The organism is Ruegeria sp. AM4 (genome assembly GCF_056540665.1).
On sequence record NZ_JBQFXD010000002.1, the window covers coordinates 1 to 115,343 of the forward strand.

Below are 115,343 nucleotides of genomic sequence, written 5' to 3' on the forward strand. Positions count from 1 at the left end.
CTCGGTCCCATCATCGCCAATCCTCCAGCCCATTGGAAGAATTGAATCAGCAGTTCATGCGGCGATCAAGGATGAGTTTTTCAACAAAATACGCCTGGAGCGGCGAACGCTGCGCTCATCATCTTTTTCGTCTTTTGAGCTCAATGCTGACGCTCAGTGACTTCCGATCAAAGTCTGCTCTGCGGGCGAAGCCGGCATTTGCCATGAATGCAATCTGCTGGGCAAAACAAGGCATAGTCAGCCACACAGCTGCCGTTCACCGCGTTTGCGACACGGTGCACCACGAACGGCAGCGTTGCGCAGGAAGCGGTCGCTCTAGAAAGCCAGCTAAGCGCCGGAAGCAGTATCACGGATAAGATAGGTCTCACCTTACAAAACCGAGCCACCCGGCCATGATCCATCCATCATTATGATGTGGTCAAATGCCCAGTTTTAGAAACGTCAAAGTTGCCGACGTAGCTATTTCAGCTGTCTTTGACTTGACACACGTTCTTGCCCAGCTCACCCCTCGCGGACTGATAGTGAAAGAATAGCTGGTCCGCCGCCTTCCGCTATATCCTTACCCCTAGCTGCCATGATGGTTTTAACTAGATCAGCGTTTACGTCCCGATCACCTGTCGTGCAGCGGAAGAAGTCAAAGAAAAACCTGAAAGCCGTTAATTCGCAGTTCCCATATAGGTCGCGAGCGTTCGTCCTGCTAATCTTATTTGCCGAACTAGCGCGCACCCCAGAGACAGAATAGTCGAATACGTATGACGCTGGAGAATGAGAAAGCATATCCTCGCATTGGCTTTGCAGGCTCGTCAATTCATCCTTGGAAAGCAAGCCGCCAGGCCCAATCTTCTTAGATTGAATGAGAACTCCTTTCTCGTAGTCTCGGCCAATCCCTTTCGTGGCTATATGCAGTAAGATGTCGGCTCCTATAGCCTTCTCTTCTGCCGCTATCCCTTTTCGATGGCGTAGGATTTTCGCATTCCAGTTGAACCCACCAATTTGGCCGCGAAGCGCTGCATTCAACTCACCAATCAGCACTCCTGTAACATCATCCTCATCGGTTACATTTCCTTTCGACATCTCCCGCATGGCCGCTTTCGTTGCGTCGGCAGCAATATGCGCAGCCTTCCGCATTGCATCGTCAAAACTCTTTGGGTCCATTGTCTCACAAGCTCATGGTGATGGTTAAGTGTACAGTTGGAATAGCTGGTCATAACCTTCTTAAATCTAAAAAGTATTTGCAGTGCGCCCTGTACGGCGGCATCACTTCGCAAAAAAATGACTTCCGAATACTCAAAAAATCTCAGCGGAGAATACTGACGATTTTTGAGTCTTCCACCTTCTGAAGATCGTACAGGATTCCGTCAACTTTTCATCTGGGCGTACTTTTTCATTCCAGATCTAAGTATCTCAAGGAATGTATGATTTCTTGCGGCAGCATCATCAACGATTGCATCATAGGAAACAACGAAAGTTGGTGTCGGAACATCGTGTCCGTCAGGGTGGGGTGTCAGGAATTCTTGGTAGAAGACCTGCCCCTTGGAAAAGAACGGCGTCCACTTCATTTGTCGAAGTCTGAATGCTATCTTCTCATCAACATCCATGATTGCGTAGTACCATACCCTTTGAATATTCTGACAGTGTGCTACGAGTTTTCCAGCCCTGTCCAAAAGTTGATTTACAGCGTAGAAGTTGTCCTTCTCGTCATCCTGCTTCTTTTTGATCTCAACAACAACAACGTCCACAGGCTCCTCGTCTTGCGGGTCGGCGGAGAAAATCATCGTTATATCTGGGCGACCGGCGTCGCCAATCTTTTCATCATCAAGTCGAATTGCCTGAATGGCCGCATCCATCGTCTTTTCGCTAAGTATTGTGCGGAATACCATGAACTTGTCATCCAAGAGCCATGCATTGTTTTGGTAGAACCCCGTATGGAGCGACGATTGAGAGAGCTCGCTAAATCTCGGAGCGATGAGGTTATGTATTTCAATCTCAGCATTGGCAGGCTTCATTGCCTTCATGCGGGCAATTATTTTCTCTCGATATAGCACATATTCAGTGAGCGTGCGGGATGACATTTCGAGAGATTTTTCGTATGCATCATCACTAAGTGACTCAGATTGAAGTATTTCCTTCTGAACTCGAAAAAATTTTTGCTGCGCTGAGGAGAGCGCATCGTCGCGATTGATCAGTCCCACCGTATTCCTTTCAAAATATCCCAGAAGATGAGGGAACTGATCCTCGAAGTCCTTCTCGACTCTTTCATTGCTCTCCTTCACCTCAGGCACGCTGTCTGAAAGGACGCGCCCCATTTCACGACGAAGGACGTCATAGAGGCGACTCTCTTTGATCCCATCTGGTAAAATTAGTTTCTGTCGAGAACTGTCAGCTTTTGAATGGAAGAGTTCGGACTCAAACAAGAACACGCAGAGATACCCAAGCGGGAATGATGAGTGAGATATTGGGGTTGTTGGTATCGTCCTGCCATCAATACTAAATGCAACCAAAGACCTGCCGCGACCCGATGCCGGAGCAATGTGATAGCTCATTTGTATGCTTGATATTGCGTCAATCGTGCTATCTTTTATTTCGACCCTCGTCATTTCCGGCAAGTCTCTTGGCCCGATCAGAACCTCGTCCGAAAAGAATTCCTTTTGGGCGTTGTTCTCAGCGGTCTTGAGCGTCAGTTTGATCTTGAAGTCTTTTCCGTCTCGCTTTCGCGCGTCGAGGGTTGGGAGGAAATGCTCTATCAGAAGATGCTTCAACGCGTCAGGTTTTAAGTCATCGTAGGACTTAATACGTTGACCGGAGAACCCGTTAAACACGAGTGTTGTACTGCAGGTGCTCCTTGGTGCCATTTTCTCTATGGGAGCGCACCCATCGAAGCCATCTGTAAATGTGAATCTCCTGCGCCAATCCTTTCCGAAGCTATCAACCTCTACGCGTTTAAAGTAATTCAGGAAGACAAGGCGGCCAATGCCTTTGTGGAAGCGGTCTCTCGGTCGAAGGAGTTTTCGAAAACGATCAAAGTTTTCATCCGTGAAGCCGTCGCCATTATCTGAGACTGTGATCGTCAATGATGAGGGGTCATCAAAAGATTGAATGTCTATGGATACATCTATCTCTGTTGCACCGGCGTCCAATGCATTTGCGACTGCCTCGAAATACACTAGGGATAGCGACGGATTGGGAAAGAATAGTTTTATCGCTCCTGCCGTTTCGATGTCCACCTACTAGCTCCTCAAGTCCTCTGAACTAGCGTTGGTGTATCAACTCTTCGACGAAAATGGCAAGCGGCCGGACCCTTTAGATTGCCTCTTCTTCGAAGCTTTCAACCGGCATAGATAATGCGGCTGTCTAGCTTTCGTCTATTTCGATTGCGCCTCTTCTGATGCCTCGTCGTTCACGACCGGAAACTTTGGGCTGAAACCCGCCGGATGTATTGCGGTATCTTGGCAACCCGGCAAGGGCAACTCAGGGTACTAACCGCGCAGTCAACAGCCTGCAAGCTAGTTCCTGTGTCCCCCATCTAAATGAGAAAGTCTCAGAGACCTCAAACCAACTTGAGTCACTCCCCGTACCATGGTTTGCACCCATACAAGAACACTGGCATTCATGACCCACTGCATTCTGGCAAGCCGGGGCACATTTCTCTTGCTCTCTGTAAGGCTGAAAAATGTAGACGCTTCCATAGCGTTCAAGAGCCCGCTCGACAAAGTCATTGAACCAAGTTTTGGGTAGTTCCCAATAGCGACCTTTAGCTACCCAAACGGGATTATTTCGGCGGCCATTCTGTAGCCACGCGCGGTTACAAGTTGCAAACGGGAGGCGAGCACGAAGTTTTTGCCCCTTGCCCGCACGCCTAAGAATCACGGGAACATTTTCCTGATTCCAAATGATCTTTTGTTGCAGTGCTTCATTCATGCGTGCAACTTAAGGTCGTTGCGAATTCAACTCAATGAGCCAGTGTTCGAGTGACTGCGGTGCTTGACCGCAGTACTACTGCACTCTGGGATGGCAAAGTCAGCAATGGGGCTAGCTTACCGACTGAACCTGCAGCACTTAGTCTGCATCAGAACGGCGGCTCAGGACCAAACCACTTGTTTGAATCCACTGTAGAGGTTGACTGCTCCGAGCCAACATTGACCGTTTGTATACCGCGCCCCACGGGCAGCTGTGCGCAGTTACCGTTGAAAAACGGTTTAGGAATTGTGCAATTGACGACGCTAGGAGCAGATTGGATTGTCGCCGTAAGGAAAAATGCTGACAATCATGCTTGCATGACAGGCATTAAACTTTTTCGTTCACACCCCTAGTTCATTTTTCCTATCGTCCCTGTAAGCCTCAACGGCGTCCCAATCTTTTGCCGATAATCGGATCATGTCGTGGATGGGGATAGCATTGTATGATATCAGCCGACGAAACACCTTTGTCCGCTCCTCTGGTCCGACAAGTTCTTCAATGCTTTTACCCAAATGAATGATGTTGTGTCTTAGGCCATTGTTCGGACCTCGTGCCTTGCCAGGCTCAGCCGAAAGGAATTTGAAGTCCTCGAGGATAGTATTGTATTCGCTGATGTCTCGGGCAACATGTCGGGCGATCTGCTTCTTCACATTTCCCATTTTCATATACACGAATGGAGACGCAATGTACTCAATCAAATTCATTAACTGAATGAACTTTAGTGTTTCGGAAGAGGCTGTCAGAGCATTCGAGTAGAGGCGGAGTGCATGTCTTGCGATCATGCCAACTTGGCCGTCATGCACTGGTTCTAGGCAGGCAAAGTGATCAAGTTCAAGACCCAGTCCACGGACAAGAACACTAGGCACGACCTCCCCAGAAATCAGATACGTTTCATTGTCGCTCAATGTATAGAATAACCCTGCTGTGAAGCCACTCTTGCCATGAAAGCCGGCAGTATTCGGAAACGTCTGCACGACCATGGGATTGCAGTAGTTTAATCTTAACAAGTCCATCGCCTGTTCGGCTTTGGCAGACGCTCTTTGAATGCACTCCAAGTGAAACTCATAGGAGGGTGGCAACAGAAAGGTTGCCCATTCGATTTCTACCAAAAATGCGATCAAAACCCCGGAAAACAACTCATCGCGGTCGATTCCCGTGGCCGCCGATTTGATCCAGTGTAAGTCATCGCCTGAAACCGATACGAGGCCCTCGGACACAGTATTTCTGCCGCAGATTTCGTAGTATCCAAAGCGGGGCCACCAGACCAAATTCAAATCATCTGCGGACAGCGAATCCGCAGGGTAGACCACAAAATCGTCACTTAACTCTATGATTTGTTCACAGTGGAGTTTATCGACAGGCAAGAGGCATAGAATGGAACCCGTTCGCAGGCCATCAAAGAAGTATTTGATTGGATGGCATTGACTGTCGCTGCTCAAAGTTCTGCTCCTACTCTTTTTACTTCAGTGTGGACCTGTCACCTTTCGTGCCGCCCCAAGTGTTCGTTTAGGCAACTTTCCGTTCGAATGCGACGGGACATTGCACTTACAGCGAATTACCGGAAAGCCGGCTCAACTGCCATCTACTACCTGGTTCTGAACGTCCGGAATGTGCGGTTCACGACATGCTGCGCTATCAAAAGCAGTTGTGCTGGCGGAGGTCCGGGCATAGCTCAAGCCACCTAATTGGACCCGGTGTAGAGAATGGCCGCATCGAGCCCGACCTACCAAGTTGTTGCATCGTAGCGAACGTCGGCTACGAAGTGCCGCCCGCCACAACGATGGCGGAGGGCTGTGCTTTTTAGAGGGCTTTGCGGAAGATGACCTTGTCGTCGCCATCGGCCCAAAAGTCTCGGATACGTGCTTCTTCTTCATAGCCATTCTGAGCGTAGAACTTGCGCGTCAATGCGAAGTCGTCAGTGCCAGACGTGTCTACGATCAAGATGCGTTGCCCCTTGTCCTTTAGGTGCTGCTCGGCTGCATGTACCAATGCCGCCCCAAGCTGTTTGCCTTGCAAATCTGGGCGCACCGCGAGGGCGAGCATGTTCCACGTCCCATTGGCGAGTTCCTCGGGAACCGTGTAGCACAGGCCCACGGCTTCTCCGTCGCTATGGCAGGTCAGCCAAAAGGCTTCTGTCTCGCCCGCCAATGACGGGGCCAGCATGTCTGGGAGCATCTCGCTCGGAAAAAGCTCTGTCCCATCCAGTACGGCCTGGAGCCCCGCAATGTCATCGGCTGAAGTGGCGTTGATGATTGGATTTGTCACTTTTTGTAGTCCTTATCGGTTGTCATACTGAGGGTTCACGGAACGAATGCCGAGCCTTGTGGCGCGATAGGGTTGTCCGTTTTCAGATTTGATGAACCGCCGTTTCTTAAGGCGGTCGAATAGCTTCAAGGAACATTCAGCCAGAACATGGCTGTCGCGAGTGAAGCAGGAAACTTCGCGCACTTTGCCGTTCGCCATGCGCTCAAAATGGATCGCTCCACCTTGCGCCAGAACGTGCAAAACACGCTGTTCGTGTTTTGAGATATTCAATGGATTGTCTCTTGGTCTTATATCAGCCGAAAAGGCATCCGGCATCTCGCGCGGAAGTCTTTTGGTTCAAATTGGTCCAATCAGGTGGACCTTAGCGGCGGGCCGCAATCGTAGACATAAAATCTCCATCGCCCTGCATCCGCGCAGCGCGTAGCCGGGACTTAGAGCGATAAGTACCAGTTGGCAAGCGGACATTTGGAAAATCAATGGCAAAGGCAGGAAAGTCCGCTTAACTTCCAATTGCTACTGGGTTCCAAATGTCCGGAATGCGCGGTTCGCAACGTGCCGCGTTTGCAAAAGACCGAATTGTGATCGACGGCAGCTCTGGGCTCTTTGCGTCGGTTAGTACCCAACTCGACGTGGGCGGGTAGCATTTTCCGAACGAGGCAAATGTGGTTTACAGACGCCGACCTAAGCCAACCAACAAAGCGTTCCAAGATTCAAAATAACTCAGGGCTGGTTTTGAGGGTATCGCTTAGCAGCAGGAACACTGTTCTGCAGCCCGGTGCTGCAAATCATATGAGCGCGAGTTTGTCTAGGCTCCAAGATCCTGATCTTCTCATGGTTTCACACTATGGCGCTGCCGTTACAGGTAAGATTCAGCCTCCAAGAGCAAAAGCGATTGAGCTGTCGTGTCCGAGGGATTGGGCAACGTATGTCGGCATCCTTTTTCCAGCACTCTTAAGGATCAAAAAAGCAGCTGAATGGTCGTTGGAAATGACCTATCGGTCGAAACAGAAGCTCCGCGGGGACCGCAATCTTAGGTGAGCAAAAAGAACCACTACTATCAGCCTTCAGAAACATCCATCAAGATTTGTCAAAGCTCTTTATCTCTGGAATTCTTGCAGACGGAACGTCAATCTTCACTTGCCTAACTCGGGCCCAAGTCTCAGCCCTTTTAGCCACTTCCGAAAACTGACGACCTGCACCAATCTCATTGAAGGCTTCGTTGACGCTTACTGAGCAATTCCAAAGCATCGCCTCCAGTTCGCGAGAGATCCCCTGCCGATGCCAAACCTGGTCGAGGTCGATAAGCTCGCCAAGTTGTTCAGCGATCAAGGCAACTGTGTAACTTGCAATATTAACATAGCCTTGCCGAAATATCGCTTTCGCCTCCTTCTTCTTTATCAAGCTCTCAATCGATTTGAACAGAATAACTTTGGCTATCAATCTTTTGTACCAAGTTGCATCAAGAGGTTCCGGTACGATAGTGGGGTCCTCATCAAGAGCTGCCATAAAAGCGGCAAAGTTCTTTTCTCCACCTAATGCTACTTGGGAAGGTAGACCACGCCAGCTCTCATGATACTTTGCCACATCGTTTTTTGTTAGTTTTCTGCGTGTTGGTATCATGGCGGTAACTTTACGCCGTTGCGCTGGGGTCCGCCCTTCGCGCAGCATCAGCACCTGATATGAACCCGCGGCGCGCTCATAAAACCACCGCCCCATTCCATCCGGACACCATGTGTCATTCGAAAGTTTTTCGAGCTGTATATGAAATGGTCGGTTGGCGGAAAGATCCGATGTTTTTACAGAATTCTGACTATTGGCAAACTTGGAGATATTGGAGATCAGATGTTCTCGTCCCTGTTCGTTCTCTCCTTTCAGAATAATGATCTTTGCCGGAACCATTACACGCGAAACATCAATTTCCCGATTGTCCCGTTTTGCAAAATAAATTGATGAAGTGGTTTGGCCTCCGTTGACGATCTGAAGCCCGCGGATCAATGAAATTCCAGTTGTGCCGTCTTCTCTTTTTGTAAGGAGCGCTTCATCACACACGACGACGAGACCGTTATTGAATGCCATAAAATGCCCAGGCTCTTTTGCCAGCGTTTCGGCTATGCCCTTATTCACTTTTCCTCTGGTTCCAAGGAAAGAACGCACGTTAGCTTCAAGGAGCATTGTGTTGTATCTTTCGTAAAGGCTTCTCACAATTTCACCGGGAATCGCGGCCAATGCATACTCGTAGTCCAATTCAGGATCCGGAACGTGAACACATGGAAGAGGTTTGCCCAAAGTTTGTTCGAAGCTGATAACGATTTCATCCCTGGGTTTTCCAGAGGTGTGCCGAAAGATACGTTCTATATCCATGGCCTCAACCTGGACCAACCGTCCGTCTACCTCCTGCGGCTTTAGGCGCTTAGACTTGGTTTGTGCGTCTGTGATTACAAAAATTCTTAGTTGATCCAGTTCCGCCCAATGGTTTTGCAACAACTCAACCAAAGGGATAATCTCACTTACTGGATCAAGACGAGGCAGCAACTTCCCGCGTGCACTTTGAACTGCAAAATTGACCGCTTGCTTGGCTGTGTTTTTGACTTCGCTATCCGCCAGTTTCTCCAATGAGTTTGAACCGAAATAGTGCGTAACGAAAAGATCAATCCTCGACTGATCGTCGGATACGCTATACCCCGAAATCCGAAGCTTTGAGTTTCCGACCGTACCTGTCCAGTGACAAAGTTCCGGGACTTCGCTAATGCCCGCTTCAGCAATGTCATCCATTACTAACTCGGCAAAAACCAACTCTTCCGACGGGTATTCTATGTCAGGGTTTTTAGCCCGCTCCTCAACAACACTGAGAACATGTTTTCGAAAGTCCTCGTGAAACTCGCTTAAGTTCATTGATCGATTGCGCCTAGTTGAGCCATCATTTTGTTCAAAGACAAACCGGCGGTTTCTATTGAATCAACATCCAGATCATAAACGACCTTTGTGATTTGGTTCGGAAGCTTTGCGCGCGCGAGCCTCGGGAAGCCTGGCTCCTCAACGTCGAAACAACGAACCTCTTCGACCGCAAGACAGCGTTGATACAAGGCCTCATGTTCTTCAAAATAACGGGACGCAAAGAGGCAAGCCTCAAATGATCGTACAGCGCCAACTGCCCTTGCCCTCTCCTTCAGTCTCGACACCAAACTGGGTAATGCCTCCCCGCTATCCTTGTCTGAAAACCGGATTGTGGCCAAAAACAACGGTGACCTGTCACAATCCAACTGCTCAATGCTATTAATCTTCGCCTTGAACCCAGCGGCAGCAGCAGTGCTTTTCACCTCGACAGCGCCCAACCCGATTTGAAAGTCCTGCGCTGCTCGAAAAGGGCCTTCCCACATGCCAATGGCGCGAGCCAGACCACCCACCGCATGCGACAATGACTCGAGAAAAACAAGCTCACCCATCAGTCCTGCTTGCTTCTCAAGTGAGAGGGGTTTTCGCCGGTCCGCCGCCATAAATTTCTGCCAGTCGCCGACGCGCTTGATAAAAGCGGGCAGCGCTGAGGCGGAAGAATTTTGGGCCGCATTCTCCACGCGGCGGAGAACGTCCACCGCCATCATCGCAAAAATATCGAGAGAGCCTTCAGCTGACTTCGCAAGTGTGATCAGACTATTGTCGTACCGCCCGCTTTCATCTTTGACGCGTTGAACTTCAAATCCTTGCCCGGTGGGAAGCTGAAGATTTCGAACCATGTTGTCAGCAGGAAATTGAATACCTACTGCTTCACGATTTCCGGGTGACACCCTACCCGCAACAAATTGAATTGCCCCTAAATCATGCAGGGCATGCATACGCGAGCCCTCTTCTCTATTCTCTGCAAGTGCTCTCCAAATTCTGTCCAAGCCCACCTCAGTCCACGAAATCATTCAAGCCCCCCCAAAACACAGAATTCGCCATGTAGCCGGCATTGCTCACTGTCCGACTGGAGCTGCTCCCGGGAAGACTTATCGCCCAAGCGAGAATCGGTTCCGCACCATTCAATCGCGCCTCACCGCTCTTTGCCGGATCCGGGTTAACCAGATAGAGAAGCAACAACCCGCGTTCGGTCGCAGGTGACAAGCCATAGTCTGTAGCGTGAGGGCCAAGGATGTGTCTGATTGCCGGTCCTTTTGGCTCCTCGGGCTCCTTGGCCCCTTCATTTCTGTCGCGATCATTTCTCCACGTTTTATGGCTGTGTTGTAACGCGGCGCGCCACTGAGCCTCAGATAAATCAATTGATTGATCCCAGGAAGAAATCAGTGTCTTTATCGAGAACCTGTCTTCATGTTTTGCAGAAGACTTCCTTTGGAGCATATTTACTTCAAGGCCGGCAAGAGTTCGTATTGCATCCTTTCCTCCTGTGCCAACCAGTGCAACCGTCCAATTAGTTAACTCACCATCTTTGTTCATTTCCTCTATAAATTCGGCGATCAACGGCGAAACCACTCGGAATGACGAAGGGTGAGTGCGATAGTTTCGCAAGAACTCGATAACTTTTGACGATTGAATACTGCGCCAAAGATGGCCGTTCCAGCGATGCAAGCCAGGATCATAGGCTTGATTGGTCAGCGGAATAGGATCCCCTAAGCTTTCAACAAATACGTCACCCGCTTGCAGGTTCGCTAGCAATTCATCTTTATCGAGAGGAAATGTAATTGTCTGAAGAAGGTCGCCAGAGAACGTAAGTCGGATTGGTTTGGCGCTTTTCATTTTGGCGCGCGAGGTAACAGTCAGAATGGAGTGAGACTTAACACGAAGGCCAAAATCCTTTGGCGTCATACCAGCGGCAACCATATTGTCGAATTCCTGGCGCAGCTCTTCGGCGGCATCAGCAATGTGCCCGAACCATTGAATCATTTCATGCGTTGTATAGAGACGACACACGTCGAGGTACCTGTCACGATATCCGAACCAACGTCCCATCTGCATCAGTGTGTCATACATCTTTGCGGTTCGAAGAAAGTAACTCGTACACAGGCCTTCTAAAGTCAAACCGCGAGCAAGCTTATCGCCGCCAATCGCAATGACTTTCAAACCCGTGGCATCATTATCTGCGTAGTCCAAGGCCTCTTTGGCCGACCCATTGATCTCCTTGACATCAATATCTTCGAGCACTTCAGGCAGCACATTCTGAATATCTGCCCAGCTTTGAATATCGCATTCCTCGTCTTCCGAAAACGCTTCACGAATGCGTTGCATTGAAGGCATATATTCATTCTCAAACTCGTAGCGCATCAAGCTTTCGGTTTCGGCTAGGTCAATCCTTCTCACGAACCGTCGTCTCAAGCTGTTAACGTACTGAGAAACCTGCGCAACAATTTCGGATTGAACTGAAGTGAAGCGAGATACGTGAATTAGCATAGAAGAGTGTTTTCTACCCTGGCCACGTATCTTTCTGACAGCGCAAGCGTAGATGAAGCTTCTGATCGCTTCTTGTAAACTATCAGGCAACCGCGCTTCACCTGAGATTCTTGGTAGATGACCGTTTTTGTGGCGTTGTGGCATCCATTCCAGGTAGTCGTCTTCCAACGGACGGATAAGGGGTAGCTCTTCTGCGGCACTCGATGATGAACCAAACACACGACCAGGCCCCACATAGTTCGTCGGTGCAGCAAGGTTTGTTATGAAAGCGGAAGGAAAAAGATCGGGGCCGTGCTCGTCAGTTGCACCTCGATCATGAATGAAAATATTTGCAAACGGAGTAGCGGTGTAGCCGACATATGCTTTCTTTGTAAACGAATGCAGCAACTGCCTGATCAGGCGATTGATGGTCGTCGGCTCATGTTCGAGGTCAGGTTGCCCGAATTCATCGACGGGTTTCTCACCTGTATCTACAGAACCATGATCAGATTCATCATCAATAATCAAAAGCGGCAACTTTGAAACCAACCGCCTCCCGGTTTCCGGATCTTTCATGTCATAGGCATGATTCTGGACCCAGTAGAGCAGCCTCTCAAGAACCGTTTTGTTCTTCTTTACCACAAACAGCCATGGTCGCTCTTCCGGCTTGATGGCTAGTTTTCTGGCCGTCGCCTTGTCAAAGTCGCCTCTGTCGGATCGATTTGTTGCACAGTTCGGTCGGATATGCGGGTCATTGTCCAGCTCTCCAACTCCGGTCAATGGTAATTCATCGACATTCGCCAGGGTCGCATAGCCGAGGAAGCCCTCATCTAGCCGAATTTGTGTTTGCGATCGCAGATTGTTGTGAAGACCCGCGAGCACGATTATGATTTTGTACCCGGCGTCCGCGGCTTTGCAGATTAACCCAGTGTAATTACCAGTCTTCCCAGATTGAACATGCCCAACTACCAGCCCCCGTCTGTCCCATGCTCCCTCACGGTTAGGGTCTTCCAGGTTGCCCAAGACTTCATCAGTCGCGCGGTCCAATTCCTCAACAGCCAACAAGGGAAGTTGCGTTTCGAGATGCTCTGAATAGCGCCGCCAATACCGCCAGTCGCTCTTTCGCTCAGCGACGAGCCAGGGAACATGATCTTCGCCACTGGAAAGAGTAGCGCTCTTACCAATGCCGTGGCTGGAACGCCTGATCAACTCGTCGATAAGCTCTTCCCGATTGACTATACCGAACTCCTCGAACATGAGAATTTCCAGCTTCTGCAGTTCCTGATCAATAAGATCGGGTGTCAAAACTTCACCTGATTTCTCGATTCTTCTTCGCAGCAACGTTTGCGCCATCTTTAAGATGTCGTTGAATGCCTTTTGCTCGATAAGGCTCATGTTGTTTTCTCCTGAGTCCCCAGTTGCGCCACCAGTTCCGGGTAGCGATCGAACGGGTTAGTACGGCCTATTCTCATTCTTGCTTGTTCTTTCGTTAGCCCGCTTGAATGAACCAAAGCATCAAACAGGGCATTCATGGTCTCGAGCACAGTCTCGTCGGGCGCATCATCAAAGGAGCTCTGAGGCGGATCGTTATCTTCAGCTGTGTCCAACCAAATTCGTTGAACTGGCACTGTGCCTTCAATTAAGCGAATAAGCGCCTCCAAGTCTTTCTTCAGCGGACCGGAGCGCTCAAGGATAGATCTCACCAGGTCATGTTCCCTCGAAATTCGGTATGTCGTGCCGTCAGACCTTTTGTAGGCAGACCAGACGTCTCTCACCGCTCCCGAATTTTCGGAAGCGTCTGCAATCAACCTGCCTCGATGGGCAAATACTTTCCGCGCACGCTCTCTCGTTTCAGCAGCCAGTCGTTGGAGATCCGCTCTGAGATGCACCGGGGGCGTCGCAGTGGATTTTATAATATTGATATTCCACTCTGCATCCGCCGAGTTTGGAATATCCAACCGCAGGCGGGCAAGTTTGTGCGGTTCGTCTCGTGTGAATATCCGGCCCCGCGCATCTCTCAGACGGAGCCATCCACCCAATGCCAACAGGCGACGATTACGGTAGATGTAAAAGCCTTGTTGCGATGTCCACCCGTTTGGACCGGCAGCGGCTGAGAATTCTTTCTCGGACAGCCGGTCTTTGTGAGGAAGAACATGGCATTGTACGACCACGTCTCGCTTTGGTCCAAGGAGATAGTCGGTTGTCTCGTAGGACTTGCTGGGGTGCCCCTTCATAAAGGGATCCCAAGGCTGAACGGGCCTGCCGTTAAGATGAATGCTCACTGATTTATCTTCGATCAATCGGTGAAATGTCATCCCAAGATGCTGATCAACACCATCTGCCAACTCAAGCATATCGTCAGGGCCAAAGCCTCTGGTAACGACACGATCCAATGACTGCCAAACGACAACCGTTCCGCTCGCCATTTGATCCAATGGGCTGAGCAAATAGTCTGAGTCAGTTGCTGGGCCTTCAAACAAAGGCCAGTCACCATATTTAGCGTCATTGAAACTATCCAGATCCCATCTGAGACAGGAAACCTCCGACGAGATTGTCTTACTGGCGACAGTTAAGCTGCGCGCCTGGGAAAAACTTGCTGTCTTCAATCCCATGCCGAAGCGACCAAGATCGTTGCTCGCACGAGCATCTCGAGGATCCTTGGCGCCCAATTGCATGGCTTCTTCAAGCTCAGAATCCGGCATTCCCCGACCGTCATCGACTATCCTGATCCAGCTGTTTTCACTGGCCCATTCAATCGAGATTTCGATAGTCTTGGCTCCAGCCGAAATGGAGTTGTCCACAATATCGGCAATCGCAGTGGGAGTGGAGTAACCCAGCCCCCGCAGAGACTCGACCATGGCCGACGCTTTCGGCGGTCTATTCCTCGCCATTCCCACCATTTTCAAAGACGTTCTCTAAGCTGTTTAAGCCGGGCGGGATGTCTGGCCCAGTCCAACGCTTTGGCCTCGATCTGCCTGATACGTTCACGCGTAACACCATAAATCTGACCAACTTCTTCGAGTGTCATTTCGTCTCCGGAGAAACCGAAGCGCTTGATCAAAATATCACGGCGTCGTTCGGGCAGCTCTGCGAGAAGATCCGATACAACTGCAGTCCTCTCGACGAAGTTAAAGAACACTTCTTCACCGTCTGGCGCTGTGTCGAAGGCATCCACCTGCGATGCATGAAAAGTTGAAGCAAAGCGCGGTACGTCAAGCAATTCTTTTATCTTGGCGATCGGCTCACCCATATCCTTTGCAACTTCGTCAAGCGTTGGCTTACCTGAATTACGCTTCTCAAATGCGGCAACAGCTTCGTCAAGCCGGCGAAGGTCTTCATGCCGGTGGACGGGAATTCTGATCGTTTGACTGCCATCCAGTTTGGCACGGCTTACAGCCTGCCTGACTGAATACTGCGCGTAGGTCATGAAGCGATTTCCGGAACGAAAATCGAATTTTTCAACTGCGCGTTTGAGCCCAAAGAACCCTTCTTGAAAAGCGTCGTCAGACTCAAGTTTAGAGTCGGAGAGCCGCGTAGATATTCTCCTCATTTCACTGAGGTAGATTTCCACCGAACTGTGCACCGCGCGTTCAAACTCCTCCAGTGCAGCAAGTACTGCCTCTACGCCGTCTATCTGATCCGCGTTTTTAGAACTCGTGTCGCACAGGGAACGTAAGAATTTAGGTGTTACGGCCATCGCTTTCAGCGACCGTACACACGAGGACGTCTGTTGGCCCAGCGAACTTTCCTCAGCCAATATTGCACTGGAGAACTTCTCAAGACCGGCTGCAAACCTGTTTCTCACATCGCAATGCCTTTGGGCGTCGAAACTAAGACTTGTCAGCACTGACGGATTAGCCCGACCGTCAACAACGTCTTGACCAACCGAAATAACTTCTCTGGACAAGTACTTGCTTGAAACCAATGCCCGGTACATGGCTTCAATAGAAGCTTCAATTTTTAAGAAAGTCTGCTTCTCTTCACGTCTGGAAACGAAGCTGCGCCTTACGCCCGGGCTCAAATTGCTTCCGCAACAAATTGACTGGAGCAGTTCAACCAACTCATCTTCATCATACGAACCCAACTCGAATGTAAGCTGTACATCGCTATGTTCGTTTGGATCTCTAAAAAGATCCAATGTCTCCAGTTCTCGACGGATATTGTCGGTCAGAGCATCGAATTCAAAGCTTCCACGGCAGAAGCTCACCAATTCCTCGATTTGCTCAACATAAGCGCCACCATTTGCTACAGTTTCCGAGACCCAGTCCCTGACAAGCGCCTCGTCGATCGCATAGTGCTCCGACCACGGAGCCTCCGCGAAATGATGAGATTTACGACCATGATGAACTTCAAGAAAACTTCGAAACCTAGTCTTCTCCGGGTCCTTAGCAACAACAAGATTGCCCGGTGCATGCAGGTCGTCGGCCTCAATCTTCTTGGCAAAATTCCCCGTCGCCCAGTCGCTCGAACTATCATCGTCGTCATCGTTCAGAGCAGTAATAGTTTCGTCGACGCTCTCAAAGTCAGCAGACCACTCGGCCAGATCGAGATCGGAATGAAATTCATCAGCATCTTGAACCGTGTCAAAATCAAGCTCAGCGTAGTCTTCGTCACCTATCAGGCTATCCGTTGCGAAATGTAGGGAATCTGACACGTCTGCAGCGGACTTCTGGGCGGCCAATGGTTCTTTGGCATCCTTTCTGCGCAGCTGCAAATCTGGTCCAGTGTCTTGCCACGAGTTTAAAGAACCCTTGTTGAAGTCGTTTGCTGGATTCTGTTCAGCGGCTGTACCCCTGAAGTTTACCTCTGCAGCGTCAGTCTTTGTTCCAACCCACCCGAATTCGGGTTCCACAATACGGGCGCTGTCCAGAGAAGAACTATAACTATTGCTCTGCATTTGGCTGTCTTTAGCTGAGGTGCCCTTAACCCCAATACCACTGAGCTCAGTGTTTGCGCTCAGCTCACTAAGCTCAGGATCCCTGTGCCTCTCGCTTTTGAGGAAATTGCTGTCGGAGTTTGCCACCATAGCAGGCATTGTTTCCGAAGGAGCATGTTCTAATTGCGACGACTTGTGAGTTTTTGTTTGGCCAGTGCTATTTTGATCTGAAAATAATTGACCAAAGATTTTTCTACCAAAATCTCTGAGCAAACTGCCCATTCTTCTCGCACCTTCAACCATTCGTTTTATATCAAAATGAGAATATGATCACAAATTTGTGAGTTCAACACAAGGACCGTCACCCACTAAAACTTACGTCGCGTCACCACTGCCAAAAATACCTCTAATCGGCAAGCGTTTCGAATGCTTCGACCGGAATCTTCTACCGCTCTAGTTGCATATTCTCCCACCAATGCTTTTCATGACGGTCACCATGAATTTTGATGCTCTGCAGATTTTTTGCGGGCGCTCAGGGTGACGAAACTGGAACTGCTCTGCCAGCTTCCGAGGCTTTTCCACCAGAGACAAATTCGTTGAACCAGATATCACCTGAAGTCGGGCGCCAATCCGAAGCAGGTTTAATCACCCTCCGGATTTCGTCTTGTCCACAATTCACGCTTGCGTTGTCACATTTCCCGGGACCTTCGTGCCATTTCGCAACACTCAGCTTACTACTTTCAGATCAACCGCAACTGCCGCCCACGCATGTCTCTTACGATCTCCAGAAAGTCTGCCATCTTCATCAGCCAGGTTCGTTGGTCTGGGCTATAGGTACGGTGCAGAGAAGCTGGCAGAACCAGTTGCAACCCCTGTGTCTGCATTTCACTGGTCTGAACTTTGGATATTGCCGGCTCCAGCGTAAGCAAATGCTTGGTGCTGATCCGGTCGGCTTCCGACAAAACCTGCCGCCATCGGTCTTTACAACTGGTCTTTACCGCCAACATGACCAACTGGTCACCGGGAAACTGGTTGTCGGCGTATTCTTCCTCGCCGGGAAACAAAAAATCCGCAGCATGACGTTTCTCAGTCGTGGCCTCACGTGTATAGCTCATACCGTGCGCATGGAGAACCGCTTCTACATGGTGACCAAATGCGTAGCCAGCCCGCGATTTTCTCCGGTTCTGCACACTCAGAGAAAAGCTCAAAAACTCATCGACATCGGCTTCTTCAGCAGTACTAAAACCTGATTTCAACCGGGTTGAAACAATTTCGCGTTCCAAATGCCGGAACAAAGCTTCTTCATGCTCCATCCAGGCGACCAGTGCACCGTCAGGGTCCGCCAGAGGATCAATCTCTGGTAACGTTTCCCGAGCGAATACCGAAAAAGGAATGGTTCCGGGAAATTCTCGCCCAAACTTTTTGATCAGTAAATCGAACGCATCAGGTTCGGGTTCCTCCACAGTGATGCCAAGCTCTGACAGAACGCTTCGCGCCGGGTACCCAAGTTCGATGTTGCTGTTATGATCAATCCGCCTGGCGACTGACCGGCCATCATTCAGCTCCAGCCCGAACAGCCAGAGCAGTTGCTGGCCGATTGTGGAACCCTGGGGTGCTAAAACTACCAGGAGCCCACTGTCTTTACGACGTGCGATTATCAGTTGATCTCCCGCCTTTGCGGACCGCACAACCGGACGAGCATCAGCAGAGTAGTAAAGATGGTATTCTGCTGATCGCTTTTCATCATCGCGCCTCACGTCACTCCAGGTGCAGAACGATCGGACAGGTTCAGTTGGTCTGTCCAGTTCATCTGTAACCCAAAAGAAATCTGCCGCCATTTCGAGTTTTTCGTCCGATTCCCCGAGAAATGCTTTGAAACTCTTTACGCCCTGAAACTCGTGCTGTTTTGCCAGTTCATTTGCGGTGAGAACTTTGGCTCCGGCCCCGTCAAACAGATCTGATAGTACGCCGAACTGCATCAGTTCCTCACCGAAGCATGATCGTCAGGCAGTGCCTCAAGTTTCAGGTCACCTTCGTGTTCCTCAAGCCATTCCAATACGGCATCAAGTATCTCCCCGAGAGGTCGGCGCCGACGGCCCTTTAAAGCGCATTCCCAGACGGTTCCGATGCGCCACCCGGCTTTGTGCAGAGCCTCTATGACGCGTTTGTCGCGTGCAACATTGGTCCCGATCTTTTCACGCCAAAATTTTTCCCGTGTTCTCGGCCATTTAAACAGATGGCAATTGTGGCCATGCCAAAAACACCCGTGGACAAATAGAACGCAGCGAAACTTTGGGAAGACCAGGTCCGGTCGCCCGGGCAATTTCCGGTGGTGCAGTCGGTAGCGCAAACCACAGGCATGAAGCCCACGGCGGATCAACATTTCCGGCTTTGTGTTTACCCCCCGAATTGCCGCCATATTGCGGCTGCGGGTTGCCTTGTCATGTACGTCAGCCAACTTTGCGTCCAGCCTCTGCCCTTATTTCCAGCTGGGACAGAATATGCGGGCGCATTAGCCGTGCAACCTCAGCAAAAACCGGTACGGCGACTGAGTTACCGAATTGCTTGTAAGCCTGAGTATCGGACACCGGAATTCGGAATTCATCGCTATATCCCATGAGCCTCGCGCATTCGCGTGGTGTGAGCCGGCGTGGGTTCTCTCCTTCGCCGCGGCTCACCAGTATTTCCGAACCGTCTTTGTAATAACGAGCGGACAATGTCCTCGAGATGCTGTCGCCATCTACCAACCCAAAACCAAAGCCATTCCCTGCGGCCTTATGTTTTGCGGCATATCTTTGTAGGTAATCCCACAACTTGTCTGAGAGCGTATATTTGTCGCTGACAACTGCATCACAGCCGACAGTAAAATGCCCTTCGGGTTGTTCTGTGCCGTTCTGCGGGTGAAAGATATCACGCATTCTCTTATGCCCACGCGGGGGCAGGAACAGATCTTCGAAAGAGAATGAGACTTCGGATCGGAAACCAACCAATACGATTCTCTGGCGATGTTGCGGGACAAAATGAGCGGCATCTATGACCTGCGTATGCAGAGTATAACCCAGTTCTTCGGTCAGCTTGCGGCAGATGACCTTGAAGGTTCTGCCTTTATCGTGACTTCTCAGGTTTTTTACATTCTCCAGCAGAAATGCGACCGGGCGATGATGCTTCAAAACCCGAAGCACATCAAAAAAAAGAGTTCCTTGTGTTTCATCTTCAAACCCGTGGGCGCGTCCCAAAGCATTTTTCTTGGAAACACCGGCAATTGAGAAGGGCTGGCATGGGAACCCGGCTACAAGAACGTCGTGGCCCGGGATCGCCGCTGCATCAACCTCGCGGATATCACCGGCGATCGGCCTGTTATCAGCAAAATTCGCCAGGTAGGTCTGTTGAGCGAACTTGTCCCACTCAGACGTAAAGACGCAGCGTCCCCCCGCGCCTTCCATCGCCTTTCGCAATCCACCGATGCCAGCGAAGAGATCAATGAAGCTAAAATCGCCCGCTCCGCTGACAGGGCGTCGGGCTTTAATCTCCAGCTCCAGCAAGCGAGTGACGCTTTCTCGCGGCTTTTCTTCACCCCTGATCCACCGATAAATATGACCTTCAGAATACTCGAGGTATTCAGCAGCTTCCGGGACCGAATAGCCTGCTTTTTGCAAAAGGATTCCGAAGTCTGTCATTGCTGCTCACACCCTGGGTATTTTTCTGTCATTATGTCGGGAGGCGACCCGCTTCGCAAGAACATAGTGCGTACATCTGGTGCAAATATCATCTTGCACCACTGCATCCAGGTGGCGGACAATACGTTAAACAGTGCGTCTCTGGATCAAACCAGCGCCTGAACACCCGGCAACAAAACATACGAATTTGCTGCTGGGTGGGCCAGATTTCATCTCACGGCAACGCGTCTGAGCCGAACTCATTCCTCAGCTCGAATCGGTAAACAGTACCGGCTCAGAAAGGCTCTGCGTAACCCCCTCAATTTCCGAGACCACGAACAGAGTCTCCGCATTCCTGGACAATTTTACTTCGTATAAAATTTCTCTCACAAACATGACGGCCGCGCTAAGCTCAGTTTTTGTGCCCGGATTGAATGTTGGCGTTGGTTCTTCATGAAATAAAGCCGCATACAAGCCCAGAGTCTCCGGATAAAAGTTCGCCTCCCACCACTTCTGTGGAAGCTTTTCGTTCAACTCTTCCGAACGCTTAAACCTTGAGATTGTCTCTTCGAGTTGCTGTCTGAGTTCATCGCCAGCAGTCCTGTACTCGAAACCAAGCTTGTTCAACCTTTCGACTACGTCAAAGTACCTGAGGGCGGCGGCAGCGTCTGCAAAGAACTTTTTCTCATTGAGGCCCAAAGCCTGTTTGAAGTGCCCTTGCATCGAAATCGCGACAGTTTCGTTAAGAGCGCGCCGCGCTCTTTCCGATACCTCAGCACTAAACGAGGCAGGAAAGACTTTCTTCGGCGACCTTAGCCGGTGCCTGACGATTTCGCAGGTCTTTTCCAGAACGCGCTCAAAAGTCTCACTTGTAATCCAGTCATCGGCCGTAATCAGATCTGCAATCCGAACCACGTCACTGCTCCGCCGCATCAGTTCGAAGCTGGTCGAGTTTTTCAGCCCACCAATCCGCCATCCGAATACGCTCCTCCCAGTGTTCTCCCCGAACATAGGCGCGTCGCACGTCGTTGCCCTCAACATGGGCCAGAGCGCGTTCAACCGCGTCTGCAGCCCACAGGCCGCTCTCGTTTGCGAAGGTGCTGAACGTTGCTCTGAAGCCGTGTGCGGTTATCTGATCGGACGAGTACCCCATCCGTCGGAGTGCAGCGTTCAGAGTGTTTTCCGACATGGGTTTCTTCCAGGAGCGCGCGGAGGGGAAAAGATAGTCACTTGTTCCCGTATGCCAGTGCAGCTCTTTCAGCTGATCCAGCGCCTGCCGTGGCAACGGAACACGGTGAGGGCGGCGCATTTTCATTCGTTCCGCCGGGACACGCCATGTCGCCTCCTGACGCTCAAATTCATCCCATGTCGCCAGTCTGAGCTCTCCGGGGCGTGGGGCCAGAAGGGCAAGCAGATGCAGCGCATGTTTTGTCGCAGGCTGACCCGAGAAAGCATCGATCCGGTTCAGAAGCAGGCCAAGCTCTTTCGGATCAAGAATCGCTGATCTGGAACGCACCTGTGGACGGACAAGCGCGCCCTTCAGCGCCTCTGTGGGATCTTTATGCGCCCGCCCGGTCGCAATTGCATATCGAAACACCGAGCCGATCGTACTCCTGAGCCGGCTGGTCGTTTCATATGTCCCTTTGCTTTCAACCTGCCGCAGCAGGCGCAGAACATCCGGGGTCTCTACCTGCGCAACAGGACGTTCTGAAAGCATCGGCTCAGTCTGACTGATGAGCCAGTTCAGCTTCTTCAAAGTAGCTGGCGCCCGCCCTTCTTTTTCCAGCTTTGAAACATACTCCCGGGCTACCACGCCAAAGGTCACTGCGCGTTCCCGTTCGGCCTCAATCTTCGCCAGTTTCCGCTCCTCACCCGGGTCTTTGTCTTCCAGCAAAAGCAACTTCGCGGCGTCGCGTTTTTCGCGTGCAAGTTTCAGGCTGACGAGAGGGTAAGGACCCAGAGAAAGGAGCTTTTCTCTACCCCCAAACCGGTACTTGAGCCGCCAGAGCCTGGACCCGCCGGGATTGATCAGCAGGTGCAAACCGCCTCCGTCGAATATTTTGTAAGGTTTTTCGCGGCTTGCGGTGTTTCGGATGGCTGTATCGGTCAACGGCATGGGAACAGGAATCGAATTAATGTGGTTTTGAAAATACCCCCGGAAATACCCCCAGATCGTCTGGCTGCCCCCGGAATCACCTGAACGACGCTGGACTCAGAATGCAGCAAAATCATGGCGTTACCGAAAATATCGGACAGTGCTGGATGCTGCTGAAAGTATAAATGGTGCCCGGGGGCGGAATCGAACCACCGACACGAGGATTTTCAATCCACTGCTCTACCCCTGAGCTACCCGGGCACGGGAACGGTGTTTGCCGTTGGGTGGAGGCGTTCTATGACTTGCCAACGGCAGTGTCCAGAGGCTTTTTTACATTTTTTCAGTGCGGCTGAGTTGGCTTTGGATTGTCCACGTCCGGCTCTGCCTCAAGGTCCTCTTCCCGCTGCGACGGGACGGCGTATGAGCCGTTCAACCATTTCGCCAGATCGAGGTCCGCGCAGCGTTTCGAGCAAAAGGGGCGGTACATCTGAACGGTGTTTTCGCCGCAGACCGGGCAGCTCATTTCAAGACCTCCCACAAAGGCGCTCGACCGCGTTTGCGCTGCAGTTCGAAATGGCCCAGCGGGGTCCAGCCGGCCAGAATTGTCTCTTCCGGATCGGACTTCAACGCCGTGCGCAGGGCTGCCTCGAACCCACGCCGGTCCTTTTTGGGCATCGGGGCGAGATCCAGCGTGATCTGACCACCCAGACCGCGGACGCGCAGCGCGCGGGGCAGGGTTTTGGCGCAGGCGAAATTGGCCTTGGTCCCGGCAGCCATCGACGTGTCGCGCCCGGTATTCACGTCCACAGCAACAAGTGCACGGGTGGGCTGGATAAACAGCGACCCGCCACCCGACAGAGGCTCGACGATCCCTTGCGCGGTCTCCAGCGCGTCCAGCACGCCATGTGTTTCGAACCCGCCCGGCTGGGTCGAGACCTCGGCCGGATCGGTCCAGTCGCGCCAGGCAAGCACGTGGGGGCTGTCGCCCTCGCTCAGGGTTTCGGGCTCGGTCCCGGGGTCGTTCATGACCTGCTCGGCCTGTGCGTGCATGGCGGCGATGTCTTCGGCGATCTCATCCGGGTCTGCATTCTGGCAGCAGGAACGCAATATCAGACCGTAATTGCTGTCTCCCATTTGATCATGGGCGATCTCAAGCAAACGATCACGCAGGTCGTCGTCGCGGATACTGCGCGAGATATTCAGGCCCGGCGCATCGGGTGTCACGATGGCATAGCGGCTTTTGAACAGGATACGATTGGTGACCAGGATCGCCTTGCCCGGTTCCGCGTATCCGGTGATCTGGACAAGAATATCCGCGCCCGGTGCCAGCCCCTTGACCTGCCGCAGAAACGCGGGGCCATCGGGCGTTGTAAGGAACATCCCGCCTTGTCCCTTGACGGGCCGGTCGGCGCGGGCGCGATAAATCGTACCAGGTGCCGGAGCGTCTGCGGCGATCAGAAAATCTTCGAGAATGCCGTCAACCATCAGGGCTGCGGCTTCGCGGTCCTGAATATGGTCCAGAATGATCGTGCGGCCCTTCATGATCCCTCGCGATATAGCGGATAGCCAATGCCTTGCAAAAGTGCGGCGGTTTCAGACAACGGCAGTCCGACTATGCCCGTAAACGAGCCGGAAATCCATGGGATGAACGCGCCCGCAGGCCCTTGGATCGCATATGCCCCAGCTTTGCCTTCCCAGTCGCCGGTCGCAAGATAGGCGTTGATCTCGATATCCGAGAGGCGCTTGACCTTGACCTGACTGACAACGTCACGCTGCAGGACGCGATCGCCGCGCCGCACCGCAACAGACGTGATCACCCTGTGCCTGCGGCCGGACAGGGCGTGCAGGAACGCCGCAGCCTCGCCAGCGTTCTCCGGCTTGCCCAGAATGCGCCGCCCCAATGCAACCGTGGTATCGGCGCAGAGCGTTACGTCGTCGGGGTCGGCCTGCACCGCCTCGACCTTCGCCCGGGTGATGCGATGGCAATAGGGGACGGGCAGTTCCCCTTTCAGCGGCGTTTCATCAATGTCGGGGGCGCGAATGGCGTCGGGCTGTACGCCAAGCTGCGCCAGCAGGTCCAGCCGCCTTGGGCTGCCCGATCCGAGGATAAACGCCATGGTGTTGGGCGTTACTTGAAGCGGTAGTTGATCCGACCCTTGGTCAGATCATAGGGGGTCATCTCGACCTGAACTTTGTCGCCGGCCAGAACACGGATGCGGTTCTTGCGCATCTTGCCTGCCGTATGTGCGATGATCTCATGGCCGTTTTCCAGCTCGACCCGAAACGTCGCATTAGGCAGGAGTTCCTTCACGACACCGGGAAATTCGAGCGTATCTTCCTTGGCCATGTTGTCTCCACATTTACGTTGCACCGCAGAATCTGCGGGGATGTGCGCTTAAATGAGCCTAATTCGACCTCAATTCAAGGGCGGAATTACCTAAAGAGGGCAGATTGTGACTGAATCGGCGCGGGGTGTCTGTTCGAGCCAGTGGGCGCGGTTCAGCACACGCCCGTCGGCGCGTACAGTCGCAATTGCTGACAGATCAACCTCGGCATAGGTCCAGCCGGGTTGGTTCAATGTACCTTCGGACAGGACGCCGGTTGACGGGAATCCGATATCCGGAGGGCCAAAGACCCCACCCATTCCGGTATTCATATCGACGGCTTCTGACCAGTCGTTGGCACCGACCAGGGAGGACATTACCGTCACGCATTGCCCCTCGAGCGCGCGCGACATTGCGCCGATACGAACACGCCAATAGCCTGACAGCGCTTCGGTGCAGGATGGCACAAGGATCAGATCGGCGTCCTGCAAGGCCCGTCCCAGCAGGGGGAACTCGCTGTCATAACAGATCAGCACACCGATCTTGCCCAGAGCTGTATCGAACAGCTTCAAAGGGCCGCCGGGTGCGATGTCCCAGGGATTGCGCTCGAACCGGGTCATGATCTGTTTGTCCTGATGGTCGTGCCCGCCATCCGGGGCGTAGAATGCGGCCCTGTTCACGGGGCGGTCAGTCCCGCTAATAACAGGGGCAGACGCACCCAGAATGTAAGTTCTGTATTCCTGCGCAAGGTTCCGGTGCAGGTCGGTCGCATCCTGCATCCGGTCGGACACCGTGTGGATTGAGCGTTCAAGATCGCCAGCAACATCGGCCCCGTCCAGTGTCGACAACTCCATCGCGCCATATTCAGGAAAGACCAGCAGTTCAGCCCCCTGACCGCTGGCCTCGGCAACCCAGGCCGCCACTTTGTCTTCGTATTGCGACCAACTGTCGAGCCAATCGAGCGGGTAGGCGGCGGTTGCGACTTTCATTGAATATCCCTGATCCAGAACTGCAACGGTTTTTGCGTCTCACCCGTATCGCCAATATCCTTCCAGGAAAACTGCGCGATCACGCCAGGCAGCGGTTCATATCCTCGTGCGCGCCAAAAGGCGTCCAGAGGGCGATAGTTGTCTGGTCGCATGGGATGGTCCGCCGGGCGCTGAACGGCGCAGAACGCGCATTTGGCAAAACCCAGTTGCCGCGCGTGCGCCTCGCGCAGGTCAAAGAAGCGGTGCCCCACGCCCTGACCGCGATACGCGGGCAACAGGACGGATTCGGCGCAATAGAAGATTTGACTCAAATCCAGTCCGGTCCCGTCAAAGGCCATCGCAAAATCTTCGGCATGATCGGCCAAAGGAGCTCCGGTCGACGCACCGACCAATGTGTCGCCGTGGAAGGCCCCGACAACAATCGCTTTGTCGCTGTCCCGGTAGGTTTGCAGGTAAGTCCGCTCGTAGTCGAGATCACCGTCATAAAAATAAGGCCACGCCTTGAATACAGCGATGCGCAGGCGCGCCACATCGTCCAGTGCTTCGGCAAGCGAAGGTCCGGTGAGGGAATGGACGCTGGTGACCTCAGCCACCTGACACCTGTTTGGTCCAATCGGCAAGGTTGTAGAAGGTGGTGACCCGGGTAATCTTTCCGTCCCTCAAGTCAAAAAACGACCCGGCGGGTAGGCGGTAGGTCTGACCATGCGCTTGCGGCAGGCCCTCATCGGTCTCGAGGTATGTGCCATTGACGATGAACTCGGCCGCTGCACGGGTCCCGTCATTGGTGTCGAAAATCACGATATCGGTCAGGTTTTCTCGGTAGCAACGGTTCATATGGGCGCAAAACGCCGCAAACTTCTCTTTGCCCAGGCGAATTTGGCCTTCGTTCACGTGATGGGCGACGTCATCGGCAAGACAGGCCAGCATCCCGTCCACGTCCCCGGCATTGAATGCATCGAAATAGGTTTTGACGGTTGCGTTCATGGTCACTCCGTTGGCTCGCCCCAGCGGTCCTTTAGATGTTTGATGATCTGATCCCGGGTCTGCCGATAATGATGCAGCTTTTGTTCCCGGTTCTCGCCCAGCCCCGTGGGGTCCATAATCGGCCAGTAGTCGACGTCGAGGTGAAAAATCCGGGTCAGTTCCAGCGCCTTGCGCTGGCTTGCCGGTGACAGGGCTACGATCAGGTCGAACGAGCTCAGGTCATCGCCCCAATCCTGCATCTCGTCGAACGAGCGTGACCGATGGCGCGACAGCTCCACATCGATCTCCTTGCAGGCCGCGATGCAGAACCCGTCAATCTCCATGTCGTTGTGAACACCGGCAGATTGGACGTACGTGCCGGTACCATAGAATTTTTTCATGATCCCCTCGGCCATAGGGGATCGCACCGCGTTGTGGTCGCAACAAAACAGGACCGACTGCGGCAAAGCCTTCACCTGTCAGCCTCCAAAGTGCAGCACGCAGATCAGCGTGAACAGGCGGCGGGCGGTGTCGGTGTCAATTTCGGCTTTACCTTCCAGCCGTTCCTGCAAAACGCGGCTGCCTTCGTTGTGAATACCGCGTCTGGCCATGTCGATGGTTTCAATCTGGCTTGGGGGCAGCGACTTGACCGCGTTGAAATAGCTTTCGCAGATCTGAAAGTAATCTTTGACCACTTGCCGGAACGGTCCAAGCGACAAATGAAACTCGGCCGCCTTTTCTTCGGCTTCGGTTGCGACATCGAAGACCAGCCGTTTGTCGCGGATCGACAGCTGAACGTGGTAGGGCCCATCCGGCACAATGCGGTCGTCGCGCGTGGGCAGGGTGAACGAGTTGTCCTCGAGCAGATCGTAGATCGCCACTTTTCGCTCCTGCTCGATTTCGGGCGTCGGAGGCGGAAGGTTTCGATCATCCAGTTCGATATGCGAAATGCGGGTCATTTTCAGCGTAGTCCAGTCAGTTCGGAACAGACCTATAACAACGGATCGAACAGGGCAATGGAGCCGTGCGCCCCCTTAGTTATTCAGTCGAACGAGCCTTGCCAGCACCGAAAGACCGTGGGCCTCAAGGCTTTCGGACCGGGCCAACCGGGCTGCGGCCGGGCCAATGGCTTGCAATGCTTCGGGTGTCATCTGGCTGAGTGTCGTGCGCTTGAGAAAATCCATCACGCTGAGGCCCGATGAAAACCGCGCCGAACGTGCCGTAGGCAGGACATGGTTCGGTCCGCCGACATAATCGCCAATGGCTTCGGGCGTGTATTGCCCCAGAAAGATCGCCCCGGCGTGGCGGGTTTTTTCGCTGAGAGCCAGCGGGTCGGCCACACAAAGTTCAAGATGTTCGGGTGCGATGCGGTTCGACAGCTTTGCGGCCTCATCCAGATCACGAACAGTGATAACGGCACCAAAGTCGCGCCAGCTGGCGCCAGCGATTTCGCGGCGTTCCAGTGTTTTCAGTCGGGTCTCAACCGCTTGCGCAACGGCCTGCCCAAACCGGGCGTCATCGGTGATCAGGATCGACTGGGCGCTTTCGTCATGTTCGGCCTGGCTGAGCAGGTCCAGCGCGATCCAGTCCGGGTCATTATCCTTGTCGGCTATCACCAGAATTTCCGATGGGCCTGCAATCATGTCGATCCCGACCTTGCCAAACACACGGCGTTTGGCGGCTGCAACAAAAGCGTTGCCCGGTCCGGTGATCTTGTCGACCGGCATTATCGTTTCGGTTCCGTAGGCCAGTGCGGCAATCGCCTGTGCGCCGCCAATGCGATAGATCGTATCCACGCCCGAAAGCTGTGCCGCCAACAGGACCAGCGGATTCACTTGCCCGTCCGGGGTCGGCACGGCAATGGCCAGCCGTTCAACCCCCGCCACTTTGGCCGGGATCGCGTTCATCAGCACTGACGAAGGGTACGACGCCAAACCGCCCGGAACATAGAGACCAGCGGCAGACACCGCCGACCAGCGCCAGCCCAGCGTCGCGCCAGCCTCGTCCGTCCATTCGGCGTCGGTTGGCAGTTGTTTCTGGTGGTATGCACGAATGCGGTCCGCCGCCAGTTCCAGCACGGCACGATCATCGTCCGACACCTGACAGGTCGCCGCTGCGATCTCTTCGGCGCTGAAGGTCAGGGTTTCCGGTGTCAATTCCAGCCGGTCGAACTTTGCGGTCAGTTCGATGACCGCCGCGTCGCCTCGCTGGCGCACATCGTCGATAATCTGCGCCACAACCGCGTCCACATCGGGGCTGTCTTCGCGTTTGGCGTTCAACAACGCCCGAAAGGCGGGTTCGAAATCGGTCGACGCAGAGTCGAGGAAGACGGGCATGGCGGATACTCTCAGGCGTTTGCACGGGTCATAGCGCCGGTGATGAGGACGCTCAACCCTGCTTGGGTCGGGTCAGTCGGCGGGGCCTATTCCGGGTGATGCGGCGCGTGGCCTGACGGTGCGAGATAGGGGCGTGTCACGTCTTTTAGCGACGCGTCGATGGTTTCGACCTGCAATCGGATGGCGCCATCGCCCGCAAGCGTCAGCAAAATCTGCCCGGCTCCATCCTCGCCAGCTTCGAAATCGACGGACAGCAGAGACAGGATCATGTCCTTGTCGCCACGGTCGACACCCTGGCTGGCCACAGACAGGACCGAGCCGAACACCAGCACCGATTGCACCCGTTCGAACGCACGACCACGCCGCGCTGCAGCGTCTTTGTCTTCCCAGCGAAAGCGGTTCAGCAGCAGGGCGAACTGACGGTCGGACGCGCGCCACGTCATCTCGGTGACGGGAAACACCGCGTCCTGTACCAGAGTCGAGATAACCTGAAGATCATCAGCATCTTCGGCCCCGAGATTCAGAGGGGCTTCGCGCCCGTCTTCAAAACTTGCGTCTGTCATTGGCCTTTGATCCGTTCAATCTTTGCGCCCACGCCTTCCAGCTTACGCACCACATGTTCATATCCGCGATCAAGATGATAGACCCGGCTGACGGTTGTTTCTCCTTCGGCGGCCAGACCGGCAAGGATCAACGAAACCGAAGCCCGCAGATCTGTCGCCATCACCGGCGCACCTTTCAGGCGTTCCACTCCGGTCACGGTGGCGGTGCCGCCATGAACCTCGATATTCGCGCCCATGCGAACCAGTTCCGGCGCGTGCATAAAGCGGTTTTCAAAGATGCGTTCTTCCAGCACCGAGGTGCCTTCGGCCGTGCACATTAACGCCATCATCTGCGCCTGCAGATCGGTGGGAAAGCCGGGGAAAGGTTCCGTCACGACATCCACCGCCGCTACACGGCCGTTTTTGCGGGTCACTTTCAGGCCTTTTTCGGTCTCTGAAACGCTGATCCCTGCGGCATCCAACTTGGCTGCAAAGCTTTCGACGAGCCGCATACGGCCACCTAACAGCTCAACCTCGCCGCCGCAGATCGCGGGGGCAAGCATATAGGTGCCCAACTCGATCCGGTCGGTCACAACCTGATGGGTCGCGCCGTGCAGGCGATCGACGCCCTGAATTTCGATGGTCGACGTACCTTCGCCTGCGATTTGTGCCCCCATCTTGCGCAGGCATTCCACCAGATCGACAATCTCGGGCTCGCGCGCGGCGTTCTTCAGCACGGTCGTACCCTTGGCCAGCGTGGCGGCCATGACGATATTCTCGGTCGCGCCCACGGATGCAAATCGCATTTCATGAACCGCACCCTTCAACCCACCCGAGGTTTTAGCGTGCAAATAGCCGTCTTTCAGTTCGATCTCGGCCCCCAGCGCCTCCAGCCCTTCGACATGCAGATCCATCGGGCGCGCACCAATTGCGCAGCCGCCGGGCAGCGAGACAACCGCCTGCCCGAACCGCGCCAGCAAGGGTCCAAGGACAAGGTTCGAAGCGCGCATTTTGCGCACGATATCGTAATCGGCAACATGGCTGGTCAGGCTATGGCTGGACATCGCGATTACTTGCCCATCCTGCAAAGCAGACACTTCGGCCCCAAGCGATTGCAACAGGGCGGTCATGGTTTTGATATCGCTCAGCCGCGGCGCGTTGGTCAGCGTCAGCGGTTCCTCGCTGAGCAGCGTCGCGGGCATCAGCGTCAGACATGCGTTTTTGGCCCCCGCAATGGGGATCTGCCCGCTCAGCGGGCCATTGCCCGTCACCAGAATCGAATCCATCTGCTCTTATCCCTCGTCCTTGCCAGCTTTGTCCCCGGATGTCGCCCGCGCCTTGGCCTGCGCCTTGCGGCGCGCCATATTGGCCTTAAGCGCTGCCTTCAGTCGTTCCTCGCGGGTATCGCCGGGTTTGCCGTGTTTTTTGGGTGAATTTTTCTCTGCCATTGTCTTTCTCTACAGCAGAGGAAAAAAACCGTCCAGACACCCTTGCGCCGCGTTTCGTTTGAGTCTAATCACCCGCCCACAGCGCTGCTGTAGCTCAGAGGTAGAGCACTCCCTTGGTAAGGGAGAGGTCGAGAGTTCAATTCTCTCCAGCAGCACCATCCCTTCATCGTAATTTTCAAGATTGCCCTTGTAGCCAAGGATGCAAAGTCGCCTTGTGTGATGCACGCTGGTGTGATGCCGGATAGTGTGAATACGAGGCCAACCCTCTATCATCCAAGATACGTGGCTCTGCGACTGTTTGCTCGGGGCTCTGAATAGTACTGCGGTGGACGCCCGGGAACTAAGTCCAGGCAAGTCGGCCGAAACCATTGCGAGCGGCGCGTGGCCCCCCTGGTCAGAGAACCTATATCTGGCCGTACACGCCTTCAGAGGCGGTAATTGAGCCATTCGGAAGAACTTACTGAAAGTTTTTCTCGATATGTGACCAACATTACGGACGCGCCTGTGGGTATGGGCTTATATGGGGACAGTAACGAGTTGGCGCTCATGTTGAGTTTAGAGCGCGGATTTTTCACTGTCCTCCCTGTGACTGGGGCGCGCCTTTGAACGGCGCGCCCTTTTTTCGTGGTTCCAATGTGCCGAATGGGTGCTTTTTGACTCTGGCGACGGGCTGGAAAACGGCTTGGCGGGATTGACGCCACGTCACGAAACATTCGCCTAGGTTCAGGAAGTTGACGTAAAGGTCAGCTACCGCTGAGATTTTTGACTCGGCGGTCAAAAAATGACGCAACTTGCCGATTCCTTCCCCCTTACGAACCGCAGCAAATTTCTTACATGCGCCGGGTCGCTGCGGGTTGCCACTCACGATAGGCGGTCCTTGAGCCCTTTTGGGCAGAGGTGTTCGGACCGGGCCCGCAGCGGCAAAGATTTTTGGAACGGTTTTGGGAAAGGGAATTTGAAATGCACATCAAGTCTATCCTCGGCCGATTTACCGGCAAGACATCCGCCAGCACGACGTTGTCCAAAGCCAGGAATGCGCCGGACCCGGATCCCGAGGAAACACAGGTCAAGCTGACCGAGTCGGATTTTCGGGCGCTGTTTCACACCGCTTTGATGGAAAAGCAAAAGGACTTGCCTGTGCGACGCGCCATGGACAAGCAGCCCTGAAATCTATCCAAAGCGATCCGTGCATTTGCCGCTAAATACCAGACATGAAAAAAGGCCGCCCCGAAAGGGGCGACCTTTTCATTCACTGTCTCTGTGACGTGGCTCAGGCAGCCAGAGCGGCCTGAGCTTTGGCGACGATCGCGCCGAACGCTTCCGGTTCGTGCACGGCCAGGTCGGCCAGAACTTTGCGGTCCACTTCAATACCGGCCAGGTTCAGGCCGTTGATGAAGCGGGAGTATGTCAGAGCCTCGTCATGCGAACGGACAGCAGCGTTGATACGCTGGATCCACAGCGCGCGGAAGTTGCGCTTGCGGTTCTTGCGGTCACGGGTTGCGTACTGGTTGGCCTTGTCGACGGCCTGAGTGGCAACTTTGAAGTTGCTCTTGCGACGACCATAATAGCCTTTAGCGGCCTTGATGATCTTCTTGTGACGGGCGTGGGTTACGGTTCCACCTTTAACGCGGGACATCTCTCAAATCTCCTCTTAGCGGTCGTAGGGCATGTAGCCCTTGACGATCTTGGCGTCGGGGGCGGACAGGGTGGTGTTGCCACGGGCGTCGCGGATGAACTTCTTGGTCCGCTTGATCATGCCGTGCCGTTTGCCGGCCTGGCCAGCAAGGACCTTACCGGTCGCAGTCACCTTAAAGCGCTTTTTGGCGCTCGACTTTGTCTTCATCTTAGGCATTTCCGTCTCCTATTCTCGGGTTCGGTTTCAGACGCGACTCGGCATGCCATCTCGGCCGGTCACGCGATCAGAAGCGCCGTTTACGCAAGTTCGGTCATACTGGCAAGGGGGGTCGGGCCAGAATCTGCGATTTTCGCAGGCTGGCAAGGCACCGGGGCGACAGGGGCCGCCCCGGTGGCTCGGATTAGTGCTCGAACTTGCGGATTTCGCCGCTTTTCAGTCTGGCTGCATAGCTGGCGAGCTCTTCGCGCACCACTTTCATCAGGAAGTAGAGTGCAAAGACGTTCACAACCGCCATGGCAAAGATCGCCGCATCCGAGAAGTCGATGACCGGCCCAAGGTTGGCCGCCGCACCGATGACAACGAAGATGCAGAAGATGACCTTGAACACCAGTTCTTTGGTGTGGCCCTCGCCGAACAGATAGGTCCAGGCCTTGAGGCCATAGTAGGACCAGCTGATCATGGTCGAGAAAGCGAACAGCACAACCGCGATGGCCAGCACATAGGGGAACCAGCCAAAGGCGCTTGCAAAGGCAGCCGAAGTCAGGCTGACGCCCGAATTGCCGTCTACGGTTGCAATCGCGTTGCCCGCTTCGTTCAGCATGTACTTGCCGGTTTCCGGATCAATGATCAGTTGCTGGGTGATGATGATCACCAGCGCTGTCATGGTACAGATCACGACCGTATCGATGAACGGCTCAAGCAGCGAGACGAAACCCTCGGTGATCGGCTCTTTGGTCCGTACCGCCGAGTGTGCGATGGCGGCAGAACCCACGCCCGCTTCGTTCGAGAATGCCGCACGGCGGAAGCCCTGGATCAGTGCTCCGACCATGCCGCCAGCCACGCCGAGGCCGGTGAAGGCGCCTGCGAAGATCTGGCCAAAGGCCCAGCCGATCTGATCCGCGTGCATGATGATGATGACCAGAGCGGCCAGCACATACATGACGCCCATAAACGGTACGACCTTTTCGGTCACGCGCGCGATGGATTTCAGGCCACCCACGATCACGGCAAAGACGATACCTGCGAAGACCAGACCGGTGATCCAACCAGGATAGTCGCCCGTGATGCCCGCAATCTGCTGGTGCGCCTGATTGGCCTGGAACATGTTGCCCCCGCCCAGTGCACCAAGGATACAGAAGATCGAGAACAGAACCGCAAGGATCTTACCGCCAGGCAGGCCCAACTCGTTGAACCCTTTGGACATGTAATACATCGGACCACCTGACACGGTGCCGTCCTCGTATTCGTTGCGGTATTTGACGCCCAGCGTACATTCGGTGAATTTCGACGCCATTCCCAAAAGGCCAGCGACGATCATCCAGAACGTAGCGCCCGGACCACCGATGCCGACGGCAACCGCCACACCGGCAATATTGCCGAGGCCAACGGTGCCCGAAAGAGCCGTGGCCAGCGCCTGAAAGTGGCTGACTTCGCCTGCGTCATTGGGGTCGGAATAGTCGCCTTTCACAAGGCTGATCGCATGGCTAAAGAACCGAAGCTGAACAAAGGCAAAATACAGCGTAAAAACTGTTGCGGCGATCACCAGCCACCCAACGATCCACGGAAATCCGGTTCCGGGGAAAGGCGCGAAGATGAAGCTGACGAATGGGCCGGTGAAATCGGCAAATGCCTGATTGATCCGTTCGTCCAGTCCCGGCGCGTCTTGCGCCATTGCAGGGGCTGCAAACAGGGCGGCGATCATCGCCAGCCAGACGTGTTTCAAAGTTTTCATTCTCGTCTCTCCCCTCAGTTCACGACCGTGACCGGTACATCGGCATGCATGACCAGATTCTGGGTTGAACTGCCAAACAGGCGTTTCTTGAACCCATCCGCCGAGGCGCGCCCGACGACGATCTGCGTACCGCCGTTTTCGACAGTGATCGCATTCAGCGTCTCGGCCACGTCACCATGGCGGACGATGCCATTTGCCGTGAAGCCAGCCGCGCTCAGCGCTTCGACCGCCGGAGTGATGACCCGTGATGTCGCCAACTCGACCTCTTCTTCGCGCCGTTTGTGCCTTAAGGCGTTTTCTTCCGGTGTCTGGAAAGTAAATGGGGACCATTCGATCACGTAAACCACAAGCAATTCGCAGGTGCCTATCCGTTCCGCCAAATCTTTGGCAAAGGCAATTGCGCGCTCTCCAGTTTCTGTCCCGTCCAGTCCGATGACAATTTTTGTTGTCATGACGTTCCTCCATTATTTTTGATTGTACCGGGGCCCGTGCCCCCGGCAGGGCAGCCGGAACCTGGAACTTGCTGAGTAGACTGCCCCTGCGGAAAGTATCTGAGAAAACCTCGAAAAAACAGAGAGGTTTTTGCAGATTCCGGGCCTGAAGGCAATTTGCCCCTGAAAACACTATCAAAATACTGCCTAAAAATTAGGCAGCGAGGAATCCTTCAGGTTGTATGGCACCATCTGGCGCCGCACCCTCAACCCGGATCGGTGTTATAGATCAGACGCTCGTCACAGGGCGCGATGCGCAGGATATTTGTTGTGCCGGGCACGTTGAACGGGACCCCGGCGGTGACGACGATCTGATCTTTGTCGGTCGCGAAGCCCGCGGCCCGGGCGGCACGCGCGGCATTGACCACTGCGCCTTTGAACCGCTCCAGCTCGGGCGTCATCACGCAGTGGCAACCCCAGCTCAGGCACAGGCGGCGCGCCGTTCCGGTTGCCGGTGTCATGGCAATGATCGGAATGCCCGGACGCTCTCGCGCGGTCAACAAGGCCGTGGTGCCGCTTTGCGTAAAGCAGCAGATGGCTTTGATATCGGTTTTCTCGGCAATTTCGCGCGCGGCAGCGACGATGCCATCGGCGACCGTTGTGCCCTTGGCGGTGCGCGAGGCGGCGATGATCTGGGTGTAGGTCGGGTCGGCTTCGACCTCGATGGCGACCTTGTTCATCGTCTGAACAGCTTCGATCGGGTATGAACCGGCGGCTGATTCCGCGCTGAGCATGATGGCGTCGGTGCCCTCGTAAATGGCGGTGGCGACATCCGAGACCTCGGCCCGAGTGGGCATCGGGCTTTCAATCATGCTCTCAAGCATCTGGGTGGCTACGATGACCGGCTTTGCAGCGGTGCGGCACTTGCGCACGAGACGTTTCTGGATCGGCGGTACAGCCGAAACCGGCAGTTCCACGCCGAGATCGCCACGGGCCACCATGATTCCGTCAGAGGCATCGAGAATATCGTCAAACGCTTCGATCGCGGCCGGCTTTTCGATTTTCGACAGGATCGCCGCCCGGCCATCGGCCAGGGCGCGTGCCTCGAACACGTCCTTGGCGCGCTGCACAAAACTCAGGGCCAGCCAGTCAACGCCCAATTGGCAGACAAACTCCAGATCGTCGCGGTCTTTGGCGGACAGGGCTGCCAGAGGAAGAACGACATCCGGAACATTCACCCCTTTGCGGTTCGAGATCGTGCCACCGATCTCGACTTTGCAATTGGCAAAGTCCTGACCGCAATCTTCGACGATCAGGCGGATTTTGCCATCGTTGACCAGCAGCCGCGCGCCCGGCTCCAGAGCCGCGAAAATCTCGGGGTGGGGCAGGCACACCCGGTTGATGTCACCGGCATCGGGGTCAAGGTCCAGACGGAACGCAGCACCTTCTTCCAACTCCTCAGCGTCATTTGCAAATACGCCGACGCGCAGTTTCGGACCCTGAAGGTCAGCCAGAATGGCAATTGGACTGTCCAGATCCTTTTCGATCTGGCGAATGATGCGGTGACGTTCGCGAATCTCGTCATGGCTACCGTGACTCATGTTCAGGCGGAAGACGTCCGCCCCGGCCTCGTGCAAAGCACGGATGGTGTCATAGTCGTTTGACGCTGGCCCAAGCGTCGCCACGATTTTCACATTTCTCAGGCGTCGCATTGGTCTTGTTCTCCTCGCGTCTTCAATGTTACCGCAAACATGGTTTGGGTGCTTATTGCGCAATTCCCTTTTCAAAGCAACTGCCCTACACCTGCGACAAACTAGATGACAGGCTCATGACATACACCCCATTTTTTGTGCACGGCGCCGATCGGCCGTCGCGATGGCTGATCACTTGCGATCACGCGACCAATACCGTTCCGCCCGAGATCAACGGTGGCGATCTTGGTCTCGCGCGTGAAGATATGGAGCGTCACATCGCCTATGATGTCGGTGCCTATGAGGTTTCAAAACATCTTGGTGAGATTTTGAATGCGCCGGTGATCGCGGCCAATTTCTCGCGCCTTGTGATCGACCCGAACCGGGGTGAGGACGATCCGACGCTGTTGATGAAGCTTTACGACGGCTCGATCATTCCGGGGAACCGTCACGCCGACGCTGCCGAGCGCGAGCGCCGACTGAACATGTGCTACCGTCCTTATCACGACGCGCTGGCGCAGATGGCGGCGCTGCCGCATGCGGTGATCATATCGATGCACTCGTTCACGCGGCAATTGCGCGGACGCGCGCCGCGCCCCTGGCACATCGGTGTGCTGCATACCCCGGACGAGCGCTTTTCGCGCCCGTTGACTGACCGCCTGCAAGCCGAAGATGACCTGTGCGTCGGTATCAACGAGCCCTACACGGGGGTTCTGCCTGGTGATGCGATAGACAGGCACTGCACCGCCTTCGGTCGCCCGAACGCGCTGATCGAACTGCGCAACGACCTGATAGCCGATCACGACGGACAACGGCGCTGGGCCGGCCGTCTTGCGCAAATTTTTGAAGACTCGTTGGAAAAAAGCGGCTTGTGACGCAGGGTCACCACCCGTCGTTTCCCAAGATCGCGTCATTGCGACCTGCCTTGCAGAACCATATATGTTGACGGAAAGGAGACGACGATGACTCAGGAATTCCTGACGACAGTCTTCGGCTGGATGACGGTTCTGAACATTGCCTTTCTGGGCTTTGCCACGTTGATGATTCTGGCCTTTCAGGACCGGATCGCAACTATTCACAGCAGGCTGTTCCGAATGGAGCGTGCCGAAGTGAAAGGGACCTATTTCAGATACCTCGCCAACTACAAGATCCTGACGCTCGTGTACTGTCTGGTACCTTGGTTGGCACTAAAGCTGGCTTAGGGCTCAGATCGCCGCGATTGGGCCACTGGCCCTTCGGGATTGTTGTAAGCCTGCGTTCGGGTTGTTAGGTCAGACATGGAACGCCAAAGAACCAGCCGGAGCCGGATAATGGACAAGCAAACCGAAATAGAACTTCAGGCCGCCGCCTTTCGCCGTCTGCAACAGCACCTGATGCAAGATCGGACGGATGTGCAGAACATCGACATGATGAATCTGGCCGGGTTCTGCCGCAACTGCCTGTCGCGCTGGTATCAGGAAGCGGCCAATGAAAAGGGGATCGAGATGGGCAAGGATGAGGCCCGACAAATCTTCTACGGCATGACCATGGATGAATGGAAAGCCAATTACCAGACCGAGGCCAGCGCCGAAAAGCAGGCGGCTTTCAAGGTGGCGTTCGAAGAAAACGTCGGCAAAAAAAGCTGAAGCAAAAAAAGCCCGCCTGATTGGCGGGCTGTTTTCGTCAGATCGCCGCCTTGCGACTTTCGTCCAGATAAATCTCGCGCAGTCGTTTGGCGATCGGACCCGGGGTGCCGTCACCCAGTGTGGCACCGTCGATCTCGATTACCGGCATGACAAAGGCGCTTGCCGATGTGGTGAATGCTTCGTCCGCCTCTTTGGCTTCGTCGATGGTGAACAGACGCTCTTCGACTACCATCTGTGCCTCGGCGGCCATGCGCAGAACGGCTTTGCGGGTGATTCCGTGCAGGATGTCGTTGGACAGCGGGCGAGTGACGATCTTGCCGTTCTTGACGAAGTAGGCGTTGTTGCTTGTACCTTCGGTCACATAGCCATCTTCGATCATCCAGGCGTCGTCGCAGCCTGCTGCCTTGGCCATCATCTTGCCCAGTGAAGGGTACAGCAACTGCGTTGTCTTGATATCGCGCCGACCCCAGCGAATGTCATCGATCGAGATGATCTTCGCGCCCTTTTTAGACGCCGGGCTGTCGGCCAGACCCGGCTTGTTCTGTGTGAATAGAACCAGCGTCGGCTTGGTGTCGGCCGACGGAAACACAAAGTCCCGGTCGCCATCGCTGCCGCGCGTCACTTGTAGATAGATCAGACCTTCGTCGATGCCGTTCAGTTCGACCAGCTTGCGATGGATGTCCAGCAGTTCTTCCTTGGTGCAAGGCTCAGCCATCTGGAGCTCGTCCAGCGAGCGCTTCAGACGAACGGCATGGCCGTCAAAGTCGATCAGCTTGCCACCCAGCACGCTCGTGACCTCATAAACGGCATCGGCCATCAGAAAGCCGCGATCAAAGATCGAAACCTTGGCTTCGGTTTCCGGCAGATAGTCGCCATTCACATAAACGGTGCGGGTCATGTCATTCTCCTCAGCCCCAAAGCGCGGCCACGGGCGGGTGCACTCCGGCATCATCAAAAGTCAGCGGGTTGTCGCGGTCTTCGGCCAGAAGCAGCGGCCCGTCAAGGTCCGTTACCATCGCACCTTGTGCCAGCAGTGTCGCAGGGGCCATCGCAAGCGAGCTTCCGACCATGCATCCGACCATGACCTGATAGCCGTCCGCCAGCGCCTGTTCGCGCAGGGCCAAAGCTTCGGTCAAGCCACCGGTCTTGTCGAGCTTGATGTTTACCACGTCATATTTACCCTTGAGCGCAGGCAGGCTCGTGCGGTCATGACAGGACTCGTCAGCACACACCGGTACCGGGCGGTCCATCCCGATCAGCGCGTCATCTTCGCCAGCGGGCAGGGGTTGTTCGACCAGCGCCACGCCAAGCCGAACAAGATGCGGTGCGAGGTCGGCATAAACTTCGGCCGACCAACCTTCATTGGCGTCCACGATGATTTTCGAATCCGGCGCGCCTGCGCGCACGGCTTCAAGCCGCGGCATGTCGTCCGGAGTGCCCAGCTTGATTTTCAGCAGTGGCCGGTGGGCATTCTGCGCTGCCTGCGCCCGCATCGCTTCGGGCGTATCCAAGGACAAGGTATAGGCGGTGATCTCCGGCCCCGGCGCTGGCAACCCTGCCAGGTCCCAGACACGCTTTCCAGCGCACTTGGCTTCCAGATCCCACAGGGCGCAATCGACCGCGTTGCGCGCAGCGCCTGCGGGCAACAGGTCCATCAGCGACTGGTGTGTGAAATGCGCGGGCAGCCCGCTGATTTGGGCCTCGACTGACTCCAAGGTCTCGTTGTAGCGGGCGTAGGGGACGCATTCGCCCCAACCCTGATAGGTTCCATCCGATATTCGAATGGTCAGAACTTTGGCTTCCGTGCGCGACCCGCGCGAGATGGTGAACACCTGCGCCAGCCGAAACACATCCCGAGAGACTTCTACCTGCACGCAGACACTCCTTCATTTTTTTCAAATACTCACGCCGTTGGCGAGCAACCCCACCAACGGCGCGATGTTCAGATCACAAAGCGGCCAGCGCGTCCACCAGCTTGCCCGAACCAAAGCGGAATGGGTCGGTTGCCGGGAGACCCAGATCTGCCTCGACCTTTGCCAGAAAGGCCCTGGCGTCGTCTTCTGTCATGTTCTGCGTGTTGACGGAAACGCCAACAACCTCGCACGCGGGGTTGGCGACGCGCGCGAGTTGCAGCGCCGTGTCGCGCAGGGTTTCAAGCGTCGGCAACTGGTATCCTGGAAGGCCACGCATGTGTTCGCGCGTAGGTTCGTGCGACAGGATCAGTGCATCCGGCTGGCCGCCATGCACCAGGGCCATGGTGACGCCAGAATAAGACACGTGGAACAACGAGCCCTGGCCTTCGATCAGGTCCCAGTGATCCTCGTCATTATCAGGTGTCAGCCATTCTACCGACCCGGCCATGAAATCGGCCACAACCGCGTCCAGTGGCACGCCGTCGCCGGTGATCAGAATGCCTGTCTGGCCGGTGGCGCGGAAGGTCGCCTTCATGCCGCGCTGGCGCATCTCGGCCTCCATGGCCATGGCGGTGTACATCTTGCCGACCGAGCAATCAGTACCAACCGCAAGGCACCGCTTTCCCTTGCGCTTGATGCCGTTTGCAATCGGGTAGTCGACATTGGGCACCCGAACGTCATGCAGCTTGCGGCCCGTGGCTTCGGCGACTGCGGCCAGGTCGGGTTCGTCGCGCAATAGATTGTGCAGGCCCGAGGCCAGGTCAAACCCTTCTTCCAGCGCGGTGACCAGAACCTTTTTCCATTCCTGACTGATCACACCACCCCGGTTGGCAACGCCGATCACCAGGGTCTTGGCCCCGGCTTCGCGCGCTTCGACCAGCGACATGTCTTTCAGGCCCAGATCGGCCTTGCAGCCATCCATCCGAAACTGGCCGACGGCGTTCTCGGGTCTCCAGTCCTTGATCCCGATTGCCACTTTGGCGGCCAGTTGGTCGGGCGCATCGCCCAAAAACAGCAGATACGGTGTTTCGATCATCGCGCGGCACTCCTTTGATTCTGGTGCAAAATAAAGAAGCCGCATAGCGAGACCTTCTCAATTTCCACACCTAAGCCGTGCTTGAGAGGGAGAAAGTTGCACGAGTTGTCGTAATGGCGCAAGAATTTCCTAAGTTTTCAATGTGATTAAACTTTCGTCACTCTGAAATGCTGAAATTACGAAGCTTGCTGCGCATGCAATGCCGCACATGCACAATGATGCTTGCGTATGGTCGCGCAATTTAATACCCAATTGGCGAAGAAAATCGTAATTTCATTGCTTGAAGAGGCCCTGATGAGTTTCCGTATCCAACCCGCCGCACCGGCTCGTCCCAATCGCTGTCAGTTGTTTGGCCCGGGTTCAAACACCAAGCTGTTTCCGAAAATGGCGGCTTCGGCGGCGGATGTGATCAACCTTGATCTCGAGGATTCGGTTGCACCGTCCGACAAGGACATCGCCCGCGCGAACGTGGTCGAGGCATTGAACACCGTGGACTGGGGTAACAAGTACATCTCGGTTCGCATCAACGGTCTGGATACACCCTATTGGTACCGGGATGTTGTTGACGTGTTGGAGCAGTCAGGTGATCGGCTGGACCAGATCATGATCCCAAAGGTCGGTTGCGCGGCTGATGTCTATGCGGTCGATGCGCTTGTTACTGCCATCGAAACGGCCAAGGGCCGGACCAAACCGATATCATTCGAGGTCATCATCGAGTCAGCGGCCGGGATCGCGCATGTCGAGGAAATCGCCGCCGCATCGCCCCGTCTGCAAGCGATGAGCCTTGGGGCCGCTGATTTTGCGGCATCGATGGGCATGCAAACCACGGGGATCGGCGGCACGCAGGAAAATTACTACATGCTGCGCGAAGGCGAAAAGCACTGGTCTGATCCATGGCACTGGGCGCAGGCAGCGATTGTTGCAGCCTGCCGGACCCATGGCGTATTGCCAGTGGACGGTCCTTTTGGCGATTTCTCGGACGACGACGGTTATATCGCGCAGGCGAAACGCTCGGCGACGCTGGGCATGGTCGGCAAATGGGCGATACACCCCAAGCAGATTGCGCTGGCCAATCAGGTCTTCACCCCGTCGGACGAGGCCGTCTCAGAGGCGCGCGAGATTCTGGCCGCGATGGAGCAAGCCAAGGCCAACGGCGAAGGCGCGACCGTCTACAAGGGTCGATTGGTCGACATCGCTTCGATCAAACAGGCCGAGGTTATCGTTGCGCAGGCCGAACTGATCGCAGCGGGGGCATAGGCCGAAACCAAATAAGGCCCCATCGCGGGGCCTTGTCTTTGCTTATTGGTGGCCGAAAATATCGTTCGGCACCCAGTCCAGTTCGGCGCCGTCCTTACCCCATTTCATCATGAGGCAAGAGCTGCCACCTTTCTGGAAATACAGGGTTGTCAGTTCGTACCAGCCGGGTTCTGTGATTTCGACGTCGGTTACGCCGTTTCCTTCACATCCCTGAACGCCATCAAAAAAACCAATGGTATGCCCGCCCAGTTTCGTTTCGACGCCGTCATTTGAATAGACTTCGAACTGGTATGACCCCGGCTCGTCGATCCTGATGAACCCGGTGATTTCCGCAGCAACATTGTAGGGCTGAGAGGCGGTCATGACCGGATCGCCGTCTTCGGTGTCGCGAAAGTCAAACGCGGGCACCGGATCCGCGGCTGCGCCGATCGTATCGATCAGTTCACGGGCCTGCTCCAAACTCTTGATCTTCTTGGGCGCTTCGGCATAGGTGACTTTCAGACCCGGCTTCACAATCGGCAGCGGGGCGGTCAATTCGTTGGCTGAGGCATGAACCCCGATTGAACTTGCAATGGACGCAATCACAAACGTCAGCGCGTGTGTTTTCAACATTAGTATCCCCAGGTAAAACGCTATGCCGGGCAGCGAACCATGGGCATGTTTTGAAGTCAACTATTGTAGGGCGCGCGCCGCGGCGTGACAGGGCCTCTGATGTCAACCTCGCATGTCCTTGGGGGATCCCATCACCACATAAGAGGTAATCGAGGTGACATGCGGCAGCGTTCCCAGAACCTCGGTGTGAAACGTCTTATATGATGGCAGGTCCGCGCATTCCACGCGCAGCAGGTATTCGATAGTGCCGGTGATGTTATGGCATTCGACCACCTCGGGCGATTGTTGCAAAGCGCGCTCGAAACCCTCTTGCGCTGCCTTGGTATGTTCGCCCAGACCAACGCCGATATAGGCAACAAAGCCAACGCCCATCGCGGTTGGGTTCAGAACCGCGCGATACCCCGAAATCACGCCGGCGCGCTCAAGTTCCTGAACCCGGCGCAGACAGGCCGACGGGGACAGACCGATGCGATCCGCAAGGTCCAGATTGCTGATCCGCCCATCGCGGGACAATTCCTGCAATATTTGTTGGTTTATCTTGTCGATCTTCGCCATAGGTTGCGAAAATACTCATACCTTGCACGAAAACGCAATTTCATTTAGTAGGATTGATGCAATTGTTTCAATCATGACCTACGAGATCCTCATCGCCCTGATCATGTTTGCCTTCGTGTCGTCGATCACGCCGGGGCCGAACAACCTGATGCTGATGGCGTCTGGCGCGAATTTCGGGTTCCGCCGAACAGTTCCCCATATGCTGGGGATCGGGCTGGGGTTTACCTTTATGGTGCTGCTGGTCGGGGCCGGGCTGGTTCAGGTCTTCGACCGGTTTCCGGTGAGCTATACGATCCTCAAGGTCCTTTCGGTTCTGTACCTGCTGTATCTCGCCTGGAAGATCGCGCATGCCGCCCCGGCTGAGGGGCGCGACGTTGAAGGATCGCCAATGACGTTCTTGCAGGCTGCCGCGTTCCAGTGGGTGAATCCCAAAGCCTGGGCGATGGCGCTGACGGCAACCACCGCCTACACGCCCGATCATACGCTGAGTGCCATCGTGATCGTGGCGCTGGTGTTTGGTGCGGTGAATCTGCCCTCGGTCAGCACCTGGACCATTCTGGGGCAGCAAATGGCGCGGATCCTGACGAACCCGCGCCGATTGGTCATATTCAACTGGACCATGGCCGCGTTGCTGGTCGCGTCGCTTTATCCGGTTCTCTGGCCGAACTGAACTATTTCAACGGCAGGCAAATCTCGGTCAACAGATCGTCGGGCGCGGTGTCGCGGGGGTCGTTGAGGTAGACTTCATAACATGGCTGATCCGCTGGCTCTTCGCCGGACGACGGAAGCCAGTTGCCGAACAGGCTGTGATAGGCCGCCGCAAGCCCGGAATAGGGACCTTTGAAAGTCAGAACCGCAGTCTTCCCACCTGGAATGTTCAGGCTTTCCATCCCCTCGGGAGTCGCCTCTCCGTGAAACTCTGCGCCAGCATAGCTGCGCAAGTCCTGCTCGGGCACTTCGTCCGGGCTGTCGAGATACAAGCCGATCACAGGGCCGAGTTGCGGCCACAACTGACGGGATTCACATAGCGCTCCGAAGGCTTCAAAGCTTTTGCCGATCTCAGCATAAGCGCCTTTGTGGGGCAGGGCGATGACCCGGCGTGGCGGTTCGGTGCGTGTTGTCACGGGATGCATTGGGTATTCTCCGGTTTTGAAATGTGGATTGGCTGGCAGAAACTGCCCCTCCTTTCGAAAACAGGCGGGGCTTCTGCCGTAGGCCTCGGTAAAGGCCCGCGCAAAAGAATTGAGGTTGGGATAACCAATGTCGGTCGCGACGTTGGCCACCGGCTTGTCCGACTGGACCAGCCAACAGGCGGCGCGATGCAACCTGATCCGACGAACGGCCTGCGCGCAGGTCTCGCCAGTAATGGCGCGAAACACGCGGTGCCAGTGGAACCGCGACATCGCCGCCACATCCGCCAGCGCATCCAGCGACAGATCCCCTGCGGGATGGTCGTGGATATAAGACAAAACCCGCAGGATGCGGTCTTCGTAGCTGGTGGTCATCGGCTCTCTACCTTTTCTTCGCCTGATGGTGGTCGCATATTCGGCCTCCACAAATCTTGCTGAGTTGCATCCCGGGCAACCACAGGTCATATAGCAGGGAACTTCCGCGTTGAGAGGCGTCATGACCCAGTATCTGGATTTCGAAAAACCGCTGGCCGAGATCGAAGGCAAGGCCGAGGAATTGCGCGCGCTGGCTCGCGCCAATGAAGAGATGGACGTGACCGAAGAGGCCGCCGCGCTGGACGCCAAAGCCGCGAAGCTGCTGGACGAACTGTATGCCGACCTGACCCCGTGGCGGAAATGTCAGGTCGCGCGTCATCCCGAACGGCCCCATTGTCAGGACTATGTCAAAGAGCTGTTCACCGAGTTTACTCCGCTGGCGGGGGATCGAAACTTTGCCGACGATCTGGCCGTAATCGGCGGCTTGGCCCGTTTCAACGATCAGCCGGTTATGGTGATCGGCCACGAAAAGGGATCGGACACCAAATCGCGGATCGAGCGCAACTTTGGCATGGCCCGTCCCGAGGGCTATCGCAAGGCCGTGCGCCTGATGGAAATGGCGGGTCGCTTTGGTCTACCCGTGATCACCCTGATCGATACGGCAGGTGCTTATCCCGGTAAGGGCGCTGAAGAGCGTGGCCAGTCCGAGGCGATCGCCCGTTCGACCGAGATGTGCCTGAAGATCGGCGTGCCGCTGGTTTCGGTGATCATTGGCGAAGGCGGTTCCGGTGGGGCCGTTGCATTTGCCACGGCTAACCGCGTCGCGATGCTTGAGCATTCGGTCTATTCGGTTATCTCGCCCGAAGGCTGCGCCTCGATCCTGTGGAAAGATGCGGAGAAAATGCGCGAAGCGGCCGAGGCATTGCGTCTGACCGCGCAGGACCTTCACAAGCTAGGGGTTTGCGATCACATCATCGCCGAACCCAAGGGCGGTGCCCATCGCGATCGCCCGGCTGCTGTCGAAGCCGTCCGCGATGCGATTGCCGCAATGCTGAAAGAGCTTGATGGCAAGGAGCCGGCGGCCCTGATCAAGGACCGCCGCCAGAAATTCCTCGACATTGGCACCAAAGGTCTGGCGGCGTAAGCCGTCAGCCTCCGAGCCTGCGCAACAATTCGACCGAGGGTTTGCCGGTGACCGGCAGCCCGTTTGCGCTTTGATAGGCGCTGATCGCCGCCTCTGAGTTCTTGCCGATCACACCATCTGCTCCTTGCGTGTCGTAACCGGCCGTGGTCAGGCGGCGTTGCAGTTCTTTGCGATCTTCAAGTGTCAGCCCGGTTTCATCCGGTCCGAACGACGCTTGAAACGGCGATCCTCCGGCAATCCGGTCGGCAAGATGGCCGACACCAATCGCGTAGCTGTCAGAGTTGTTATATCGCTTGATTACCTGAAAGTTGCGGAACACCGCGATGCGAGGGCCAGGGGTCTGTGGCTGCAAAACCGCTATCGGTGTACCCGAAACCGTGCCGACCTCACCCCCCCAAGGTTGCCCCCGGACCCAACCCGCGCGCGACAGGTATGCAGCGGTTGAGGCCAGCGAATCCGCCGGGTCTTCTGACCAGATATCACGCCGACCGTCGCCGGTGAAATCTACTGCGTAAGCGAGGTACGAGGTCGGAATGAACTGGGTGTGCCCCATTGCGCCAGCCCAGCTGCCGGTCATGTTGGCAGGTGTTGTGTCGCCTTCCTGAATGATCTTCAGCGCAGCAACCAACTGCTTTTCGAAAAAGGCACCGCGTCGGCCATTATAGGCCAATGTGGATGTTGCCGAGATGACCGGCACGTCCCCGCGTCGCGCGCCATAGCGGCTTTCCAGCCCCCAGACGGCCACGACGATTTCTTTGTCGACCCCGTATTTGGCTTCGATCTGCGTCAGGGTTCCGTTGTGCTTTTGCAGCATTTGCTTGCCGGTGCTGATGCGTTCATCCGAGGCCGCGATGGCAAGATAATCCTCAAGCGAGCGCTTGAACTCGACCTGATTGCGGTCCCGTTCGATCACCCCCGGCAAATACCCGGCACCCTGAAATGCGCGGTTGATTGTCGCCTGCGATATGCCCTGAGACGCCGCGCGCCCCTTGAAATTGGCCACCCAGGCATCCCAACCGGCGTTGGGGGCTGGGCGCATCCGCGAGGCGGGCGCTTTGGTCGGCGCGGTGCCACCAGAACAAGCGGCAAGAAGGGTTGTCCCGAGTCCTAAGGAAAAGGTCCGTCGATCAATCATGGCTGAAAACTGCTCTTGTTTGTGATTTGCATCAAGACTACCGCAGTCGATCCACGCAAACCAGCAATACGGGCAGCCGAAGAGCAAAGAACGCGACGTGGGCGATAAGCCGCTCAGCTGACAAGTAGGCGCAACCCCTGGGTGACGTCCGAACGCACCGCCAGCCGCAAGCCAGGCTCATCACCCGCCTTCAGGGCCGCGATGATCAGCTTGTGATAGTGCGGCGGTTCCGTGCGGCGCAAGCGCCCGTAAAGGGCGCGCATCGTGGGCCCCAACTGCAACCAGACGGTTTCCGCAATCGCCAGCATTGCCGGGGCCTGTGCGCGCAGATAGAGCGTACGGTGAAACTCGAGATTGGTACGGATATAGCCCACGGCGTCGCGTTTGGTGACCATCTCGGCGACCGCCATATTGATGCTCTGCAAACGGTCGATCAGTGCAATATGCGCGCGCGGTAGGGCGCGGCTGGCCAGTTCCACTTCGATCAGCGCCCGAAGCGCGGCCAGTTCTTCGATCCGGTCGTTGGTAAGCTCGGGTGTTGAGACGCGGCCCGACGACGACAGCGTCAACGCACCCTCAGCCGCCAATCGGCGCACCGCCTCACGCGCAGGGGTCATGGAAACGTCGAATTCTGCGCCGATGCCGCGCAGGGTCAGCGCCTGACCCGGCGCGATTTCACCATGCAGAATGCGGGAACGCAGGGCACGGTACACCCTGTCATGCGTGGCTGTTTGAGATTCTGCGGGGCGGGCGCTCAACATCCGTTTATGTGATCACAAATTTCGGTGACGTCAACCGGCCCCGGCGTCAAAGCGATAGCGATGCAGTTCGACCCCATGATCCCGCAACCAGCGGCGCGGTTCCTTGTAGGGGCCGAAAATCCGTTCGACCTGCGCCCAAAACGCGGGTGAGTGGTTCATTTCCGCCAGATGCGCCACCTCATGCGCAGCCACGTAATGCAACACTTCGGATGGGGCGAGGATCAGGCGCCAAGAAAACATCAGCCCTCCGGCGGAACTGCATGACCCCCAGCGGGATCGGGTATCACGCAATGTCAGGGTCGTGTAAGGGCGCCCCAGCATCGAAGCATAGTCATCGCATGCGCCAGTCAGACGATCCCGGGCCATCTCTTTCAGGAATCGCGCCAGCCGTCGCGCCTCGGACCCGGTTGGCACGCCAATCTCATCGGGCCGCAGAACCACTCGACGCCCGGGTTCGGGTACGATTCGGCGAGGAACCCCTTCGACAGGCAGGGTCTGGCCAAATTGAACGGTGGCGGGATCGGGTCGTTCCTGCAGATTTCGTCGAATCCAATCCTCTTTCTGATGGGCGAACTTCAAAGCCTCGGTTTCGGCAATCCCCTGCGGGTAGGTCAACGTAACCCGCCCATCCAACTGGGAAATCCGCAAGCTGATACGCCGCGCCCGCGCGGATTTTCGCAGCGTCAGCGGAACTGGGGGCTTTCCTGGCAAGTCGTGTCGCCCCATGGCGTGTGCTCCTCGGCGTAAAGGCTTTGACAGTGCCTGCCGCATATGGCAGGTGACCTGAATCATTGATGAGATTCACCTGATATCAAGGGGATTTGATATGCCCAAGGAAGAATGGGGCGTAAAACGCGTTTGCCCGACAACAGGCAAACGGTTCTACGACTTGAACAAGGACCCGATCGTCAGCCCCTACACGGGCGAGATCGTCGAACTGGACACCGGCAAAAGCCGGATGATTGCCGCCGACGCCGAGGACGCGGCATCGGTCAAGGCGCGCGAGGCGTCGTCGGATGAAGACATCGTTCTGGACGATGACGACAACGTCGATGTCGAGCTGGACGACGATCTGCTGGACGATGACGACGACAACGAAAACGTCTCGTTGGATGATATCAAGGACATGTCGTCTGACGAAGATTCCTGATCGGCGAAAGAGGCGGCGCAGGCCGCCTCATCTGTTTTGCTTCGGGTAATAAGCGGCAGAAACTTTTTGCCCGAACGCGTTTTTAGACTTGCGCTTGGAAGCGCCGTCTCATAAACGTCCGTCCACCGCAATAGCGGTACCATGATGGGGCCTTAGCTCAGTTGGGAGAGCGCTTGCATGGCATGCAAGAGGTCAGGGGTTCGACTCCCCTAGGCTCCACCAAATCTTCTCCGACCCGTACCCTGAAGTTACTTTCTTTCCACCGAAGAAGCGCTGTTTGGATCCGTGCCCACTTGTTTTCGGCAACCTTGAAGACAAGGGAACCCCGCATCAAACCGTTTTAACTGTTTGGTATGCTGCTTCAACGACAGAACAAGAAGCGCGTATTCTTGTTGGAAAGTGGTTCCGCCGGATGCTCTGAATCGCTACGAATGCTGTTGAGGCAACAAGCAGGTCAATGTGATGCGAAAAACAATATACTTATTCTTGGCGGTATTATTTCAGCTTGCCATTGTCGAAGCGGGATCGGCAGCGGCTGCTTCGCTTGGACGGTACGAGGTCTTTGGGGTCGAAGATGGCGACATGCTGAAGTTGCGAGCAGGACCCGGAATTGGTTTCAACGTGATCGTCGGCCTTCCAAACGGAACCGCCCTGCGCGTTCACAGTTGCGAGCAGACCGGAGGCACCCGCTGGTGCCGCGTGTCCTTGCAGCGCGCGCGCGGACTAAAGGGATATGTCTCCTGGGCGTATTTGCGAAAAGTCTGAATCGACAGCGTTTGAGCCCAGGACCCAAAGGCAGAGCAGGCGTTTCTTGGCGTGGCGAGATCCAAATTCTGACTGCTTGCTATATGCGCTCGAGCAATACTCCGAGCGCGTTGGTGGGATATCTCGTTCGATTGTGAGTGCGACGGCTGTTGGCCGCGTAGCGCGACATTCACATTGTCGCGCCGATTTGCCAGGGTACGAACTCGACCCCGCCAAAGCCCAGGTCTTCGCTTTTGGTCGGCGCGCCTGAGGCGACGCGGATCATCAGCTCAAGCAATTCAGTGCCCTTGTCCTGAATCGTAACGCCATCGGTGATGATGTCGCCGCAGTTCAGGTCCATATCATCGGACATGCGACCATACATCTCAGAATTTGTCGCCAGCTTGATGCACGGCGTTGGCTGGTACCCCGAGACCGACCCGCGACCGGTGGTGAAGACGATCAGGTTCGCCCCCGAGGCGACCTGCCCGGTGACCGAGCAGGGGTCATAGCCAGGGCTATCCATAAATACCAACCCGGACCGCTCGATTTGCTCGGCATAAAGATAGACGCCACTCAGCGGGGCCGACCCGCTTTTTGCCACTGCGCCCAATGACTTTTCAAGGATTGTGGTCAACCCGCCGCGTTTGTTGCCGGGGCTGGGGTTGTTGTCCATCTCACCGCCGTTGCGGGCGGTATAGTCCTCCCACCATTTGATCCTTTCGATCAGGCGTTCGCCGATTTCTTTTGTTTCGGCGCGGTGGGTCAACAAGTGTTCAGCGCCGTAAACCTCTGAGGTTTCCGACAGAATGGTCGTGCCGCCCAGGCGAACCAGCAGGTCCGAGGCGTATCCGAGCGCTGGGTTTGCGGTGATACCCGAATACCCATCCGAGCCACCACATTGCATCCCAACGGTCAGCGCACTGACGGGCGCGGGTTGGCGCGCCGCCTGATTGGCCAGCGCAACGATGCCTTCCAGCTCCACAAGACCTTTTTCGATGGTCTTTCGCGTTCCCCCCTGATGTTGGATTGTCATATAGCGCAGCGCGCCATCCGCTCGGATTGGACGACCACCAACCAGATCGGCGAGTTGCATGACTTCGCACCCCAGTCCGACCAGAAGAATGCCCCCGAAGTTCGGGTGCTGCGCATAACCGGTCAAGGTACGGTGCAGGGTGGCGTAGCCTTCGTCCTTGCCGGACATGCCGCAGCCGGTTCCGTGCACGATTGGGACGATCCCGTCGACATTCGGGTAGTCATCCAGCATCCCCGATTTCTCTGCTGCTTCGGCAATAAACCGGGCAACAGACCCGGAACAATTCACCGAGGTCAATATGCCGATGTAATTGCGTGTTCCGATGCGTCCGTCGGCCCGGTGAAAGCCTTCAAAGGTTCTGCCTGTGTCCAACCGGGGCAATGGGTGGGATTTGCTGGCAAATCCATAATCCTGCTGATGCGCGCCCATGCCCAGATTATGGGAATGCACATGATCGCCGGGCGCGATGTCGCGGGTGGCCTGTCCGATGATCTGGCCATAACGCAGGACATTGTCACCTTTTGCGATGGCGGCAATGGCAATCTTGTGGCCGCGCGCGACCGCTGAGTTGAGCGTAATCCCCGAGTTTTCGGGGCGCGAGCCGCTTTCCAGATCGGTCAATGCGACAATCACGTTGTCGGAGGCGCTTAGCTTGATGGTCTGAGGCGCTTTGGACATATCAGTCTCGCAACTTATAGGCGCGGGCCGCGTTGTCACCAAGGACGGCGGTGCGGTCCTTTGGGGTTAGGTCTGCCAGCAGTTCGTCAGTGACCGCGACCCATCGCTCATAGCCGCTGGCCAGAGTGCAGACGGGCCAATCGCTGCCCCAAACCAATCGGTCCGGCCCGAACGTTGTAAGCAGATGATCGACATATGGGCGCAACGTGTCCGTCGACCAGTCTGGGTTGGCTTCGGTCACCAGGCCCGACAGTTTGCAAAATGCACCGGTGTCGTCGGCCAGTGCTGTCATGTCTGCGGCCCATTCATCGATCAGACCGTCTCGGATGGCAGGTTTCGAACCGTGATCGATCACAACGCGCAATTCAGGGTGCCGTGACAACAACTTGTGCAGGTTCTTCAGGTGCTGCGGCAACGTCAGGGCATCGAATGTCAGGTCGCGCGCAATCAGAGCCTCGAAAACGGGTTTCAGTTTGGTCGACAACATCCAATCTGGGTCGGCAATGTCCTGAATCAGCGGCCGCAACCCGACGAAGGCGTCATGTTTCATATAGCGATCAATATCCGCTATGGCCTCTGGGTTCTCGAAATCGACCCAACCCACCACGCCTTTGATAAAGTCGTGCTGATCGGCAAGCGTCAGCAGGAATTCGGTCTCTGCCACAGTGGGGGCTGCCTGCACCAGGACTGTCCCATCAATTCCGGACTGATTTAACAAAGGCATCAGGTCGTCGGGAAGGAAGTCCCGGTAAATGTCGGTCAGCTCTGGTGACAGCCAGCCATAATCGCCTCGGGCCAGTGCCCAGAAATGCTGATGAGCGTCAATGCGCATAAGTCAAACCTCTTGAAACGGGTTGGCGTCCGGCAGTGGTGCTTCGGGGTGTAAAAGCCCTTCGGTCTGCAGCATGTGCCAGAAGTCCAGGGGGATGTCGGTTGCCGCCCAATCCAGCGTCTGCTGCAACTCGGACCGGCTGCGCAGTCCCGGAATGACCGAGATCACCTGCGGGTGGGCCAAGGGGAACTGGAGAGCGGCGGCAGGCAGCGGGATACCATGGCGGGTGGCGCAATCGGACAGGGCGCGGACACGGTCAACGACATCTGCCGGAGCGGCACCATAATTCCAGGTGTCGCCCCCAACCAGAATACCAGAGTTGTAAGGGCCGCCGATGATGATTGCAGTTCCGGCAGCAGCACATTCGGGAAACAGATCCCCAAGCGGTGCCTGTTCCAGCAATGTGTAGCGGCCTGCCAGCAGGAATAGATCCCAATCGCCGATTTTCAAAGCTTCTCGGCAGATTTCAACCTCGTTCACGCCCAGCCCGATTGCCTTGACGTCACCCGATCTGCGCAGCTCTTCCAATGCCCGGTAGCCGCTGGTTCTCAGCGCGTCAAAATGGCGGAGGTTTTCGACGCCGTGAGTCATGTGCCCGATATCGTGAACCAGCAGAATATCGATCCGATCCAGGCCAAGACGCTTTTGGCTGTCCTGATACGAACGCATGATGCCATCGTAGGAATAGTCGTAGACCGGATGAAACGGGAACGGATCAGGCCAGCCCATTGCCGCCGGATCGTCGGGCAGACCTGGCTGCAACAGCCTTCCGACCTTGGTCGACAGGATATAGTCCTGCCCGCGCAGCAGATTGCCTGTCATGTGTTCCGAACGGCCAAACCCATAAAACGGCGCAGTGTCGTAGAACCGGTACCCGACCTCGAGCGTCTGCTGCAGCATGGCGTGCGTTTCCGCAGCGTCATTTGCCTGTAGTAACCCGCCAAGAGGTGCTCCGCCGAAGCCAAGAACCGGCAGCGACAGCGCTCCGTTGGCCAATTTGCGCGTTGGAAAGCGGTTGACCGTCATGGGGCAACGCCCTCGTCATCCAGAGTTCCGCCTTGGAAATAGGCGGTCAGTTCGTTTGCCAGATGGCGATAGGCGTGCTCGGTCTCTTCCAGGTTAGCTGTGCGCATGGCGTCTACACGTTCCAGGAACGGGCAGCTGAGAACCGCGACGATTTCACCGGAGGGATGAAAGATCGGAAAGCTGAGATTGGTAACGCCAAGCGTGGTTTCCGACTTGGCCTTGTAATATCCGATCTCGCGGATTTGCTGCAGTTCTTTTCGAAACAAAGGCTCGTCAAATTCCGGCTCGCCGACCGCCGGAGTATGCGTGGCGATCAGTTGCTGCAACTCTTCCTCACTGCGAAAGGCTGCAAGCACACGCCCGGTGCCAGTGTTGCACAGGCCGATGACCGATCCGGTTCGAATGGCCAGCCCCCAGTTTCCGGGGCTTTCCACGGACGAGACGATGACAATGGCGCCTCCGGCCTCCATCCCCAGATGGCACGACTGCCAGACCGTGCGCGAGGCGCGCCGCATTTTGGGTGTCGCCACCTCCAGCAGGCGGTTGATTGGTGAATAGCGTTGCGCGGTCGAGAACAGTTTGAGGCTCAGTGAATAGCGATCACCGCTTGTGCGCGAGACATAGCCGCGCCGAACCAGTGTCGACAGCATCCGGTAGATCTCGCTTTGTGAACGGTCCAGCGCCCGCGCGATTTCGCTTTGTGACATCTCATCATGGCTGTCCGACAACAGTTCGATGATATCGAGACCCTTTTCCAGCGCTGGCGCGCGATATTTGGTTTCGGGGTCATTGGGCATTGCGATGTCCTGTCTGCGTTGCTGACCCGTGTTTTATCGGCCCGGCGCGCGGGCAGTCAAGGATTGATTTAAAAACAAATAAATGTTTTATAAATGAATATCCATGAGGAGCCGGGCAACAGATTGCTGCGCCTGGTAAGGGAGGAAGAACTATGAAAAACAGTGTTTTCAGAGCGTTGGCTGCATGTACCGCGCTTGTTTCTGTCGCCGAATCGGCTTCGGCCGAGGACTACGGCAGCTTTCCTGGGGTCACGATTGACGCCAAATTGATCGGTGGTCAGCAGTATGAGGGTCTCTACGGCCGCATCGCAGATTGGGAGGCGGCGACCGGAGGCAAAGTCAACATCATCTCCAAGAAAAGCCATTTCGAGATTGATAAGGAAATCAAGTCGGACATGGCGGCGGGCACCACTTCTTGGTGCGTCGGTTCCAATCATTCGTCTTTCGCGCCGCAATATGAGGGGCTGTACATCGATCTGACTGACCATGTTCCGGCCGAAGAAGTCGCAGAGTTCGTCGGCGGCAACATCAACGCTTCGACCGTAAATGGTGAATTGTTAATGCTACCACGTGCGCAGTTCGACGTTTCGGTACTGTATTATCTGAAATCAAACTACGAGGACGAGGAAAAGGCCAAGGCGTTTGAGGCTGAATATGGCTATCCGCTGGCTGTTCCTGAAACCTGGGACCAGTTCAAAGATCAGGCGATTTTCTTTGCTGACCCACCAAATTTCTATGGCACGCAATATGCTGGCAAGGACGAAGCCATCGTTGGCCGGTTCTACGAAATGCTTGTGGCTGAAGGCGGACAGTATCTGAGTGACGATCTGCGCCCGGCCTTCAACTCAGACGCGGGCCAGCGGGCGTTGCAATGGTTTGTGGACCTCTACAATGCCAAAGCGGTCCCGGCAGGTACGCTCAGCTATGTCTGGGACGATCTGGGGCAGGGGTTCGCCTCGGGTACGGTCGCGCTGAACCTAGACTGGCCGGGTTGGGCTGGGTTCTTCAATGATCCGGAATCCTCGAAGGCGGCTGGTAACGTGGGTGTCGCGGTGCAACCGATGGGAAGTGTGACGCGCACCGGCTGGTCCGGTCATCATGGCTTCTCGGTCACTTCGGATTGTGAGAACCAGGACGCCGCTGTATCGCTGGTTCGGTTCCTGACCAGCGAAGAAAGCCAGTTGGCCGAAAGCGCTGGTGGCTCGCTGCCGACGCGGTCTGCGGTATGGGAGGCCAATGTCGCCGCGGCGCAAAGCGGGGATGACCCGTTCCGCGCCGAGGCTCTGGCGGCCTTTGCCAAAGGTGCCGAATATGCATTTGCGGTTCCTCCAATCGCCGAATGGGGCGAAAGCACTAACATCGTATTCCCTGAGCTGCAGGCCGCGATTGTCGGCGACAAAAGCGTTGAGGAGGCTCTCAACGACGCAGCAGCCGGTGTAGACGAAATGATGCAGGACGCGGGTCACTACTAAGGCCACTCCCCCGGGGGCCGGGAGGCAATGTTTTAGCCTTTCGGCCCTGACCGACTCCTACATGGTACCGTAAGAAGGACTTGCCATGCGCCGCCGCTTGCCCGAGTGGTTTCTATTGCTGTTGCCGGCGTTCATCGTGATCGCTGCGGTGGTTCTGATCCCGCTTCTGTTTTCGCTCTATTCCAGCTTTACCCCCTACAAGCTGACTCGTCCTTCCACGTTGTGGACATGGATCGGCACCCGAAACTACGAACGCATTTTGCAGGATTGGAACTTCTGGGCCGCCTTTGGCCGGACAGTTCTTGTTCTCACGATCGCGCTGAACATGGAAATGTTGCTGGGTCTCGGGATTGCACTGATGGTCAACAAAGTCACCTGGGGCCAGCGTACGTTGCGGACCATCCTGATGTTCCCGATGATGTTCTCGCCGATATTGGTCGGCTTTCAGTTCAAGTTCATTTTCAATGACAATGTCGGGCTCGTGAACAACGTGCTGCAATCCACCGGCCTTTCCGACGCTGCCTTGCCCTGGCTGGTCGATGGCAAATTGGCGCTGTTTTCGATCCTGTTTGCCGAGATCTGGATGAGTACGTCGGTCTTTGCCATCCTCATTCTCGCAGGTCTGTTCGCTATGCCGCGCGATCCGCTAGAGGCCGCCAAGGTCGATGGCTGCACCCCTTGGCAAAGCTTTCGCCACATCACGCTTCCGTTCCTTATGCCCTTTATTTTTATCGCGATGACCATCCGGTCGCTGGATGTGGCTAGGGCTTACGACATCGTTCAAATCATGACCGGTGGTGGACCTGCACGCCGGACCGAGCTGATCTGGACGCTGATGGCGCGTACTGGGTATGTCGACGCCAAGATGGGGCTGGCCAACGCCATGGGATATGTCTCGATCCTGCTGTCGATCGCGTTCACCGTGTACTTTTTCAAAAAGCTCAGCGCCGCGCGCGCGCAGCTTGGCATGACGGGGTAAGATCATGGATCGGAACAAAACCCATCGTACGCGCCGCCGCTTTCTGAAATCCCTGCATTTCCTGGCGCTGTTCCTGACCATGGCGGTGATCTGCGTCCCCGGATTGTGGATCGTTCTGAACTCGTTTCGGCCAACGGTCGAGATCATGGCCAAACCACCCGTCTGGAACCCCAGCTTCACCCTGGACCATTACCGGGCAATGTTTGGCGGCGCAGGTGAAGGTGGCGTACCTGTCTTTTCCTATCTGTGGAATTCGATTGTCGTATCCGTGACCTCGACTGTCATTGCCATCCTGATTGGAATGTCGGGCGGTTATGCCTTTGCGCGCTACCGGTTCAAAGGCAAAGCCGGGTATTTCGTTGGCCTGATGTTGTTTCGTGCGGTGCCGGGTGTGGCGCTATCGCTACCGCTGTTCATCGTATTCGCCCGCCTTGGCGTTATCGACACACATTTCGGCCTGATACTGGCCTATGTGGCAATGAACGTCCCATTTACCATCTGGCTGACCGATGGCTTCTTCCGCCAAATTCCGAAAGAGCTTCACGAGGCAGCCGAGATTGATGGCTGTACCCGCTGGCAGGCGTTCTGGCGTGTCGAATTTCCGGTGGCGCGTTCGGGCGTCGCCTCGGCCGCGATCTTTGCTTTCCTGACATCGTGGAACGAATTCGCGCTTGCGTCGCAGCTGACCCGCTCGGTCGGATCCAAGACCATGCCGGTGGGCCTGCTGGATTTCACGGCAGAGTTCACAATCAATTGGGGCGGCATGTGCGCCCTGGCAGTCTTGATGATCCTGCCCGCCCTGATCCTGACTTTCATCGTACAGAAACACTTGATTGCCGGCCTCACTTTTGGCGGCGTCAAAGGATAGATCATGACCGAAGTAACTCTGAACAACGTTATCAAACGCTATGGCTCTCATCAGGCGGTGCATGGCATCAATCTCGATATCGCAGATGGCGAATTTGTGGTGCTGGTCGGCCCATCAGGGTGTGGTAAATCCACGACTTTGCGCATGATCGCTGGCCTCGAAGACATCACGAATGGCGAAGTGGCGATCGGGGGCCGTGTGGTCAACGACTTGCCCCCGCGCGAGCGCAATATCTCGATGGTGTTCCAAAACTATGCGCTCTACCCGCATATGGATGTGCGTCAGAATCTGGGGTTTTCACTGAAGATCGCAAAGCGACCGCAAGCCGAAATAGACCAGGCGGTAAATGAAGCCGCTGGCATATTGGGGCTGGAAGAGCTGATGGACCGTAAACCGGCGGAGCTGTCCGGCGGTCAGCGGCAGCGCGTGGCGATGGGTCGTGCGATCGTACGGCACCCCGACGTGTTCCTGTTCGATGAACCGCTTTCAAATCTGGACGCCAAGCTGCGTACCCAGATGCGCGTCGAGATCAAAAAACTGCACCAGAAAGTCGGCAACACGATTGTCTATGTAACTCATGACCAGGTCGAGGCGATGACATTGGCGGATCGCATCGTTCTGATGCAGGACGGGCATATCGTTCAGGTTGGCACACCGCTGGAGCTGTTCAATGCACCGGTCAACACCTTCGTTGCGACCTTCATTGGTTCTCCACCAATGAATCTGGTCGATGGTGAGGTGACCGAAGCGGGTATGATCCGCCTGACCGACGGGCAGGAAATCACTGTGCCCCCATCCGCGCGTGCCGATGTCAGGCCCGGCCAAAGGGTGCATCTGGGTTTTCGTGCAGACAACCTCAGCCCGGTCGGGCACGGAGTGTCCGAGAACAGCGAGGCGGCCGAGATTGATCTGACCGTGAACCTGTCCGAGCCGCTTGGCACCGAAACACTGCTGTTTGCTGAACTGGCGGGGACCGAAGTGCAGGGGAAGATGTTGAACCCCCGCCCGGTTTCACCCGGCGAGCAGATGACATTTCGCCTGACGCTGGACAAGTCGCATGTCTTTGATGCCGCGTCCACCCACGCAATCCGGAGCAATTGACATGGCGACAATCACCCGCGTTGAAATCAAAATGATCGATCTGCTGCCCAAGATTACACGCACAGATGCGATCCAGAGCTTTGTCAGTCAGGAAACCCCGATTGTCATCATCCATGACAGTGATGGCGCGGTTGGCACCGGCTATAGCTACACCATCGGAACGGGAGGGCCGGCTGTTGTGTCGCTGCTGGAACGGACCTTGGCGCCAGCTCTGATAGGCAAGGACCCCTCTCGACACGAACAGATCTGGCGCGATTTGCTGTTTCTAACCCATGCAACGGCCGTGGGGGCGATCACCTCTTTGGCGTTGGCGGCGATTGACACCGCGATCTGGGATCTGAACTGCCGAAAGAACGATCAGTCCTTGTGGAAGGCCGCAGGCGGCGTGCGCGACAGCATGCGCCTTTATACGACCGAAGGCGGTTGGATGTATTTCACCGAAGAACAATTGGTGGAAAACGCGCTCGAGGCCAAAGAGACAGGGTTCAAAGGATCCAAGATCAAGATCGGATCGGAATTCATTGCGCAGGATCGTCGCCGGCTGGCGGCCGTGCGCGATGCAGTGGGTGATGATTACGAGATCATGACCGACGCCAATCAGAGTTATGATTTGTCTCAGGCAATCCGCGCTGCCGCGATGCTGGATGATTTGGACATCGCTTGGTTCGAGGAACCCATGCCCGCCGATGACATAGGTGCGCATGTCGAACTTGCCCGCCACTCGCAGGTGCCGATAGCGGTCGGGGAAAGCATGTATTCGGCCAGCCAGTTCAAGGATTATCTACAGATGGGTGCCGCGGCGATTGTGCAGGTCGACGTGGCGCGGGTCGGGGGGATTACACCCTGGCTCAAGGTCGCGCATATGGCTGAATGTTTCAATGTCGCCGTTTGCCCGCATTTCCTGATGGAGCTTCATCTGCCGCTGATCTGCGCCGTTCCGAACGCGAAATGGCTGGAATTCATCCCGCAACTGGACAGCGTGACCCGCAGCGGGATTCAGGTTGTGGATGGCAAAGGGGTACCGTCGAGTGATCCCGGGCTTGGCATCGATTGGGACTGGGACGCCATTGCACGGATGGAAATGGTTCATCACGATATCCGCGAGGCCGCGTGATGCAACGCATGGGAATGATGATCGGTATCCGGCCCGAAAAGATCGAGGAGTATAAGCGCCTGCACGCGAACGCCTGGCCGGACGTGCTGGCACAAATCAGACGCAGCAACATTCGCAATTACTCGATCTTCCTGCGAGAGCCTGAAAACCTCCTGTTTGGCTATTGGGAATATCATGGCGACGATTTCGAGCGTGACATGGCCGAAATGGCCAAGGACCCAAAAACGCAGGAATGGTGGGCGCTGACCGACCCGTGTCAGCAACCTCTGGCGACCCGCAACAAGGGCGACCAATGGTCGATGATGGAACAGGTCTTTTTGATGGAATAGATCGACCGAAAGCTTGCGGCAGTCTGGGAGCAAGAACTCTGAAGTTGCCTGACGCAAACCACCGATACCCTGTAACAGGCTCTACGGACTCAATTCTAGCCGAACTGACGAAGATCACTTGCCTTTGGTGTCCAGAGCCTGGACGCCCGGGTGTCGGAACAGCTTGGCCATGGCAACAAGCGCCAAGATGCAGCAGATCACAGCGATGACGAACGGCATCTTCAGATTGATCGTCATCAAAGAGCCGCTCAATGATGTAATGGTGCCTGAGCCTAGGGCGTAGATTGCCACCGTCACGCCCATCACCCAACCTTGCTCAGTCGGGCCAACGCTGCCGGAAAACAGCGACAGCATCGTCGGATACATGATTGCGAACGCGATCGTTATCGGAACGATCAACACATACGAAAGATCAGCGACAGGGTTAAGCATAAAGGCCAGTATCCCCAAGCCCATCGCAGCAATAGATACATACAGTATCGGGAACTTTTTGAACCGTTCGTGCAACGGCGCTGTCAGGTAGGCGCTGCCAAAGGCCATGGACCCTCCGAACACGGCCAGAGCCATGCTGTTTTGCAACGTCCCAAACCGGAACCGGGTCAGAAGGTAAGTGTCGATAAAAAAGAAAAACGCGTTCAGGCACATGAGCGAGAACAACATGACGATTGAAAGCCTCAGCACGACCGGGTGCGCGAAGACCTTCCACAAGTTCAGGACAACATCCAAAAGCCCAAAGTCGATTTTCTGCGGTTTGAAACCGGGCTCTGAAAAGAAGAACAGGATCAGTGCCATGTTGACGAGGATAAGACCTATCGCAACGTAGAACGGCAGCTCCAGTGAAGCGAATGAGCCCATCAGTTTTTGGTCGCTCAGCAATCCTGAAATCAACGGGCCGCCCAACAGACCCAACGCTGACGCCGCGACGATCATCCCAAGGTTCTTTGATTTTTCCTGGTCGTCGTGGCTGATATCGATCAAAGCGGCCTGAGCGATGGGTTGATTGGCGGTCGTAAAACCCGAGATCGCGCGACCCAAAAGCAACAACCAATAGCTGGCCGTCATGATCGCGGCCACGGTCAGAACATAGCCGATCAACGCTCCGGTCAGGCAGATCATGATGCCTTTCTTCCGGCCTATGTAATCCGACACCTTTGCGATGAATGCAGCGCCAAAAAAGTAAAACAGAAAGAAGACGGCGATGAGAACAGTGTAGTCGAACTGTCGAATATGGGCAGGCGTATCATGCGGCAAGAATGTCTGCTGCGGGTCCAGCAAGATAGTGTTGAAAACCGGCAGGATTAGCCCAAAGCCCATCACGTCGATGAACACGACAAGCAACAGTGACAACCGCGAAAGGTTCATAACAACGACCTCAACCAAACCCAATATCATCCAAGCTGAAATGAGCTTGGTGGCAACAACTCAAACGACGACCGCATGGTCGCCCAACTGGGCGCTTTGATTTGAACATTACCGGTCCAGGCGTTTTGTGTCCAATTTGGCGACGTCGCCCGCGCACTGCCGCACCCGTCGACCTGCTCGAAGAAGAGGGTGCATCCGGTGCAGACTGCCCTAAAGCCTAAGCCTCACTTGCGCGGTGCGGCTTTGCTCACAACCCGCATTTCCCGAGCGCAAGGTATCCGGGCTTTTTGCAATAAGGTTGGCCTACATTGCCTTTAGGGTATGGGCGAGGCCGTTGCGGATGTGATCTTCCAGAAGTTTCTTGGCCGTACCTGCGTCTCGGGCCAATGCAGCATCGAACATGCCCTTGTGTTCCTTGACAGCGTCCTCGCCGCGGTAGGTCAGTACAAGCATCTGATAGCGCAGGTATTTATCGTAGATGATCGAGTGCAGAGACAGAAGGTTTCTGGAGTTGCAGGCCGCGATCATGGCCTGATGAAACTCCCAATCGTACCGTTTCCAGGTTTCTTTTTCCGAGTCATCTCCCTTGAGAAGCTGCTGCTCCATCAAGTGCAGTTTGTGGTGCGCGGCGACAAGGTTGCCTTCCCAATCGGTATCGCCGTTTGCAATCGACAGTTCCAATGCGTGGCATTCCAACAGGGCGCGCAGCTCTGCGATCTCGGTCAGGTCTTCGCGGGATACTGGCGTGACCAGAAAACCCCGCTGTTCAGGCGCTTCGACGAACCCATCGCTGGCAAGCCTGTTGAGCGTTTCACGAAGTGTCGAGAGACTGGCCGAGTAGCGATCTTTCAGCGCGTCCAGCTTCAGTTTCGAACCGGGCTGCAACTCTCCGAAGATGATATCCCGCTTGATGCGCTGATAGGTGCTGGCACCTATCGTGGACGGCTGTTTCGCCATTCGTTTCACCCGATATTTTTGGTTTCTTCGTTCATTTACCATTTTTAGGGGGCATCAGCAATCCAAACTGATGTATGGTAAAAATAAAAATATCATACATTATTGCGGAATCGCAAAAACCCCAATACGGTCGTTGCCAAGCAGAGCAGTTTTGCTCATTCGAAAAATGGGTCCCGGAGAGCACCGGAACCACCGGAAGGAAGCACAGTGTCAAAGAACTTTCGCGTTGCCATCGTTGGCGTTGGCCTTGTTGGACGCCGCCACGCAGATGCAATCCGAGCGTTGCGTCATGTCGACCTGGTCGCAGTTGTTGACCCCAGTGACGAAGGCCGTGCCTATGCCGTTGAGCATGGTGTGGCGTTTTACGAAACGCTCGATGATATGTTCGCCCAGCAGTCACCGGACGGGGCGGTGCTTGCGACCCCAACGACACTGCATGTCGAGCAAGGCCTTACCTGTATTCGACACGGTTGCCCGGTTCTTGTTGAAAAACCAATCGCCGTTGAGGCCATTGCGGCGTTGGAACTTGTCCAAGCGGCCGAGAAAGCGAACGTGCCGCTCATGGTTGGGCACCATCGGCGGCACAACCCTCTGATCAAGTCGGCGAAAGAAGCCATTGCAGAAGGCAGGATCGGGGATGTCCGTGCGGTCCATGCGAATTGCTGGTTCTACAAACCCGACGGTTATTTTGATGCTGCGCCTTGGCGAAAGAAACCGGGCGCGGGCCCTATTTCAGTTAATCTGGTCCATGACGTTGATCTGCTGCGGCATCTGGCTGGCGAGGTTGTGACCGTCCAAGCTCAGTCGGCGGACTCGCAGCGCGGATTTGATAATGAAGATGTTGCCGGGGCGCTATTGACGTTCGAGGGTGGGGCAATCGGGACCATAAGCGTATCCGACAGTATCGTCGCCCCCTGGAGTTGGGAGATGACGTCTCAGGAATATCCGATCTATCCGTCAACAACCGAAAGCAGCTATATGATCGGTGGTTCGCATGGGTCATTGTCCGTCCCCGATCTTCGACTGTGGAGCTATCAGGGACAGCAAAGGGATTGGTGGACCCCGATCTCGTCGACAGCGTTGAAGAAGGGGGCGTCGGACCCATTGGTCAACCAACTCCGGCACTTTGTCGAAGTGGCTCGGCACGAAGCAGACCCGATAGTATCTGGTTGGGAGGGTTTAAGGACGCTGCAAGTCATTGAAGCCATTCAAAATTCCTGCCGAACCGGAGAGACGGTCAGGATAAATAGCCTGCAACGAACTCCACCGGCAAAAGCCACAGTAGTATAAAATATCAGATATTTTGCAAAAAATCTTGCAAAATGTCCAAAATAGGTCAAAACTTGGAATCGTCAAAAAGAAGCATCAATGATGTCTCAGGGAGGAAAAACGTGACTTTCAAACTTACACGCCGGGCTGCTGTATCAGCCCTGGTCGCAACCGGAGTTCTGTTCAGCGCAACAAGTGCAGCACTGGCAGACGACAAAGTGCAACTTCGCCTCGCGACGTCGGGGTCGGAAACCGATCAGCGTTCGGTCGCCATGGCCGAGGTTTTCGCGCCCATGGTTGCCGACTTCGCAAGCTATGAACCCAGCTACAATGGCACCATCTTCGCGCAAGGCACCGAGTTGGACGCGATCAGCCGCGGCAACCTGGAAATGTCGATCACCTCGGCGCAGGAACTGGCGCAGTTCTTCCCCGAGTTTTCGATCTTTACCGCAGGCTATGTCCATCAGGATGCAGCGCATCAGGTCGCCGTTTTCAACGATCCCTTGATGGATGCCTTCAAGCAGAAGGCCGAAGAAGAACTGGGCGTCAAATTGCTGTCGGTCATGTATCTGGGCCGTCGCCAGGTGAACCTGCGCCAGCCCAAGGATGAACTGACGGTTTCGACGCCAGCCGACTTGGATGGCGTGAACCTGCGGATGCCGGGCACCGATGCATGGCAGTTCCTGGGCAAGGCGCTGGGCGCGGCTCCAACACCTATGGCGTTCTCGGAAGTCTATACCGCGCTGTCGACCGGTGCTGTTGACGGTCAGGACAACCCGCTGCCGACAGTCGTGGACGCAAAGTTCTACGAAGTGACCAATCAGATCGTTCTGACGTCTCACCTGGTGGACCTGAACTATATCGCCATCGGCAAAGAAGTTTGGGACAGTCTGACCCCTGAACAGCAAGCCAAGGTTCAGGAAGCTGCAGATGCAGCTGCGGAATCGGGTCGCCAGAAACAGCTTCAAAAAGAAGAAGATCTCGTCAGCTTCCTGAAAGAGCAGGGAATGGAGATTTACGAACCCGATCTCGCAGCGTTCCGCGATCAGGTACAGTCCATGTATCTTGAAAGCGAGTTCGCCGGGGCGTGGCCCGAGGGCGTTCTGGATCAGATCAACGCTCTGGGCAACTAAGCCCGCATTGCAAGGGAGGGAGAACCGCAATGAAAGACTTCATAAGGGGGTTCTCCCGACTGACCGAAGCGATTGCCGGCGGGATGCTGGCGGCAATCTTCCTGATCTTTCTGCTGCAAATTCTTCTGCGGTACTTCTTTACCCCAGCGGGCTGGACGCTTGAACTGATCGGCATCCTCTGGGTTTGGGTGATCTTTTTCAGCTGCGCCTTCATCGTGCGCGAGCGGGATCACGTAAAATTCGACATTATTTATCTGTCTGTACCCCGACGCGTCCGTCAGGTCTTTGCGATGCTGGCCGCTGCGGCAATCGTGATCGGGATGCTCTACAGCTTCCTGCCGACTTGGGACTACATCGACTGGATGAAAATCCGCAAGACCGCGACCGTTCGCAACCCCTTCTCGGGCGAGAAGATACCGCTGCGAACCGTGTTTTCGATCTATGCCGTGTTCATGCTGGTCGTTGCTGCGCGGTATGCATGGCTGTTCTTTGACATCATGCGCAACGGCCCGCCAAAAACCGAACTTGAAATGGTCGTGGGATACAACGTGGTCGACGAACACCCCCGCGTTGATGTGGAAGACGACGAGGACGCAAGCAAATGAGTTTTGAACTTCTTTCCTGCCTGCTAACCCTTTTTGTTCTGGCAGGCATCGGGACCCCTATCGGCTATTCTATCCTTTTGGCGTCACTGATGTATCTGGGTGTCGCTGGTCTTGACGTTGCGTTGGCGGGTGAAAAAATCCTGCAAGGCTTCTACAAAAGCACGATCCTGCTTGCCGTGCCTTTGTTCATCGTCGCCGCCAATATCATGAATGCGGGGTCGATCACCGATCGACTGCTGAACTTCTGCGTTGCTGCTGTCGGGCGCTTCAAAGGCGGCCTCGGGCACGTCAACGTTGTGGCCTCGCTGATCTTTTCCGGCATGTCCGGTTCTGCCGTTGCCGACGCTGCGGGGATCGGCAAGATCATCATCGAGATGATGACCAAAGATGGTCGCTATAGCCGAGGCTACGCAGCCGCAATCACTGCGGCGTCGGCCACCATCGGTCCGATCATTCCGCCCTCGATCCCGATGGTCTTGTATGCGCTCGTTTCCAAGGCCTCTATCGGGTCGCTGTTCCTTGCCGGTATTTTGCCGGGCCTGATCATGGGCGTCGTCCTCATGGCGATGAACTACTATCTGGCCGGCAAGCGGAACTTTGCATTGGAAGAACCGATCCCACTGCGCGAATTGCCGGCAAAAACCGCCAACGCATTTCCGGCGCTGCTGATGCCCGCAATCCTGCTCTATGGCATCTACGGGGGCGTTACCACGCCGACAGAGGCCGCCGCTGTTGCCGCATTCTATGCCCTGTTGCTGGCAGCGTTCTTCTATCGCGCGCTTTCGTTCCGTGGCCTCTATCAGGTCTTCGTTGACAGTGCCCGTTCGTCCGCAGCCGTTGGGGTTGTCATCGGTGGCGCGTTCATCCTGAACTTCATTGTTATTCAGGAGCAGATTCCACAGTCGATCTCGGCCCTGCTGGAGGGTTCAGATGTCAGCCCGATTGTTTTCCTGATCCTCGTCAACCTGTTGATCCTCGCGCTGGGTTGCGTCTTGGATGCGACGACGATCATCCTGGTGATCGTGCCCCTGTTCATCCCCACATGCGAAGCGCTTGGGATTGATCTGGTGCATTTCGGAGTACTGGTCGTCGTAAACTCGATGATCGGTCTGATCACACCGCCCTATGGCATTTTGCTCTTTGTGATCAACGCCGTGACGGACATCCCGCTACGTGAAATCATCTCGGAAATCTGGGCTTTCCTGGCGGTGCTTATCTTTGCCTTGATAATCATGATGCTGATGCCCGATCTGGTCCTGTGGTTGCCGCGCATGTTTGGGTACCAGGGGTAATGTGCCTGTCGGTTTCGACAACATCCATCCCCGGTGATTTGGCAGAGAAACTGCATGCCATCGCCGGGGCCGGATTTGACGGGGTTGAACTGCATGAACCGGATTTGACCGCCTTTGACGGGTCACCAACACAGGTCCAGAACATTGCCTCAGACCTCGGGTTGAAAATCTGCCTGCTGCAGCCGTTCCATAATCTCGAAGGTCAATCTGGCGGCGGTAAACAGCGCGCTTTTGACCGGCTGAAGCGCAAACTCGACCTGATGGGCGAGTTGGGCACAGAACTGCTGCTCATTGGCTCTGCTTTTGAGGTGGACGCCGACGCCACCGAAGATCAGGTGATCACGGACCTCGGGGAAGCGACCGAGATTGCAAAGGCGATGGGGGCACGCCTGGCCTATATGGGCTTGCCCTGGTCCGACCTCATCCACTCGGACGCGCAGGCGCTGCGCATTGTCGAGGCGATTGACAGTCCACATTTCGGGTTGGCCTTGAACTCCTTCTTCTCGCTGGCCGACGGGTCCAAGCCCGCCCGCCTTCGGGACATTCCCGGAGAGCGCCTGTTCCATGTGCAACTGTCCGATGCCCCCCGGCTTGAAATGGATATCCGCAGGCTCAAGCGGCATTTCGGGCTCTTGCCAGGGCTTGGGTCGCTGAACCTAGCGGGTTTCGTGCGCGTACTGTCCCGCGCGGGATACAAGGGGCCGTGGTCCATTGCGCGCGTCAACGAGGCAGCGCCGCAACCCGGTGGTCAAACACTGGCACGTGACAGCTTCAGATCGCTGGTCAACCTTTTGGACGAGGTGTCGCGGACCGAGCCGGGAGCCGATTTCGGCATCCCGGACCTGCCCGAGCGCGTTTATGCGTCGGGCTTCGAATTCGTCGAATTTACAGCCGACGAAACAAGCGGCGCGCAGCTGGCCGATATGCTCTCGGCCATGTGTTTTCGCATGGAACGAAAGCATGTCAGCAAGTCTGTCGAGCTGTGGCGGCAGGGTGCCATAAACATCGTCGTGAATACCGAAAAGGAAGGTTTCGCGCATTCGGCATTTCTGGGCCACGGCCCCTCGGTCTGCGACATGGGGTTGCGCGTCAAGGACGCGGATCAGACCGTTCAGCGCGCGACAGCGCTGGGCGCGCCAAATTTCTCGCAGCCGGTGGGCACCGGCGAGCTGGATATTCCCGCAATCCGAGGTGTCGGTGGTAATGTTGTCCATTTCATCGATGAGAAATCCGATCTGCACCGTGTCTGGGACATCGAATTCGAGCCAGTCGCCAAAACAAAAGCAACCCAGCCCGCCGGTCTGCGCCGTATCGACCATCTGGCACAGACGATGCGCCATGATGAGATGCAAAGCTGGTTGCTCTATTACATCTCGACGTTTGAGATGGCGAAATCGCCGATTGTAAACGTCGCCGACCCGTCCGGTGTCGTGCAAAGCCAGGCTATCGAAAGCCCCGAAGGTGAAGTGCGCCTGAACCTGAACGGGGCCGTTGGGCGCCGAACACTGGCGGCTTCGTTCCTTGAAGATGGGTTTGGGGCCGGAGTTCAGCACATTGCGTTCCAGTCGGACGACATTTTCGAAACGTCGGATCAGCTGCGCAAGTCCGGCTTTCCCAGCCTGACGATCCCGGAAAACTACTATGTCGATCTGCAGGCGGCTTTCGGGTTGGATGACGATTTAGTCGCCCAACTGCGCCGGGGTAACATTCTCTACGACCGGGCAGCGGGTGCCGAGTATTTTCAGATCTACAGCCGCCCGATCTTCAACGGACTGTTTTTTGAAATCGTTGAACGCCGCGCCGGCTATGCAGGGTATGGTGCACGGAATGCCCCAATTCGCCTTGCTGCACAAACGAAACAATACCCCGCGAAAGAAACGCAACTCCAATGACCGACTCGGAAGACAAAATCACAAGCGACGAGCGCGCAGTTCGCCATTGGTGGCGCACGTCCATAATCGACATGAAACCCGGACAGATCGCGTTTCGTGGAAATCCCATCGAAGACCTGATCGGGAATGTAACCTTCCCGCAGATGATCTGGCTGATGGTACGGGGCGATCTGCCCAGCGATGCTCAGGCGCGTTTGTTTGAGGCTGCGCTGGTCGCAGGCGTGGATCACGGTCCGCAGGCCCCATCGATCGCGGCGGCGCGCATGGCTGCCACCTGTGGGGTCGGGCTGAACAATGCGATGGCAACTGCGGTGAACATGCTGGGCGACGTACACGGTGGGGCAGGGGAGCAATGTGCCGAGCTATACTATGATATTGCGGCCCGGCTGGATGCTGGCGCATCGCTGAACGACGCTGTGAAGGACGGTCTGAACAACTGGCGCGAAACTTACGGCAAGATCGTCTCGGGCTTTGGTCACAGGTTTCACAAGCCTGTTGATCCGCGCGCGCCACGGTTGATGCAACTGGTTCGCGACGCCGCGAGTGATGGCACCGTTTCTGGTCGCTTTGCCGATATCGGAGAAGAGGTTCAGGCCGAACTTGGTCGCCAACGCGGAGGTCGGCCCATTGCAATGAACATCGATGGCGCAACAGCTGTCATCTTCTGCGAGCTTGGCTTTCCCGCGCCCTTGTCGCGCGGGTTGTTCTGCCTGTCCCGCTCGGTCGGAATTCTCGCCCACGCCTGGGAGCAGATGGGCCAGGGCGGGCGCAACAAAGGGCCAATGCCCCCGAACTACTTACCCCTCTACGAAGACAGGAATGATGACACGTGAGACATCGAAATCCTTCCGGGTCGGCCTTATCGGCTGTGGTCGTATCAGCGATATCTATCTAAAAACACTATCCAAATTCTCAAACGTCGAGGTCGTGGCCTGCGCAAGCCTAGATCCTTCGGAAAGCCGCGCCAAGGCGGATCAATACGGCATTGCCAAGGCCTGCACGCCAGATGAAGTGTTCGCCGATCCGACGATTGACTGCGTTTTGAACCTGACAATTCCGGCGGCCCATGCCGAAATCAGTCTGCGTGCGTTGGAGGCGGGCAAGCACGTCTATTCGGAAAAGCCGCTGGTTATGAACCGAACGGATGGAAAGGCGATCCTGCACGCGGCCTCTGAAAAGGGGTTACTGGTCGGTTGCGCGCCCGACACATTTCTGGGCGGTCGCTGGCAGACCGTTCGGCGCTTGATCGACGAGGGTGCCATTGGCAAACCAACAGGGGTTTTTGCCCATGTCGGTACACACGGGACAGAACGCCACCATCCCAACCCGGACTTCTACTATCAGGCTGGTGGCGGGCCTTTGCTGGACCTTGGGCCATACTACCTGACCGCGATGATCTGCTGCCTTGGTCCCATTGACCGGGTCGCCGGAATGGCGCGGCGAACTTTTGACCAGCGGATGATCGAAAACGGCCCGCGCAACGGCGAATGGATGGATGTCGAGGTCGACACGCACTCCCTGAGCCTGCTGCAGTTCTCGTCCGGTGCCGTCGGGTCAATGACTATGAGTTTCGACGTTTGGGACAGCGAAACGCCGCGGTTCGAGATCTATGGCGAAGATGGAACCATAAGCATCCCTGACCCTGATCCGGTTCATGGAGCCAACATCTTTCAGGGGGATGTCTGGTTGAAGACACGGGACACTTCGCGCTGGTCTCATCAGCCCCGTCCAACTGGTCGCGAGGAGTGGCAGGTGGTCCAAAACAAACACGGGTTTAACGAAGACAGCCGTGGCCTCGGCCTACTGGACCTGGCTCTGGCAGCACAAGAAGGACGCCAACCCCGCGCGAGTGGAGCGCTTGCCTACCATGTGTTTGAAGTCATGGACGCGATTGAACGGGCGCCGAAATTTGGTGCTTACCAGACAATAGAAAGCCGTTGCGCGGCACCGGAACCTCTGCCGGTCGATTTCCTGAACGATGAGAGGAAGGAGTTGGCGCATGCCGATTGAGACACTCGACTTTGCCGAGCCATTCTTTCGCGTCCAGCACATAACCGATGAAGACAGAATATCTGTCGAGGGTCGTGCAATTGTTTTGAACCTTGGGGGACGAGACTTTTCGGTCGTGGATCAGACCGTTGCACCGCTTTCGTCTGTCATCGTGCAAGACAGCACGCTTAACAGCGTAGAACGCGCGGTAATTGTCTACGGTTTCGACGCCCATGGTGATGACAATGAGCTGTTCGCATGGGTGAAAGATACGTGGCCATCCGCTTTTGATATTCGCCAAGAGGAGCGTCTGCGCGGTGTCAGCCACTACATGTCGCCAAAGGTCTTTGTGGGTAACGTTGGATTGACCATGTACCACTCGGGCTCGGTGCCGCTGAATGTCGGTTTGCACAAGGATCATCCGTTCTGCCCGGTTCCGGGGTTCCGCGAAGTGCACACGCAAATCGTTGGCTTCGGTAAAATGCAGCAATGCCGTGAACAGGACGTTGAAACCCTTTACCTCGAAGAATTTATGGCGCCGGGCACTACCCACAAGCCGATGTATGACGCCGAGGGCAACTATCCCTGGCATCAATACGAGACGATTACCCCCAGCATTTTCATGGCGGTGGAAATGCTGCCCGAGGGCGCACGGGTCCCGGATATGGAGGTTCAGAATGGCTGAGAGACTTTTACCCGAAGACCTGAACTTCGACGGCCCCTTTCCTCGCTTGTCTCGCCGTTTGCGGTTGGGCGTTGTTGGTGGTGGACGGATCTCGGTCACGCAAGCAACGGCCGCGCGAATGACCGACCGGTGGGAGGTCGTCGCAGGTGCGCTCAGTTCCGACGCCGATCGCAGCAAGGCGCGGGGGGCCGAGTGGTATCTGCCAGAAGACAGGTGTTATGCTTCGTTCGAGGAGATGGGACAGGCCGAGGCGGCTCGCCCGGACGGCGTAGATGCCGTAATGATCACTACCCCGAACCAAGTTCATTTCGACGCGGCCAAGGTATTTCTGGAAGCAGGCATTGATGTGCTGTGCGACAAGCCCCTGACCAATGAAATCGCCGAGGCAGAGGGGCTTGAGGAGATCACCGCGCGCACGGGTCAGGTTTTTGCCGTCGGTTATGCGATGTCGTGTTTTCCAGTAATCCGGCAGGCCAAACAAATCGTGGCGGAAGGCGGCATCGGCAAGATCAACCAAATCCATGTCGAGTTCATGCAAGACTGGATGACGCCCGAAGATGTGGCTGATGCGCCTCATGTCAAATGGCGGCTGGACCCAAAGATTTCTGGCCCGACCAGTTGTGTCGGCGATATCGGCACCCATGCCGCGCATCTCGCCAGTTTTGTCTCGGGCCTACCGATGACCGATCTACGGGCCGAGTTTCATGTCTGCGGCGCGCCCAAGCCGTTGGAAGACACGGTGTTCATGTTCACTCGTTACGAAAATGAAGTCCCCGGAACCTTGATGGCAACACGCCTCGCACCGGGAAATCGGGGCGGGTTGAGGTTGCGGATATTCGGGAGCGAAGGGGGCCTCGAGTGGGATTTGGAGAATTCGGAGCAGCTGAAGTTCAATCGTTTTGGTGAGCCGGATCGTATCATCAGCCGAGGTCACGGGCATGGCATTGCCCCCGGCGCGGAACGTCTGATCCGTACCGCGCGGGGTTTCCCCGAGGGGATTATCGAAGCCTGGGCCAACCTCTATACGGAATTTGCCATGGCCGTAGCCGCGCGCCGGGATGGCGCTGCTGTTCCGGTGGATTGGCTTACCTATCCTAGTGTCAATCAGGGCGCAGACGGTGTCCGATTCATTGATGCTTCTGTGCGCTCTCACCAGTCCAAAGGCGGCTGGGTCACTATCTAAAGCTTTGCGAACACGAAGTTTAAGCACGCTCGGGTCGTTGCCCGGGCGTTTTCATTTCCTACGCAGTATTAAAAGTTGATATTTTAAAAAATATCAGATATTTTTATTTACATGTGATGAAAATTGGATTCGCAGACACGTGGAGCTGTCGTTCATGGTGAAACCCGAAGAGGCTGGCGCAAGCCCCTCTCTCTATTCCTTGGCGCATCTGACGCTGATCGGCTGTACGCCGCCCGAGCTGGTCTATATCGCAGCCCGGGCTGGTTACGATGCCGTCAGCCCCCGGTTTATTCCGATGCATGTGCCCGGAGAATTCACCCAATCGCCAATCGACAAGGCGCAGGTGCAGGCTACCAAAACTGCGCTTTCTACAACCGGTCTGAAAGTCCTTGATGTCGAGATTGCGCGCATCACCGAAGATGTCGATCCGCGCAGTTTTGAGCCTTCGCTAGAGATTGGCGGGGAACTGGGCGCCAAACGCATGATCATGAGCGCGTGGACCAACACCCGCGATGATCGCGACTTCCTGATCGACGTCTATTCTGAATCCTGCGAACTGGCGGCGCCCTACGGGCTAACAGTGGACCTGGAGTTCCCAAGCTTTTCCCGCTTGCGCACTCTGGATGAGGCACTGGATATTGTCCGAGCCTCTGATCAGCCGAATGGCGGTATTCTGGTCGACACGCTCTACCTGCACCTCAGCCGAGTGGATCTTGGAGAGCTTTTGCACGTCCCCTCGGAGTTGTTTCACTTCCTGCATATCTCTGACTGCTTGCCAGGCATCGCAGATACGCGCGAGGGCATGATCCAGCTGGCCCGCGATGCAAGGTTGTACCCCGGCGAGGGCTGGATCGACTTCACCGGCATCATCGAACGCATGCCACCCGTCGACTATTCCATCGAACTACCCAACCAAAGCCGCGTTGCCGAGTTGGGATATGAAGAACACGCGCGTCGCTGTCTCAGCCACGCCAAACGAACATTCGGTGCGGCGCGATCTCAGCGTCGTATGCCTGATGCTGCAATTCCAAAACACCAAGAGGATCACCATGGGCAAAGAGCTCACTGAAAACGACCGACAACTCGCGGCCGATATGCTGGCACGCGCCCGCGCTGCCATGGCCGAGATCGAGGATTGGGATCAGGACAGGCTGGACCGCCTGTCTCAGGCCATCGCGTGGTATGCGGGGAATGAGAAAACTTTCACACGTCTTGCACAGCAAGGCGTGGACGAGAGCGGTATTGGTGATCGCGCAGGGCGTCCTGCGAAGCGGTTCAAGATACACATGGTCCTGCGCGATGTACTGCGCACACCGTCGACCGGGATCGTCGAAGTCGACGAAGAAAAGGGCCTGGTGAAATATGCCAAACCTGCCGGTGTCATCGCCTCCTTGATCCCGATGACCAATCCGGCAATGACTCCTCCGGTGACTGGCGTGTCCGCCGCGAACGCCCGGAATGCGGTCATCTTCAGCCCGCACCCGCGCACCGCCCATACCACCTTCGAGATGGTCGAGGTCATGCGCGCGGCCTGCCGTGCCGCCGGTGCCCCCGAAGACCTGTTCCAGTCGATCCGCAAACCGTCGATCCCGTTGACGCAACATTTGATGGAGGTTTGTGACCTGACTTTGGCGACGGGTGGCAAGCCGATGGTCAAAGCGGCGTACAGTTCAGGGCGACCGGCCTATGGCGTCGGCGCCGGCAATTCATCCATTGTCATCGATGAGACCGCAGATCTGGACATCGCCGCTCAGAACACTCGCATTTCAAAGACGTCCGACTTTGGATCGGGCTGCTCGGCCGACGGCAACATCATCATCCAGCGCTCGGTTTACGACGATATGGTCAAGGCGCTTGAGGCCGAAGGCGGATACCTGTGTTCGGACGAAGAAAAGGCTATGCTCGAAGCGGCCATGTGGGATGAGAAGGGCAACCGTACGTTCCCGACCATCGCCTGCCCACCTCAGCAAACGGCCAAGGTCGCCGGGTTCTCGATTCCCGAGGACCGCAAATTCCTGATGGTTGAAAATCAGGGGCAAATCGGGCCGCAGCACAAGTTTTCCAAGGAAAAGCTGACTACGCTGATGGCGCTTTATCACTTCGACACGTTCGATGACGCGCTGGCAACGGTCAGCCAGATCTACAACACCGGAGGCAAGGGCCATTCCTGCGGGATTTATAGCCACAATGACGATCACATTGATCGGTTGGCTCGACTGGCCCCGGTCAGCCGTATGATGGTGCGACAGCCCCAGTCCAAGGCCAATGCGGGTGCCTGGACCAATGGCATGCCAATGACCAGCAGCCTAGGCTGCGGCATCTGGGGCGGCAACATCACCAATGAAAACGTCACCATGAAGCACATGATGAACTACACCTGGGTCAGCCGTCCGATCCCCGAGGATCGCCCCTCGGAGCAGGACCTGTTCGGTGAGTTCTACGGACAGGAGGTCGCGTGATGGACGGAGCGAAACTGGACGGCAAAACGGTCGCCGAACACATCGTTGATTTCCTCGAACGCCGTGAGGTCAAGCATGTATTCGGCCTGTGTGGCCACACGAATATCGCGGTTCTGGCTGCGCTGGCGGAAAGTCCCATCGACTTCGTGACCGTTCGCCATGAACAGATCGCCAGTCACGCAGCTGACGCTTATGCGCGCGTGACGGGCAAGGCCTCGGTGGTGCTGTCCCATCTCTCCCCAGGGCTGACCAACTGCGCCACCGGGGTCGCAAACGCCGCATTGGACTGCATCCCGATGGTGGTTATCGCGGGGGACATTCCCACGCATTACTACGGTAAACATCCGCATCAGGAGGTGAACCTGCACGCAGACGCGGCCCAGTGGGAGATCTATCGCCCGTTTGTTAAACGCGCCTGGCGGGTGGATCGGGCGGATCTGATGGCCGAAATTCTGGAAAAGGCGTTCCACCTTGCGGAAAGCGGTCAGCCAGGGCCGGTGCTGGTCAATGTGCCGATGGATATCTTCTCGGAAGTGATTCCGTCGGACAGCTTCGACCGCATTCTCGGCAACACCAGTGCGCTCAAGAAACCATCGATCGATGACGAAACCGCGCGTGAGATTGTCGAAGCATTGGCACAGGCCGAAAATCCGGTCGCCTATGTTGGCGGCGGTATCCTTCTGGCACAGGCCAGTGAGGAACTACGCGCTTTTGTGGAACACATGGGCCTGCCGGTCGCGCATTCCCTGATGGGCAAGGGCGCGTTGCGGGACGACCATCCGCTGGTGTTGGGCATGACGGGGTTTTGGGGCACCGAGCTGGTCAACCAGTCCTGCCTGAATGCGGACTACATCTTTGCGGTTGGCACTCGGTTCAAAGAGGCCGATTGCTCCAGCTGGTATCCCGGCTACACGTTCAACATTCCCGGGTCCAAGGTCATCCATATCGACATCGAACCGCAGGAGATCGGCCGAAACTATCCCACCGAGATCGGCGTCGTCGCGGACGCCAAGGCCGCGTTGCGTGTCCTGACCCGCGTGGCCCGCGAGATGTATCCGGACGGCTTCAAACGCCCCGCGCTGGAACAGAAGATCGCCGACTTCCGGACTGACTTCAAAGTGCGCAACGCGGACATGGCGACCTCATCAGCCTTTCCGATGATGCCCGAGCGTATTCTGGCAGACACCCGCAAGGCGCTGCCCGAGGATGCAATCATCACCACTGATGTTGGATGGAACAAGAATGGCGTCGGACAGCAATTCGATATTCTGACACCGGGTTCCATCCTGACACCGGGCGGGTTTGCCACGATGGGTTTTGGCCCTCCGGGAGCGATCGGCGCAAAACTGGCAGCGCCGGATCGTGTGGTGCTTAGTCTGGTTGGCGACGGTGGCTTTGGCCAAAACCCGTCGATGCTGGCAACGGCGGTCGAGCTTGATCTGGGCATCATCTGGCTGGTGATGAACAACAATGCATTCGGTACCATCGCAGGACTGCAAAAGGCGCATTACGGATTGACCTACGGAACGACATTTCCAGGATCAGCCGAAGCGCCCGCAAACGGACCGGGATATGCTGACATTGCGCGGGCTTACGGTGCGGAAGGACACAGGCTGAGCGCGGCGGATGAGTTATTGCCCGCACTGGAGGCGGCCATTGCCAGCGGCAAACCAACCGTCCTCGACGTGCCAATGATCAACAACCCGACGCCAACGAACGGGCATTGGAACATCCTGGACATCTATTCGCCGGACAAGGATGTATCGCACGTTGCGACCTGAACTCACTGAGCGCGGCAAGCCGCGCCAGTCTTCAGGCTCCGGATGTCTCGGAAATCGGATGTTGTTCGGTCGGGCCCGAGTAATCGAAACGCTGCGAAGGGGACCAGCAGCGCGTTGGTTTACTGAGCTTTTGACCCAAATCGAAGTAGCTCGAATAAAGGCGGCGTATCCATTCGCTTTAAAAATAGGCGCTTCCCGGCAGGGAATTGGCGATGGAGGCCATACCTCTTGAAAACTCAGGTTTGTTTGGCAAACTCCTTCCATGAGTGACTATTTTGACGAAATGTTCGGCGCCGACGGATCTCTGCGGGTTCCTTATGAAGAAATTGGTCGCTGGTTCGACTCGGAAGATGTTTCAAGGCTGAGGGCCAAACAGCGCGAAGCGGAAGAAGTCTTTAGGCTCACCGGGATCACTTTCAACGTCTACGGTAAAGCCGAGGCGGAAGAGCGGTTGATCCCGTTTGATATCGTTCCACGTGTGATATCCGGCCGGGAATGGCAGCGGCTGGAAAGAGGCATTGAACAGCGCGTCAGGGCCATCAATGCCTTCTTGCACGATATCTACCACCGCCAGGAAATTGTCCGTGCCGGGCGTGTTCCTGCCGAAATGATTGCCGGAAACGAAGCGTTCCTGCCGCAGATGCTTGGCGTTTCACCGCCCGGACAGGTCTACACGCACATCGTGGGAATCGATCTGGTGCGGACCGGTCCGGATGAGTTCTTCGTGCTCGAGGACAACGCCCGCACTCCCTCGGGTGTCAGCTACATGCTGGAAAACCGGGAAACCATGTTGAAGATGTTCCCCGAGCTTTTCAGCGCAACAAACGTACGCAATGTTTCCGACTACCCCAAGAACCTGAGACGATCGCTTGCCGCCTGCGCACCAGCCGGCGCGGACAGAGAGCCAACTGTCGCGGTTCTGACACCGGGTATCTTCAACTCGGCCTATTACGAGCACGCTTTCCTTGCGGATCAGATGGCTGTCGAATTGGTCGAAGGACATGACCTGCGCGTTGTCGATGGTCGTGTCTGCATGCGCACCACGCGTGGGTACCAGCCGATAGATGTCCTGTATCGGCGGGTCGACGACGATTTCCTCGACCCGTTGAATTTCAATCCCGACAGCGCTTTGGGTGTGCCGGGCATCATGGATGTGTACCGTGCTGGGGGCATAACAATTGCCAATGCGCCTGGAACCGGTATCGCCGATGACAAGGCGATATATTCCTACATGCCTGAAATCGTTGAATTCTATACGGGCGAGAAGCCGCTGTTGCAGAACGTTCCGACATGGCGGTGCAGTGATCCGGACTCTCTGGCGTATGTTCTGGACAACTTGTCCGAGCTTGTCGTGAAAGAAGTGCACGGTTCGGGTGGCTATGGGATGTTGATCGGCCCGACCGCCAGCAAGAAAGAGATCAGCGCCTTCCGCGACAAGCTCAAATCGCGCCCGGCGAACTATATCGCCCAGCCGACTCTGTCATTGTCGACGGTGCCGATTTTTGCTCGGTCTGGTTTGGCGCCCAGGCATGTTGATCTGCGCCCGTTTGTGTTGGTGTCGCCGGACGGGATCAAGATCACGCCCGGCGGTTTGACGCGTGTCGCGCTCAAGAAAGGATCATTGGTCGTGAATTCCAGCCAGGGTGGCGGGACAAAAGATACCTGGGTTCTGGAGGACTGACATGCTGGGAAAAACTGCTGGCGGGTTGTTCTGGATGTCCCGTTATCTGGAGCGCGCAGAAAACACCGCAAGACTGCTGGAAACCGGGCAAAGGATGGCTTTGACACGAACCCAGAACTCGGTCGAGGAATGGGGCTCGGTGTTGAAAACAGCCGGCGTGCTGGACGGATATTTGTCCAACTACGAAGAGATCACGAAGGACGACGCCGTCGATTGGATGTTGAGGGATGTCGATAACTCCTCGTCCATAAGATCGGTGATCAAGCAAGCCCGAGACAACGCTCGTCTTGTGCGAACAGCATTGACCCATGACGTCTGGAGCGCGGTAAACAGCACCTGGATGCAGGTGGACGCGGCGATGAAACGTCGCGTGAACGAGCGCGATCTGCCGGGCTTGCTGGAACTTATTCGCCAGCAAGCAGCGCTGGTGCGCGGTGCGACGCTTGGCACGATGCTGCGAAACGACATGTTCGATTTTACACGCATAGGTACATTCATCGAACGCGCCGACAATACCGGTCGCATTCTGGACGTTAAGTACTATGTCCTGCTGCCCACGGCGTTCTCGGTCGGGTCGTCGTTGGACAATATCCAGTGGGAAAGCATCCTTCGTTCGGTCGGGGCAGGTGGTGGGTACCGGATGACACACGGGCAAAAAACCACACCTTCGGCTATCGCTCAGTTCCTGATTTTAGATCAGCGCATGCCCCGCAGCCTTCATTTCTGTTGCCGGAAGATTCAGGAAAACCTGTCTTACCTCAAGAAAGACTATGGTTTTGCGGGCCCCTCGTGCGAGGCCTCAAATCTGCTTGCCGAAAAATATCTCGACCAACAGATTACGGACATCTTCGAATTTGGATTGCACGAATACATAGAAGATTTCCTGAGAGATCTCGGTGAATTAAGTCGCCAGATCGAAATCGACTACCGGTTCTATGAGTAGCCCATGAAACTGCATATCAAACATGAAACCCGATACGATTTCGATGCGCCGGTACCCTTTGGGCTTCAACAACTGAGGAAAACGCCCAAATCCTTTCGCAACCAGCAGATCGAAAGTTGGAGCACTGAAATTGTCGGTGGCCGAAAGGAATTGAGTTACGAGGACTATCACCGCAACACGGTCGAATTGATCAGCTTTGACGTAAACACCCAAAGCGTTTCCCTGATCTCGGAAGGTATTGTCGAAGTCGAGGATATGCATGGGATATTGGGTCGCCATGAAGGTTCAACGCCCCTGTGGCTTTTCAATCGCAGCACCAAGCAGACGGCCCCTGGAAAGGGCGTCACCGATCTGGTGAACGCATTGCCTGAAGGCGAGCAGCTACAGCAGATGCACGCCCTGTCAGAAGCCATTCGTGGATGCGTTCGCTATGAGATTGGAAGCTCTCAGCCTGATTGGAGTGCAGAGGACGCGATAGACGCAGGCTGCGGTGTTTGTCAGGACCACGCCCACATTTTTATCACTTGCGCGCGCAAGATGGGATTACCCGCCCGCTATGTCTCGGGCTATCTGATGATGAACGAAACTGAGCTTCAGGACGCGACTCATGCCTGGGCCGAAGTGCATCTTGAGGGGCTCGGATGGGTCGGTTTCGATGTCTCCAACGGGATTTCCCCTGACGATCGGTATGTTCGCGTCGCAACCGGTCTGGACTATATGCAAGCTGCCCCGGTAATAGGAAACCGAATAGGGACAGCGGGCGAGCAATTGACGGTACAATTGCAGGTCGCACAGCAGTAACGGAGACATAAATGACCTACGCTGTGGGGATGCGGCTGAACCGCGGGCTGGTTTTCATGTCAGACACGCGTACAAACGCCGGCGTCGACAATGTCTCTACCTTCAACAAGATGTTCAACTGGACGGTGGACGGGGAACGTTCCATCACCTTGTTGACCGCGGGAAATCTGGCGACCACGCAAGCAACGATCAGCTTGCTGGAAGAGCGGACCAAGGTCCCAGAGGAGCGATCGCCATCGATCCTCGAAGCATCGACAATGTTTCAGGTTGCGCAATTGGTTGCCGAAACGCTGAACAGCGTGATCGAACAGCACGCCCGATCAGGCCAGCAGGCAGACAGCGCCTTTCACGCAACGCTTGTTCTGGGGGGGCAGATAAAAGGCGGACCCTCGCGCCTGTTTCTGATCTACCCGGAAGGCAACTTTATCGAAGCCGGAGACGAAACCCCGTTCTTTCAGATCGGCGAGACCAAATACGGCCGCCCGATTCTGGTCCGCGCCTACGATGCCGAGATGAGTTTTCCCGAGACGGTGAAGCTTTTGATGGTCAGTTTTGATTCCACGATCAAAGCCAATTTGTCGGTGGGCGCGCCGCTCGATCTTCTGCTCTACGACGAGGACAGCCTTGAAGCGGGCAAACGCTCGCGGTTCGAGGCCGACGACGACTATTTCCGCACCATTTCAGAAGGCTGGGGCGACGCATTGAAATCCGCGTTATCCAAGCTTCCGGAATACACCCTCCCAGACGGGACGGACGAATGATCGCACTATAGTTGGCGCCCAACTATTCAGCCTGCAGATTCAAGTGTGGAGTCCGGTCTGAAACCGAGTCTTCTCTATTTTCAACACACTGATAATAAGACACTTTTCCGAAACTGTCCGTATAGAACCCCAACTTCATCCGGGTTAGACGCGAGTCTTGTGGGCGTGAAGGCAAACAAAAGGCCGCAGGAAGCGGCCGGGAACAGCATAGAAATTTTGACTTTAGGTTAGAGGCTTAGCAGTTCGGATGCCGAATATACCGGCAGACCACCAGCATCTGGAGACGGACAAATCCCTACTTCATTGATGCGTTTCTGGAGATCGCTTTCCTCAATCTGCAACACACCCGCTGCACTGCGCACCGTTTGAAAGCGTCCCAGAAACTGATCGAGAATTATGACGCTCACACTGTTCCGAATTCTCCGCCGGCAGCCGGATGGAGTTGGATAGCATGGCAGCAGGTTGAGTTTATTCAACTGTTTGAGTTCAGCGTATTCTAAGCCAAGCTGCTTGGTCAGATCATATGGTGTGATGTGTTTGCTGGTGAAGATGGGAAGCTTGGCAACAAGTGCAGACCTGAGAACACGAATGCCAGCAATGCCAACTCCGGTTTCATGTTGATACGAGCCAGCCAATTGGTCGGTCAGGATGAGCCGAATGACTTGCGGCGTGGTGCATCCGTATGCAAAGCACGCTTGATGGATGCTGCAATAATCAGCGTTGTCAGCAGGGCTGTTGCCGGCAACATGCTCCTGGATCCGAGCCGAAAAGCCCTCAATACCTTCTCGCCGAAACCGCCATTTCTTGTGGGCAGTGCTTCTGATCGGCCGGAGCAGACCGTCATTCACCAGCGCTTCAAACCCTTTTGTGCCAATACCAAGAAGCTTAGCACCCTTCGTCGTATCCAGGCTTTTCACTAAGTCTTGGATGTGGGCCAAGCATTTTTGCATCTGAACCTTTAGGTTCTGTTGTTGAGGGTTTCCACCTTCGGGCAGTAATCCATCACGTACCAGTGCCATCCTGACCCAGCTGTGGTGACGATTTGCTGCCTTGGCAATGGCAACAATGTTGGCATCGACATATCGTTCAACTCTGACCTTTTGCGAGATACTGTTCAGACAAAAGTGGCCCTGGTCGGCGCATAGTTGCCTCATCAACTCCCGAAAGAACGAGCGTTCCTTTGGCTTGACAGACAGCAAAGCCCAGTTGTGCAGCCAGGTTTTGCTCAGCCGAAGACGATGCTTGCAGAGGGCTTTATCGACAGCTTCAAATACTGAGGACACGCCCTGTTCAGTAATTGCAAAGCCAGCGTTGATCGCATTCCGCTGCTGTTCACGAGTTAGGTCATCTGGATGACCGGTGCCTCTTTTGACGAAGTGCCCTAAACCGAGGCACCAACGCTCCACAACGTCGATCTGAACGACACCGATCCAATTGCACATTGGTGTATTACTTTCGATTTGGCAGATAGCGGCGCGCTCGAACGGACTTTGACGCATGGGCCGAACATATCGTGGTAGCCCATCGAGCCAGCCGCGCTCAAAGCGGGCACGCAAAATATGGTCATAGCAAGAGGTGTAGTCCGCATACGGCAACGGTATCAAAGCAACGTTGTGAATTGGACAGGTCTGTATTGGGCGAGGAAGCCAGTTTCGGCGGAGATGTAGCTGTGATTTGTCGGATGTTCCCGTCTCCAGCCAGCAATCCGGACAGATCGCAAGGTCTTGCTTACGCAACGACCGCGTCATGAACTGCTGACCGTGCAGGCGTGAGTAGGTTCGTGACAGCTGTTCTGGGCTGTTTTGCGTCAAGCTCGATCGCTCAGAAGCCGTAAGATCGGCCAAGCGATCAAGCTCAGTCTGACGGCCAGTGCAGACATTCGCCTTTGACAGTCCTGTTGCTGTGCAGAATTCCTGTGTGGTGCTAGATGCGTTGATGGCGGTGTTCCGGGCAAGTAGTGAGAATCCGGGTTCGTCGGCTAGCGCCGATGTCTTTAATGGTAGAACTGTGATCATTTTTCTGCTCGTTGTTGGGCCGTCTTGTGCGACAGCTATTCTTGGGGTTTGATTTTTATGGTTTCGAAGTCGCCGGCGATAAACGGATTGAGTGCGGGAACGCAGTCTTCTTCTTGTCGGTAGCAGTCTTGGAAATGTGCGATGACAAGCTCATCTGCATCGCTCCGATATGCTTTTGACGCGGCACGCTGACACCAGACGCAGATTTCGCCAAAGGCATACATACCGGCGTGCATGAGGCGCGCTGCGAAGTTCTGGGTCATAACGCTGGCACCCAAGGCGATACCGGTATTTTCAGCTACTATCTTCAATACCCGTATCGTCCGCGCGAGGTCTAACGCTGGATCAAAACACGACATTCTGACCTTTCTGTATCGTCGATCCAACTGACCGTCTGATGCGAGGACATCGTTAAATTCGGGCATGCCAATCAGGATTGGAATGATCTGACCAACGCGCGGCTTTACCAGCGATTTGAGAAAGTCCTGCAGATCCTCTCGATCTTGTTTTCCCGTCGATCTGATGTGTTGGATTTCGTCGATCACCAAAATCTTGGTGTTAAGTTTAGCCATGTAATTGCGGCTCGAGCGCAGCATGGCTTCGGCACTATCTTTCTGGCGGGCCGGCCAACCGAGCTCTTCTAACAGCGCCGCGCTGAGCGATCTCAATGTCGCTCTCGCTCCAAGGTCGAGTTTCAGGAATGGTCTTTCTGGGTCCCCTGCGTTGGTTTCGGCCATCCCGAGTGCCTCTAGCGCCTGCATAGTGCCCTCAGATTTTCCGGTTCCGGTCGGACCCAGAATGGCAATCCCGCGCGCCTCGAAACGTCGGCCGGATCTAGTTGCCATTACGAAGTCCTCGTACGTCTCTGTAATCCGTTCCCTGATCCGTTTGGCGTCGCGGCTGTCTATGAATAGTGGACCGGCATTGGTCACAGTGGAAACATGATCAGACATCGTCGTCGTCCCCCTGCCACCAATCAGTGTCGTAATCGACACCGCTATCCCCAGCGTCGGGCTCTGCTATTGGCGTGTCGTCAACGTAAATCGGGGTGGCTTTCTCTGCGGCAATGTCTCGTTCGATGCCGGGTGCTGGCTCGCCTATTATGAAACCCAACCCGTCGTCAGCGCTCGGAAGCCCATCTAATTGGTCAACAGTATCATCGAAGATCGATAGGCCATGCCACAGATTGTTCTCAAGTCGACTGAAATCTGCTGAAGTTGGCGCTTGCGGCAACGTGCCTACAATCTTTTGCTGATCCGTCACGCGTGATCTGATGTTGTTGAGAGCTGCCAAAGTGACGGAGAAGTTTACCTTGGCCTCGGCGGCGTAACGCTGCCTTAGGATCGCACCGACCGCGTTCCATTCGACGACAGAGATGCCATCGAAGTTTTCAATGCTGTTTGGAACCTCGATCCATTTTCCTTTGACATAGACGCTGATCGCTCCAAGCGAGTCTGGGTCAACATAAACGGGGCACTTAGGGCTGCCATATTGTTTGCGTGCTTCAACGATTTCCTCGCTGTTGAAATCAATACCAAGAACTCGGACACCTCGCCGTGTCAGTGTGCGTTCGATCCTAATGCCAAAGGCATGTCGACGGATGTGTTTTGGCAAGTCAGGTGGCTTGCCTACCGTCCCGACAAGGCGATTGAGCGCGTTTTGTGGCGTCTCGTCAAACAGGCCAAAATGGCTGGACTGATGATATACGTCGACGATGTAGCGGATAAATATCAATGCCAGTTGATCATCCGTCAGCGTAACCCGCTCCTCAGTCTTGTAGTCGCCTCGCTCCTGCGGGTTGCTAAAGGTCCGCGCCGGGATCAAAGGCATGGCACAGTCGGTAAAGGTGCCAAAAACCCGTTCAATAATGCCGCGTAATTGAGGTTCGCCAAGCGTCGGATAGAAGTAAGTCCCAAATGCTGTGTTGACGGCGCGTTGCGTGAACTCGGAAAAGAACGCTGAGCCGGTGTCGGACTGCAGGCTTTCAAATTGCATGCCAGCCCAGCCGTTCTTGGCACCAGCCGCTTTCGCAAGATGATCCTTTTTCTGCGTCGCCATCCGCAAGGCGCGTACGGCAGCCTCTGGGGTTTGGGACGCGGACAGAGCAAAGCCAACGATATACCGTGTGGCCACGTCAATGACGATGTACATCCAACGTCGTCCACGCGGTAAAGCTGCAAGGGTCTTCTTGTCTAGACCTTCACGCAATGGTCCAGCCATCATGAACGTGCGAGCATCTATCTCCCATTCGTCAATTTGAAAGCACTCACCGGGACGCGTTGCGCGCTCTGTCTTTCCTATGCCTCCATACTCGTGTTTGGCTGCGGTCAGTCCGTCTCGCCCCGCCTTGATGGCAAAGGGGCCGAATTTCTGAAGCCACTCATGCAGAACGGATCTACATCGTGTTTGTATCTTCGGTTCACCAGTGGCCAGTCGTCGCTCGTTCTCTTTTTCGATATCCATCAGGGTTTCACGAATGACCCCGTTTCCAGAGTATTCCTGATCATTGAGGTACTTCCGGAGCCTTGCATTGATGAACGCAAAGCTCTCCTGATCGATGTCGAATGATGAGAATTTTCCGCGGCGGTCCACAAGTGCCTCAATCCGGCGACCTGAGTTCCGATACTTACGTTTCCAAAGCAAAATAGTGCAGGCGTTTGGCCAGGGCGGAACCATTTCGGTTTTTGAACTGAAGTACTGTTTGCCAAATTCTCCCTCGAATGCGCGACGCGCAATGCTTGCTTCCTTGAACAGAATGCCCTCATTTTCTTGGACACTCTTTGGGGTAAACTTGAGTTTCTTTTGCGCGTGGAGCTTCTCGACAGCGCTCACGATGAACCATCGGTTCAGCACCAGTGTTCTTTGAGTTTCCGGCAACTCCCAAACGAACATGTAGGGATCTTGCGAATAAGTCGCTTCGATGATGTTTGAGGGTCGACGCTTGATGTCCCATTCCTTGCTCGCCACGGCTTCGTGGATATCTGGCCAGGAGAAGCGTTCAATGGCATCGGAACCATCAGCGCGCTTCATGTAAGCGAATTTTTCGTCGCTCATCATGAACTGGTACGAGACGCCGCCCCATCAGTAGAGGTCGACGGTGTTGAAATGGAGTTTTTGGGTCATCAAGCTGCCCTCACCATCGTGAAGAAGTTGATGCGACCGGGGCTGACCTTCGCTAGCACTCCTTCATACATGCCTCGGACTATGCACCGAAACCCGCGACCTCCTGCACGGCATAGGCGCGTCAGGTCACAAATCGAGATTTCTCCATGGACGCTTTCCAAAACTTCGGCCAATCGTGCATCGACGTCATGATCGGGGCAGAGGGCAAAACGCTGATACATGATCGCGTTGAAGGCTTGGACGCGTGAAATGCAGTGTTCCGTAACAAGACGAAGTTCATCTGCAATCCTGGGAACGATGCTTTCTCTGAGGCACTCAAGCTCCCTAATGAAACGACCAGATGCTAGCCGTTCCGTTGGTTTAACGGCAACGGCAATACGACGGCCGTCCCGATTTTGGATCAATAGATCAATGAAGTGCTTAGCAGCCTTTCCAGTTTCGTCTGTGAAAGGCAATGGGCCAACCTGCTCACGAACCTGCACGACCGACGGATTAACAAGTGTCAGTGCGAGGTGATGATACTCAAGCTGGCTATCCAAGCCGTATCGTCTTGGCAGTCCTGTTTCCAGATCCAAAAGGATCGCAAGGATCCGGCATGATCCACGAGATCGTACATTGATTGGACGGTTGCCACGATACGGGAGCGGTGTAACGTCCAGCATTTCAATAGGGCCAAAATCATCTGGAAATTGCTCTGTAGGCCCAAAGGCGCGCTGGAACGCCCCCGGCAACCCTGACAAATCGATAGGTGGAGTCGATGCGATCTCCATCACCGCGTGATCGAGTAGCATATTCATAGCAAAGCATCCCTGTTTCCGAACACGATTGCGTCGGATTTTTGAGCGCAAGTGATCAGCCGCTTGCGCGAGTCTGTTGACTTTCAAATTGTGAGGTGGGATGAATAAGGTGTATCAAGCGGGGTCTGGATTGCGAAAGCATCCGGGCCTTTGCTTATTCAGCACATACCTCTCGCTGAAGCTGGTTGATTGCTAGTTCATGCGGCGTTCTCCTGATCGATTGAAAGGTGTTTTGAAGTGGCACGCGCGGCTTCCAACGTCTCCGCGATCTTTGCCATGATTGGAGCGCTGGTTCGTCTGCGATGGATTACCATACTCACTGTGGACGGGTGCCGGTTTATCGTCGCGGCGAATTGCGCAATGGTGAGGCCCGCCTCAGTTGCCAGGCGAAATTTTATCTCAGCCGCGCTCATCTCACATTGCATTAAGCGGAGTCCACTTTCCTATACGACATGGTCGTATCTTGAATCGCCGTGTGTTTCATTGCAATCCCTCTTATAGCCATAAATTGGCTTTTTTGGGTACTATAATACCTCAAAAAGTCCTTAAGTTAATAGTAGAATCAATATGTTACGCAAGATTTTCGCTTTTAGTTGATCTGTGGCTTTCATTGCGCGATTGAGAACCACTATCCCAAGTCAATCGACAACATTGAAGTGAAATCCGGGAGCCGGAAAATGGCCAATTGGTACACTGCTGATACGCATTTCTCGCATGAGAATGTAATCGCTCATTGTGATCGTCCATTCCGGTCGGTAGCCGAAATGGATGCCGTCCTCATTGAAAACATGTGGAAGGTCGTGAAGCCGGATGATGAACTATGGATAATTGGTGATTTTGCATTTGGTCCAAAAGCGAAAGAGGCACCATATTTGGCGGGTGTTTTCAGCCAGCTGCCCGGCGCGAAAAAGCACCTGGTTGTTGGGAACCATGACCTCAGTCCTACTTTAGAACTACCGTGGGACAGCATACATTATTTGGTCGAGGTCAAAGACGGGCCTCAAAACCAGGCTCATACACTTTGCCACTATCCAATGATGACTTGGAACCATGCAAGGCGCCAAGCGCTTCATCTTTTTGGTCATGTTCATAACAACTGGAATGGATCCAGGAACGCTGTCAATGTTGGCGTCGATGTGTGGAACTTCACGCCGGTTTCATTTCGGCAAATTGCACAACGGGCGAAGTCGTTGCCTGTCAATAAACACTGGTCTGATGTCGAGCCAAGGTCTTCCCTAATCTAGTTCGGTTCATCAACTACTACGAAACAGTCTGGTAAGTTCGGAGCAAAAATGTGGCGCAATTCTTGGCATGGAGCGATTTGCATGACGAGTTCTGGGAAGGTTTTGAGCTACCCGACCTGGCCTCTCCGATAGACGGAGTGTTGATCGCAGGCGATACCAACACGATGGGTCGCCACTTGGATATCCCCGCTCGGGCCGCGCGCAAATACGGGTGCCCGGTTGTGACCATTTGGGGGAATCATGAACCTTATGGGTCAATCTGGTCGGAACTACTGGCCGACGAAGAGCGACAGCTTGCTAAGCTGTGCGCAGAAGGCCTCGATATTCGGGTCCTACATGGTGCGGCAACGGAAATTGCTGGTGTTCGTATCATCGGAGCAACGCTTTGGACTGATCTCCGACTGTTTCTAGGATCGGACACGCAAACGCAGATGATGCTGTCTGCACACCTTCAGGACTATCGAGAAATACGAACCGCGCCTGATACAAGGTTCACAGTTGAGGACATGCTGGAACGTCATAGAACCGACAAAGTTGCGCTGTTTGAAGCGCTGCACCGGCCTCATTCTGGCCCAACGGTTATAATGACACATCATTTGCCAGTACGGGAGCTACTCACGCCTTGGCGCACCCACCAAAGCAACCCGGAGCGTTTGCTGAGCAACGGTTTTGCAAGTGATTTGTGGGATGAAGTGCGAAAGCTTAAAGTCCACACTTGGATATGTGGGCACAGCCATGAGCAATTTTGCTGGGTGGGAAAAGGCGATCATGGATCGATGCGCTTTGTTTCCAACCAAAGAGGTTATCCAGGAGAGAGAACAGCATTTGATCCTTCGTGTTTGATGGCAGTTTGACCCGTTCGATCGCCAAACGTATCAATTGTACATGCTTCGCAGAGAAGCTTGGTGGTAACCATAGAGCCACAGTTGCGTTGCTGTTTGGACACGACTTGCAGTCGGCAAGTTCAAAACTGTTGAGGGAATCTGCAATCCCACTTATCCGACGACCTCCAATTGGTCCATTGGACCCAAATCGTAACCCCAAAACAAGGAAAGGGACATACATGCTTATTCGTCATTTCGCCCTTTCAGGGCTGATCAATACCTAAACTGAAATCAGATCAGGTTTGATCCAGTTCGCCGGCTCGTAGCTGGCGCATCTATATACGTTTATTGGGTACTATCTCATGGGCAATTCTGTCTTGGATGGTCGCGCGTCAGCCGTGTCCGGCGACGGCATCATCACGAAATTCTATACATCTGCGGCCTGGATCGAAGGACGGGCCGAAGCGCAACTCGAAGAAATCGCCGGCTGGATCGGCGTGCAAAAAATCGCGGCCTTTCCCGATTTGCATCCGGGCAAATACGGGCCGGTTGGATGTGCCGTTCTGGCGGACCGTATTTTTCCGCAACTGATCGGTAATGATATCGGTTGTGGCATGTCTCTGTTCCAGCTTGATCTGCCTGTGCGAAAACTGAAGCTGGAGAAAGCGCTACGCCGGATGCGTGTTCTTGGAGAACCTGCATCTGAAGATCCGCGCTGGCGACTGGAAGATGCTGGCCTGCCAACCGATCTGTTTGCCACATCGCTCGGTACGGTTGGTGGCGGCAATCATTTCTGCGAAGTGCAAACTTTGGCCGAGGCGGATGACTGCATCCGCCTCGATACATCACGCCTGTATCTGCTGGTTCATTCCGGATCGCGCGGATTTGGCAATGCGGTTCTTGGTTCGGTACCGGATGGTACCTTCGCGGGCCTTGATCCCGAAAATGACACCGCGTTGGCTTACTTGCGGGATCATGACCGGGCCGTTCGCTGGGCCAGCCTGAACCGCCATATCATCGCTGAACGCGCGGCGGAGGCGCTGCGGGCAGATCTGATGCTGTTGGTTGATGCCCCGCATAATTTACTTGCGCGGCATGGCGATGGCTGGCTGCACCGCAAGGGCGCGGCAGTCGCCGAGCAGGGATTTGTTCCGCTTGCCGGATCGCGGGCTAGTGCAAGCTATCTGATGGCTCCGAACGGTCATGACGACTCACTAAGCAGCCTCGCTCATGGTGCCGGGCGACGCTATGACCGATCCTCGATGCATGGTCGAGTACGGGCCAAAAAATCTGACATCGAGGCCATGCAACGCACTCCCTTAGGCGGCCGAATTCTGTGCGAAGATCGCGACCTTCTGATTGAAGAGGCGCCTTTGGCGTACAAATCGGCCAAGTCCGTCGCCGAAGACCTGGAGCGAACAGGTGCTGCGCGTTCTGTGGCGGAGTTCCATCCGCTCCTGACTTTCAAGAAAACGCGTGACGGGAGGCCGTCATGACTGCATCCCGACATATCTCACTCTTGGTCACCAGTGGCAGCGGTCCTGCCGAATGCCAGCAAGCCGTTGCAGGCGTGCTGGAGGCAATGCGCGAAGAGGTCGAGCTCCTCGCCGTGGACTTCGACACCAATGGGGTGCGTACAAAACATGGCTATAAGTCCGTAGTGGTTCTGGTAAGCGGTGCCGATGCGGAGGCCTTCGCCAAGAATTGGCGCGGTACGATCCAGTGGCGGGCGCAAAGCAATCTGCGTCCGACGCATAAACGGGCCAATTGGTTCATTGGGGTGTTCGACCTGCCTGCACCGGTGCAATCACCTGAACGCATTCAAGCGAGCGACGTCACTTTTGCAACCTTCCGGGCGGGCGGCCCTGGTGGGCAGCACCAGAACACGACCGATAGCGCAGTGCGGGCGACGCACAGGCCAACGGGGCTTTCGGCGGTGGCACGTGAGGAGCGCTCACAACACCGCAATAAGGCGCTGGCGTTGGAACGCCTGCAGCATCTGATGGCCGCCCAAGCCGCAGCGGATGAAGCCGCACAAAAGGCGAGCCGCAACGAGCTGCACTATGCGCTCGAACGCGGCAATCCGGTACGGTGTTTCAAAGGTCACGACTTTCGCGAAGTGAAAGGGGGCTAAGATGGAAGCATTCGATCAATTCCTGACCAGCGCCCTGACCAGCGATTTTTTCGCGGGCGGCTTAGCGCTCGGGGCATTCGGGGTCGCGGCAGCCTTTCTGCGCATCGCGTTCGTAGCCATGTACCGTGTGATTATTCGGCGCGTCTGGGTCAGCCTGACGCTCGATAACCGGAGCGCGGCCTATCGTCATTTCTGTATCTGGATGGAGCAGAACAATGTTCTGTCCCATTCGCGCCATGTGCGCATGACGGATGGGAAATGGGCTCGAGGAACAAAGGGCTATGCACCGGCTCCCGGGCGGCATTGGTTCTTCTGGCGAGGAAAAATCTGCCGTCTGGAGCGCGATATCAATGAAAAGTCAAAGGTTGGGGCCGCTCACAACCAGCGACCCATGGAGGTGCTGAATGTCACCGTCCTGTTTGGTAAAGTCGAGACGATACTGGGCTGGATCGCTGAGGGACGTACGCTTTCCCGAACCAGGGATCGCATCGGCCCTGGCCTCCATATTCTGAAAGGGGATTGGTGGGATCATGTCGGCGATGTCCCGCGCCGTTCCGTCAATACGGTACTGGTGGATGACGATCGCATCGAGAAAGTGCTGAAGGACATGCGTTGGTTCTATGGAGCCAGCAACTGGTACGCGGAACGTGGTGTTCCCTGGCGGCGGGGGTATCTGTTTTACGGCCCTCCTGGCACGGGCAAGTCGAGCCTCATTCGTGCGCTGGCGTCAGACCTGTCATTGGATATCGCGTCGCTGGATATCGGGCGTGCGACGTTGACAGATGATGATCTGCGCGAAGCGATGATGTGTGCCCCCAAGGGGTCGCTGATCTCAATTGAGGATGTGGACGCTGTGTTTACACAGCGCGAAGGTGGCGAGAAACGCTCGGGCGTCAGCTTTTCGGGTTTGCTCAATGCCATCGACGGCGTGGCCGCGCAGGAAGGGCGGGCGCTGGTCATGACCACAAACCACAAGGAAAAGCTGGACCCGGCCCTGATCCGTCCGGGCCGCGCCGATGTGCATACCAAGCTTGGATTGGTGGATGCTGCAACAGCCCGCCGAATGTTTGAGCGCTTTTTCCCCGGTGAACGCGACCTGGCCCGGGTGTTCGAACAACGGTTAGGAGATCAAAAACACAGCCCTGCCCAGGTTCAAGGTTGGCTTTTGGCCAACAGCGCCGACGCTTATTCTGCTGCGCAGGCGTCGGTGCTGGAAGGTCGTATACAAGGTATCGCCGCCGAATAGGCAAGCAGCAGCGTTTATGAAAGCTGCATTTACTCCTGCATTCGGCGAGACGGTCATAAATTGCCAGCGACCCGAACCTGCCGTTGGCTGCGGATACAAAATCAGAGACTGAAAGAGGTTCGCACAAGCTGACATTGCCGTCATTGAGTCTCGATACCCAAAGGACCGTTTTGTGCACCTCGTCACCTATCAAGAATCTTGATGAACGGCGTAGGATGCAAATTTGCAACACACATCGATCGAGGAGCCAGTAGGCTGCCAAAATTCAGCCGCAACGACATCCAATATGTTGCCAAATTCAGATAAAGTCTGTTTGGCGGCGGCTCAAACGACGCGGGAATGATTGTGAGAATGCCACAATCGTCCGATCGCCAATGAAGGAATAAACTACGAGTTCTTCTCGATCACATCGCCAATCCAATCGATGTAGTATGCTACACTGGTGTAGATTCCAAAGAGGTTGGCACCACCGCATCCCCGTCCCCAGCTGACGATGCCAACCAGAACTGGCTCGGTGGTCAGTTGTGCCAGTGATGTCGGTCGGTGAAAGAGTGGCCCGCCGCTGTCGCCTTGGCATGAGTCGAACTCTCCCGAACGGTAGCCGGCACAGATCATGCCCTGGGTGATCTCGTCGTTGAACGGTTCATAGGAGGCTTCGCAGGTACTGCGATCTACGAGGGGCACGCGAACTTCCAGTAGGTCCGGCGAGGCAACGCCCCCTTCAGAGGTGCGACCCCATCCCGCCGTATAGAGCGCGGTATAAGGGTCATAGACCCAGGCCGAATCTGAAACGGTGGGAAGTCGGATGCTACCACGAGCGACGTCCGTAACCGTGCCTGGGTCGGAGAGTTGTAGAATGGCGATGTCATGTTCGAGCGAGAACGGATCATACTCGAACGCGCCGTTGGTCCCGTCAGGCAGAAAGAAATTAAGTACCTGCTGGATTTCCCCGCCAGCAAACCCGCTTTCAATATTCAGCGCGCCGCTGAAAACACTCAGGCGGGACTCCGCTAACCTGTTTCCATTGTGGTCGGTGACGCAATGGGCTGCGGTGATCGCCCATTTCGGCTCTGTCGCGTTGTTATTCCAGGAGACGACTTTGCCGTCGTTCATGATTGGAGAGACGAAGGACGCCCCACACCAGTGGCTGCCATCGAGGCGCAGCGACATCATCCATTGGGCTTTCCGCACCACCCCGTCGATTACTTCACCGTTCAGAATACGTTCGGCACCATTTGCACGGCCAGCCTTGCTGTCAGCCAGCGCACCTGTCGCTGCCAGGCCCGCCATGAGGGCTGTAAGAAAGATAGGTCTCAACATTTTAGTTCTCCTTTTTCAGTAGGTTGATCCAATTTATTACCTGTTCGGTTGCTAGATTTGTGTAGATGCCACCGTCACCGCAGTAGGGGGCGCTCGCACCACGGCGCTGCCGCGAGGTCAGGCCGACAAGCCGGTACGTATGGTCCGAGGCGATCATATAGAGGGGGCCCCCGCTGTCGCCTTTACATGTGTCGACTCCCGCTTCGTTGAATGAAATCCATTCCTGTCCGGGCAGGCACCCTTCGCCGGCGGCAACGTCATCCTCAGTGCAGGCCCGCACCTTGATCGTCGCATGGCGTTTGATACCACCGACGCTGTTGAAATCACTTGCCCCGAAACCGACGATCGTGCCGACGAAAGACGCGAATTCCACGATCGCTGAGGTCGGAACGAACTCTTGGAAATGCGCATTTGGTATGGCAGTTGGGTCAAGCGGGTGGACCGCCGCAAGGTCCACGCCAGAGCCTGTCGCGCAATAGGACGCATCGAAAAATGTTACGTCGCCCTTGAGAAATCTGTACTCATTGAAGCCCCTGCGATAGTCAGCATCAGCAACAAGTGCGTTGCCGATCCAGAAAGTGCTTGGGCTCGAGTCGCAGTAGCAATGGGCCGCCGTCAGCACGACGTTTTGTGAAATCACCACGCCAGAACACAACCCACCGCTAGTTCCGCGCAACGCGACTGTTGCAGCAAATCCCTGACCGGTGATGATACTTGCAAGCCGCGGCGCAGCGGTTGGCGAAACGCCTGGTGTCGTTGGTAAGTTTCCGGGAATGCCCGGAGTCGGGTCGCCGCCGCAAACCGCCGCGGCACCGCAGTATCCCGTGACACCGGGCACTTCGGGAGGGTTTTGAGGATCCAGGATGGGAGGCAACAAGTCGACGCCGTCGATCGGCGCGGGCATGTCGGACGGGAAGTTCGGAACGACCGTTATGTCGGTCCCAACAGGAAGACCGGGAGCGAGTGTAGGCTCCGGTTGTCGTATGGTATCCAGGCCGTCGGAAGGAACCGGGGTTGTTGGCAGGGTGGTTGTTCCACTGTCGACCCCACCGCGGTCGCCAGCACCGCCGCTTCCGCCTCCGAGACTACCACCTCCAAGTCCTCCGCTACCGCCTCCGAATCCACCACCCCCACCGCTGCCGGTGCCACCGAAGACTGGTATCAGAGTCGCATTTCCATATGGTTCGTGACCGAAGTCGAAGGCATGCGCCGAACTGGCCCCCAGAAGGGCACTCATTGCGACGCCAACGACCAATGTTATCAGTCTCGGATGCTCGTCCATTGCGTGATCTCCTTTGGTCGGTACCCCTTCAGTCGAAGAGGCGATGGGCTGGCCATGTCACTCGGCAGCCGCGGCATTCGCTTCCGCCAGCTTCTTTTGGGCTTCGAGAAGCGCCACTTGTGCATCAATCTCGGCTTTCTGTTGTGTGAGCTTGGCCGTCCGCCCCGTGATGGCGTCGAAGGGAGCTGCGATGATGGCTTCGACTATTTTGAGTGGAATGGAGGCACAGCCTGCCAGTTCACTCGGTTTCTTGACCTGATATTGCGTCAGAATGCCGTTCTGGATGGTCATCGCGTTCTCGGTCTTCACGCAGGGCTTGCGTTTCATGTTGATTCCGATGACCTCCTGGGGATGTGGTACCACAGTGAGAACCGAGGCCGACTGGTAGGTGACCTTGACTGGCACCATGACAGGGACACAGAGTGACGAGTTCTCGGGACAACTCTTGCGGCCTGTCCCACTCGGGAACTGGGCGCCGATTGGCTGCACCGTCACGCCATTCTGCGACCCAAGCCGGTACGGGTCGACTAGGAACTGGCGTTTTTTGTTGTCACTCTCGTCATCCGTGCGCGCTTTCGCCGAAGGTTGGATGCGCAGGGTATCGACAATAGCCGTAACGATCTCGTCCGAACGGTCGTCGGTGTCTGCCTTGGCGATATTCAATAACTGGCGGTCATTTACGCCCAGGGTTATCACGTCATCCGCGGTTCCCGAGAACTGCGCCTGAGCGACGTAGCGGGCATTGACGTCGCCGTAGAGTACCGGTGTGACCGAAAGAACGGCACCTCCCTCTGCTGCCGGATCGTAATTGACTTGCATCAGGGCTTTCGGGAGGAAATAGACAACCCCGTCGATCGCTTTCCCGGATGGCGTGCCACGCTGAGAAATGACGGGTGACTGGGTCGAACAACCCGCGAGGATCACAGCCGCCGCTGCGCAGAGGTATTGCAGTTTCATTCAATGTGCCTTTCGAAACTTGGGTTTTTTAGCGCCTGTGGGCACCGAGTTCAGTCCATCACCCCTGCCGCACGCATTAGGCTCGGCATGTCGGTGATGTCGGTTCCGCCAGGCTGGAACTCCGAGCCTGGTGTCCAGCTCGCGCCGCCAGCCGCGGCGTTCCAGTAGCTGTCGGGATCATTCGCGATCAGACCGACGATCGTCTCAGCGACGATTCGGCTGCCAAGAGGACCGAGACACTCGCCGTGGCCCAGGATTTCGGCCTCCTTGAGCACGTAAAACCAGAGCGGTGTCGCATCGACAAAGTTACCGTTCTCTACTGCCTCTCCGGTCGGTCCGGAGACAAGTTGCGTTCTCGAAAGCTGCGGCAACGTCACGCCATGGACACGCGCAAGCTCGGCTAGACAGCCCTGGGCGCTCGGCAGGTTCAGCCGATGGCCTCGACGCAGGTTGCGGCGCGCAAGATGGCGCAAAACTCCGTGACCACCTGCCTCTTCGTTCACCATATTCCCGAGAGGAATGGCCAGGTTGGTATCGATTTTGCGTGCGGCACGGTCGGGCATGTCTTCGGTAGGTCCGAATACGAAACGATCCCATTCGATCGGCCAATGATCCGGCAACGAGATCGTTGATCCAATCACAGGGACGTCCATCGGTTTGTCTCCGTTACCGGTAAACTGGAACAGAAGTTCGAACGGCGCGGCCGGAAGCAGCGGAGCACCTGTGTCAGTTCGGCCGAATTGACGATTCCAATCGTAGCTGTTCCGAACCATCGAATGGCCGAACCGAAATGCGGCGGCCGAGAATTCAAGCGGCATCGGCAAGAGTTCGGCGCGTGCCGGGGCCGGGTGATCAGCCAGAAAGGCTGTGTAGACAGGTGCCTTCTGTGCGACCACGTCTCGCAAGGTCGCGTCATTGCATATCGTCGCCAAGTAGCTGTGGATCACGAGCCACTGGTAGACCCAGCTCGTGCGTAACCGCGCCCAGTCAAACAGCCCGTCATGATCGGTCGGCGCATTTGGGAACTCGACGCGATTGTCCCGCACATGCTGCACGATTACGTTGTGCAAGCGTACCCATATCAGGTGAAACTGAGCCACCGCGAGGTTTTCGTCGTTGCGCCCGTCACCGAGGATCGCGCGCTGAAGGTTGACCTCGTCGGTCGCAGGATTGAAGAAAGGCTTTCTTACATCCGGACCCAACCCGTTGAGCTCGGCTTCCGTGACCACCCCGCGCCGTAGGAGATCGTGCAAGCGCAAGAGATCGCGGGCGGGATCGTGTGGTGGTCGGATGTCGTCGAACCCGGTCGCCGTCACTTGCCCTACCCAAAGCTTGGCCATATCATCCGGAAACCGCAGCGCCTGAGCTAATTTCTGGGCAAATGGCCCCAGAAGAGGTCCACCACCATGCACGCTGTCGAGATTGAGCGCGCTGGCGCGCAGGTTTTTGAGGTTGTCCGAGATGAAGTCTCTTGCCAGTGGAGTTACCTCGGGCTCGTCAATAACAAAAACACTTCCCTCGCGGTCGGTGTTTGCTGTCAGGTCGTGGTCAATGAATTGACCGAAATAGGTGAATACCGGCGGGATCTCCGAGTTCTCGTCAAGGTCTGCCGGCTCTCGAACCATCGCGTCGGCAAGTTCGTCCAAAGTGCCTGCGACGCCGTCCTCCCTAGAGGCGTTCGATGCTTTACCGAAGAAATACCCGAAGCTCCCAAGCTCCGGGTCCGCGGGCATCTCGGCTTCGTCCATGAAGCCGCACGCCCCAAAATCGGACGCAATCCGGCCGCTATATCCATTTTTCACTTTTTTGGCCGAAACCGCAGTCGTACCGTGCCCGGGAAGCAAAAACATGTTGTGTTACCTTCTCAAATGAATGCCTTTGATCAGAAGGTACCAAGAGCAGCGGTACGGCGCGTCGTGCCCAGCGTTAAAAAACCGTCAATGAAGCAGCCCGTTCCGCAAAAAAAAGAGGGGCGCTCAGAGCGCCCCTCGGTTTCGTACTGAAATCACTTGCTAAAATTTCCCGCGGCGGAAGAAACGACCTAGTTGTGCTTCTGCGCGGTCCGAATCTGGTCTCACAGGGTTCGGCATGCGGCCCTTTCCAATCTTGAGGGGTGAGGCCTGTCCTGGGAAGTGGGTTTCGGCCTCCATAGTCTCCGCCAGCTGCTCGAATTCCCGAATGAAGGGGTCCGGGTCTGGAAAACCACCTGCGACCCGTTGTGTGACAAGCACGCGTGCCGCCATTGCAGACGGGAAACTTGTTCCGGCGAACGCAGCGGCCGAACCGTCCCGAGCGCCGGAGGAAAGGATCCCGAAGTGTGCGGCCCCTTCCGAGCCGGGCAGCGACGCTGTCGGCTGAACCGAGCCTGCACGGAAGGGGCTCTCACGGTCCGGTACGTCGCCGTCTTCGACCCTGCGACTGCGAATGATCCCGGTCCCCGAATAGGTTGCCGGTCGGCCATCTGTCCCGCGATGAGCCGCGATCGTGGCGGTATATCTGGAAATTCCAATTGCATTGATCGTGCCATGACGACGCACAACGTTCGAATTGTCTTGGTTGACGGGCAAGTCTGTCGGCACCAATGAGTAACCGTAGCTGTCAACACGCCGACCTGTTTCGTCAAAGCGGCGGTATTCCGGTCTTTCTAGATAGCTGCGCTTGTTCACTGCGGTTACAGGCTGCGCCGTCTGATCGGTCTGAACATTCGCAGAAACTGCCAGCGGTTCCGATGTGGTGTTGCGCACGCGAACGCGCCACGGTCCGGCAGGTGCCACGGCCTGGCCGCTCTCGAACAACTGGGTCTGCTTGATAGCGACGACATAGCGCATTCGCTTCCGGGGACGTCTCTCAGCCCGGTCCTTGGTCTCGACATTCCTGCGCTCCTCGTCTTCGAACACCTGGGCGTAAATTCGCGCCACCACGTCGGATGCCGCACTCTCGCCTGCGCCCGGCATACGGGCAACGAGATCGACACTACGCCATGAAAACGGACTCGCTCGATCGAATTCCGGTGCGGTCAAGTTGGATGTGACGCCGTCGGGCGAAACAACCTCGATCTGTAGCGGCATCAGGTCGCCAAGGTCGGGGGTTCTCCAAGGCGCCCATATCTCGAGGAAGTTCGCCGACTGATCATCGGGTTGAATCCGCCACTCGAAGGTCTCGGTGGCCCCGGCGTTAAGCCGGACGCGGGCATTCCCTTGTTCAAGGTTTTCGTTGCCAGCCGGGATGGTAAGATAGACCGCACGCAAGCCGAGGTTTTCTCGCGCCTTGTTGATCTTGCGGATCGTACGTGCGATGTGGTCGTGCCCGTCGCGTGAACTTGCCTGCTTTCCGAAGGACAGGTTGATAACTAGCTCAAAGCCCTCGTTCTCGGAGTTGTCACGCTTCGCAGCGGTGTTACCGAAATTGAGCGTCCAAAGCTTATCCGCCAAAGCAATGATCCGCCAAATCGCCAGAAGCGCGAAATACTCAAGAAAGACGGCAGAGTGCCCAACAAGCGATCTTTCGGGAAAGTTCACAAGCAAGAACCGCGTCGCGTCTGCGAATTCCGATGAGGGCTCGGCACCGCCCGCCAGATGCAAGGTATGGGCTCCGTGGGACGCATGGCGGCCCAATTCCCGGTTGCCGAAAATATTTTTAAAGTCCTCTGTCCATGTGTTGCGATTGTAGGCCTCTTCATCGAGATAACCCGTTCGCATGTCTCTAGAAGGCGTGTGTTGAAGAATTAAGTCGTTTATCTCATGCGCCAGAAGTTCCCGACCGAAGGGAAGATAGTTTTGCCTCGCGCGGCCTTCGACTTCGGGTGGGGTCTCAGGCTCGAACACAGCCTCTTTCAGATCCGAACGGTCCGCGGCTTGCTGCCAAGCAGCAAGAATGCGGGTAGTTCCGTCGTCCTTCCGCGTCCAGCGGTGACCGAGCGGAATACCGAGATCTATTACGCCGATAAGGCGGGTTTCTCTGTCGACCTTCAGCGCATCGGGAAGTTTGCCGGGATCGGCATCTGCGTCAGCAAACACCTGTGGAAAATCCCCGTACTCGTTCCTGTGATTGTGATGAATTTCAGGCTCAATAAACGCCTCTTTCGGCAATGGCGGAAGGGCATTTCTTGCGAGTATACGTTCCAGAGCTTCGGCAATGATTATTTTAGTCTGGGATCTAGCGGCGTCAAAATCCTTCGGCTCGCTGCGACCGAACAATACGGGTTCCGGTTTAAACCGGACTACGCCATCATCGTTATTGCGAATAGCAGCATGGCTACCGCCAGTGAAACCGTCCCAGTCCGCATAGGGCGTCTTGTAGTCTGTTTCGACCAGTTTCCAGACCTTGTCCCATTCAAGCTTAGGCACGGCCCCACTCCTGATCAAGAACACGGCTATAAATTGCAGCCAGCGGGCCAGCATGGGAAACTCTATGTGGAGTCAATGCTTCCCAATTCGGAATTGGGAATGAACTGAGCAGAAAGTCTTGCGTCGGAGGAAATTGTTCGCTGTTTGCCGATGCTTCGAAATCCGCTTGGAAAGCGTCTATTTCGGTCTCACTTGTAACTTTCTGCAATATAGCCGAAATGGCATCCCCAATTACGCACCCCAGAAGGGCCCCAGCTGCGCTGTCGACAGGGAAATGGACGCCTGCCACTGTCCGGTTCGCGCTGATACGATGGGCGATGCGCATTATTACAGCCGGGTCTTTTTCGGTGCCCCCGAGAATGCCAGTTCGCAAACTCACTCCTGGGTTCATCAAACGATGCAACACGGTCGCCAGCGCGAAACTGACCGTCGCGTGACCGCTTGGGAAAGACGAGTGATCCGGTGTCTGAATAACGGGATGAATGCGCGCCGAATAGTCGATCGGTCGCGGCGCCCAGCAGAAGTGCTTCATCTGCAATGAGAGCGCATAGGCAATGTTCTGAACTACAGTCAGAAGTTCGAGCGTAGATTGGCGCCCCGCTGCGTCAAGCCGTGCAACCGAACCCATATATGAAAGAATGTCAGCCGCTTGCGTATTGATCTCGGGAATGCGATCAGCCCTGAGATCGGCATAGTTTCGAAGCCAAATCACCTGCTCCTTGAACACGGTATCCCGGTCAGGTGTTGCAATTTTGCAAACAGGTTTTCCGTCGAAATGCAACGCTCCTCCTGTTGGTGTCATGTCTCCTTCGGTTGCGAGTACTGGGGCGACGTTGAACCTCGAAAGCAACTCGGCTGTCAGCATCGTCATGCGCCGCTCTGCCGTTAGGTAACGCATTTCGCTAAACCCCTTCGGTGCACCCGCTGGAACCAGATCCACATCGCCGGCCCAATAGCCGATCACGGCGTCATGGGTGACAGTAAGCCCGATATTTAGAAGTGGGGTGCCGGGACCGCCGGCATGGGCGCCTGCGCCCGAACCTCCCGCACCGCTGCCGCCTGCACCGCTACCGCCTGCACCTGATCCGCCTGCACCGCTACCGCCTGCACCTGATCCGCCGGCTCCGCTACCGCCTGCACCTGATCCGCCGGCTCCGCTTCCCATAATCGCCATATTTTTTCCTCCAATTCGGCTCGCACATTGAGCAGTAACTTTCTCGCGCGGCGTGCCTTATCCCGAAAATTGCCAATCCATAATCAAATTGGTCAATGGGACCGGAGAGTTTTTTGCGGTCTTTTCACGGAAAACCGCCTCGGTTGATCGACAATCAAAGATGAGAGATACTCCCTTAGATTAGTAGAGGTATTGTGGGAGCAATGGAGTCGCGAAAAATAGCCATTTCGCTTAATGGAATGATGGCCATTAAATTGCGCGATGGCACCTATGCCGATCTACGAGGCGCGAAGGCGAAGGCCTTGGTCGCGCTGCTTGCTACGGCGCCGCGACTTACAAGAAGCCGCACTTGGTTGCAGGATATGCTCTGGAGTGATCGCGGTCGCGAACAACGATCCGCAAGCCTCAGGCAGTGCATCTCTGAGTTAAAGACTGCTTTAAGCACCGATTCCGATGCGCTTTTTGCAGACCGCCAAAAGGTTTCCTTTGCTTCTGAATGCATCGAGATCGCTGAAACTGACCCCGAACAGGGGGAGTTCTTGGAAGGACTACGCGTTCGAGACCGTGCTTTCCAAGCCTGGCTAGAAGAGCAACGTGCGAAGTTTCATGTGAACTATCCGTCCTCTCCTGCACACAATCCCGTTGACGACCGACTTGTGGTTTTCATTTGCGAAAGTGACGAACAGCGCGATTGCCTCGCACTTGAAGACGCTTTTCAGCACAGTCTTATGAAGTCGGTGAGCGAACAGAGTTTCGTGAAGTTCGGGAAATTCCGCACGTTGGACATCACCGGCAATTGCATTGTCGTCTCGGCAAAAGCCCATCGAATTCCCGGCGGTCTCAAACTTGTGGTAATTGTCGAAGATATTCGCGCACGTGCAATAGTCTGGTCGGGCAATTGTCCTTTGCTCGAAACGGACGATCCCTGGGCCAGAAACCCCAGGTTTCTCGGTATGGTCAATCAGGTGCTCGATTCCGTTGCACGAGCGCACCTCGCCAAGATTCCATCAAACAGGATCGGTGGTGACAAAGACGCCAATTTACTTGGCGAAATCGCGGTTCGTAACCTTTTCTCCATCAAAAAAGCGGACGTGGCCAACGCAATTGAGTTGTTGCAGCTTGCTTATTCACTGGAACCGCGTGGTGCCTATATGGGGTGGATTGCCCAAGCCCTCACGATCCAGTATGTCGAGCGTTTTGTGAAAATTGATCAGGAGTTGCGTGAGCGAGCCAAGGAGGCCTGCCGACTTGCCTTGACCAACGAGCCCAACAATTCAAATGTTCTCGCATGCGTTGCCAATACCCGCGCTAATATAGAGAGAGACTTCATTGCTGCCTCTGAATTGGCCCGTCAAGCAGTTAGGGCGAATCCCGTGAACCCATTGAGTTGGTACGCAGCTTCTAGTGCTGCGCTCTGCCGTGGCAGTCTCGAAGACGGATATAATTTTGCGACCATCGCCCAACGTCTTGCCGACGGTACCCGGATGAAATTTTGGACCGATTGTCAGCTCTCGATTGCTGCTGCTATGCTGGGTAAAGGTCCAGAAGCCCTGAAGTTTGGTGAGAGCGCGTCCGCCCTTGCCCCGGAATTCCGACCGCCATTGCGTTACCTGACAGCTCTCTACGCACTCTCGGCGGACCACGAAAATGCTAGACATGCCTTCGCGCGTTTGGCGGCCAAAGAAGAGGTGAGTATCGATCAAATGGTGGCTGACCCAGAATATCCCATCGGAATGATGCGTCGATACTGTCGCAGATTGACCGGTGCTCTTTCGGAAGCAGAAATTTGAATTCTTTTAAGCCCGGGGCTGCGTGCCAGACCGAAACGCCGAGGCCGGCGATTGCAGTGAAAGTTACCAACACTTTCAACCCACATTGTGAAGAATGGCCAAGAGATACTACCGCAAATCGCAATGCCTTCGCGGCGGCACAGCTCTGCAATGCTGTCCTCGCCTTTCAGGCCGTACAGCACAATCCTGATCTTCTCTTCTGCTGAATATTGCTTGCGCGTGGCGCGGCGGATATCTTTTACAACTTTCTCACCGTGGCTCTGGTTGGTACCGGGTTTCTTTCTCATCTCCACACCTTGGCGGTTACGATGAGCCAGAAAACCTATCTTATCAAATCGACCTAAACTGTCCCATTGGCGCTGACGTCAGACAAATCAAAGAAGCTAGCCTGTGTTCGCCGGAGGTGTGGATATAGAGCGACCCGTCGCTCAATTTGTCAGGCAAAACACCCACCTCAAGCAACAGGCGTTCGAAATGTCGATTGAGGAAGTGCATTTCATACAAGTTTGCCCAATCCTCCAGTCGGCGGTTAAATGCGGCAAGGTCTTCGTCAAAGAGCTTTGACCACTTCAAGAGTTCAAGCTGCGCAAGTGCTCGATCCAATAGCCCGCCTGGTCGGTGCGGGCCGATCATCGAAGCACGTGCCGCAAGATACCTTGTCATTGCCGTCATGAAACCCGACACATGGGTGGCACAAATCTCGAAGAACCGTTCATGATCGCTGTCCTCTTGATACTGCGTGTTTGCATCTGTTGTAACCGAAATCATCTGTTCAAGTTGTAAGAGAGCTTGCTCAGAATAGAATTCCAGCGTTCCCGTTGTGGGGGCTAGGAGACGGGTGGAGAAATAAGTCGCCAGCAACGTGTCATTGTACTGATAGAGCCAGCCCTCATACGGGTCCGCATGTGGTGCAAGAAGCGTTCCAGGAAATTTACCTTCCAGAAGCGCGTAGAATGCGGTTATCCCCAGGCAGTAACAGATGACCGAAATAGCGTCGTCGTTTTCGGTTTGGTCTTCCGAGATCAACTGGTTAGCAAGATAACCTCTAAGGATGATGTGGGTCTTTATGCCATCGTCACGCCGCACCGCGAGCGGCATGGCAACGCCACTGGGATTAGCGCACGCAGAGGGATCAATGCTGCGATCGATACCTGGACCTCGGTCGAGTTCCTGCAAAGCTGCCGCGTAGTCTGCGGCAAAAGTGATGCCATCTAGGCGATGGACCGGGAAGTAGCCACTAAATGCTTTGACTGCTTCATTGAGGCTTGCCGCTACTTTTTGCGCATAAGTCTCGTCTCCGAAGTCCTTGAAGGAGACGGAATACGAGAATCGGTCACTTACAGACAAATCAGTCCATTTGACGGGGTCACTATTTTCGTGTGAGACATTCACATCATCGCCGATGAGGTCTTCGACTGCCTCGCGGACAGCAGAAGATGTCATGTCGGCTATTCTGGCGCGTGCGAAGCCACCAAGCTCCGCAAAATCAGATTGTAAGACTTCATGTCTTCGGTTCGCCAAATAGAAAGTAAAACAGCTTTCACGTGAGGCCCTGCTATATATTTCCACAACCTTGCCCCAGTCATCCGCTACACTGCCAACCGCTAGTTTTGAGGATGACAATGGAACCACGACGCGAGTCATGCTTTTGTGATCCGCCATAATATAAGGCCCCCAACCGTTTGCGTCTTCGGCGACGGCAACACAGTCGGGCAGAACCGCATCTCCAGTTGGAAAGTCAACGACCCGCCATCGAAATTCCTCCAGCTTGGTTTTTCGAGGCCCCGGCACCAGCTCTTTCTCAAGAACTTGAGTATGCACCTTTCGGGGCATTGCTTGGAATTCTCTTTGGAAACGCTCCAGGAAAGCATCAAACTCATTTGACGCTGCATTCTGGAGTGCATCAAAGTCTTCTCGAATGGCCTGGTAGAGCAGACGCACAACCGCCTTGGGTGTCAAGTTGGTGAGCATGTTGATTGGATGCTGTTCGAACTGCTCTATTGCCATTTTTTCGAACTTTGACGGAACACAGTGTTTAGGTAATTCAATGCCATCGAAAAGCTCACTGGGTCGATGAATAAGTGTATCGATTGACGACACAAGCTCCGATGCCCCTACGTCTATGAATTCACGCAAGTAAGCAGCTCGTATTGTCAGATGTGCAACTATCTCGCTGATCAGGTGAGCTGGTAGAACATCACCTGCTGCAACAGCGCGCGCCTCTTCGACACCGAATTTCAGTTCGTTTTCGTATTCGGTAATCAGATCGTCCAGTGTTGGCGCATCTGTCATGGCAGGCTTTGAATAGAAATCTCGGGTTGCAGCGGCATCATCGCGGGATACCGGTACAGGATTTGGCAGACCGCGCCGATGCATCCAAAGCTTGTCACTTCCGTCTTGAATGACAAATTCCTTTAGGAAATGCCTAGGGATGAAGTGCTGCTTTCGACCGGCCATGGTAGTCCCACCTCTCTTCAAGGAGCTTTTGGTCTGTTACTGGGAAACAGTTTTACTTTCGGTCTTATTCCAAGACGAAGACGGAATCTGTCTCGAAGAACCCTTTGGCAATCAGTGCTGTGCGCATTTGCTTCGTATCGTCGGCAAAGATGATTACCGCCAAATCCGACAGGGCTCGCGAGCAACACACATAGAACAGTCGCCTCGTTCTATCGATTACGGAATCCTTTTCCTCGGCAATGTTCGCTCGGTCTCGATCTGAGAGCTCTGTAACGCCGAAGTACTTGCCGTAGGAGAAGGTGTTGGTTCGCCCTTCCTGATCGTCAACTACCACGATCACCTTGTCGAACTCCGCCCCCTTGATGCCTTGCTGCGTGGCGAATGGAGACATCTTTTCGATGTATTTCCGGTACCCCCATAGCTCCGATACGCCGCACTGCATGAAACGAAGGGCGGCATTGTCGACCGCAGGCTCGGCAACAGGTTCAGCAGTACTTGCGTACAGTTCGATGAGCTCGACGTAGCGATCATCGAGCGCCATCAAGTTGTTGTCTCTCATGAAACGGACGACATCGCCGACGCGCGCGTCCCCCCCGGCTTCCAACATCGTCACCAGTTCGCCGATCTGTCCTTGCAGGCCATTCAGAAGTCCTGCGGTGTCGACACCGGCCAGCGCATCCGGCTGCAACCGCGGACAGTGTTTGCGAAGCAGGCGCATAATCTCGAACTCCCGCGCTTGTTGACGCGCAAGCACTACTGGAAGGACGTACGACAAAAACGGGCGTACTACCCAGGCAGTGCCATCAATCAGTCCGCTACTTAGGTCCTCTGGCGATTTGTCATTAAGTGCGCTGTAGAGGTTTGGAAAATCCAGTCGGGTTGCCGCCATCCTGTGGACTAGCACCAGAAGCCGCAACGCATCCTCGTCCTCATCCTCCAACCAGCCTTGATCACCGTCCTGATCGGCCAGCCAGCGGCGTGCCTCTTCCAGACGTTCCTGTCGCCGGTAATCGGCGGGCAGGATCAATACTCTGGCTGACCCTTCGACGGGAGTGTCTTCCCCGTTCACCTTAATGTGGCGTCCGCGCGTTTGCTCAAGCTGGTCGTCTTCCGCCCTGATCCGGTTGATGGCGCGAAGCACGGCCTGCGGACACCGGAAACTTTCCGGCTTTTCAAGCGTCTCCCATCCCTCATCAGGCGGAATGGGTCCGGCACCTTGCATGTAAATTTTCTGCATCGGATCGCCGAAGAAGCCGAGACAGAAGCCTAGTGGAACCGCCCGCGCCACTTCGCGGAGCGCATCCACAAAGGCTGGGTCTGTGTCCTGACTTTCATCGACAAAGATGACCGGAAAGCGCCTAGTGAGAACGGTCTGCATCAATGCATGTCTGGAGACAAATTCAGGGCCGATCTTCAAGATATCGCTGTGGCCGAGGACGCCGTTTGAGTAGTCGCTACCGGTCCCATACCGGAAGCTCTTCACCGCACTGATTTCCGTTAGTTGTCGATTGTACCGTTCGATGTTCGCCGCAGCGCGGGTTTTCGTGGCTTCTCTCGTTCGCGGATTGTCGATTTTCTCTTGTTCTTCGGCAATCTTCTCGTGCAACCGGTTGCTCACCCATTCCCGAAGATTGTTCTGAAATGGCTTGATGACAGTCCAGAGAAAGCTATGGATTGTTGAGACATGGAATAGTTCGTCGTTCCCGACGTCACCATGAATTTCTTCCACAGCCACTTCGGTGTAGGTGATGCAGGCGACTTGTTGTCCGTTGCGGCGCAGGAAAGGCCCTTGGGTACATTCGATTTGGGCAAGGGCTTTCACGAGCGATGTTGTCTTTCCAGAACCCGCTCCAGCCACCATCACGAAATGCCGATTGCCATCACCCGCGAGCCGCTCGTGAAGTGCCGTATCGGTATCTGTATTGGGCTTGCCGATGCGGCTTGTCATGCAGTGTCACCTTCTTGCTGCTCTTCCTCTTCAACTGCTACGCCCAGCGTGGCTTCGAGCCATTCCAGGCCTTCTGCAATGTAGAGAGGGACGTTCCAAGCGTCAGGGTCCTTGGCGAGCAATGCGAGCGCAAAATCCGTTTTCTTGTAGTTCGAACTGTGAACTTTATCGTGAAGACGCCGTGCTAGGTCTTCCAGATTTTGCGGTGCGCGCACCCGGAGCCTCAACTCCCGATTGGCGAGTTCCTGTGTCCACTCCAGGTTGTCGAACGCGAAGGCGACTTCGAGCGTGCGTCCAGCGCGTTCGATCTGTTCGTCGCCACGCGCAAGATTGACGGTGCAGGGATATGTGACACGGGTAGCACCTAGCCCAAACTCATCCGCCGCAATTGTCTTGGCTGCGGCGTCGGCACCCAAGAGCTCGTCGATCCTGTTTGTGCCAGGCAACCATTGGGCAAGCATCTGGTTCGACGTCACCGCATCTGGTGTTTCGGGCGTGCAGGTGCTGCGCGCCGCAACTTCATCCCCGTCACCATCGTCGGCCACAGGTTCGGCATCAATCTCGTTTTCCTCGTCGGCGGGTCCGTTTACGCTGTCAAGATCGGTAACCACGAGCGTGGTTATCCCGATAAACTCTATAAGGGTCCGAAATAGGTGAGCGTAGGCTCCACCGATTTCGAGAACGCTAAGGTAGCAGGACCGCAGACCCGGCGCTGCTTTAGCGATCATCTGCGGCATAACTAGCCGTTCGACATTGCCCTCGACGAGCACCGCCGCGTCGGCAAAGAAAAGGTCACAGTGCGTTAGCTTCAAATATCGTTCAAGAAAGTCACGGCTCGGGTTGGCCGTGGTACGGTAGAACTCTGACAGGTTCAGGACCTTCGAGGCTTGTGCAATCCCTGTACCTTCACGCCTGAAATAGCGAATGGGCTGGAAGCCGCGCTCGTACAGGATATGCGGAGAGTGTGTCGTCAGCGCCATCTGCGTGTGGAAACCGTCTGGCACGTCACCTTCCGCCGCCAGAATCTCCAACACCTTGTTGACAAATACTTGCTGCAACTGGGCATGCAAATGGGCTTCCGGTTCTTCGACAAACACCAGATGCAGAGGAGGACGCTTCTCTTCCGTTGCCAGCCACTGTGCGTGAAGATCGAGCAGTTCAACCACCATGTAGATCAGGTTTTTGAAGCCGAGCCCGTTATATTTGTCGGGGAGCGTCAGGCCCTCATCGTTCAGGGCGTAATGAACATGGGCACCGTCCTGGCTGTTCATCACCGTCGCAGGATTTAGCGCGGATTTGATCATCAGGCGCGGATTGGTCAATCCCGGATATCCTAACTGCGCTAGCCGCTGGAGGGTATCGGCGAAGACCTGTTCGAGATGCTGGTTTAGCAGTATCTCCGAATCCGCGAGCGCCCTGATCGCGTTGTAGTCGTCACCGTGGCGCTCAAGATTTCTTTGGTAATAGCGGCTAAGGTGACGGGAAAGTTCCTCGGAGCGACTGCCTCCCTCATTATCTGAAAGATGGCGTTGTGCGTGCAGGAAATCGACTTTGATCAGCGAGTTGACGATGTCCTTTCCCGTTCGTCCTTGATCCCGCAGCAGTTCTTGCGGTTCGTAACCTTCGTTTGGCTCAAGCTCTTCGTTGAATTGGGCTTCATCAAGGACGAAATACTTGAACTCATACTCTCTCTGGAGTTCGTCTTCGAGGTATTCGCGCAGCGTACGCGGCGGAGCAACATACGGTTCCTCACCTTCCGGTGTCTCCAGGTCGGCGACCGCTTCTTGAGCCTGTGCATGCCGTTCCTGGAAGCGCGCCAAAGCCTCATCTTCGTTACGCGGTGCGAAGGAGATACGAACGCCGACCATCGCTCCTCGCCACTCGAGGTTAGGAAGAAGGTCGATGACTCGATGCAGGTCCGCTTGCTCGACCCCAAGCTATAGATCAAGCGACAAGACCGGAAGTGCAGCGTCTGCTTGACCGGCTTCAAACCCATCAATGTCGCTCCATCGGCATGCGCTTATGTCATGAAAGCTGACACGGTCACGGGCACCGCTAATGAAAAAGTGCATTGCGTGGGCAACGGATGTCTTGCCGCTGTTATTTGCGCCAACGAAGATTGAGATTTCGCTATCTAGATCAATCTTCACGTCTGCGAGGCGACGGTAATTCTTAAGTCTTATCTTGCTCAAATGCATTGCGTGTTCAATCTCAAATAACTTGACCCATTTACAATGCCTTAGGTTGATAGGGTTGGGTAGGAAAAACTTTTTGCGTGCTTGCGTATACCGAGCTCGTCTTCCCAAGCGTCGGCTTTCAACAAACTGAGACGAGCCTCTCGCACTTGCGGACAATGACAGCTTTCCGCCCTAGGTGCTGTTTCCAGGGCCTTCAGACCTCAAGTGCCGTGGCAGTTCTTGGAAACTAGGCAACCAGCCAACTGGGCTGAGAACCAATTGCAAAACCGCCAGTTTTGATAAAAGTTGCGCTCTTACCCGACAAAAGTTGCGTTTCAAGCCGGACAAGTTCCGATTCATACCGGACGACACATCAAGAAAAATCGTGGCTGGGGTGGTAGGATTCGAACCTACGATACACGGTACCAAAAACCGCTGCCTTACCACTTGGCTACACCCCAACGGTGAGCGGCTATCTACGACTGTTGTATTCCGGGTTCAAGAGGTTTTTCCGCAAAAAATGATCCAATCTGACAATTTGTTTGGCCGGTCGCTCAGCGTGTGGTTCTTTCGGCCTTTGTCTACTGTCAGGCTTGAATCAAGGGTGAGTGGAGCGTCGCCGGAAGACGTAAACAGGATGCGTGACCTAAGACGTAGAGAATTTGCGAAGATGCAATTGAACGCAAGGATCTGAGACTGCATCGCAGTCGCACAACTCTCTAGTAAAGATTTGAAAATAATTGAAAAAAGCATCTTTCTACCGGTTGACTCACCAAGTGCCGCGCATACCTCTATGATATCCGGAACTGACACTCGAAGGAGGGGCACATGAACCTGAATCCCAAAGTCGCGGAAGCGTTGAACAAGCAGATCAACAACGAATTGCATGCCTCCTATACCTACCTCGCCATGGCAGCCTATTTTGAGGCGCAGGATTTGCCGGGGTTTGCCAGCTGGTTCCGGGGCCATTCTGCCGAAGAAGGCACGCATGCAATGCGGATTTTTGATTTCATCGCCAAACGGGGCGGGCGGATCGAACTGGACGGAATCTCGAAACCGCAAGCGGACTACGCGTCGCCCGTTGACGTTCTGGAACAGGCGCTTGCGCAGGAACAGACCGTGACCGGTCAGATCAACGCGCTGTTCGAAATGGCGCATGAGGTCAAAGAATATAGCACGCAGAATATGCTGAACTGGTTCCTGGCAGAGCAGATCGAGGAAGAAGATCTGTTCTCGTCTATTCTGGACAAGGCCAAGGCCGCCAATGACGACCGTTGGAACCTTTTGCTGCTGGACAATGAACTGTCGCAACGCGGTGAAGAATAAATCGGTCGGCGCTATTCGCGAATTTCCGCAGCATCAACGCCCCAGAGATTGGATTTTTGGGTCCAGCCGCGATACCCGCCCGCCGAGATTCGGCACCAATCCAGCGTGCACGTTCCCAGTCGCGCGACCACGCCTGTTTCGAAATGCGCATTGATCTGCGATTTCGGGTCAGGCGTCGCATAGACTGGCAGCAGATCGGTTTCGATCAACACAGTACGCACCCCGGACAGCAGGGCGTAGTGGACCCATCCACCCGCGCCGTCGCGGTCCTGGACCTTGCGCCAGTTGCCGTATTCCGCCGTGATCTGCAATGGCATGCCGCGCCGCTTGAAGACCCAATCGATTCGATGGGTCAGGGACGGGCCGCGGCGCACATTGCCTTCGGCTGCTTTCATCGAAACAAAGCGCGGCAGGGGTAGGTTGGTGACCTGGCCACGCGCATCCTGTGCACTGGCTGCAAGAGTACCCAGCGCCACACCGAACGCGCACGTTGCCGCCAAACAAAGGCGTTTTACCGAAAAAATAGCACTCACTGCCTGTCTGCTCGTATGCCTGTTTGTCGTGCTTCGAAAAAAGGTCGCATCAATGCTCATGGGGTTCTTGTGCCCCGTCTGATCCTGCGCCACGATGCCATGGCGCGCATCTGATTGCAAAGCGGTAGGAGGACTGAGGTGCCAAGAGAACGTCTGAGTGTTGTCGTTACGCGACGGTTGCCAGAGGCGGTTGAAACCCGGTTGAGCGAGCTTTTCGACGTCAAGCTGCGCGACACGGATGCGCCGATGACGCGCGAGGAATTGACCGCCGCTGTGAAAGTGGCGGATGTTCTGGTCCCCACGATCACGGACACAATCGACGCGGGTATTCTGGGGCAGGCGGGGGAAAATCTGCGCCTGATCGCCAACTATGGCGCCGGGGTCGACAATATCGATGTGGCAACCGCCCGGCAGAGAGGCATTCTGGTGTCAAACACGCCCGGCGTTCTGACAGATGATACTGCCGACATGACCTTGGCGCTGATCCTTTCGGTTACGAGACGCATCCCCGAAGGTCTGAGCCTTATGCAAAAAGGGGACTGGAGCGGTTGGGCGCCGACGGCGTTGCTCGGTGGCAGGCTTGGCGGTCGTCGGCTGGGCATTCTGGGCATGGGGCGCATCGGTCAGGCCGTTGCGCGGCGCGCCAAGGCCTTTGGCATGCAGGTCCATTACCACAATCGCCGCAGGCTACGCGCCGAGATCGAAGAGGATCTTGAGGCGACGTATTGGGAAAGCCTCGATCAGATGGTTGCGCGCATGGATGTGTTGACGATCCACTGCCCCTCGACCCCGTCGACCTTCCATCTGATGAACGCGCGACGGTTGAAACTGATGAAACCGACGGCAGTGATCGTGAACACGTCGCGCGGCGAGGTGATCGACGAGAACGCCCTGACGCGCATGATCCGTTCCGAAGAAATCGCCGGTGCCGGGCTGGATGTCTACGAGCATGGAACCGACGTTAACCCTCGGTTGCGGCAATTGCCCAATGTGGTTCTATTGCCGCATATGGGCTCGGCCACGTTAGAAGGGCGCATCGAGATGGGCGAAAAGGTCATCATCAACATCAAGACCTTCGAGGACGGGCACCGCCCGCCGGATCAGGTCGTACCTGCAATGTTGTGAGCAAAACCAGATATCACGGGGAGGATGGGCATGGTGCAGGCAAACGCTTTGCCGCGCAATGACACTGGTATCGAAACAGCGGTCGGCATTCTCAAGCAGCGTTTTGGGGACCGGCTGCAAACCGGTGCGGCGATCCGTGAACAGCACGGGCACACGACCACATGGATCGAAAACCAATCCCCCGACGCCGTGGTTTTTCCTCACTCGACCGAAGAGGTGTCCGAGATCGTCAAGACCTGTGCCGCACACAAAGTGCCAGTCATCGCATTTGGCACGGGTACATCGCTGGAGGGGCATGTAAACGCCCCGGCGGGCGGTGTTTCGGTTGACCTGAGCCAGATGAACAAGGTTCTCAGGGTGAATTCGGGTGATCTGGACTGCGTCGTTCAACCCGGCGTAACGCGTGAAGACTTGAACACCCATCTGCGTGATCAGGGCCTGTTCTTTCCCATCGACCCGGGTGCCAACGCCTCGCTAGGCGGCATGGCCGCGACCCGAGCTTCGGGCACCAATGCGGTGCGCTATGGGACAATGAAGGACAATGTTCTGAGTCTGGAGGCTGTGATGCCAGACGGGCAGATCATCCGCACCGGACAACGGGCCAAGAAATCTTCGGCCGGCTATGATCTGACGCGCCTGCTGATCGGCGCAGAAGGAACTTTGGGTATCATCACCGAACTTACCTTGCGCCTGCAGGGTATCCCCGAGGCGATAAGTTCTGCCCGCTGCTCGTTTCCTTCGGTCGATGCAGCCTGTCAGGCGGTCATGACAACAATCCAATACGGTGTGCCTGTCGCCCGGATCGAATTGATGGATGAGATGTCGGTTCAGGCGGCCAATGCCTATTCGGGGCTGACTTTGCCCGAAACGCCTTTGTTGTTGCTGGAGTTTCACGGCTCGGACAGCAGCGCCGCCGAACAGGCGGACACCTTTGGCCAGATCGCTGCGGAATATGGCGGCTCGGATTTCACCTCCACATCCAGCACCGAAGAGCGCAACAAGCTGTGGCAGGCCCGGCACGACATTTATTGGGCAAGCCTGCAATTGCGGCCCGGCGCAAAGGGGATCTCTACCGATATCTGTGTCCCCATCTCGCGGCTGGCCGAATGCGTGATGGCCGCTCAGGCAAAGTCGGCGGAACTTGATCTTCTGGCTCCAATCGTTGGCCATGTCGGGGATGGCAATTTCCACACTCTGTTACTTGTCGATATGGAAAACCCCGACGAGGTCGCCAGAGCCGAGGATTTTGTTGGCTGGCTGAACGAAATGGCCATTTCGATGGAAGGGACCTGCACGGGCGAGCACGGGATCGGGCAAGGCAAACGCCCCTATCTGGTCAGAGAACTGGGACCCGCGACGCATTTCATGGCGGCGATCAAGGCAGCGCTCGACCCGGACAACATCATGAACCCCGGCAAGATCGTCTAGAACGCACGCATTTCACCTTTTCTCAAATACTCAATCCGACGGGTCGCACCTTGCGAATTGTATCTAGTTTTTCGCAAGCGTCGGTTTTGTGCGTTATTGCGTCGGATGGACTTGGCGGTTTTGCATTCGGTTGGGCATAAACCTTGCCAAACAGACTCAATCCGGAGAACGGGCTCATGAAAACCCAAGTCAAAGCACTGGTCGTTGGCGGTGGCGCCGTCGGTACCTCGATCGCCTATCATCTGGCCAAGGCAGGCTGGGATGATGTGATGCTGATTGAACGGGACGAGCTGACCTCGGGCTCGACCTGGCATGCGGCGGGTCTGCTGCCGCTGTTCAACATGTCCTATGCGACGACCCACATCCACAAGTACTCGGTTGATTTCTACAAGACGCTCGAGGAAGAGACCGGTTTGAACGCGGGTTTTGCTGTGGTTGGCAACCTGCGCATGGCGCAAACGCAAGATCGCATGGACGAATACATGCTCTATGCCTCGACCGCCGAGACGTGCGATGTGAAATACGAATGGCTCACCCCGGATCAGATCAAGGAACGCTGGCCATTGATCGAAACCGGTGACCTGAAAGGTGCGATTTACCACACCGAAGATGGCTATATTAACCCCGCTGACGTGACACAGGCCATGGCCAAGGGCGCGCGTCAGCGCGGTGTCGATATCGTCCGCAAGATGCAGGCCGACGCATTCCACTGGAACGGCACCCACTGGGAAGTCACCTGCACCAAGATGATCGAGAAGGGCGGCAACCTCGTTCCTTCAGATGAACAGGTTGTGATCACTGCCGAGCATGTCGTGACCGCATCGGGCAACCACGCGCAACGCACCGCCAAGATGCTGGGCATCAAGATGCCCGCGATCCCGGTCGAGCATACCTTCATCGTCATGGACAAGGACCCCGAGCTGGTCAAATGGCGTGAAGCGGGCAACCCCGAGCATCCGGTTGTGCGTGATGCCGACAACGAGTCGTACGCCCGCGAAGAACGCGGCGGCTGGATTCTGGGCATCTATGAACATGGCGCGCCTGCGCAGTTCGAACATGGCGTGCCAGACAGCTTCCGCGCGGATCTGTTCCCGCTGGATCTGGACCGGATCGCGGATCAGTACATGGCGATGGCTGAGCGCGTTCCTTCTTGCGCCGAATCTGGCCTGAAGGACGA

At 55.7% G+C, this 115,343-nt stretch carries 104 protein-coding genes, 4 tRNA genes and 1 pseudogene (1 of these 109 running past the window's edge); 43 read left to right on the forward strand and 66 right to left on the reverse strand.

Annotated features, from left to right (window positions below; all coding sequences use genetic code 11):
* Positions 1–501: 501 nt before the first annotated feature.
* The 29 genes from ACR0JA_RS05530 to ACR0JA_RS05670 form a co-directional block, all read right to left on the reverse strand.
* Positions 502–1,155 (reverse strand): hypothetical protein, encoded by a 654-nt coding sequence (locus tag ACR0JA_RS05530; protein ID WP_480571172.1) that lies wholly within the window; start codon positions 1,153–1,155, stop codon positions 502–504.
* A gap of 203 nt (positions 1,156–1,358) precedes the next feature.
* Complete coding sequence (locus ACR0JA_RS05535; protein ID WP_480571175.1) at positions 1,359–3,224, reverse strand: ATP-binding protein; 1,866 nt, start codon at positions 3,222–3,224, stop codon at positions 1,359–1,361.
* A 1,074-nt stretch (positions 3,225–4,298) separates the two neighbouring features.
* Entirely contained in the window at positions 4,299–5,396 is a 1,098-nt protein-coding gene (locus ACR0JA_RS05540; protein ID WP_480571178.1) for a hypothetical protein, read from the reverse strand.
* A gap of 361 nt (positions 5,397–5,757) precedes the next feature.
* On the reverse strand, positions 5,758–6,222 hold the full coding sequence (locus tag ACR0JA_RS05545; RefSeq protein ID WP_480571181.1) for a GNAT family N-acetyltransferase: 465 nt from the start codon (positions 6,220–6,222) through the stop codon (positions 5,758–5,760).
* A gap of 12 nt (positions 6,223–6,234) precedes the next feature.
* Positions 6,235–6,492, reverse strand: coding sequence for a YjhX family toxin (locus ACR0JA_RS05550; RefSeq protein ID WP_170643474.1), 258 nt, complete (start codon positions 6,490–6,492; stop codon positions 6,235–6,237).
* Between the two features lie 807 nt (positions 6,493–7,299).
* The gene (locus ACR0JA_RS05555) at positions 7,300–9,114 is read right to left on the reverse strand and encodes an AIPR family protein (RefSeq protein WP_170462939.1); all 1,815 of its coding nucleotides are present in this window, start codon (positions 9,112–9,114) and stop codon (positions 7,300–7,302) included.
* Positions 9,111–10,127: a PD-(D/E)XK motif protein gene (locus ACR0JA_RS05560; protein ID WP_480571185.1), complete on the reverse strand. Its 1,017-nt coding sequence runs from the start codon at positions 10,125–10,127 to the stop codon at positions 9,111–9,113. Before ACR0JA_RS05560 ends, ACR0JA_RS05555 begins: the two co-directional genes overlap by 4 nt.
* Entirely contained in the window at positions 10,111–12,975 is a 2,865-nt protein-coding gene (locus tag ACR0JA_RS05565) for a Z1 domain-containing protein (protein WP_480571189.1), read from the reverse strand. Before ACR0JA_RS05565 ends, ACR0JA_RS05560 begins: the two co-directional genes overlap by 17 nt.
* Positions 12,972–14,438, reverse strand: a complete 1,467-nt coding sequence (locus tag ACR0JA_RS05570; RefSeq protein ID WP_480571191.1) for an ATP-binding protein — start codon at positions 14,436–14,438, stop codon at positions 12,972–12,974. The genes ACR0JA_RS05565 and ACR0JA_RS05570 overlap by 4 nt, the downstream gene beginning before the upstream one ends.
* Positions 14,439–14,482: 44 nt before the next feature.
* Complete coding sequence (locus ACR0JA_RS05575; RefSeq protein ID WP_480571194.1) at positions 14,483–16,738, reverse strand: sigma-70 family RNA polymerase sigma factor; 2,256 nt, start codon at positions 16,736–16,738, stop codon at positions 14,483–14,485.
* 458 nt (positions 16,739–17,196) lie between these two features.
* Positions 17,197–18,435 (reverse strand): type II restriction endonuclease, encoded by a 1,239-nt coding sequence (locus ACR0JA_RS05580; protein WP_480571196.1) that lies wholly within the window; start codon positions 18,433–18,435, stop codon positions 17,197–17,199.
* The gene (locus tag ACR0JA_RS05585) at positions 18,435–18,875 is read right to left on the reverse strand and encodes a very short patch repair endonuclease (RefSeq protein ID WP_480572381.1); all 441 of its coding nucleotides are present in this window, start codon (positions 18,873–18,875) and stop codon (positions 18,435–18,437) included. The genes ACR0JA_RS05580 and ACR0JA_RS05585 overlap by 1 nt, the downstream gene beginning before the upstream one ends.
* A 31-nt stretch (positions 18,876–18,906) precedes the next feature.
* The gene (gene dcm / locus ACR0JA_RS05590) at positions 18,907–20,133 is read right to left on the reverse strand and encodes a DNA (cytosine-5-)-methyltransferase (protein ID WP_170643479.1); all 1,227 of its coding nucleotides are present in this window, start codon (positions 20,131–20,133) and stop codon (positions 18,907–18,909) included.
* Between the two features lie 246 nt (positions 20,134–20,379).
* Complete coding sequence (locus tag ACR0JA_RS05595; RefSeq protein WP_480571199.1) at positions 20,380–21,027, reverse strand: hypothetical protein; 648 nt, start codon at positions 21,025–21,027, stop codon at positions 20,380–20,382.
* A 1-nt stretch (position 21,028) separates the two neighbouring features.
* On the reverse strand, positions 21,029–22,228 hold the full coding sequence (locus ACR0JA_RS05600) for a tyrosine-type recombinase/integrase (protein ID WP_480571202.1): 1,200 nt from the start codon (positions 22,226–22,228) through the stop codon (positions 21,029–21,031).
* A gap of 165 nt (positions 22,229–22,393) precedes the next feature.
* Positions 22,394–22,468, reverse strand: a tRNA-Phe gene (locus ACR0JA_RS05605).
* Positions 22,469–22,547: 79 nt separating this feature from the next.
* Positions 22,548–22,730 carry a DNA gyrase inhibitor YacG gene (locus ACR0JA_RS05610; protein ID WP_480571204.1) on the reverse strand — a complete coding sequence of 61 codons (183 nt, stop codon included), beginning with the start codon at positions 22,728–22,730 and terminating at the stop codon, positions 22,548–22,550.
* Positions 22,727–23,749, reverse strand: a complete 1,023-nt coding sequence (locus ACR0JA_RS05615) for a ribonuclease E/G (protein ID WP_480571207.1) — start codon at positions 23,747–23,749, stop codon at positions 22,727–22,729. Before ACR0JA_RS05615 ends, ACR0JA_RS05610 begins: the two co-directional genes overlap by 4 nt.
* Positions 23,746–24,324, reverse strand: a complete 579-nt coding sequence (locus ACR0JA_RS05620; protein ID WP_480571210.1) for a Maf family protein — start codon at positions 24,322–24,324, stop codon at positions 23,746–23,748. The genes ACR0JA_RS05615 and ACR0JA_RS05620 overlap by 4 nt, the downstream gene beginning before the upstream one ends.
* A gap of 11 nt (positions 24,325–24,335) precedes the next feature.
* Positions 24,336–24,554: a translation initiation factor IF-1 gene (gene infA / locus ACR0JA_RS05625; RefSeq protein WP_005978431.1), complete on the reverse strand. Its 219-nt coding sequence runs from the start codon at positions 24,552–24,554 to the stop codon at positions 24,336–24,338.
* Positions 24,555–24,644: 90 nt separating this feature from the next.
* Complete coding sequence (locus tag ACR0JA_RS05630; RefSeq protein ID WP_480571213.1) at positions 24,645–25,520, reverse strand: carbon-nitrogen hydrolase family protein; 876 nt, start codon at positions 25,518–25,520, stop codon at positions 24,645–24,647.
* Entirely contained in the window at positions 25,517–26,113 is a 597-nt protein-coding gene (locus ACR0JA_RS05635) for a GNAT family N-acetyltransferase (RefSeq protein WP_480571216.1), read from the reverse strand. The genes ACR0JA_RS05630 and ACR0JA_RS05635 overlap by 4 nt, the downstream gene beginning before the upstream one ends.
* Entirely contained in the window at positions 26,106–26,504 is a 399-nt protein-coding gene (locus tag ACR0JA_RS05640; protein ID WP_480571218.1) for a ketosteroid isomerase-related protein, read from the reverse strand. The genes ACR0JA_RS05635 and ACR0JA_RS05640 overlap by 8 nt, the downstream gene beginning before the upstream one ends.
* Positions 26,505–26,506: 2 nt before the next feature.
* The gene (locus ACR0JA_RS05645) at positions 26,507–26,959 is read right to left on the reverse strand and encodes an arsenate-mycothiol transferase ArsC (protein WP_480571221.1); all 453 of its coding nucleotides are present in this window, start codon (positions 26,957–26,959) and stop codon (positions 26,507–26,509) included.
* 3 nt (positions 26,960–26,962) lie between these two features.
* Positions 26,963–27,442 carry a UPF0262 family protein gene (locus tag ACR0JA_RS05650; RefSeq protein WP_480571224.1) on the reverse strand — a complete coding sequence of 160 codons (480 nt, stop codon included), beginning with the start codon at positions 27,440–27,442 and terminating at the stop codon, positions 26,963–26,965.
* 75 nt (positions 27,443–27,517) lie between these two features.
* Positions 27,518–28,819 carry a histidinol dehydrogenase gene (hisD, locus tag ACR0JA_RS05655; protein WP_480571227.1) on the reverse strand — a complete coding sequence of 434 codons (1,302 nt, stop codon included), beginning with the start codon at positions 28,817–28,819 and terminating at the stop codon, positions 27,518–27,520.
* Between the two features lie 86 nt (positions 28,820–28,905).
* Positions 28,906–29,382 (reverse strand): DUF2948 family protein, encoded by a 477-nt coding sequence (locus tag ACR0JA_RS05660; RefSeq protein WP_480571230.1) that lies wholly within the window; start codon positions 29,380–29,382, stop codon positions 28,906–28,908.
* A complete protein-coding gene (gene murA, locus ACR0JA_RS05665; RefSeq protein WP_480571233.1) occupies positions 29,379–30,647 on the reverse strand; it encodes a UDP-N-acetylglucosamine 1-carboxyvinyltransferase in 1,269 nt (422 codons plus the stop codon). Before murA ends, ACR0JA_RS05660 begins: the two co-directional genes overlap by 4 nt.
* Before the next feature lie 6 nt (positions 30,648–30,653).
* Entirely contained in the window at positions 30,654–30,809 is a 156-nt protein-coding gene (locus ACR0JA_RS05670; RefSeq protein ID WP_480571236.1) for a hypothetical protein, read from the reverse strand.
* Between the two features lie 83 nt (positions 30,810–30,892).
* Between ACR0JA_RS05670 and ACR0JA_RS05675 the strand changes: the two genes are divergently transcribed.
* Together ACR0JA_RS05675 and ACR0JA_RS05680 are read left to right on the forward strand one after the other, a co-directional pair.
* A tRNA-Thr gene (locus ACR0JA_RS05675) sits at positions 30,893–30,967 on the forward strand.
* Between the two features lie 802 nt (positions 30,968–31,769).
* On the forward strand, positions 31,770–31,976 hold the full coding sequence (locus ACR0JA_RS05680; RefSeq protein ID WP_480571239.1) for a hypothetical protein: 207 nt from the start codon (positions 31,770–31,772) through the stop codon (positions 31,974–31,976).
* Positions 31,977–32,079: 103 nt separating this feature from the next.
* Here ACR0JA_RS05680 and rplT read toward each other — a convergent pair whose 3' ends face one another.
* The 5 genes from rplT to pyk all read right to left on the reverse strand — a co-directional run bounded on the left by rplT (position 32,080) and on the right by pyk (position 36,539).
* Positions 32,080–32,445, reverse strand: a complete 366-nt coding sequence (gene rplT / locus ACR0JA_RS05685; RefSeq protein WP_039523695.1) for a 50S ribosomal protein L20 — start codon at positions 32,443–32,445, stop codon at positions 32,080–32,082.
* A 15-nt stretch (positions 32,446–32,460) separates the two neighbouring features.
* Entirely contained in the window at positions 32,461–32,661 is a 201-nt protein-coding gene (rpmI, locus tag ACR0JA_RS05690; protein ID WP_010443552.1) for a 50S ribosomal protein L35, read from the reverse strand.
* 184 nt (positions 32,662–32,845) lie between these two features.
* Complete coding sequence (locus ACR0JA_RS05695) at positions 32,846–34,396, reverse strand: alanine/glycine:cation symporter family protein (RefSeq protein WP_480571241.1); 1,551 nt, start codon at positions 34,394–34,396, stop codon at positions 32,846–32,848.
* Positions 34,397–34,410: 14 nt separating this feature from the next.
* Positions 34,411–34,848: a universal stress protein gene (locus ACR0JA_RS05700; protein WP_480571244.1), complete on the reverse strand. Its 438-nt coding sequence runs from the start codon at positions 34,846–34,848 to the stop codon at positions 34,411–34,413.
* A 245-nt stretch (positions 34,849–35,093) separates the two neighbouring features.
* Entirely contained in the window at positions 35,094–36,539 is a 1,446-nt protein-coding gene (gene pyk / locus ACR0JA_RS05705) for a pyruvate kinase (RefSeq protein ID WP_480571247.1), read from the reverse strand.
* A gap of 116 nt (positions 36,540–36,655) precedes the next feature.
* Here pyk and ACR0JA_RS05710 point away from each other — a divergent pair, with 116 nt between their 5' ends.
* The 3 genes from ACR0JA_RS05710 (at position 36,656) to ACR0JA_RS05720 (ending at position 38,143) form a co-directional block, all read left to right on the forward strand.
* Positions 36,656–37,393: an N-formylglutamate amidohydrolase gene (locus tag ACR0JA_RS05710; RefSeq protein WP_480571249.1), complete on the forward strand. Its 738-nt coding sequence runs from the start codon at positions 36,656–36,658 to the stop codon at positions 37,391–37,393.
* A gap of 87 nt (positions 37,394–37,480) precedes the next feature.
* Entirely contained in the window at positions 37,481–37,720 is a 240-nt protein-coding gene (locus tag ACR0JA_RS05715; RefSeq protein WP_480571252.1) for a DUF6868 family protein, read from the forward strand.
* A 108-nt stretch (positions 37,721–37,828) separates the two neighbouring features.
* Positions 37,829–38,143 carry a DUF1244 domain-containing protein gene (locus tag ACR0JA_RS05720; RefSeq protein ID WP_480571255.1) on the forward strand — a complete coding sequence of 105 codons (315 nt, stop codon included), beginning with the start codon at positions 37,829–37,831 and terminating at the stop codon, positions 38,141–38,143.
* A gap of 37 nt (positions 38,144–38,180) precedes the next feature.
* Here ACR0JA_RS05720 and ACR0JA_RS05725 read toward each other — a convergent pair whose 3' ends face one another.
* From ACR0JA_RS05725 to dgcN, 3 genes are all read right to left on the reverse strand, one after another.
* Complete coding sequence (locus ACR0JA_RS05725) at positions 38,181–39,041, reverse strand: D-amino-acid transaminase (RefSeq protein WP_480571257.1); 861 nt, start codon at positions 39,039–39,041, stop codon at positions 38,181–38,183.
* A gap of 10 nt (positions 39,042–39,051) precedes the next feature.
* Complete coding sequence (gene dgcA, locus ACR0JA_RS05730; protein WP_480571260.1) at positions 39,052–40,017, reverse strand: N-acetyl-D-Glu racemase DgcA; 966 nt, start codon at positions 40,015–40,017, stop codon at positions 39,052–39,054.
* 73 nt (positions 40,018–40,090) lie between these two features.
* On the reverse strand, positions 40,091–41,092 hold the full coding sequence (gene dgcN, locus ACR0JA_RS05735; RefSeq protein WP_480571263.1) for an N-acetyltransferase DgcN: 1,002 nt from the start codon (positions 41,090–41,092) through the stop codon (positions 40,091–40,093).
* Positions 41,093–41,386: 294 nt separating this feature from the next.
* Between dgcN and ACR0JA_RS05740 the strand changes: the two genes are divergently transcribed.
* Positions 41,387–42,349: an L-malyl-CoA/beta-methylmalyl-CoA lyase gene (locus ACR0JA_RS05740; RefSeq protein WP_480571266.1), complete on the forward strand. Its 963-nt coding sequence runs from the start codon at positions 41,387–41,389 to the stop codon at positions 42,347–42,349.
* A gap of 42 nt (positions 42,350–42,391) precedes the next feature.
* On the opposite strand, the gene ACR0JA_RS05745 is transcribed toward ACR0JA_RS05740, so the two are convergent.
* The gene (locus ACR0JA_RS05745; RefSeq protein WP_480571269.1) at positions 42,392–42,961 is read right to left on the reverse strand and encodes a PA14 domain-containing protein; all 570 of its coding nucleotides are present in this window, start codon (positions 42,959–42,961) and stop codon (positions 42,392–42,394) included.
* Between the two features lie 102 nt (positions 42,962–43,063).
* Positions 43,064–43,516, reverse strand: a complete 453-nt coding sequence (locus ACR0JA_RS05750) for an Lrp/AsnC family transcriptional regulator (RefSeq protein WP_480571272.1) — start codon at positions 43,514–43,516, stop codon at positions 43,064–43,066.
* 73 nt (positions 43,517–43,589) lie between these two features.
* On the opposite strand from ACR0JA_RS05750, the gene ACR0JA_RS05755 reads away from it, so the two are divergent.
* Entirely contained in the window at positions 43,590–44,186 is a 597-nt protein-coding gene (locus ACR0JA_RS05755; protein ID WP_480571275.1) for a LysE family translocator, read from the forward strand.
* Position 44,187: 1 nt separating this feature from the next.
* Here the strand turns inward: ACR0JA_RS05755 and ACR0JA_RS05760 are convergent, their stop codons facing one another.
* Entirely contained in the window at positions 44,188–45,021 is an 834-nt protein-coding gene (locus ACR0JA_RS05760; RefSeq protein ID WP_480571278.1) for an AraC family transcriptional regulator, read from the reverse strand.
* Between the two features lie 121 nt (positions 45,022–45,142).
* Here ACR0JA_RS05760 and ACR0JA_RS05765 point away from each other — a divergent pair, with 121 nt between their 5' ends.
* Complete coding sequence (locus ACR0JA_RS05765) at positions 45,143–46,105, forward strand: acetyl-CoA carboxylase carboxyltransferase subunit alpha (protein WP_480571281.1); 963 nt, start codon at positions 45,143–45,145, stop codon at positions 46,103–46,105.
* Positions 46,106–46,109: 4 nt separating this feature from the next.
* Here ACR0JA_RS05765 and ACR0JA_RS05770 read toward each other — a convergent pair whose 3' ends face one another.
* From ACR0JA_RS05770 to ACR0JA_RS05780, 3 genes are all read right to left on the reverse strand, one after another.
* Positions 46,110–47,240, reverse strand: coding sequence for a lytic murein transglycosylase (locus ACR0JA_RS05770; protein ID WP_480571284.1), 1,131 nt, complete (start codon positions 47,238–47,240; stop codon positions 46,110–46,112).
* A 113-nt stretch (positions 47,241–47,353) separates the two neighbouring features.
* A complete protein-coding gene (locus ACR0JA_RS05775) occupies positions 47,354–48,001 on the reverse strand; it encodes a GntR family transcriptional regulator (RefSeq protein ID WP_480571287.1) in 648 nt (215 codons plus the stop codon).
* Positions 48,002–48,031: 30 nt separating this feature from the next.
* Complete coding sequence (locus ACR0JA_RS05780) at positions 48,032–48,727, reverse strand: M48 family metallopeptidase (protein WP_480571290.1); 696 nt, start codon at positions 48,725–48,727, stop codon at positions 48,032–48,034.
* Between the two features lie 100 nt (positions 48,728–48,827).
* Here ACR0JA_RS05780 and ACR0JA_RS05785 point away from each other — a divergent pair, with 100 nt between their 5' ends.
* The 3 genes from ACR0JA_RS05785 to ACR0JA_RS05795 all read left to right on the forward strand — a co-directional run bounded on the left by ACR0JA_RS05785 (position 48,828) and on the right by ACR0JA_RS05795 (position 49,916).
* Positions 48,828–49,151 (forward strand): TIGR02300 family protein, encoded by a 324-nt coding sequence (locus tag ACR0JA_RS05785; RefSeq protein ID WP_480571293.1) that lies wholly within the window; start codon positions 48,828–48,830, stop codon positions 49,149–49,151.
* 146 nt (positions 49,152–49,297) lie between these two features.
* Positions 49,298–49,373, forward strand: a tRNA-Ala gene (locus tag ACR0JA_RS05790).
* Between the two features lie 240 nt (positions 49,374–49,613).
* Positions 49,614–49,916 (forward strand): SH3 domain-containing protein, encoded by a 303-nt coding sequence (locus ACR0JA_RS05795; RefSeq protein ID WP_480571296.1) that lies wholly within the window; start codon positions 49,614–49,616, stop codon positions 49,914–49,916.
* A gap of 169 nt (positions 49,917–50,085) precedes the next feature.
* Here the strand turns inward: ACR0JA_RS05795 and ACR0JA_RS05800 are convergent, their stop codons facing one another.
* The 4 genes from ACR0JA_RS05800 to ACR0JA_RS05815 are packed head-to-tail and all read right to left on the reverse strand — an operon-like array spanning position 50,086 to position 54,264.
* The gene (locus ACR0JA_RS05800; RefSeq protein WP_480571299.1) at positions 50,086–51,609 is read right to left on the reverse strand and encodes a UxaA family hydrolase; all 1,524 of its coding nucleotides are present in this window, start codon (positions 51,607–51,609) and stop codon (positions 50,086–50,088) included.
* Position 51,610: 1 nt separating this feature from the next.
* Complete coding sequence (locus ACR0JA_RS05805; protein WP_480571302.1) at positions 51,611–52,441, reverse strand: amidohydrolase family protein; 831 nt, start codon at positions 52,439–52,441, stop codon at positions 51,611–51,613.
* Positions 52,442–52,444: 3 nt separating this feature from the next.
* Entirely contained in the window at positions 52,445–53,467 is a 1,023-nt protein-coding gene (locus ACR0JA_RS05810; protein WP_480571305.1) for an aldo/keto reductase, read from the reverse strand.
* A complete protein-coding gene (locus ACR0JA_RS05815) occupies positions 53,464–54,264 on the reverse strand; it encodes an IclR family transcriptional regulator (RefSeq protein WP_480571308.1) in 801 nt (266 codons plus the stop codon). Before ACR0JA_RS05815 ends, ACR0JA_RS05810 begins: the two co-directional genes overlap by 4 nt.
* 152 nt (positions 54,265–54,416) lie before the next feature.
* Between ACR0JA_RS05815 and ACR0JA_RS05820 the strand changes: the two genes are divergently transcribed.
* The 6 genes from ACR0JA_RS05820 (at position 54,417) to ACR0JA_RS05845 (ending at position 60,127) form a co-directional block, all read left to right on the forward strand.
* Positions 54,417–55,736, forward strand: a complete 1,320-nt coding sequence (locus ACR0JA_RS05820; RefSeq protein ID WP_480571311.1) for an extracellular solute-binding protein — start codon at positions 54,417–54,419, stop codon at positions 55,734–55,736.
* An 85-nt stretch (positions 55,737–55,821) separates the two neighbouring features.
* Positions 55,822–56,715 carry a carbohydrate ABC transporter permease gene (locus ACR0JA_RS05825; protein WP_480571314.1) on the forward strand — a complete coding sequence of 298 codons (894 nt, stop codon included), beginning with the start codon at positions 55,822–55,824 and terminating at the stop codon, positions 56,713–56,715.
* Positions 56,716–56,719: 4 nt separating this feature from the next.
* The gene (locus tag ACR0JA_RS05830) at positions 56,720–57,583 is read left to right on the forward strand and encodes a carbohydrate ABC transporter permease (RefSeq protein WP_480571317.1); all 864 of its coding nucleotides are present in this window, start codon (positions 56,720–56,722) and stop codon (positions 57,581–57,583) included.
* A gap of 3 nt (positions 57,584–57,586) precedes the next feature.
* Entirely contained in the window at positions 57,587–58,684 is a 1,098-nt protein-coding gene (locus ACR0JA_RS05835) for an ABC transporter ATP-binding protein (RefSeq protein WP_480571320.1), read from the forward strand.
* 1 nt (position 58,685) lies between these two features.
* The gene (locus ACR0JA_RS05840; protein WP_480571323.1) at positions 58,686–59,798 is read left to right on the forward strand and encodes a mandelate racemase/muconate lactonizing enzyme family protein; all 1,113 of its coding nucleotides are present in this window, start codon (positions 58,686–58,688) and stop codon (positions 59,796–59,798) included.
* On the forward strand, positions 59,798–60,127 hold the full coding sequence (locus tag ACR0JA_RS05845; protein WP_480571326.1) for an L-rhamnose mutarotase: 330 nt from the start codon (positions 59,798–59,800) through the stop codon (positions 60,125–60,127). The genes ACR0JA_RS05840 and ACR0JA_RS05845 overlap by 1 nt, the downstream gene beginning before the upstream one ends.
* A 114-nt stretch (positions 60,128–60,241) precedes the next feature.
* On the opposite strand, the gene ACR0JA_RS05850 is transcribed toward ACR0JA_RS05845, so the two are convergent.
* Positions 60,242–61,489: an MFS transporter gene (locus ACR0JA_RS05850; protein ID WP_480571329.1), complete on the reverse strand. Its 1,248-nt coding sequence runs from the start codon at positions 61,487–61,489 to the stop codon at positions 60,242–60,244.
* 303 nt (positions 61,490–61,792) lie between these two features.
* Positions 61,793–62,446: a GntR family transcriptional regulator gene (locus ACR0JA_RS05855; protein WP_480571331.1), complete on the reverse strand. Its 654-nt coding sequence runs from the start codon at positions 62,444–62,446 to the stop codon at positions 61,793–61,795.
* A gap of 207 nt (positions 62,447–62,653) precedes the next feature.
* Between ACR0JA_RS05855 and ACR0JA_RS05860 the strand changes: the two genes are divergently transcribed.
* The 16 genes from ACR0JA_RS05860 (at position 62,654) to ACR0JA_RS05935 (ending at position 80,920) form a co-directional block, all read left to right on the forward strand.
* On the forward strand, positions 62,654–63,736 hold the full coding sequence (locus tag ACR0JA_RS05860) for a Gfo/Idh/MocA family protein (RefSeq protein ID WP_480571334.1): 1,083 nt from the start codon (positions 62,654–62,656) through the stop codon (positions 63,734–63,736).
* 101 nt (positions 63,737–63,837) lie between these two features.
* Positions 63,838–64,848: a TRAP transporter substrate-binding protein DctP gene (gene dctP / locus ACR0JA_RS05865; protein ID WP_480571337.1), complete on the forward strand. Its 1,011-nt coding sequence runs from the start codon at positions 63,838–63,840 to the stop codon at positions 64,846–64,848.
* A gap of 29 nt (positions 64,849–64,877) precedes the next feature.
* Positions 64,878–65,453 carry a TRAP transporter small permease gene (locus ACR0JA_RS05870; RefSeq protein WP_480571340.1) on the forward strand — a complete coding sequence of 192 codons (576 nt, stop codon included), beginning with the start codon at positions 64,878–64,880 and terminating at the stop codon, positions 65,451–65,453.
* The gene (locus ACR0JA_RS05875; RefSeq protein ID WP_170473842.1) at positions 65,450–66,745 is read left to right on the forward strand and encodes a TRAP transporter large permease; all 1,296 of its coding nucleotides are present in this window, start codon (positions 65,450–65,452) and stop codon (positions 66,743–66,745) included. The genes ACR0JA_RS05870 and ACR0JA_RS05875 overlap by 4 nt, the downstream gene beginning before the upstream one ends.
* Positions 66,745–68,637: a bifunctional sugar phosphate isomerase/epimerase/4-hydroxyphenylpyruvate dioxygenase family protein gene (locus ACR0JA_RS05880; RefSeq protein ID WP_480571343.1), complete on the forward strand. Its 1,893-nt coding sequence runs from the start codon at positions 66,745–66,747 to the stop codon at positions 68,635–68,637. Before ACR0JA_RS05875 ends, ACR0JA_RS05880 begins: the two co-directional genes overlap by 1 nt.
* Positions 68,634–69,470, forward strand: coding sequence for a citryl-CoA lyase (locus tag ACR0JA_RS05885; protein ID WP_480571346.1), 837 nt, complete (start codon positions 68,634–68,636; stop codon positions 69,468–69,470). Before ACR0JA_RS05880 ends, ACR0JA_RS05885 begins: the two co-directional genes overlap by 4 nt.
* On the forward strand, positions 69,460–70,647 hold the full coding sequence (locus ACR0JA_RS05890) for a Gfo/Idh/MocA family protein (RefSeq protein ID WP_480571349.1): 1,188 nt from the start codon (positions 69,460–69,462) through the stop codon (positions 70,645–70,647). Before ACR0JA_RS05885 ends, ACR0JA_RS05890 begins: the two co-directional genes overlap by 11 nt.
* A complete protein-coding gene (locus ACR0JA_RS05895) occupies positions 70,637–71,311 on the forward strand; it encodes a hypothetical protein (protein WP_480571352.1) in 675 nt (224 codons plus the stop codon). Before ACR0JA_RS05890 ends, ACR0JA_RS05895 begins: the two co-directional genes overlap by 11 nt.
* Entirely contained in the window at positions 71,304–72,494 is a 1,191-nt protein-coding gene (locus ACR0JA_RS05900; protein ID WP_480571355.1) for a Gfo/Idh/MocA family protein, read from the forward strand. The genes ACR0JA_RS05895 and ACR0JA_RS05900 overlap by 8 nt, the downstream gene beginning before the upstream one ends.
* 154 nt (positions 72,495–72,648) lie before the next feature.
* Positions 72,649–73,563 carry a sugar phosphate isomerase/epimerase family protein gene (locus ACR0JA_RS05905; RefSeq protein ID WP_480571358.1) on the forward strand — a complete coding sequence of 305 codons (915 nt, stop codon included), beginning with the start codon at positions 72,649–72,651 and terminating at the stop codon, positions 73,561–73,563.
* Entirely contained in the window at positions 73,544–74,953 is a 1,410-nt protein-coding gene (locus ACR0JA_RS05910; RefSeq protein WP_480571361.1) for an aldehyde dehydrogenase family protein, read from the forward strand. Before ACR0JA_RS05905 ends, ACR0JA_RS05910 begins: the two co-directional genes overlap by 20 nt.
* Complete coding sequence (locus tag ACR0JA_RS05915) at positions 74,953–76,734, forward strand: thiamine pyrophosphate-binding protein (RefSeq protein ID WP_480571364.1); 1,782 nt, start codon at positions 74,953–74,955, stop codon at positions 76,732–76,734. Before ACR0JA_RS05910 ends, ACR0JA_RS05915 begins: the two co-directional genes overlap by 1 nt.
* A gap of 262 nt (positions 76,735–76,996) precedes the next feature.
* On the forward strand, positions 76,997–78,415 hold the full coding sequence (locus tag ACR0JA_RS05920) for a circularly permuted type 2 ATP-grasp protein (RefSeq protein WP_480571367.1): 1,419 nt from the start codon (positions 76,997–76,999) through the stop codon (positions 78,413–78,415).
* Position 78,416: 1 nt separating this feature from the next.
* Positions 78,417–79,358, forward strand: a complete 942-nt coding sequence (locus ACR0JA_RS05925; protein ID WP_480571370.1) for an alpha-E domain-containing protein — start codon at positions 78,417–78,419, stop codon at positions 79,356–79,358.
* A gap of 3 nt (positions 79,359–79,361) precedes the next feature.
* Complete coding sequence (locus tag ACR0JA_RS05930; RefSeq protein WP_480571373.1) at positions 79,362–80,159, forward strand: transglutaminase family protein; 798 nt, start codon at positions 79,362–79,364, stop codon at positions 80,157–80,159.
* 11 nt (positions 80,160–80,170) lie between these two features.
* Entirely contained in the window at positions 80,171–80,920 is a 750-nt protein-coding gene (locus ACR0JA_RS05935) for a proteasome-type protease (RefSeq protein WP_480571376.1), read from the forward strand.
* 227 nt (positions 80,921–81,147) lie between these two features.
* Here ACR0JA_RS05935 and ACR0JA_RS05940 read toward each other — a convergent pair whose 3' ends face one another.
* The 4 genes from ACR0JA_RS05940 to ACR0JA_RS05955 form a co-directional block, all read right to left on the reverse strand.
* Positions 81,148–82,935: a TniQ family protein gene (locus tag ACR0JA_RS05940; RefSeq protein WP_480571378.1), complete on the reverse strand. Its 1,788-nt coding sequence runs from the start codon at positions 82,933–82,935 to the stop codon at positions 81,148–81,150.
* 35 nt (positions 82,936–82,970) lie between these two features.
* Positions 82,971–83,888, reverse strand: a complete 918-nt coding sequence (locus ACR0JA_RS05945; protein ID WP_480571381.1) for a TniB family NTP-binding protein — start codon at positions 83,886–83,888, stop codon at positions 82,971–82,973.
* Positions 83,881–85,989 (reverse strand): hypothetical protein, encoded by a 2,109-nt coding sequence (locus tag ACR0JA_RS05950; RefSeq protein WP_480571384.1) that lies wholly within the window; start codon positions 85,987–85,989, stop codon positions 83,881–83,883. The genes ACR0JA_RS05945 and ACR0JA_RS05950 overlap by 8 nt, the downstream gene beginning before the upstream one ends.
* Positions 85,990–86,057: 68 nt before the next feature.
* Complete coding sequence (locus ACR0JA_RS05955) at positions 86,058–86,855, reverse strand: PDDEXK family nuclease (protein WP_480571387.1); 798 nt, start codon at positions 86,853–86,855, stop codon at positions 86,058–86,060.
* A gap of 677 nt (positions 86,856–87,532) precedes the next feature.
* Between ACR0JA_RS05955 and ACR0JA_RS05960 the strand changes: the two genes are divergently transcribed.
* The 5 genes from ACR0JA_RS05960 (at position 87,533) to ACR0JA_RS05980 (ending at position 92,303) form a co-directional block, all read left to right on the forward strand.
* On the forward strand, positions 87,533–88,099 hold the full coding sequence (locus ACR0JA_RS05960; RefSeq protein ID WP_480571390.1) for a metallophosphoesterase: 567 nt from the start codon (positions 87,533–87,535) through the stop codon (positions 88,097–88,099).
* A gap of 50 nt (positions 88,100–88,149) precedes the next feature.
* Positions 88,150–88,953: a metallophosphoesterase gene (locus ACR0JA_RS05965; RefSeq protein WP_480571393.1), complete on the forward strand. Its 804-nt coding sequence runs from the start codon at positions 88,150–88,152 to the stop codon at positions 88,951–88,953.
* Positions 88,954–89,285: 332 nt separating this feature from the next.
* Positions 89,286–90,419 carry an RNA ligase RtcB family protein gene (locus tag ACR0JA_RS05970; RefSeq protein WP_480571396.1) on the forward strand — a complete coding sequence of 378 codons (1,134 nt, stop codon included), beginning with the start codon at positions 89,286–89,288 and terminating at the stop codon, positions 90,417–90,419.
* Positions 90,416–91,057, forward strand: coding sequence for a peptide chain release factor H (gene prfH, locus ACR0JA_RS05975; protein WP_480571399.1), 642 nt, complete (start codon positions 90,416–90,418; stop codon positions 91,055–91,057). Before ACR0JA_RS05970 ends, prfH begins: the two co-directional genes overlap by 4 nt.
* A 1-nt stretch (position 91,058) precedes the next feature.
* Complete coding sequence (locus ACR0JA_RS05980; RefSeq protein ID WP_480571402.1) at positions 91,059–92,303, forward strand: AAA family ATPase; 1,245 nt, start codon at positions 91,059–91,061, stop codon at positions 92,301–92,303.
* Positions 92,304–92,690: 387 nt separating this feature from the next.
* Here the strand turns inward: ACR0JA_RS05980 and ACR0JA_RS05985 are convergent, their stop codons facing one another.
* From ACR0JA_RS05985 to ACR0JA_RS06010, 6 genes are all read right to left on the reverse strand, one after another.
* Complete coding sequence (locus tag ACR0JA_RS05985) at positions 92,691–93,623, reverse strand: serine protease (protein WP_480571404.1); 933 nt, start codon at positions 93,621–93,623, stop codon at positions 92,691–92,693.
* A gap of 1 nt (position 93,624) precedes the next feature.
* Positions 93,625–94,905 carry a trypsin-like serine protease gene (locus tag ACR0JA_RS05990; RefSeq protein ID WP_480571406.1) on the reverse strand — a complete coding sequence of 427 codons (1,281 nt, stop codon included), beginning with the start codon at positions 94,903–94,905 and terminating at the stop codon, positions 93,625–93,627.
* Between the two features lie 57 nt (positions 94,906–94,962).
* Positions 94,963–95,862, reverse strand: a complete 900-nt coding sequence (locus ACR0JA_RS05995; protein WP_480571409.1) for a hypothetical protein — start codon at positions 95,860–95,862, stop codon at positions 94,963–94,965.
* 50 nt (positions 95,863–95,912) lie between these two features.
* Positions 95,913–97,712, reverse strand: a complete 1,800-nt coding sequence (locus ACR0JA_RS06000) for a peroxidase family protein (protein WP_480571412.1) — start codon at positions 97,710–97,712, stop codon at positions 95,913–95,915.
* 162 nt (positions 97,713–97,874) lie between these two features.
* Positions 97,875–100,262 (reverse strand): S8/S53 family peptidase, encoded by a 2,388-nt coding sequence (locus tag ACR0JA_RS06005; RefSeq protein WP_480571415.1) that lies wholly within the window; start codon positions 100,260–100,262, stop codon positions 97,875–97,877.
* Positions 100,201–101,382: a phosphatase PAP2 family protein gene (locus ACR0JA_RS06010; protein ID WP_480571417.1), complete on the reverse strand. Its 1,182-nt coding sequence runs from the start codon at positions 101,380–101,382 to the stop codon at positions 100,201–100,203. Before ACR0JA_RS06010 ends, ACR0JA_RS06005 begins: the two co-directional genes overlap by 62 nt.
* A gap of 203 nt (positions 101,383–101,585) precedes the next feature.
* Here ACR0JA_RS06010 and ACR0JA_RS06015 point away from each other — a divergent pair, with 203 nt between their 5' ends.
* Positions 101,586–103,172 (forward strand): AfsR/SARP family transcriptional regulator, encoded by a 1,587-nt coding sequence (locus tag ACR0JA_RS06015; RefSeq protein WP_480571420.1) that lies wholly within the window; start codon positions 101,586–101,588, stop codon positions 103,170–103,172.
* Between the two features lie 98 nt (positions 103,173–103,270).
* Here the strand turns inward: ACR0JA_RS06015 and ACR0JA_RS06020 are convergent.
* The 6 genes and pseudogenes from ACR0JA_RS06020 to ACR0JA_RS06045 all read right to left on the reverse strand — a co-directional run.
* Positions 103,271–103,459 (reverse strand): annotated as a pseudogene (locus ACR0JA_RS06020) (transposase); the annotation flags it as partial.
* 43 nt (positions 103,460–103,502) lie between these two features.
* A complete protein-coding gene (locus ACR0JA_RS06025; protein WP_480571423.1) occupies positions 103,503–105,629 on the reverse strand; it encodes a hypothetical protein in 2,127 nt (708 codons plus the stop codon).
* Between the two features lie 64 nt (positions 105,630–105,693).
* Positions 105,694–107,577, reverse strand: coding sequence for a UvrD-helicase domain-containing protein (locus ACR0JA_RS06030; protein ID WP_480571426.1), 1,884 nt, complete (start codon positions 107,575–107,577; stop codon positions 105,694–105,696).
* Positions 107,574–109,445 carry an ATP-dependent nuclease gene (locus ACR0JA_RS06035; RefSeq protein WP_480571429.1) on the reverse strand — a complete coding sequence of 624 codons (1,872 nt, stop codon included), beginning with the start codon at positions 109,443–109,445 and terminating at the stop codon, positions 107,574–107,576. Before ACR0JA_RS06035 ends, ACR0JA_RS06030 begins: the two co-directional genes overlap by 4 nt.
* A gap of 69 nt (positions 109,446–109,514) precedes the next feature.
* Positions 109,515–109,775, reverse strand: a complete 261-nt coding sequence (locus tag ACR0JA_RS06040; protein ID WP_480571432.1) for an AAA family ATPase — start codon at positions 109,773–109,775, stop codon at positions 109,515–109,517.
* A gap of 365 nt (positions 109,776–110,140) precedes the next feature.
* Positions 110,141–110,215 (reverse strand) — tRNA-Gln (locus tag ACR0JA_RS06045).
* A 367-nt stretch (positions 110,216–110,582) separates the two neighbouring features.
* Here ACR0JA_RS06045 and ACR0JA_RS06050 point away from each other — a divergent pair.
* Entirely contained in the window at positions 110,583–111,080 is a 498-nt protein-coding gene (locus ACR0JA_RS06050; protein WP_480571435.1) for a ferritin, read from the forward strand.
* A gap of 11 nt (positions 111,081–111,091) precedes the next feature.
* Here the strand turns inward: ACR0JA_RS06050 and ACR0JA_RS06055 are convergent, their stop codons facing one another.
* Complete coding sequence (locus ACR0JA_RS06055) at positions 111,092–111,604, reverse strand: SH3 domain-containing protein (protein WP_480572384.1); 513 nt, start codon at positions 111,602–111,604, stop codon at positions 111,092–111,094.
* 147 nt (positions 111,605–111,751) lie between these two features.
* Between ACR0JA_RS06055 and ACR0JA_RS06060 the strand changes: the two genes are divergently transcribed.
* The 3 genes from ACR0JA_RS06060 to ACR0JA_RS06070 form a co-directional block, all read left to right on the forward strand.
* Complete coding sequence (locus ACR0JA_RS06060; RefSeq protein WP_480571438.1) at positions 111,752–112,738, forward strand: 2-hydroxyacid dehydrogenase; 987 nt, start codon at positions 111,752–111,754, stop codon at positions 112,736–112,738.
* Positions 112,739–112,768: 30 nt separating this feature from the next.
* Positions 112,769–114,166, forward strand: coding sequence for an FAD-binding oxidoreductase (locus tag ACR0JA_RS06065; RefSeq protein ID WP_480571441.1), 1,398 nt, complete (start codon positions 112,769–112,771; stop codon positions 114,164–114,166).
* A 176-nt stretch (positions 114,167–114,342) separates the two neighbouring features.
* A protein-coding gene (locus ACR0JA_RS06070; RefSeq protein ID WP_480571444.1) for a GcvT family protein crosses the window boundary here: on the forward strand, positions 114,343–115,343 show its beginning. 1,507 nt of this gene lie beyond the right edge of the window; 1,001 of the gene's 2,508 nt are visible here — the first part of the coding sequence; it begins with the start codon at positions 114,343–114,345; its stop codon lies beyond the right edge, outside the window.

Excerpts from the sequence above, each read along its gene's own strand:
- ACR0JA_RS05530 (WP_480571172.1), bottom strand. The coding sequence starts at position 1,155 with ATGGACCCAAAGAGTTTTGACGATGCAATGCGGAAGGCTGCGCATATT.
- ACR0JA_RS05745 (WP_480571269.1), bottom strand. The coding sequence starts at position 42,961 with ATGTTGAAAACACACGCGCTGACGTTTGTGATTGCGTCCATTGCAAGT.
- ACR0JA_RS06010 (WP_480571417.1), bottom strand. The coding sequence starts at position 101,382 with ATGGCGATTATGGGAAGCGGAGCCGGCGGATCAGGTGCAGGCGGTAGC.
- ACR0JA_RS05615 (WP_480571207.1), bottom strand. The coding sequence starts at position 23,749 with ATGAAGGGCCGCACGATCATTCTGGACCATATTCAGGACCGCGAAGCC.
- ACR0JA_RS05890 (WP_480571349.1), top strand. The coding sequence starts at position 69,460 with ATGACACGTGAGACATCGAAATCCTTCCGGGTCGGCCTTATCGGCTGT.
- ACR0JA_RS06040 (WP_480571432.1), bottom strand. The coding sequence starts at position 109,775 with ATGCATTTGAGCAAGATAAGACTTAAGAATTACCGTCGCCTCGCAGAC.
- ACR0JA_RS05895 (WP_480571352.1), top strand. The coding sequence starts at position 70,637 with ATGCCGATTGAGACACTCGACTTTGCCGAGCCATTCTTTCGCGTCCAG.
- ACR0JA_RS05940 (WP_480571378.1), bottom strand. The coding sequence starts at position 82,935 with ATGATCACAGTTCTACCATTAAAGACATCGGCGCTAGCCGACGAACCC.
- ACR0JA_RS06025 (WP_480571423.1), bottom strand. The coding sequence starts at position 105,629 with ATGGCCGGTCGAAAGCAGCACTTCATCCCTAGGCATTTCCTAAAGGAA.
- ACR0JA_RS05750 (WP_480571272.1), bottom strand. The coding sequence starts at position 43,516 with ATGGCGAAGATCGACAAGATAAACCAACAAATATTGCAGGAATTGTCC.
- ACR0JA_RS05935 (WP_480571376.1), top strand. The coding sequence starts at position 80,171 with ATGACCTACGCTGTGGGGATGCGGCTGAACCGCGGGCTGGTTTTCATG.
- ACR0JA_RS05680 (WP_480571239.1), top strand. The coding sequence starts at position 31,770 with ATGCACATCAAGTCTATCCTCGGCCGATTTACCGGCAAGACATCCGCC.
- ACR0JA_RS06015 (WP_480571420.1), top strand. The coding sequence starts at position 101,586 with ATGGAGTCGCGAAAAATAGCCATTTCGCTTAATGGAATGATGGCCATT.
- ACR0JA_RS05930 (WP_480571373.1), top strand. The coding sequence starts at position 79,362 with ATGAAACTGCATATCAAACATGAAACCCGATACGATTTCGATGCGCCG.
- dgcN (WP_480571263.1), bottom strand. The coding sequence starts at position 41,092 with ATGATCGAAACACCGTATCTGCTGTTTTTGGGCGATGCGCCCGACCAA.
- ACR0JA_RS05870 (WP_480571340.1), top strand. The coding sequence starts at position 64,878 with ATGAAAGACTTCATAAGGGGGTTCTCCCGACTGACCGAAGCGATTGCC.
- ACR0JA_RS05720 (WP_480571255.1), top strand. The coding sequence starts at position 37,829 with ATGGACAAGCAAACCGAAATAGAACTTCAGGCCGCCGCCTTTCGCCGT.
- ACR0JA_RS05970 (WP_480571396.1), top strand. The coding sequence starts at position 89,286 with ATGGGCAATTCTGTCTTGGATGGTCGCGCGTCAGCCGTGTCCGGCGAC.
- ACR0JA_RS05600 (WP_480571202.1), bottom strand. The coding sequence starts at position 22,228 with ATGCCGTTGACCGATACAGCCATCCGAAACACCGCAAGCCGCGAAAAA.
- ACR0JA_RS05565 (WP_480571189.1), bottom strand. The coding sequence starts at position 12,975 with ATGAGCCTTATCGAGCAAAAGGCATTCAACGACATCTTAAAGATGGCG.
- ACR0JA_RS06050 (WP_480571435.1), top strand. The coding sequence starts at position 110,583 with ATGAACCTGAATCCCAAAGTCGCGGAAGCGTTGAACAAGCAGATCAAC.
- ACR0JA_RS05835 (WP_480571320.1), top strand. The coding sequence starts at position 57,587 with ATGACCGAAGTAACTCTGAACAACGTTATCAAACGCTATGGCTCTCAT.
- rplT (WP_039523695.1), bottom strand. The coding sequence starts at position 32,445 with ATGTCCCGCGTTAAAGGTGGAACCGTAACCCACGCCCGTCACAAGAAG.
- ACR0JA_RS05980 (WP_480571402.1), top strand. The coding sequence starts at position 91,059 with ATGGAAGCATTCGATCAATTCCTGACCAGCGCCCTGACCAGCGATTTT.
- ACR0JA_RS05575 (WP_480571194.1), bottom strand. The coding sequence starts at position 16,738 with ATGGGCAGTTTGCTCAGAGATTTTGGTAGAAAAATCTTTGGTCAATTA.
- ACR0JA_RS05785 (WP_480571293.1), top strand. The coding sequence starts at position 48,828 with ATGCCCAAGGAAGAATGGGGCGTAAAACGCGTTTGCCCGACAACAGGC.
- ACR0JA_RS05740 (WP_480571266.1), top strand. The coding sequence starts at position 41,387 with ATGAGTTTCCGTATCCAACCCGCCGCACCGGCTCGTCCCAATCGCTGT.
- ACR0JA_RS05770 (WP_480571284.1), bottom strand. The coding sequence starts at position 47,240 with ATGATTGATCGACGGACCTTTTCCTTAGGACTCGGGACAACCCTTCTT.
- ACR0JA_RS06030 (WP_480571426.1), bottom strand. The coding sequence starts at position 107,577 with ATGACAAGCCGCATCGGCAAGCCCAATACAGATACCGATACGGCACTT.
- ACR0JA_RS05640 (WP_480571218.1), bottom strand. The coding sequence starts at position 26,504 with ATGAACGCAACCGTCAAAACCTATTTCGATGCATTCAATGCCGGGGAC.
- ACR0JA_RS05915 (WP_480571364.1), top strand. The coding sequence starts at position 74,953 with ATGGACGGAGCGAAACTGGACGGCAAAACGGTCGCCGAACACATCGTT.
- ACR0JA_RS05765 (WP_480571281.1), top strand. The coding sequence starts at position 45,143 with ATGACCCAGTATCTGGATTTCGAAAAACCGCTGGCCGAGATCGAAGGC.
- ACR0JA_RS05960 (WP_480571390.1), top strand. The coding sequence starts at position 87,533 with ATGGCCAATTGGTACACTGCTGATACGCATTTCTCGCATGAGAATGTA.
- ACR0JA_RS05795 (WP_480571296.1), top strand. The coding sequence starts at position 49,614 with ATGCGAAAAACAATATACTTATTCTTGGCGGTATTATTTCAGCTTGCC.
- ACR0JA_RS06000 (WP_480571412.1), bottom strand. The coding sequence starts at position 97,712 with ATGTTTTTGCTTCCCGGGCACGGTACGACTGCGGTTTCGGCCAAAAAA.
- ACR0JA_RS05850 (WP_480571329.1), bottom strand. The coding sequence starts at position 61,489 with ATGAACCTTTCGCGGTTGTCACTGTTGCTTGTCGTGTTCATCGACGTG.
- ACR0JA_RS05725 (WP_480571257.1), bottom strand. The coding sequence starts at position 39,041 with ATGACCCGCACCGTTTATGTGAATGGCGACTATCTGCCGGAAACCGAA.
- ACR0JA_RS05800 (WP_480571299.1), bottom strand. The coding sequence starts at position 51,609 with ATGTCCAAAGCGCCTCAGACCATCAAGCTAAGCGCCTCCGACAACGTG.
- ACR0JA_RS06065 (WP_480571441.1), top strand. The coding sequence starts at position 112,769 with ATGGTGCAGGCAAACGCTTTGCCGCGCAATGACACTGGTATCGAAACA.
- ACR0JA_RS05660 (WP_480571230.1), bottom strand. The coding sequence starts at position 29,382 with ATGACAGACGCAAGTTTTGAAGACGGGCGCGAAGCCCCTCTGAATCTC.
- ACR0JA_RS05630 (WP_480571213.1), bottom strand. The coding sequence starts at position 25,520 with ATGAAAGTCGCAACCGCCGCCTACCCGCTCGATTGGCTCGACAGTTGG.
- ACR0JA_RS05830 (WP_480571317.1), top strand. The coding sequence starts at position 56,720 with ATGGATCGGAACAAAACCCATCGTACGCGCCGCCGCTTTCTGAAATCC.
- ACR0JA_RS05995 (WP_480571409.1), bottom strand. The coding sequence starts at position 95,862 with ATGAAACTGCAATACCTCTGCGCAGCGGCGGCTGTGATCCTCGCGGGT.
- ACR0JA_RS05820 (WP_480571311.1), top strand. The coding sequence starts at position 54,417 with ATGAAAAACAGTGTTTTCAGAGCGTTGGCTGCATGTACCGCGCTTGTT.
- ACR0JA_RS05925 (WP_480571370.1), top strand. The coding sequence starts at position 78,417 with ATGCTGGGAAAAACTGCTGGCGGGTTGTTCTGGATGTCCCGTTATCTG.
- infA (WP_005978431.1), bottom strand. The coding sequence starts at position 24,554 with ATGGCCAAGGAAGATACGCTCGAATTTCCCGGTGTCGTGAAGGAACTC.
- ACR0JA_RS05815 (WP_480571308.1), bottom strand. The coding sequence starts at position 54,264 with ATGCCCAATGACCCCGAAACCAAATATCGCGCGCCAGCGCTGGAAAAG.
- ACR0JA_RS05885 (WP_480571346.1), top strand. The coding sequence starts at position 68,634 with ATGACCGACTCGGAAGACAAAATCACAAGCGACGAGCGCGCAGTTCGC.
- ACR0JA_RS05910 (WP_480571361.1), top strand. The coding sequence starts at position 73,544 with ATGGGCAAAGAGCTCACTGAAAACGACCGACAACTCGCGGCCGATATG.
- ACR0JA_RS05670 (WP_480571236.1), bottom strand. The coding sequence starts at position 30,809 with ATGGCAGAGAAAAATTCACCCAAAAAACACGGCAAACCCGGCGATACC.
- ACR0JA_RS05700 (WP_480571244.1), bottom strand. The coding sequence starts at position 34,848 with ATGACAACAAAAATTGTCATCGGACTGGACGGGACAGAAACTGGAGAG.
- ACR0JA_RS05810 (WP_480571305.1), bottom strand. The coding sequence starts at position 53,467 with ATGACGGTCAACCGCTTTCCAACGCGCAAATTGGCCAACGGAGCGCTG.
- ACR0JA_RS05855 (WP_480571331.1), bottom strand. The coding sequence starts at position 62,446 with ATGGCGAAACAGCCGTCCACGATAGGTGCCAGCACCTATCAGCGCATC.
- ACR0JA_RS05900 (WP_480571355.1), top strand. The coding sequence starts at position 71,304 with ATGGCTGAGAGACTTTTACCCGAAGACCTGAACTTCGACGGCCCCTTT.
- ACR0JA_RS05580 (WP_480571196.1), bottom strand. The coding sequence starts at position 18,435 with ATGCAGTTCGGCGTACTATCAGATCTGTTTGACGGGGCCGGAGCCAAA.
- dcm (WP_170643479.1), bottom strand. The coding sequence starts at position 20,133 with ATGACAGACTTCGGAATCCTTTTGCAAAAAGCAGGCTATTCGGTCCCG.
- ACR0JA_RS05840 (WP_480571323.1), top strand. The coding sequence starts at position 58,686 with ATGGCGACAATCACCCGCGTTGAAATCAAAATGATCGATCTGCTGCCC.
- ACR0JA_RS05920 (WP_480571367.1), top strand. The coding sequence starts at position 76,997 with ATGAGTGACTATTTTGACGAAATGTTCGGCGCCGACGGATCTCTGCGG.
- ACR0JA_RS05710 (WP_480571249.1), top strand. The coding sequence starts at position 36,656 with ATGACATACACCCCATTTTTTGTGCACGGCGCCGATCGGCCGTCGCGA.
- ACR0JA_RS05880 (WP_480571343.1), top strand. The coding sequence starts at position 66,745 with ATGTGCCTGTCGGTTTCGACAACATCCATCCCCGGTGATTTGGCAGAG.
- murA (WP_480571233.1), bottom strand. The coding sequence starts at position 30,647 with ATGGATTCGATTCTGGTGACGGGCAATGGCCCGCTGAGCGGGCAGATC.
- ACR0JA_RS05560 (WP_480571185.1), bottom strand. The coding sequence starts at position 10,127 with ATGATTTCGTGGACTGAGGTGGGCTTGGACAGAATTTGGAGAGCACTT.
- ACR0JA_RS05845 (WP_480571326.1), top strand. The coding sequence starts at position 59,798 with ATGCAACGCATGGGAATGATGATCGGTATCCGGCCCGAAAAGATCGAG.
- ACR0JA_RS05825 (WP_480571314.1), top strand. The coding sequence starts at position 55,822 with ATGCGCCGCCGCTTGCCCGAGTGGTTTCTATTGCTGTTGCCGGCGTTC.
- ACR0JA_RS06005 (WP_480571415.1), bottom strand. The coding sequence starts at position 100,262 with ATGCTGGCCCGCTGGCTGCAATTTATAGCCGTGTTCTTGATCAGGAGT.
- ACR0JA_RS05760 (WP_480571278.1), bottom strand. The coding sequence starts at position 45,021 with ATGACCACCAGCTACGAAGACCGCATCCTGCGGGTTTTGTCTTATATC.
- ACR0JA_RS05755 (WP_480571275.1), top strand. The coding sequence starts at position 43,590 with ATGACCTACGAGATCCTCATCGCCCTGATCATGTTTGCCTTCGTGTCG.
- hisD (WP_480571227.1), bottom strand. The coding sequence starts at position 28,819 with ATGCCCGTCTTCCTCGACTCTGCGTCGACCGATTTCGAACCCGCCTTT.
- ACR0JA_RS05905 (WP_480571358.1), top strand. The coding sequence starts at position 72,649 with ATGGTGAAACCCGAAGAGGCTGGCGCAAGCCCCTCTCTCTATTCCTTG.
- pyk (WP_480571247.1), bottom strand. The coding sequence starts at position 36,539 with ATGCGACGCCTGAGAAATGTGAAAATCGTGGCGACGCTTGGGCCAGCG.
- ACR0JA_RS05780 (WP_480571290.1), bottom strand. The coding sequence starts at position 48,727 with ATGGGGCGACACGACTTGCCAGGAAAGCCCCCAGTTCCGCTGACGCTG.
- ACR0JA_RS05570 (WP_480571191.1), bottom strand. The coding sequence starts at position 14,438 with ATGGTCGAGTCTCTGCGGGGGCTGGGTTACTCCACTCCCACTGCGATT.
- ACR0JA_RS05775 (WP_480571287.1), bottom strand. The coding sequence starts at position 48,001 with ATGTTGAGCGCCCGCCCCGCAGAATCTCAAACAGCCACGCATGACAGG.
- ACR0JA_RS05620 (WP_480571210.1), bottom strand. The coding sequence starts at position 24,324 with ATGGCGTTTATCCTCGGATCGGGCAGCCCAAGGCGGCTGGACCTGCTG.
- ACR0JA_RS05950 (WP_480571384.1), bottom strand. The coding sequence starts at position 85,989 with ATGAGCGACGAAAAATTCGCTTACATGAAGCGCGCTGATGGTTCCGAT.
- ACR0JA_RS05585 (WP_480572381.1), bottom strand. The coding sequence starts at position 18,875 with ATGGCGGCAATTCGGGGGGTAAACACAAAGCCGGAAATGTTGATCCGC.
- ACR0JA_RS05955 (WP_480571387.1), bottom strand. The coding sequence starts at position 86,855 with ATGAATATGCTACTCGATCACGCGGTGATGGAGATCGCATCGACTCCA.
- prfH (WP_480571399.1), top strand. The coding sequence starts at position 90,416 with ATGACTGCATCCCGACATATCTCACTCTTGGTCACCAGTGGCAGCGGT.
- ACR0JA_RS05610 (WP_480571204.1), bottom strand. The coding sequence starts at position 22,730 with ATGAGCTGCCCGGTCTGCGGCGAAAACACCGTTCAGATGTACCGCCCC.
- ACR0JA_RS05945 (WP_480571381.1), bottom strand. The coding sequence starts at position 83,888 with ATGTCTGATCATGTTTCCACTGTGACCAATGCCGGTCCACTATTCATA.
- ACR0JA_RS06035 (WP_480571429.1), bottom strand. The coding sequence starts at position 109,445 with ATGGTCGGCGTTCGTATCTCCTTCGCACCGCGTAACGAAGATGAGGCT.
- ACR0JA_RS05990 (WP_480571406.1), bottom strand. The coding sequence starts at position 94,905 with ATGGACGAGCATCCGAGACTGATAACATTGGTCGTTGGCGTCGCAATG.
- ACR0JA_RS05555 (WP_170462939.1), bottom strand. The coding sequence starts at position 9,114 with ATGAACTTAAGCGAGTTTCACGAGGACTTTCGAAAACATGTTCTCAGT.
- ACR0JA_RS05805 (WP_480571302.1), bottom strand. The coding sequence starts at position 52,441 with ATGCGCATTGACGCTCATCAGCATTTCTGGGCACTGGCCCGAGGCGAT.
- rpmI (WP_010443552.1), bottom strand. The coding sequence starts at position 32,661 with ATGCCTAAGATGAAGACAAAGTCGAGCGCCAAAAAGCGCTTTAAGGTG.
- ACR0JA_RS05985 (WP_480571404.1), bottom strand. The coding sequence starts at position 93,623 with ATGTTGAGACCTATCTTTCTTACAGCCCTCATGGCGGGCCTGGCAGCG.
- ACR0JA_RS05715 (WP_480571252.1), top strand. The coding sequence starts at position 37,481 with ATGACTCAGGAATTCCTGACGACAGTCTTCGGCTGGATGACGGTTCTG.
- ACR0JA_RS05650 (WP_480571224.1), bottom strand. The coding sequence starts at position 27,442 with ATGACCCGCATTTCGCATATCGAACTGGATGATCGAAACCTTCCGCCT.
- ACR0JA_RS05875 (WP_170473842.1), top strand. The coding sequence starts at position 65,450 with ATGAGTTTTGAACTTCTTTCCTGCCTGCTAACCCTTTTTGTTCTGGCA.
- ACR0JA_RS05695 (WP_480571241.1), bottom strand. The coding sequence starts at position 34,396 with ATGAAAACTTTGAAACACGTCTGGCTGGCGATGATCGCCGCCCTGTTT.